The 112,348-nt window shown below is 64.0% G+C and carries 106 protein-coding genes and 3 tRNA genes (2 of these 109 running past the window's edge); 75 read left to right on the forward strand and 34 right to left on the reverse strand.

Going from position 1 to position 112,348, the window contains the following annotated elements; all coding sequences use genetic code 11:
- Positions 1-2,596 carry the 3' portion of an efflux RND transporter permease subunit gene (locus tag VUG52_RS05985; RefSeq protein ID WP_050704394.1) on the forward strand. It extends 470 nt beyond the left edge of the window, so 2,596 of the gene's 3,066 nt are visible here — the last part of the coding sequence; its start codon lies beyond the left edge, outside the window; the stop codon is at positions 2,594-2,596.
- Positions 2,597-2,662: 66 nt separating this feature from the next.
- Here the strand turns inward: VUG52_RS05985 and VUG52_RS05990 are convergent, their stop codons facing one another.
- Both VUG52_RS05990 and plsB read right to left on the reverse strand, forming a co-directional pair.
- On the reverse strand, positions 2,663-3,352 hold the full coding sequence (locus VUG52_RS05990) for a DUF4197 domain-containing protein (RefSeq protein ID WP_050704395.1): 690 nt from the start codon (positions 3,350-3,352) through the stop codon (positions 2,663-2,665).
- A gap of 65 nt (positions 3,353-3,417) precedes the next feature.
- Positions 3,418-5,907 (reverse strand): glycerol-3-phosphate 1-O-acyltransferase PlsB, encoded by a 2,490-nt coding sequence (plsB, locus tag VUG52_RS05995; protein ID WP_050704396.1) that lies wholly within the window; start codon positions 5,905-5,907, stop codon positions 3,418-3,420.
- 227 nt (positions 5,908-6,134) lie between these two features.
- Between plsB and VUG52_RS06000 the strand changes: the two genes are divergently transcribed.
- Entirely contained in the window at positions 6,135-6,344 is a 210-nt protein-coding gene (locus VUG52_RS06000) for a cold-shock protein (RefSeq protein ID WP_011535295.1), read from the forward strand.
- Positions 6,345-6,408: 64 nt separating this feature from the next.
- Here VUG52_RS06000 and VUG52_RS06005 read toward each other — a convergent pair whose 3' ends face one another.
- The 4 genes from VUG52_RS06005 to VUG52_RS06020 all read right to left on the reverse strand — a co-directional run bounded on the left by VUG52_RS06005 (position 6,409) and on the right by VUG52_RS06020 (position 11,540).
- Entirely contained in the window at positions 6,409-6,786 is a 378-nt protein-coding gene (locus VUG52_RS06005; RefSeq protein WP_050704397.1) for a hypothetical protein, read from the reverse strand.
- Between the two features lie 17 nt (positions 6,787-6,803).
- Positions 6,804-7,616, reverse strand: coding sequence for a putative RNA methyltransferase (locus VUG52_RS06010; protein WP_262951483.1), 813 nt, complete (start codon positions 7,614-7,616; stop codon positions 6,804-6,806).
- On the reverse strand, positions 7,616-8,767 hold the full coding sequence (dapE, locus tag VUG52_RS06015) for a succinyl-diaminopimelate desuccinylase (RefSeq protein ID WP_050704399.1): 1,152 nt from the start codon (positions 8,765-8,767) through the stop codon (positions 7,616-7,618). The genes VUG52_RS06010 and dapE overlap by 1 nt, the downstream gene beginning before the upstream one ends.
- A gap of 181 nt (positions 8,768-8,948) precedes the next feature.
- Positions 8,949-11,540 (reverse strand): glycosyltransferase, encoded by a 2,592-nt coding sequence (locus VUG52_RS06020; RefSeq protein WP_050704400.1) that lies wholly within the window; start codon positions 11,538-11,540, stop codon positions 8,949-8,951.
- A 288-nt stretch (positions 11,541-11,828) separates the two neighbouring features.
- Here VUG52_RS06020 and tcdA point away from each other — a divergent pair, with 288 nt between their 5' ends.
- Entirely contained in the window at positions 11,829-12,638 is an 810-nt protein-coding gene (gene tcdA / locus VUG52_RS06025; RefSeq protein ID WP_050704401.1) for a tRNA cyclic N6-threonylcarbamoyladenosine(37) synthase TcdA, read from the forward strand.
- A 91-nt stretch (positions 12,639-12,729) separates the two neighbouring features.
- On the opposite strand, the gene VUG52_RS06030 is transcribed toward tcdA, so the two are convergent.
- From VUG52_RS06030 to VUG52_RS06045, 4 genes are all read right to left on the reverse strand, one after another.
- The gene (locus tag VUG52_RS06030) at positions 12,730-13,140 is read right to left on the reverse strand and encodes a SufE family protein (protein ID WP_050704402.1); all 411 of its coding nucleotides are present in this window, start codon (positions 13,138-13,140) and stop codon (positions 12,730-12,732) included.
- Positions 13,137-14,342 (reverse strand): cysteine desulfurase, encoded by a 1,206-nt coding sequence (locus tag VUG52_RS06035; RefSeq protein WP_050704403.1) that lies wholly within the window; start codon positions 14,340-14,342, stop codon positions 13,137-13,139. Before VUG52_RS06035 ends, VUG52_RS06030 begins: the two co-directional genes overlap by 4 nt.
- Before the next feature lie 90 nt (positions 14,343-14,432).
- Positions 14,433-15,467, reverse strand: a complete 1,035-nt coding sequence (dapD, locus tag VUG52_RS06040; RefSeq protein ID WP_050704404.1) for a 2,3,4,5-tetrahydropyridine-2,6-dicarboxylate N-succinyltransferase — start codon at positions 15,465-15,467, stop codon at positions 14,433-14,435.
- 42 nt (positions 15,468-15,509) lie between these two features.
- Entirely contained in the window at positions 15,510-15,857 is a 348-nt protein-coding gene (locus tag VUG52_RS06045) for an ArsC family reductase (protein WP_050704405.1), read from the reverse strand.
- A gap of 280 nt (positions 15,858-16,137) precedes the next feature.
- On the opposite strand from VUG52_RS06045, the gene VUG52_RS06050 reads away from it, so the two are divergent.
- A complete protein-coding gene (locus VUG52_RS06050; protein WP_220689977.1) occupies positions 16,138-17,784 on the forward strand; it encodes a Na+/H+ antiporter in 1,647 nt (548 codons plus the stop codon).
- On the opposite strand, the gene VUG52_RS06055 is transcribed toward VUG52_RS06050, so the two are convergent.
- The 4 genes from VUG52_RS06055 to map form a co-directional block, all read right to left on the reverse strand.
- Positions 17,785-18,522 (reverse strand): hypothetical protein, encoded by a 738-nt coding sequence (locus tag VUG52_RS06055; RefSeq protein ID WP_331832562.1) that lies wholly within the window; start codon positions 18,520-18,522, stop codon positions 17,785-17,787.
- Between the two features lie 120 nt (positions 18,523-18,642).
- Entirely contained in the window at positions 18,643-19,836 is a 1,194-nt protein-coding gene (gene dapC, locus VUG52_RS06060; RefSeq protein ID WP_331832564.1) for a succinyldiaminopimelate transaminase, read from the reverse strand.
- A gap of 21 nt (positions 19,837-19,857) precedes the next feature.
- A complete protein-coding gene (locus tag VUG52_RS06065; protein ID WP_050704408.1) occupies positions 19,858-22,560 on the reverse strand; it encodes a [protein-PII] uridylyltransferase in 2,703 nt (900 codons plus the stop codon).
- A gap of 25 nt (positions 22,561-22,585) precedes the next feature.
- The gene (map, locus tag VUG52_RS06070; RefSeq protein WP_331832566.1) at positions 22,586-23,368 is read right to left on the reverse strand and encodes a type I methionyl aminopeptidase; all 783 of its coding nucleotides are present in this window, start codon (positions 23,366-23,368) and stop codon (positions 22,586-22,588) included.
- A gap of 348 nt (positions 23,369-23,716) precedes the next feature.
- Between map and rpsB the strand changes: the two genes are divergently transcribed.
- The 23 genes from rpsB (at position 23,717) to ispD (ending at position 49,789) form a co-directional block, all read left to right on the forward strand.
- Positions 23,717-24,454, forward strand: coding sequence for a 30S ribosomal protein S2 (gene rpsB / locus VUG52_RS06075; RefSeq protein ID WP_028690678.1), 738 nt, complete (start codon positions 23,717-23,719; stop codon positions 24,452-24,454).
- 185 nt (positions 24,455-24,639) lie between these two features.
- Entirely contained in the window at positions 24,640-25,503 is an 864-nt protein-coding gene (gene tsf, locus VUG52_RS06080) for a translation elongation factor Ts (RefSeq protein WP_050704410.1), read from the forward strand.
- A 177-nt stretch (positions 25,504-25,680) separates the two neighbouring features.
- A complete protein-coding gene (pyrH, locus tag VUG52_RS06085) occupies positions 25,681-26,424 on the forward strand; it encodes a UMP kinase (protein ID WP_028690676.1) in 744 nt (247 codons plus the stop codon).
- Positions 26,421-26,978, forward strand: a complete 558-nt coding sequence (gene frr / locus VUG52_RS06090; RefSeq protein ID WP_028690675.1) for a ribosome recycling factor — start codon at positions 26,421-26,423, stop codon at positions 26,976-26,978. Before pyrH ends, frr begins: the two co-directional genes overlap by 4 nt.
- Positions 26,979-26,997: 19 nt before the next feature.
- The gene (gene uppS, locus VUG52_RS06095) at positions 26,998-27,753 is read left to right on the forward strand and encodes a polyprenyl diphosphate synthase (RefSeq protein ID WP_028690674.1); all 756 of its coding nucleotides are present in this window, start codon (positions 26,998-27,000) and stop codon (positions 27,751-27,753) included.
- Complete coding sequence (locus VUG52_RS06100) at positions 27,753-28,568, forward strand: phosphatidate cytidylyltransferase (protein WP_050704411.1); 816 nt, start codon at positions 27,753-27,755, stop codon at positions 28,566-28,568. The genes uppS and VUG52_RS06100 overlap by 1 nt, the downstream gene beginning before the upstream one ends.
- Complete coding sequence (gene ispC, locus VUG52_RS06105) at positions 28,565-29,755, forward strand: 1-deoxy-D-xylulose-5-phosphate reductoisomerase (RefSeq protein ID WP_050704412.1); 1,191 nt, start codon at positions 28,565-28,567, stop codon at positions 29,753-29,755. Before VUG52_RS06100 ends, ispC begins: the two co-directional genes overlap by 4 nt.
- A 42-nt stretch (positions 29,756-29,797) precedes the next feature.
- A complete protein-coding gene (gene rseP / locus VUG52_RS06110) occupies positions 29,798-31,150 on the forward strand; it encodes an RIP metalloprotease RseP (RefSeq protein ID WP_262951484.1) in 1,353 nt (450 codons plus the stop codon).
- A gap of 75 nt (positions 31,151-31,225) precedes the next feature.
- Positions 31,226-33,586: an outer membrane protein assembly factor BamA gene (gene bamA / locus VUG52_RS06115; protein WP_262951485.1), complete on the forward strand. Its 2,361-nt coding sequence runs from the start codon at positions 31,226-31,228 to the stop codon at positions 33,584-33,586.
- A 44-nt stretch (positions 33,587-33,630) separates the two neighbouring features.
- Entirely contained in the window at positions 33,631-34,134 is a 504-nt protein-coding gene (locus VUG52_RS06120; protein ID WP_023629834.1) for an OmpH family outer membrane protein, read from the forward strand.
- Between the two features lies 1 nt (position 34,135).
- Positions 34,136-35,191 (forward strand): UDP-3-O-(3-hydroxymyristoyl)glucosamine N-acyltransferase, encoded by a 1,056-nt coding sequence (lpxD, locus tag VUG52_RS06125; protein WP_050704415.1) that lies wholly within the window; start codon positions 34,136-34,138, stop codon positions 35,189-35,191.
- Positions 35,192-35,303: 112 nt separating this feature from the next.
- Positions 35,304-35,744, forward strand: coding sequence for a 3-hydroxyacyl-ACP dehydratase FabZ (gene fabZ, locus VUG52_RS06130; protein ID WP_003252314.1), 441 nt, complete (start codon positions 35,304-35,306; stop codon positions 35,742-35,744).
- Positions 35,741-36,517 carry an acyl-ACP--UDP-N-acetylglucosamine O-acyltransferase gene (gene lpxA, locus VUG52_RS06135; protein ID WP_028690667.1) on the forward strand — a complete coding sequence of 259 codons (777 nt, stop codon included), beginning with the start codon at positions 35,741-35,743 and terminating at the stop codon, positions 36,515-36,517. Before fabZ ends, lpxA begins: the two co-directional genes overlap by 4 nt.
- A 1-nt stretch (position 36,518) precedes the next feature.
- Positions 36,519-37,646, forward strand: coding sequence for a lipid-A-disaccharide synthase (gene lpxB / locus VUG52_RS06140; RefSeq protein WP_050704416.1), 1,128 nt, complete (start codon positions 36,519-36,521; stop codon positions 37,644-37,646).
- 1 nt (position 37,647) lies between these two features.
- Positions 37,648-38,271, forward strand: a complete 624-nt coding sequence (gene rnhB, locus VUG52_RS06145; protein WP_050704417.1) for a ribonuclease HII — start codon at positions 37,648-37,650, stop codon at positions 38,269-38,271.
- Between the two features lie 183 nt (positions 38,272-38,454).
- Complete coding sequence (gene dnaE / locus VUG52_RS06150) at positions 38,455-41,979, forward strand: DNA polymerase III subunit alpha (RefSeq protein ID WP_050704418.1); 3,525 nt, start codon at positions 38,455-38,457, stop codon at positions 41,977-41,979.
- Between the two features lie 105 nt (positions 41,980-42,084).
- Positions 42,085-43,032, forward strand: a complete 948-nt coding sequence (locus tag VUG52_RS06155; RefSeq protein ID WP_262974398.1) for an acetyl-CoA carboxylase carboxyltransferase subunit alpha — start codon at positions 42,085-42,087, stop codon at positions 43,030-43,032.
- Positions 43,033-43,171: 139 nt separating this feature from the next.
- Positions 43,172-44,455: a tRNA lysidine(34) synthetase TilS gene (gene tilS / locus VUG52_RS06160; RefSeq protein WP_262974399.1), complete on the forward strand. Its 1,284-nt coding sequence runs from the start codon at positions 43,172-43,174 to the stop codon at positions 44,453-44,455.
- A gap of 270 nt (positions 44,456-44,725) precedes the next feature.
- Entirely contained in the window at positions 44,726-46,354 is a 1,629-nt protein-coding gene (locus VUG52_RS06165; protein WP_050704421.1) for a CTP synthase, read from the forward strand.
- 3 nt (positions 46,355-46,357) lie between these two features.
- Positions 46,358-47,203: a 3-deoxy-8-phosphooctulonate synthase gene (gene kdsA, locus VUG52_RS06170; protein ID WP_028690660.1), complete on the forward strand. Its 846-nt coding sequence runs from the start codon at positions 46,358-46,360 to the stop codon at positions 47,201-47,203.
- A gap of 153 nt (positions 47,204-47,356) precedes the next feature.
- Positions 47,357-48,646 (forward strand): phosphopyruvate hydratase, encoded by a 1,290-nt coding sequence (gene eno / locus VUG52_RS06175; protein ID WP_050704422.1) that lies wholly within the window; start codon positions 47,357-47,359, stop codon positions 48,644-48,646.
- 157 nt (positions 48,647-48,803) lie between these two features.
- The gene (gene ftsB / locus VUG52_RS06180) at positions 48,804-49,085 is read left to right on the forward strand and encodes a cell division protein FtsB (protein WP_011535259.1); all 282 of its coding nucleotides are present in this window, start codon (positions 48,804-48,806) and stop codon (positions 49,083-49,085) included.
- Positions 49,082-49,789, forward strand: coding sequence for a 2-C-methyl-D-erythritol 4-phosphate cytidylyltransferase (ispD, locus tag VUG52_RS06185; RefSeq protein WP_050704423.1), 708 nt, complete (start codon positions 49,082-49,084; stop codon positions 49,787-49,789). The genes ftsB and ispD overlap by 4 nt, the downstream gene beginning before the upstream one ends.
- A gap of 170 nt (positions 49,790-49,959) precedes the next feature.
- On the opposite strand, the gene VUG52_RS06190 is transcribed toward ispD, so the two are convergent.
- Positions 49,960-50,856 (reverse strand): LysR substrate-binding domain-containing protein, encoded by an 897-nt coding sequence (locus tag VUG52_RS06190; RefSeq protein WP_262951489.1) that lies wholly within the window; start codon positions 50,854-50,856, stop codon positions 49,960-49,962.
- A gap of 108 nt (positions 50,857-50,964) precedes the next feature.
- Between VUG52_RS06190 and VUG52_RS06195 the strand changes: the two genes are divergently transcribed.
- From VUG52_RS06195 to rpoS, 8 genes are all read left to right on the forward strand, one after another.
- Entirely contained in the window at positions 50,965-52,077 is a 1,113-nt protein-coding gene (locus VUG52_RS06195) for an S-(hydroxymethyl)glutathione dehydrogenase/class III alcohol dehydrogenase (protein WP_016712915.1), read from the forward strand.
- A 10-nt stretch (positions 52,078-52,087) separates the two neighbouring features.
- Complete coding sequence (gene fghA / locus VUG52_RS06200) at positions 52,088-52,936, forward strand: S-formylglutathione hydrolase (protein ID WP_186714667.1); 849 nt, start codon at positions 52,088-52,090, stop codon at positions 52,934-52,936.
- 177 nt (positions 52,937-53,113) lie between these two features.
- A complete protein-coding gene (gene ispF / locus VUG52_RS06205) occupies positions 53,114-53,587 on the forward strand; it encodes a 2-C-methyl-D-erythritol 2,4-cyclodiphosphate synthase (protein ID WP_028690655.1) in 474 nt (157 codons plus the stop codon).
- Positions 53,584-54,642: a tRNA pseudouridine(13) synthase TruD gene (gene truD, locus VUG52_RS06210; protein ID WP_050704426.1), complete on the forward strand. Its 1,059-nt coding sequence runs from the start codon at positions 53,584-53,586 to the stop codon at positions 54,640-54,642. The genes ispF and truD overlap by 4 nt, the downstream gene beginning before the upstream one ends.
- Positions 54,630-55,379, forward strand: a complete 750-nt coding sequence (gene surE / locus VUG52_RS06215) for a 5'/3'-nucleotidase SurE (protein ID WP_050704427.1) — start codon at positions 54,630-54,632, stop codon at positions 55,377-55,379. The genes truD and surE overlap by 13 nt, the downstream gene beginning before the upstream one ends.
- 38 nt (positions 55,380-55,417) lie before the next feature.
- Positions 55,418-56,056 (forward strand): protein-L-isoaspartate(D-aspartate) O-methyltransferase, encoded by a 639-nt coding sequence (locus VUG52_RS06220; protein WP_162175259.1) that lies wholly within the window; start codon positions 55,418-55,420, stop codon positions 56,054-56,056.
- A 184-nt stretch (positions 56,057-56,240) separates the two neighbouring features.
- Positions 56,241-57,095, forward strand: a complete 855-nt coding sequence (locus tag VUG52_RS06225; RefSeq protein ID WP_050704428.1) for a peptidoglycan DD-metalloendopeptidase family protein — start codon at positions 56,241-56,243, stop codon at positions 57,093-57,095.
- A gap of 105 nt (positions 57,096-57,200) precedes the next feature.
- On the forward strand, positions 57,201-58,208 hold the full coding sequence (gene rpoS / locus VUG52_RS06230) for an RNA polymerase sigma factor RpoS (protein ID WP_011535249.1): 1,008 nt from the start codon (positions 57,201-57,203) through the stop codon (positions 58,206-58,208).
- 616 nt (positions 58,209-58,824) lie between these two features.
- Here the strand turns inward: rpoS and fdxA are convergent.
- Positions 58,825-59,148, reverse strand: a complete 324-nt coding sequence (gene fdxA, locus VUG52_RS06235; protein WP_050704429.1) for a ferredoxin FdxA — start codon at positions 59,146-59,148, stop codon at positions 58,825-58,827.
- Positions 59,149-59,288: 140 nt separating this feature from the next.
- Entirely contained in the window at positions 59,289-61,862 is a 2,574-nt protein-coding gene (gene mutS / locus VUG52_RS06240; protein ID WP_050704430.1) for a DNA mismatch repair protein MutS, read from the reverse strand.
- Between the two features lie 151 nt (positions 61,863-62,013).
- On the opposite strand from mutS, the gene VUG52_RS06245 reads away from it, so the two are divergent.
- The 27 genes from VUG52_RS06245 to recX all read left to right on the forward strand — a co-directional run bounded on the left by VUG52_RS06245 (position 62,014) and on the right by recX (position 84,373).
- A complete protein-coding gene (locus VUG52_RS06245; RefSeq protein ID WP_082337656.1) occupies positions 62,014-62,760 on the forward strand; it encodes a LexA family transcriptional regulator in 747 nt (248 codons plus the stop codon).
- A 462-nt stretch (positions 62,761-63,222) separates the two neighbouring features.
- Complete coding sequence (locus tag VUG52_RS06250; protein ID WP_050704431.1) at positions 63,223-63,570, forward strand: phage holin family protein; 348 nt, start codon at positions 63,223-63,225, stop codon at positions 63,568-63,570.
- 24 nt (positions 63,571-63,594) lie between these two features.
- A complete protein-coding gene (locus VUG52_RS06255; RefSeq protein ID WP_050704432.1) occupies positions 63,595-63,783 on the forward strand; it encodes a Com family DNA-binding transcriptional regulator in 189 nt (62 codons plus the stop codon).
- 10 nt (positions 63,784-63,793) lie between these two features.
- Entirely contained in the window at positions 63,794-64,624 is an 831-nt protein-coding gene (locus VUG52_RS06260) for a putidacin L1 family lectin-like bacteriocin (protein WP_050704433.1), read from the forward strand.
- Between the two features lie 62 nt (positions 64,625-64,686).
- Positions 64,687-65,184, forward strand: coding sequence for a hypothetical protein (locus VUG52_RS06265; RefSeq protein ID WP_262951495.1), 498 nt, complete (start codon positions 64,687-64,689; stop codon positions 65,182-65,184).
- Complete coding sequence (locus VUG52_RS06270) at positions 65,181-65,741, forward strand: phage baseplate assembly protein V (RefSeq protein WP_262951497.1); 561 nt, start codon at positions 65,181-65,183, stop codon at positions 65,739-65,741. The genes VUG52_RS06265 and VUG52_RS06270 overlap by 4 nt, the downstream gene beginning before the upstream one ends.
- 19 nt (positions 65,742-65,760) lie before the next feature.
- Positions 65,761-66,405 (forward strand): hypothetical protein, encoded by a 645-nt coding sequence (locus VUG52_RS06275; protein WP_262951498.1) that lies wholly within the window; start codon positions 65,761-65,763, stop codon positions 66,403-66,405.
- Positions 66,406-66,542: 137 nt separating this feature from the next.
- Positions 66,543-66,875 carry a hypothetical protein gene (locus VUG52_RS06280; RefSeq protein WP_050704437.1) on the forward strand — a complete coding sequence of 111 codons (333 nt, stop codon included), beginning with the start codon at positions 66,543-66,545 and terminating at the stop codon, positions 66,873-66,875.
- A 104-nt stretch (positions 66,876-66,979) separates the two neighbouring features.
- Entirely contained in the window at positions 66,980-67,306 is a 327-nt protein-coding gene (locus VUG52_RS06285) for a GPW/gp25 family protein (RefSeq protein WP_198744651.1), read from the forward strand.
- Positions 67,303-68,184: a baseplate assembly protein gene (locus tag VUG52_RS06290; protein ID WP_262951500.1), complete on the forward strand. Its 882-nt coding sequence runs from the start codon at positions 67,303-67,305 to the stop codon at positions 68,182-68,184. The genes VUG52_RS06285 and VUG52_RS06290 overlap by 4 nt, the downstream gene beginning before the upstream one ends.
- A 1-nt stretch (position 68,185) precedes the next feature.
- Positions 68,186-68,794 carry a phage tail protein I gene (locus VUG52_RS06295; RefSeq protein ID WP_262951501.1) on the forward strand — a complete coding sequence of 203 codons (609 nt, stop codon included), beginning with the start codon at positions 68,186-68,188 and terminating at the stop codon, positions 68,792-68,794.
- Positions 68,787-70,523, forward strand: coding sequence for a phage tail protein (locus VUG52_RS06300; RefSeq protein WP_262951503.1), 1,737 nt, complete (start codon positions 68,787-68,789; stop codon positions 70,521-70,523). The genes VUG52_RS06295 and VUG52_RS06300 overlap by 8 nt, the downstream gene beginning before the upstream one ends.
- A 10-nt stretch (positions 70,524-70,533) precedes the next feature.
- Positions 70,534-71,085 (forward strand): hypothetical protein, encoded by a 552-nt coding sequence (locus VUG52_RS06305; RefSeq protein ID WP_262951504.1) that lies wholly within the window; start codon positions 70,534-70,536, stop codon positions 71,083-71,085.
- Between the two features lie 379 nt (positions 71,086-71,464).
- Entirely contained in the window at positions 71,465-73,648 is a 2,184-nt protein-coding gene (locus tag VUG52_RS06310) for an S-type pyocin domain-containing protein (protein ID WP_331832586.1), read from the forward strand.
- Between the two features lie 10 nt (positions 73,649-73,658).
- Positions 73,659-73,898, forward strand: coding sequence for a pyocin S6 family toxin immunity protein (locus VUG52_RS06315; protein ID WP_262951507.1), 240 nt, complete (start codon positions 73,659-73,661; stop codon positions 73,896-73,898).
- Between the two features lie 399 nt (positions 73,899-74,297).
- Positions 74,298-75,464, forward strand: coding sequence for a phage tail sheath subtilisin-like domain-containing protein (locus tag VUG52_RS06320; RefSeq protein ID WP_069016700.1), 1,167 nt, complete (start codon positions 74,298-74,300; stop codon positions 75,462-75,464).
- Positions 75,465-75,477: 13 nt separating this feature from the next.
- Entirely contained in the window at positions 75,478-75,987 is a 510-nt protein-coding gene (locus VUG52_RS06325) for a phage major tail tube protein (protein WP_325926421.1), read from the forward strand.
- Positions 75,988-75,999: 12 nt separating this feature from the next.
- Entirely contained in the window at positions 76,000-76,302 is a 303-nt protein-coding gene (locus tag VUG52_RS06330; protein ID WP_028690637.1) for a phage tail assembly protein, read from the forward strand.
- A 125-nt stretch (positions 76,303-76,427) separates the two neighbouring features.
- Positions 76,428-78,722, forward strand: coding sequence for a hypothetical protein (locus VUG52_RS06335; protein ID WP_331832590.1), 2,295 nt, complete (start codon positions 76,428-76,430; stop codon positions 78,720-78,722).
- 9 nt (positions 78,723-78,731) lie between these two features.
- Positions 78,732-79,577, forward strand: coding sequence for a phage tail protein (locus VUG52_RS06340; protein WP_331832591.1), 846 nt, complete (start codon positions 78,732-78,734; stop codon positions 79,575-79,577).
- Positions 79,552-79,758, forward strand: coding sequence for a tail protein X (locus VUG52_RS06345; RefSeq protein ID WP_331832592.1), 207 nt, complete (start codon positions 79,552-79,554; stop codon positions 79,756-79,758). The genes VUG52_RS06340 and VUG52_RS06345 overlap by 26 nt, the downstream gene beginning before the upstream one ends.
- A 115-nt stretch (positions 79,759-79,873) precedes the next feature.
- Positions 79,874-80,908: a phage late control D family protein gene (locus VUG52_RS06350; protein ID WP_331832593.1), complete on the forward strand. Its 1,035-nt coding sequence runs from the start codon at positions 79,874-79,876 to the stop codon at positions 80,906-80,908.
- 217 nt (positions 80,909-81,125) lie between these two features.
- Positions 81,126-81,677, forward strand: coding sequence for a glycoside hydrolase family 19 protein (locus tag VUG52_RS06355; RefSeq protein ID WP_050704450.1), 552 nt, complete (start codon positions 81,126-81,128; stop codon positions 81,675-81,677).
- On the forward strand, positions 81,674-82,171 hold the full coding sequence (locus tag VUG52_RS06360; protein ID WP_371263129.1) for a lysis system i-spanin subunit Rz: 498 nt from the start codon (positions 81,674-81,676) through the stop codon (positions 82,169-82,171). Before VUG52_RS06355 ends, VUG52_RS06360 begins: the two co-directional genes overlap by 4 nt.
- A 59-nt stretch (positions 82,172-82,230) precedes the next feature.
- The gene (locus tag VUG52_RS06365) at positions 82,231-82,713 is read left to right on the forward strand and encodes a CinA family protein (protein WP_050704451.1); all 483 of its coding nucleotides are present in this window, start codon (positions 82,231-82,233) and stop codon (positions 82,711-82,713) included.
- 104 nt (positions 82,714-82,817) lie between these two features.
- A complete protein-coding gene (gene recA / locus VUG52_RS06370) occupies positions 82,818-83,894 on the forward strand; it encodes a recombinase RecA (RefSeq protein WP_028690616.1) in 1,077 nt (358 codons plus the stop codon).
- Between the two features lie 8 nt (positions 83,895-83,902).
- Positions 83,903-84,373 (forward strand): recombination regulator RecX, encoded by a 471-nt coding sequence (gene recX, locus VUG52_RS06375; RefSeq protein ID WP_028690615.1) that lies wholly within the window; start codon positions 83,903-83,905, stop codon positions 84,371-84,373.
- 52 nt (positions 84,374-84,425) lie between these two features.
- Here the strand turns inward: recX and VUG52_RS06380 are convergent, their stop codons facing one another.
- The gene (locus tag VUG52_RS06380) at positions 84,426-85,544 is read right to left on the reverse strand and encodes an LOG family protein (RefSeq protein ID WP_050704452.1); all 1,119 of its coding nucleotides are present in this window, start codon (positions 85,542-85,544) and stop codon (positions 84,426-84,428) included.
- A gap of 304 nt (positions 85,545-85,848) precedes the next feature.
- Here VUG52_RS06380 and VUG52_RS06385 point away from each other — a divergent pair, with 304 nt between their 5' ends.
- Positions 85,849-86,055 carry a hypothetical protein gene (locus tag VUG52_RS06385; protein ID WP_050704453.1) on the forward strand — a complete coding sequence of 69 codons (207 nt, stop codon included), beginning with the start codon at positions 85,849-85,851 and terminating at the stop codon, positions 86,053-86,055.
- 1 nt (position 86,056) lies between these two features.
- Here VUG52_RS06385 and VUG52_RS06390 read toward each other — a convergent pair whose 3' ends face one another.
- The gene (locus VUG52_RS06390) at positions 86,057-86,476 is read right to left on the reverse strand and encodes a quorum-sensing-regulated virulence factor family protein (RefSeq protein WP_028690612.1); all 420 of its coding nucleotides are present in this window, start codon (positions 86,474-86,476) and stop codon (positions 86,057-86,059) included.
- A gap of 214 nt (positions 86,477-86,690) precedes the next feature.
- Between VUG52_RS06390 and VUG52_RS06395 the strand changes: the two genes are divergently transcribed.
- The 3 genes from VUG52_RS06395 (at position 86,691) to VUG52_RS06405 (ending at position 88,752) form a co-directional block, all read left to right on the forward strand.
- Positions 86,691-87,401 carry a tRNA-uridine aminocarboxypropyltransferase gene (locus tag VUG52_RS06395; protein ID WP_262951523.1) on the forward strand — a complete coding sequence of 237 codons (711 nt, stop codon included), beginning with the start codon at positions 86,691-86,693 and terminating at the stop codon, positions 87,399-87,401.
- 257 nt (positions 87,402-87,658) lie between these two features.
- Complete coding sequence (erdR, locus tag VUG52_RS06400; protein ID WP_028690610.1) at positions 87,659-88,309, forward strand: response regulator transcription factor ErdR; 651 nt, start codon at positions 87,659-87,661, stop codon at positions 88,307-88,309.
- Positions 88,310-88,386: 77 nt separating this feature from the next.
- Positions 88,387-88,752, forward strand: a complete 366-nt coding sequence (locus VUG52_RS06405; RefSeq protein WP_028690609.1) for a diacylglycerol kinase — start codon at positions 88,387-88,389, stop codon at positions 88,750-88,752.
- A 4-nt stretch (positions 88,753-88,756) separates the two neighbouring features.
- Here the strand turns inward: VUG52_RS06405 and finR are convergent, their stop codons facing one another.
- The gene (gene finR / locus VUG52_RS06410; protein ID WP_050704456.1) at positions 88,757-89,683 is read right to left on the reverse strand and encodes a LysR family transcriptional regulator FinR; all 927 of its coding nucleotides are present in this window, start codon (positions 89,681-89,683) and stop codon (positions 88,757-88,759) included.
- Between the two features lie 120 nt (positions 89,684-89,803).
- On the opposite strand from finR, the gene fpr reads away from it, so the two are divergent.
- On the forward strand, positions 89,804-90,583 hold the full coding sequence (fpr, locus tag VUG52_RS06415; protein ID WP_198744387.1) for a ferredoxin-NADP reductase: 780 nt from the start codon (positions 89,804-89,806) through the stop codon (positions 90,581-90,583).
- 171 nt (positions 90,584-90,754) lie between these two features.
- Here the strand turns inward: fpr and tsaA are convergent, their stop codons facing one another.
- The 5 genes from tsaA to rimO form a co-directional block, all read right to left on the reverse strand.
- The gene (gene tsaA / locus VUG52_RS06420; protein ID WP_050704458.1) at positions 90,755-91,450 is read right to left on the reverse strand and encodes a tRNA (N6-threonylcarbamoyladenosine(37)-N6)-methyltransferase TrmO; all 696 of its coding nucleotides are present in this window, start codon (positions 91,448-91,450) and stop codon (positions 90,755-90,757) included.
- Between the two features lie 6 nt (positions 91,451-91,456).
- A complete protein-coding gene (locus tag VUG52_RS06425; protein ID WP_050704459.1) occupies positions 91,457-91,918 on the reverse strand; it encodes a DUF1456 family protein in 462 nt (153 codons plus the stop codon).
- 50 nt (positions 91,919-91,968) lie between these two features.
- Positions 91,969-92,679, reverse strand: a complete 711-nt coding sequence (locus tag VUG52_RS06430) for an rRNA pseudouridine synthase (protein ID WP_050704460.1) — start codon at positions 92,677-92,679, stop codon at positions 91,969-91,971.
- Between the two features lie 121 nt (positions 92,680-92,800).
- A complete protein-coding gene (locus VUG52_RS06435) occupies positions 92,801-93,259 on the reverse strand; it encodes a GNAT family N-acetyltransferase (protein ID WP_050704461.1) in 459 nt (152 codons plus the stop codon).
- A gap of 85 nt (positions 93,260-93,344) precedes the next feature.
- The gene (gene rimO / locus VUG52_RS06440; protein WP_050704462.1) at positions 93,345-94,676 is read right to left on the reverse strand and encodes a 30S ribosomal protein S12 methylthiotransferase RimO; all 1,332 of its coding nucleotides are present in this window, start codon (positions 94,674-94,676) and stop codon (positions 93,345-93,347) included.
- Between the two features lie 236 nt (positions 94,677-94,912).
- On the opposite strand from rimO, the gene VUG52_RS06445 reads away from it, so the two are divergent.
- Complete coding sequence (locus VUG52_RS06445) at positions 94,913-96,823, forward strand: potassium transporter Kup (RefSeq protein ID WP_050704463.1); 1,911 nt, start codon at positions 94,913-94,915, stop codon at positions 96,821-96,823.
- A 163-nt stretch (positions 96,824-96,986) separates the two neighbouring features.
- On the opposite strand, the gene VUG52_RS06450 is transcribed toward VUG52_RS06445, so the two are convergent.
- From VUG52_RS06450 to VUG52_RS06470, 5 genes are all read right to left on the reverse strand, one after another.
- Positions 96,987-98,279: a virulence factor family protein gene (locus tag VUG52_RS06450; protein ID WP_050704464.1), complete on the reverse strand. Its 1,293-nt coding sequence runs from the start codon at positions 98,277-98,279 to the stop codon at positions 96,987-96,989.
- Positions 98,279-100,921 carry a bifunctional lysylphosphatidylglycerol flippase/synthetase MprF gene (gene mprF, locus VUG52_RS06455; RefSeq protein WP_050704465.1) on the reverse strand — a complete coding sequence of 881 codons (2,643 nt, stop codon included), beginning with the start codon at positions 100,919-100,921 and terminating at the stop codon, positions 98,279-98,281. Before mprF ends, VUG52_RS06450 begins: the two co-directional genes overlap by 1 nt.
- A gap of 255 nt (positions 100,922-101,176) precedes the next feature.
- Positions 101,177-101,253, reverse strand: a tRNA-Met gene (locus VUG52_RS06460).
- 124 nt (positions 101,254-101,377) lie between these two features.
- Positions 101,378-101,454 (reverse strand) — tRNA-Met (locus VUG52_RS06465).
- A 135-nt stretch (positions 101,455-101,589) separates the two neighbouring features.
- Positions 101,590-101,666: transfer RNA gene (locus tag VUG52_RS06470), tRNA-Met, on the reverse strand.
- 210 nt (positions 101,667-101,876) lie between these two features.
- Here VUG52_RS06470 and dinB point away from each other — a divergent pair.
- Entirely contained in the window at positions 101,877-102,935 is a 1,059-nt protein-coding gene (gene dinB / locus VUG52_RS06475) for a DNA polymerase IV (protein ID WP_162232951.1), read from the forward strand.
- A 114-nt stretch (positions 102,936-103,049) separates the two neighbouring features.
- On the opposite strand, the gene VUG52_RS06480 is transcribed toward dinB, so the two are convergent.
- The 3 genes from VUG52_RS06480 to VUG52_RS06490 all read right to left on the reverse strand — a co-directional run bounded on the left by VUG52_RS06480 (position 103,050) and on the right by VUG52_RS06490 (position 107,193).
- On the reverse strand, positions 103,050-104,003 hold the full coding sequence (locus tag VUG52_RS06480) for a hypothetical protein (protein WP_050704467.1): 954 nt from the start codon (positions 104,001-104,003) through the stop codon (positions 103,050-103,052).
- A gap of 21 nt (positions 104,004-104,024) precedes the next feature.
- Positions 104,025-105,740, reverse strand: a complete 1,716-nt coding sequence (locus VUG52_RS06485; RefSeq protein ID WP_050704468.1) for a proline--tRNA ligase — start codon at positions 105,738-105,740, stop codon at positions 104,025-104,027.
- Positions 105,741-105,897: 157 nt separating this feature from the next.
- Complete coding sequence (locus VUG52_RS06490) at positions 105,898-107,193, reverse strand: OprD family porin (protein ID WP_050704469.1); 1,296 nt, start codon at positions 107,191-107,193, stop codon at positions 105,898-105,900.
- A 761-nt stretch (positions 107,194-107,954) separates the two neighbouring features.
- Between VUG52_RS06490 and VUG52_RS06495 the strand changes: the two genes are divergently transcribed.
- Positions 107,955-108,374 (forward strand): HIT family protein, encoded by a 420-nt coding sequence (locus VUG52_RS06495; RefSeq protein WP_050704470.1) that lies wholly within the window; start codon positions 107,955-107,957, stop codon positions 108,372-108,374.
- A 2-nt stretch (positions 108,375-108,376) separates the two neighbouring features.
- Positions 108,377-108,589 carry a SlyX family protein gene (locus VUG52_RS06500; RefSeq protein ID WP_050704471.1) on the forward strand — a complete coding sequence of 71 codons (213 nt, stop codon included), beginning with the start codon at positions 108,377-108,379 and terminating at the stop codon, positions 108,587-108,589.
- 19 nt (positions 108,590-108,608) lie between these two features.
- Here the strand turns inward: VUG52_RS06500 and VUG52_RS06505 are convergent, their stop codons facing one another.
- Positions 108,609-109,202, reverse strand: coding sequence for a cold-shock protein (locus VUG52_RS06505; RefSeq protein WP_050704472.1), 594 nt, complete (start codon positions 109,200-109,202; stop codon positions 108,609-108,611).
- 267 nt (positions 109,203-109,469) lie between these two features.
- Between VUG52_RS06505 and VUG52_RS06510 the strand changes: the two genes are divergently transcribed.
- The 4 genes from VUG52_RS06510 to aspS form a co-directional block, all read left to right on the forward strand.
- Complete coding sequence (locus VUG52_RS06510; RefSeq protein WP_028690591.1) at positions 109,470-109,943, forward strand: Dps family protein; 474 nt, start codon at positions 109,470-109,472, stop codon at positions 109,941-109,943.
- Positions 109,944-110,125: 182 nt separating this feature from the next.
- Positions 110,126-110,458 carry a ribbon-helix-helix domain-containing protein gene (locus VUG52_RS06515; protein ID WP_052896323.1) on the forward strand — a complete coding sequence of 111 codons (333 nt, stop codon included), beginning with the start codon at positions 110,126-110,128 and terminating at the stop codon, positions 110,456-110,458.
- 89 nt (positions 110,459-110,547) lie between these two features.
- Complete coding sequence (locus tag VUG52_RS06520; RefSeq protein WP_050704473.1) at positions 110,548-110,769, forward strand: FmdB family zinc ribbon protein; 222 nt, start codon at positions 110,548-110,550, stop codon at positions 110,767-110,769.
- Between the two features lie 94 nt (positions 110,770-110,863).
- A protein-coding gene (gene aspS, locus VUG52_RS06525; protein ID WP_050704474.1) for an aspartate--tRNA ligase crosses the window boundary here: on the forward strand, positions 110,864-112,348 show its 5' portion. The gene runs 291 nt beyond the window's last position; 1,485 of the gene's 1,776 nt are visible here — the first part of the coding sequence; its start codon is at positions 110,864-110,866; its stop codon lies off the right edge, out of view.

A 112,348-nucleotide genomic window follows, 5' to 3' on the forward strand; every position in this document is an offset into this window, starting at 1 on the left:
CAAGGACTACGCCGACCGTATCCAGATCCAGCTGCAACGGGTCAAGGATGTGGGCAAGGTCGAGCTGATCGGCCTGCAGGACGAGAAGGTCTGGATCGAGCTGTCCAACGTCAAGCTGGCCACTCTGGGCGTACCGCTGGCCGCCGTGCAGCAGGCGCTGCGCGAGCAGAACGCGGTGAGCACCGCAGGCTTCTTCGAAACCCCCAGCGAGCGCCTGCAACTGCGGGTCAGCGGGCGCTTCGACAGCGTCGAGCAGATTCGCCAGTTCCCCATCCGCGTAGGTGACCGCACCTTCCGTATCGGCGATGTCGCCGACGTGCAGCGCGGTTTCAACGACCCACCCGCGCCGCGCATGCGCTTCATGGGCGAGGACGCCATCGGCCTGGCGGTGTCGATGAAGGACGGCGGCGACATCCTGGTGCTCGGCAAGGCCCTGGAAGGCGAGTTCGCCCGCCTGGCGCAGAGCCTGCCGGCGGGCATGGAACTGCGCAAGGTGTCCGACCAGCCGGCGGCGGTGAAGGCCGGGGTCGGCGAGTTCGTGCAGGTGCTGATCGAGGCCCTGGCGATCGTCCTGCTGGTGAGCTTCTTCTCCCTGGGCCTGCGTACCGGCCTGGTGGTGGCGCTGGCGATTCCGCTGGTGCTGGCCATGACCTTTGCCGCCATGCACTACTTCGGCATCGGCCTGCACAAGATCTCGCTGGGGGCGCTGGTACTGGCCCTGGGGCTGCTGGTGGACGATGCGATCATCGCGGTGGAGATGATGGCGATCAAGATGGAGCAGGGCTACGACCGGCTCAAGGCGGCGAGCTACGCCTGGACCAGTACCGCGTTCCCGATGCTCACCGGTACTCTGATCACCGCCGCCGGTTTCCTGCCGATCGCCACGGCGGCTTCGAGCACGGGGGAGTACACCCGCTCGATCTTCCAGGTGGTGACCATCGCCCTGCTGACCTCCTGGGTCGCCGCAGTAGTGTTCGTGCCCTACCTGGGCGAGCGCCTGCTGCCGGACCTGGCCAAGCTTCACGCGGCCCGCCATGGTGCCGACGGACATGCCCCCGACCCTTATGCCACGCCGTTCTACCAGCGCGTCAGGCGGGTGGTGGAGTGGTGCGTGCGGCGGCGCAAGACGGTGATCGTCCTGACCATCGCCGCGTTCGTCGGCAGCATCCTGCTGTTCCGTTTCGTGCCGCAGCAGTTCTTCCCGGCCTCCGGCCGGCCGGAGCTGATGGTCGACCTGAAGCTGGCCGAAGGCGCTTCGCTGAACAACACCGCCGAACGGGTCAAGCAGCTGGAGGCACTGCTCAAGCAGCAGGACGGCATCGCCAACTACGTCGCCTACGTCGGCACCGGCTCGCCGCGCTTCTACCTGCCGCTGGACCAGCAGCTGCCGGCGGCGAGCTTTGCCCAGTTCGTGGTGCTGGCCAAGTCGCTGGAGGACCGTGAGCGTCTGCGCAGCTGGCTGATCGGCACCCTCGACCAGCAGTTCCCCGACCTGCGTTCGCGGGTCACGCGCCTGGAAAACGGCCCGCCCGTGGGCTATCCGGTGCAGTTCCGCGTCACCGGCGAGCACATCGAGAAGGTCCGCGCCCTGGCCCGCGAGGTAGCGGCCAAGGTGCGTGAGAACCCCCATGTGGTCAACGTGCACCTGGACTGGGAGGAACCGAGCAAGGCGGTCTACCTGGATATCGACCAGGACCGCGCCCGGGCGCTGGGGGTGAGCACCGCGCACCTGTCGAGCTTCCTGCAGAGCTCGCTGACCGGCAGCAACGTCAGCCAGTACCGCGAGGACAACGAGCTGATCGAGATCCTCCTGCGCGGCACCCCGCAGGAGCGGCGCGAACTGGGCAACCTCGGCAGCCTGGCGGTGCCCACCGAAAACGGCCAGAGCGTGGCCCTGTCGCAGGTGGCGACCCTGGAATACGGCTTCGAGGAAGGCATCATCTGGCACCGCAACCGCCTGCCCACCGTCACCGTGCGCGCCGACATCTACGACAAGGAGCAGCCGGCGACCCTGGTCAAGCAGATCCAGCCGACCCTGGCCCAGATCAAGAGCGAGCTGCCCGATGGCTACCTGCTTGAAGTGGGCGGCACGGTGGAAGACTCCGAGCGTGGCCAGCGCTCGGTGAATGCCGGCATGCCCTTGTTCATCGTGGTGGTGCTGAGCCTGCTGATGATCCAGCTGCGCAGTTTCTCGCGGATGTTCATGGTGTTCCTCACCGCGCCCCTCGGGCTGATCGGCGTGACCCTGTTCCTGCTGGTGTTCCGCCAGCCGTTCGGTTTCGTCGCCATGCTCGGGACCATCGCCCTGGCGGGGATGATCATGCGCAACTCGGTGATCCTGGTGGACCAGATCGAACAGGATATCGCTGCGGGGATGGAGCGTTGGCAGGCGATCATCGAGGCCACGGTGCGGCGCTTCCGGCCGATCGTGCTGACCGCATTGGCGGCGGTGCTGGCGATGATTCCGCTGTCGAGGAGCGTGTTCTACGGGCCGATGGCGGTGGCGATCATGGGCGGGTTGATCGTCGCCACGGTGTTGACCCTGCTGTTCCTGCCGGCGCTGTATGCGGCGTGGTTCAGGGTCAGGAAGGACTGACAACATCGCGGGTCAAGCCCGCTCCCACGGTGGGAGCGGGCTTGACCCGCGATCGGAACCGACGCCTCAGAGTGCGCCGAACACCTTCTTGGCCAGGCTGGTCGCGGCACCGGCCGGGTTCTGGCGAATGCTCTCTTCCTGCTTGGCGATCATCTCGAACAGCCCGTCCAGGGCTTTCTCGGTCACGTAGCTCTCGATGTTGGCGCTCTTGGCGTCGACCACGCCCAGGCCTGCGGCCTGCCCGGCGAAGTTGTTGTACTGCTGGGCCAGGCCGACCTTGTCGGTGGCCTGCTTGACGATCGGCAGGAACTTGGCGCGAATCTGCTCGCGGCTGCTCTTGTTCAGGTACTGGGTGGCCGAGTCCTGGCCGCCGCTGAGGATGCCCTTGGCATCGGTCACGGTCATCTTCTTCACCGCGTCCACCAGGATCGCCTGGGCTTGTGGCACCGCGGCCTCGGCGGCCTTGTTCATGCTGGTTTCCAGGGCTTCGACCTGTTCACCCTTGCCGAACATCTTCATGGCCTTGGCGGCCTTGCCGAGGTTGCCCGGCAGTTCGATGCGCACGTCGGGGTTGTTGCTGAAACCGCCGGGGGTGCTCAGTTGCTTGACGGCGATCTGCGCGCCTTGGGTGAGGGCGTCCTTCAGGCCGCCGGAGGCGTCGCTCTGGGACAGGTCGCCCAGCGACAGGGCCAGGGCGCTGGCCGACAGCAGCAGGCCGGCGCACAGGGTGGTGAAGCGCAAGGAGGAGCGAATCATGGGGATTTCCTTATGGACAGAATGGAGCAGGTTCAGCGTATCGGGTAGACCGGGGGCGGGCCAGTTCACTCGACCGCCACAGGTTCCGGTGTTTCATCGCGGTGCAAGGCTACCTGGCGGATCGACAGGCGCAGCTCCGCCGACAGTACCCGCTTGGCAACGCCTTCGGCCAGTTCGGCGAGCTTGTCGTGGTAACCCAGCTTGCCATCGCCGTCCGGCTGCAGCACGCCTTCGCGCACCAGGGTCTGGATGAAGTGGCGGAACAGGGTCTTGTCGAAGAACTCCGGGGCATTCAGGCCGTGCAGGATCGACAGGCGCTGGGCCATCATCACGCACAGCTCCTCCAGCTCCTCGGCGCTCAGCGTGTGCTGGCCGCTGTTGAGCAGCAACGAGGTGGCCATGTAGAAGCGCTGCAGGGTCTGGGTGATGGTACGCGCCAGCAGCGTCAGCAGGACGAACTGCCGCGAGCTGGGTGCTGGACGCATGTAGATGTCCTGCTCCCTGCGCAGCAGCCCCTGCTCGACCAGCGCGGTCAGCCACTGGTCGATCACCTCGTCCAGCTGCTCGGGCGTCCAGCGCAGGAACAGCTCGGCCTGCAGGTACGGATACAGCGCCCGTACGTACTGGCCCAGCAGATCGCGGCTCATGCGCGAGCTGCTGAGGAAGAAGCTCGCCAGCAGCCCCGGCAGGGCGAAGATGTGCAGCACGTTGTTGCGGTAGTAGGTCATCAGCACCGCGTTGGCTTCGTCCAGGTAGAGGATGCGGCCCAGCGCGTCCTTCTGCTCGGCCAGCAGGTCCATGCCCAGCACGTGGTCGATCAGCGCCTTGCCGTTGCCGTCGGGCAACGTGGTGTGCGGCGAGTAGGGGACCTGGCGCAGCAGGGCCAGGTACAGGTCGAGCACGCGGGTCAGGGCGCGCTCGTCCAGGGCCAGGCGGCTGGTCGACAGCAGGGCCAGGGCCACCAGGTTGACCGGGTTGATCGCCGCGGCTTCGTTCAGGTGACGGGCGACCGTCTCGCCCAGGCGGGTGGTGGTGTCGTTGAGCCAGTCCGGGCGGAACTGCGGGCCGAGCGGCTGATCGCGCCAGCCGGGCTGTTGTTCGTCGAGGAAGCTATTGAGGCGGATCGGCTCGCCAAAGTTGACATAGACCTGGCCGAAGCGCTGCTTGAGCGCGCCGATGACCTTGAAGATGTCGAAGATCGATTCTTTCTTCTTGCTGGCGCCGCGCAGCTCGCCCAGGTAGGTGCGGCCTTCGAGTACCCGCTCGTAGCCGATGTACACCGGGACGAAGACGATCGGCGTGCGCGAGGAACGCAGGAAGCTGCGCAGGGTGATCGCCAGCATGCCGGTGCGTGGCTGCAGCATGCGCCCGGTGCGCGAGCGGCCGCCCTCGACGAAGTACTCGACCGGGAAGCCCTTGGTGAACAGGGTGTGCAGGTACTCGTTGAACACCGCGGTGTACAGCGGGTTGCCCTTGAATGTGCGGCGCATGAAGAAGGCGCCGCCGCGGCGCAGCAGGCCGCCGATCACCGGCATGTTGAGGTTGATGCCGGCGGCGATGTGCGGCGGCGTCAGGCCGTTGCGGAACAGCAGGTAGGACAGCAGCAGGTAGTCGATGTGGCTGCGGTGGCAGGGCACGTAGATCACCTCGTGGCCGGGGGCGATGCCCTGTACCTGCTCGATGTGGTTGACCTTGATGCCGTCGTAGATCTTGTTCCAGAACCAGCTGAGCACCACTTCGAGGAAGCGGATGGCGGTGTAGGTGTAGTCCGAGGCGATCTCGTTGCCGTAGTGCAGCGCCTTGGCTTCGGCCTTGGCGTAGGGGATCTTCTCGCGGTCGGCCTCGTCGCTGATGGCCTGGCGCACCAGCGGGTCGTGCACCAGGCCCTTGACCAGGTTGCGTCGGTGCGAGATGTCGGGTCCGATCACCGCGGTCTTCAGGTTGCGGAAATGCACGCGCATCATGCGCTGGGCCATGCGCACGGTGCGCTCATGGCCCTTGTTGTGCTGCACCAGTTCGCGCAGGTGGATCGGTGCGGAGAACTGCACCCGGGTCTTGCGCCCCAGGATCAGCACGCTGAGCAGGCGGCGCAGGCGGCCGGTGACGGCCCAGCTGTCGGCGAACAGCAGCTTCCACGGGCTCGACTCGCTGGCAGGGGTCTGGCCCCAGAACACGCTGACCGGAATGATCTGCGCGTCTTCCTCGGCGTGCTGGCTGATCGCCGCGACCAGGCGCTCCAGCGTCGGTGGCGCGCCACGTTTGTCCTGGCGGCCGAGCCAGTCAGGCTCGGGGGTCAGGTAGAAGAACGCCGCAGGCTCCTGCAGCGGGCCGACGGCCACCGGCAATACCGGGCGTGGCAGCCCCGCCTTGGTGCACTCGTGGTCGATCACGGCCAGGTCGGTGAGCGACGGCGAGGAGAGGGCGTAGAACACCGGTCGGCTGCGGTCGAGCTTGAGCGTCAGCGAGGACTGGTTGATGGTTTCGGAGCGCACCCACAGGTAGAGAACGCGACGCAGGGCGCCGAAGATGAGGCGGCGCAGGGGAGAACGGGTCATGGGGTGGGGCCCTGGTGAAAGTTTTCGTGTTTTACAGCCCGTTAGTCTGCCGTATCTGCGTAAGTTCAGCAAAATTCGGCCAAAAATGGCCCTGTCATGAATTTTTTTTGTTCCCTGTCATATACTCGGCCTGCCGCTTGCAGGATATTCGTGCAAGCTGCGTCGGCGCGGACGGTGAACCCGCGCCAGCAAGGCGATCTTCAAAATAAAAATCCGGAGTAGTTCAGATGTCGTCTCGTGAGACTGGGAATGTGAAGTGGTTCAACGATGCCAAGGGTTATGGCTTCATTCAGCGCGAAGGTGGTGCGGACGTGTTCGTCCACTATCGGGCTATCCGCGGTGAGGGGCATCGCACCCTGGTCGAAGGGCAGCAGGTCGAGTACGCCCTCGTGCAAGGCCAGAAAGGCCTGCAGGCCGAGGACGTGGTAGGGCTCTGAGCCTCGCGGCTGTACGCTCAAGCTGCAAGTTGACCGTGGAACTTGCAGCCTGATGCGAACGCCTTCAGTTCGTGCGCCAGGTGATTTCCTGTTCACCGTCGGCGCTGATGCGGATCCAGCGATCGGCATCTTCTTCCCCGTCTTCCTCTGTCCAACTGCCTGGCGCGCAACGCACTTCGACGTTGAGCGCGGCGAATGCCGCGCGGGCGCAGGCGATGTCGTCGGCCCACGGGGTCTGGTCGCTTTCCAGGTACAGGCTGTTCCATTTCCCCACAGCCTTCGGTAACCAGGTGACCGGAATGTTACCGGCCGTGCACTTGAAGGTCTGGCCTTTCTGCTTCCATTCGCTGCACGGGCCCAGGGCCTGGGCGAGCCAGTCGGCGATCTGCTTGTGATCGACGTCGTCGTCCTTGAGGTAGATCTCGATATCGGGTTGACGCATGGGGGGCTCCAGTGTGCTCAGTCTTGGCGCACGAAATAGTCATAACGCATGGAAACGGTGACCTCGAAGGGTTCTGGCTGGTCGATCACCCGCGCGCGCTTCTCGGCGCTGGCGCGCCAGCCGTGCGGGGTCATGGCCAGCAGGTCGGCGCGGGCCTTGGCGTCGGCCAGGCTCAGGCGAAACTCGAGGATCTCGCCGTGGGCGTGGGCCATGCCTTCGGGAACCAGGGCCAGGTGCTTGTCGTCGGCGTAAGGGCGCACTTCATCGTAGAGCACCTCGCGCAGCTCCATCAGGTGGCCGCTGGTCGGGCCGACCCGCATCAGGCCGCCGCCGGGGGCCAGCAGGCGCTTGGCCTCCTGCCAGTCGAGCGGGCTGAACACGCTGGCGATGAAACCGCAGCTGGCATCGGCCATGGGCACGCGGGCCATGCTGGCGACCATCCAGGTCACCTCGGGGGCGCGGCGGCAGGCGCGCTTGACCGCCTCGCGGGAGATATCCAGGGCGTAGCCGTCGGCCACCGGCAGGGCCTGGGCGATCTGAGCGGTGTAGTAGCCTTCGCCGCAGCCGATGTCCAGCCAGGCCTGTGGCTGGCGCTCGGCGGCCAGTTGCGCCAGGCGCCGGGCCACCGGGGCGTAGTGGCCGGCGTCGAGGAAATCGCGACGGGCTTCGACCATGGCCTGGTTGTCGCCCGGATCGCGGCTGTTCTTGTGCTGCACCGGCAGCAGGTTCAGGTAGCCCTGGCGGGCGCGGTCGAAACGGTGGCCGGCGGGGCAGGCCACGCCGTTGTCGAGTCGCGCCAGGGGCGCCTGGCAGAGAGGGCAGGCGAGCATCAGGCGAGCAACCGCACCAGGGTCTGGTAGTAGATCTCGGTCAGCAGGTCGAGATCGTTGGCCAGGATGCGTTCGTCCACCTGGTGGATGGTGGCGTTGACCGGACCGAGCTCGACCACCTGGGTGCCCATGGTGGCGATGAAGCGGCCGTCGGAGGTGCCGCCGCTGGTCGATGGGCGGGTTTCGCGACCGGTGACCGCCTTGATGCTCGACGACACCGCATCGAGCAGCTCGCCCGGCTCGGTGAGGAACGGCAGGCCCGACAGCGCCCAGTCGATGCTCCATTCCAGCTGATGCTTGTCGAGGATCGCCGCGACGCGCTGCTGCAGGCCCTCGACCGTCGATTCGGTGGAGAAGCGGAAGTTGAACAGCGCGGTCAGCTCGCCCGGGACCACGTTGGTGGCGCCGGTGCCGGAGTTGAGGTTGGAGATCTGGAAGCTGGTCGGCGGGAAGAACGCGTTGCCTTCGTCCCAGTGCTCGGCGGCAAGTTCCGCCAGGGCCGGCGCGGCCAGGTGGATCGGGTTGCGCGCCAGATGCGGGTAAGCCACGTGGCCTTGCTTGCCGCGCACGGTCAGCTTGGCGCCAAGCGAGCCGCGACGGCCGTTCTTGACCACGTCACCGAGCAGGGTGGTGCTGGACGGTTCGCCGACGATGCACCAGTCCAGGCGTTCGTTGCGTGCCTTGAGGCGCTCGACCACGGCCTTGGTGCCATGGTGGGCCGGGCCTTCCTCGTCGCTGGTGATCAGGAAGGCGACCTTGCCTCGGTGGTTCGGGTAGTCGTGCACGAAGCGCTCGCTGGCCACCACCATGGATGCCAGGCTGCCCTTCATGTCGGCGGCGCCACGCCCGCAGAGCATGCCGTCGGCATCGATCAGCGCCTCGAACGGCTCATGCTGCCATTGCTGCACCGGGCCGGTGGGGACCACATCGGTGTGGCCGGCGAAGCACAGCACCGGGCCATCCTGGGTGCCATGGCTGGCCCAGAAGTTGTCGACGTCCTCGATGCGCATCGGCTCGAGCTGGAAGCCGACGGCGCCCAGGCGGTTCATCATCTGGGTCTGGCAGTCGGCATCGACCGGGGTGACCGAGGGGCGACGGATCAGGTCGCAGGCCAGTTGCAGGGTAGGCGAGAGCTCGGCTGGGGCCGTCATTGAGGGACTCCGGGGCAAGGCAAGGCGGGGAAACTGAGGGGCGTTATCTTATATCAAACCATGGTGGAATGGGGCCGCGTTGCGGCCCTTTCGCGGCACAAGGCCGCTCCTACAGAGACTGCGCTGCCTGTGTAGGAGCGGCCTTGTGCCGCGAAAGGGGCGCAACGCGCCCCCGGCGATCTCAAGCCTGTTGTGGCTCTGCAACCTTCTCGGAGGGCTTGGGCAACGACGACAGCAACGCCATCACCAGCGCCGCCAGGTACGGCAGCGACTGCACCAGCAACATCGCCACCCAGAAACGCATGTCCGAACTCGGCAGCCCCTGCACCAGATAGATCCCCAGCGCCGCGCCCCACAGCAACAACATGATGAACAGCTCTTCGCGGGCCTCGGAAATCGCCACCAGCAGCCCATGGCTGTCGGCGTTCTTCGGCGTGCGGAAGAACGGCATGCTGCTGGTAAAGAAACCGTACAGCACCGCCTTGGCGATGGTGTGCGACAGCGCCAGCCCCGCCAGCGCGGCGGCGAAGGCGTCCTTGAGGTTGACCCCCACCGCGCGGCGGTAGAGGAAGACGATCTTGCCGACCTTGAAGAAGAACAGCGCCAGCGGCGGGATGGCGAACATCATCAACGGCGGGTCGACCCGGTGCGGCACGATGATCATCGCCGCCGACCACAGCAGCGCGCCGACGGTGAAGAAGATGTTCATGCCGTCGGCGATCCACGGCAGCCAGCCGGCCAGGAAGTGGTAGCGCTGGCCACGGGTCAGCTCGCTGCCCTTGCCGCGCAGCAGGGCGCCGGCGTGGTGCTTGATGATCTGGATGGCGCCGTAGGCCCAGCGAAAGCGCTGCTTCTTGAAGTCGATGAAGGTGTCGGGCATCAGGCCCTTGCCGTAGCTGTTATGGGCGTAGGCCGCCGACAGGCCCTTCTCGAACACCCGCAGGCCCAGCTCGGCGTCCTCGCAGATGCACCACTCGGCCCAGCCCAGCTCCTCGAGCACGCTGCGCCTGGTCATGGTCATGGTGCCGTGCTGGATGATCGCGTCACGGTCGTTGCGGGTGACCATGCCAATATGGAAGAAGCCCTTGTATTCGCTGTAGCACAGTTTCTTGAAGGCGCTCTCGTGCTGGTCGCGGTAGTCCTGGGGCGATTGCACCACGGCGATCTTCGGGTCGGCGAAGTGCGGCACCATGTGCTTGAGCCAGTTGCGATCGACACAGTAGTCCGAGTCGATCACCGCGATCACCTCGGCGTCCTTGGCCGTGTGCGGGATCAGGTAGTTCAGCGCGCCGCCCTTGAAGCCGGCCAAGGGGGCTACGTGGAAGAACCTGAAGCGCTCGCCGAGCTTCTCGCAGTGGGCCTTGAGCGGCTCCCATACGGCAGGGTCCTTGGTGTTGTTGTCGATCACCAGCACTTCGTAGTCCGGGTAATCCAGCGCGGCGAGGGCATCGAGGGTCTGCTTCACCATCTCCGGCGGTTCGTTGTAGCACGGCACATGTACCGAGACCTTTGGCCGGTAGGCGCTGTCGCCCTGCACGGGCAGGAATTCCCGCCGTCGCTTGTGAATCCACACCGCCTCGGCCAGTTCATGGGCCTCGGTCAGCAGCACGATGAACACCCCGAGGGCGCCCAGTGCCAGCAGCACGCCCACGGTGAGGCTGAACCAGGTGCTGTACTGCTGGCTGTAGTCGTAGGCGATCCACACCAGCACCGACCCGCACAGGAAGGTGATGAAGGTGAGGAAGGTACGCCCGCGCTGGCGCAGGGCCGAACCGTCGATCAGCAGGATGGCCAGGGCGATCATCGCCAGTACCACCGAGGCCACGGCCAGGGCGCGCCACTGCGGGATCGCCACGATCGGGCCTTCGAAGTTGAATTTCTGCTGGCGCTCGGCGTTGTACACGCCCCAGTAGGCGCCCACCGAGCCTTCGTCGCTGGCCTTCCACGGCTGGTCGTAGGCCTCGATGACGAAGTAGTTGTAGCCGCGGCGGTTGAGGGTGTTGACCAGGGTACGCAGGTAGATGGCCTGGTCGGCCTGGGTGGCGTCGGCACCGCCGCGCATGCGCCCGTTGCTCGGCCAGCCGACCTCCGAGAGCAGCAGCGGTTTACGCGGGAACTGCTTGCGCAGCTCGCGGGCGCGGTCGAGGACGAACTGCACCGAGTCCTTCATGGGCACGAATTCCCAGTAGGGCAGGATGTGCGCGGCGACCAGGTCGACGTGTTTCGCCAGCTCCGGGTGTTCCTTCCAGATGTGCCACTGCTCACTGGTGGTCACTGGCACCTTGACCGCGGCGCGCACCCGGTCGAGATAACCGATCAGCTGCTCGGCGGTGACTTCCTCGCGGAACAGCGCCTCGTTGCCGACCACTACCCGCACCACGCTGCGCGAGGTGTTGGCCAGGCCGATGGCCTTTTCGATCTCCCGCTCGTTGCGTTCCTGGTCGTTGCTGATCCAGATCCCCAGGGTGACGCGCAGGCCAAGCTCCTCGGCCAGGCGCGGCACCTCGGCTTGGGTACCCTCGACGGTGTAGATACGGATGTTGTCGGTCAGCTTGTTCAGTTGCTCGAGGTCCTGGCGGATCTCGTCCTCGCTGGGGTACTGGCCTTTCTGCGGGCTCTGGCCGAGACGGAAGGGCGAGTAGGAAAAACCGGAAATCTGTTCCGGCCAGGCGGGGGCGGATACCGGGCGGTTGATCAAGGCCCAGAACCCGGTGAACAGCGCGGCGATGGCCAGGACCACCACCAGGTTGAGACCGAATTTGCGTGATGACATAGGTGTTAGAGGTTCCGAAGAGGGGAGCGAGGCGTCGCCGCTGGGGCGTGGGTCCTACGGATTCCGGGGAAGGTAATCCGTTGGATTGTCGACAGAGGATGTAGTTCTCGGTCCGCCTGGCTGTCGTCCAGATATAGTTGCTTGATAGGACATTAAAGCAGGCCTGGTAGGAATTTTTCCAACCCGTGGCCGCTCTGGCACGCCCAGGTGGCGTGATCGGGCCGTGCGCTATGCCCGCGAACCCATGGCTTGGCCTATAATGCGCGCCGGTTTTTTCGGGGTATCAGCATGAGCACAGAAGATCCACGCTTCGCCGGCGTCGCCCGGCTCTACGGCGACGACGGCCTGCAGCGCCTGAATCAGGCCCACGTGGCCATCGTCGGTATCGGCGGGGTTGGTTCGTGGGCTGCCGAGGCCCTGGCCCGCAGCGGCGTGGGCGAAATCAGCCTGTTCGACCTGGACGATGTCTGCGTAAGCAACACCAACCGTCAGGCCCATGCCCTCGAAGGCCAGGTTGGCCGGGCCAAGGTCGAGGTGATGGCCGAGCGCCTGCGGGCAATCAACCCGGCCTGCACGGTGCACGCGGTGGCCGATTTCGTCACCCGCGAGACCATGGCCGAGTACATCACCGAGCAGATGGACTGCGTGATCGACTGCATCGACAGCGTGATGGCCAAGGCGGCGCTGATCGCCTGGTGCCGCCGCCGCAAGATCGCCATTGTCACCACCGGTGGCGCCGGCGGGCAGATCGACCCGACCCAGATCCAGATCGGCGACCTCAACAAGACCTTCAACGACCCGTTGGCTTCACGGGTGCGCTCGACCCTGCGCCGCGACTACAACTTCTCGCGCAACACCAGCCGCAACTATGGCGTGCCGTGTGTGTTCTCCAGCGAACAGCTGCGCTACCCCAAGGGGGATGGCAGCGTGTGCCTGCAGAAGAGCTTTGTCGGTGAGGGCGTGCGCCTGGACTGCGCCGGTGGATTCGGCGCGGTGATGATGGTGACCGCGACCTTCGGCATGGTCGCGGCGAGCAAGGCCGTGGAGAAATTGGTGGCCGGCGCGCGGCGGCCTTCTGAGCGGGGCAAGGCCGAATAGGTTATCGCGGGGCAAGCCCGCTCCCACGAGTACGCAACAGTCGGATGTACGCGTGGGAGCGGGCTTGCCCCGCGATGAATCCAACAGCGATTCAGGCCTGGGTAGCGAGTTCGGCCATCTTCAGCAACACCGCATGCAGCCCGTTGCTACGCGACGGCGACAACTGCCGCTCCAGCCCCAACTGGGTAAACCAGGCGCTCAGGTCGAGCGCTGCCAATCGATCGCTGGCCAAACCCTGCACCCGCACCAGCAGCAGTGCCAGCAAGCCGCGCAGCAGCCGTGCATCACTGGCGGCTTTGAAATGCCACTGACCATTTTCCTGTTGGGCCACCAGCCACACCAGGCTCTCGCAGCCATGCACCCGGTTGGCTTCGGTCTTGTCACTGTCGTCCAGTGGTTCCAGCCGATCACCCCACTGCATCAGCAACCGCGCCCGCTGCTCCCACCCGCGCGCCTGCTCGAAGCTCTCCAGCGCCTGGCTGGCCTCGGCCGACAGGCTCATCGCAGCAGCTCCAGGCCCTGGTCGAGCGCGTCGAAGAAGCGTTGCAGGTCGTCGCTGTCGGAGTAGAGCCCCAGCGACACGCGGATCGCGCCGTCCAGGCCCAGGTGCCTGAGCAGCGGCATGGCGCAATGATGCCCGGCGCGCACGGCGATGCCCTGTTCGGTCAGCAGGTGGGCGATATCGGCGTTGTGCACACCATCGATGACGAAACTGGCCAGCGCCGCCTGAGGCGAGCCGAGCAGGCGAACCCCCTCGCGATCAGCCAGGCCGCGCATCAAGTGCTGGTGCAAGGTAGCCTCATGGGCGGCCACCGCATTGGCGTCGAGGCTGGCCAGGTAATCCAGGGTAGCGCCCAGACCGATGACGCCGGCGATCGGCGGCGTGCCGGCCTCGAAGCCCAGCGGTGCCGGGCGGAAGCTGGCGTCCTGGTAGTCCGCCAACTGCACCATCTCGCCGCCGTACTGCCAGTGGCGCAACAGTGCCAGCGCCTGCTGGCGGCCGTACAGCACGCCCACGCCATCCGGGCCGTAGAGCTTGTGGCTGGAAAACACATAGAAGTCGCAGTCCAGTTGCTGCACATCGTGGCGACCGTGGACCACGCCCTGGGCGCCATCGACCACGCTCAGCGCGCCTTGGGCTCGGGCATGGGCCAGCAACGGCGCCAGCGGCTGCCAGGTCCCCAGCACATTGGACAGCTGGCTGATCGCCAGCAGGCGGGTGCGCGGGCCGATCAATTGCAGGGCCTGCTCCAGGTCGACATGCCCCAGGTCGTTCACCGGCAGGATCACCAGGCGCAGTTGGCGCCGGTGCGCCAGTTGTTGCCAGGGCAGCAGGTTGGCGTGGTGCTCCAGGGCGCTGACAGCGATTTCGTCACCGGCCTCGAAGCGGTGCTCCAGGCCATAGGCCAGCAGGTTCAGGGCCGAGGTGGCGCCGTGGGTGAAGACGATCTGCCGCGAGTCGGCGGCATTGAGCCAGGCGGCGACCTTGTCGCGGGAGCCCTCGAAGGCCTGGGTGGCCAGGGCGCCGGGCAGGTGCTGGGCCCGGTGCACATTGGCGGCGCCATGGCCATAGTAATGGCTCAGGGCATCCAGCAGGGCCTGGGGCTTCTGGGTGGTGGCGGCGCTGTCCAGGTAGGTCTGGTGCTGCCGTTGCAGGGCGGCGATGGCGGGGAAATCGGCGCGCCAGGGAGAGGGCTGGAACATATTAGCGGGGCCTGGAATGAAAATCGGGTCTGCCCACAAGCAAAGCCTGGGAGCAGACCCGATCTTATCACTTCAAACCCGGGCAGGTTCTCAGTTGTGCGCGTGCAGCGCCTCGTTCAGCTCGATGGCCGACTTGTGGGTCTTGCACTCCACCGCGCCATTGAGCGAATTGCGGCGGAACAGCAGGTCGGTCTGGCCGGCCAGGTCGCGGGCCTTGACCACCTTGACCAGCTGGTTGTTCTCGTCCAGCAGGTTCACCTTGGTGCCAGCGGTGATGTACAGGCCGGCCTCGACGGTGTTGCGGTCGCCCAGCGGAATGCCGATGCCGGCGTTGGCGCCGATCAGGCAGCCTTCGCCGACCTTGATGACGATATTGCCGCCACCGGACAGGGTGCCCATGGTCGAGCAGCCGCCGCCCAGGTCCGAACCCTTGCCGACGAACACGCCGGCGGAGACGCGGCCTTCGATCATGCCCGGGCCTTCGGTGCCGGCGTTAAAGTTGACGAAACCTTCGTGCATGATGGTGGTGCCTTCGCCGATGTAGGCGCCCAGGCGCACACGGGCGGTGTCGGCGATGCGCACGCCGGCCGGCACGACGTAGTCGGTCATCTTCGGGAACTTGTCCACCGAGAACACTTCCAGCAGTTCGCCTTTCAGGCGCGCTTCCAGTTGCAGCTCGGCCAGCTCGGCCAGGTCGACCGCGCCCTGGTTGGTCCAGGCGACGTTCGGCAGCAGCGGGAAGATGCCGGCCAGCGATACGCCGTGCGGCTTGACCAGGCGGTGCGACAGCAGGTGCAGCTTGAGGTAGGCCTCGGGGGTGGAGGTCAGCGCGCCGTCTTCGGCCAGCAGGGTGGCGACCAGCGGCTTGTGGCTCTCGGCCAGGCGGGTCAGCAGCGCGGCCTGGGCGGCATCGACGCCCTTGAGCGCATCGGCCAGCTGGGCGGCCTGGGCGGTGGTGAAAGCGATGGCCTGGTTGCCCCCTTCATAGCCCAGCACCGGCGCGATGGCCGCGACCAGTTCGGCGGACGGCTTGAGCACGGGTTGTGCGTAGAAGACTTCCAGCCAGGCGCCCTGGCGGTTCTGGGTGCCGACACCGAAGGCCAGGCTGAACAGCGATTGAGACATGCGATTACCTCGTACGAAAAGGGGATGGAGCGTAATGCGGGATCAGGCCAGCGCCGCGGCGTACAGGTCGGGCTTGAAGCCGACCAGCGTGCGCTCGCCGAGGTCGAGCACCGGACGCTTGATCATCGACGGTTGGGCGAGCATCAGTTCGACGGCCTTGGCCTGGTCGAGGTCGGCCTTGCTGGCGTCGTCGAGCTTGCGGAAGGTGGTCCCGGCGCGGTTCAGCACGACTTCCCAGCCGTGCTCGTCGCACCAGCGGTTCAGGCTGTCGCGGTCGATGCCCTGGGTCTTGTAGTCGTGGAAGTCGAAGCCGATGGCCTTGTCTTCAAGCCAGGTGCGGGCCTTTTTCATGGTGTCGCAGGCTTTGATGCCGTAGAGAGTGTAAGCCATTGAATGCCTGGGGCAGCCTGGTCGGGCCGGGCGTCCCCGATGCTCCTTGAAGATTGGGTGGGCCGATTATGCGGCATCGATGGGGCTGGCGCCACGGCTGCGGGCTGGAAGGCCGCGCCGATGTGTTTCACCGCTTCTCGCGTAGCATTGTGTTACATATTCCCGGCCAGGCTGCGACTATCGTGCAGCGGTCCACGATAGCGCATCCCCGCTAACATATTGTTTCAATGGCGATGTTTCGCCTCGCTGTGGTTTCTCCGATCAAACAGGAAGCTTGCCGATGCAGTCAGCCTATACCGTTCTAATCCTGCTGATGCTGGTGAGTGTGTCGAAACTGGTCGGGCGGGTGCTGCCGCTGCCCCTGCCGCTGGTGCAGATTGGCGCCGGCGCCTTGCTGGCCTGGCCGACCCTGGGCCTGCACGTGGCGCTGGACCCGGAGCTGTTCCTGTTCCTGTTCCTGCCGCCGCTGCTGTTCGCCGACGGCTGGCGCATGCCCAAGCGCGAACTGTGGCGCATCCGTGGGCCGGTGGTGGCGCTGGCGGTGGGGCTGGTGCTGTTCACCGTGGTCGGCGCCGGCTATTTCATCCACTGGCTGCTGCCGAGCATCCCGCTGCCGGTGGCCTTCGCCCTGGCGGCGGTGCTGTCGCCCACCGATGCCGTGGCCGTCTCGGCCATCTCCCAGGATCGCCTGCCGACGCCGCTGATGCATATGCTCCAGGGCGAGGCGCTGATGAACGACGCCTCGGGCCTGGTGACCTTCAAGTTCGCCCTGGTGGCGGCGATCACCGGGGTGTTCTCGTTGACCGAGGCCAGCCTGACCTTCGTCCTGGTCGCCCTTGGTGGCCTGGCGGTGGGGGTGGCGCTGAGCTGGCTGGTCGGACGCCTGCGCATGTGGATGATCACCCGCGGCTGGGACGACCCGGCCACTCACGTGGTGTTCATGCTGCTGCTGCCCTTTGCCGCCTACGTGCTCGCCGAACGGCTTGGCGTGTCCGGCATTCTCTCGGCGGTGGCCGCCGGGATGATGCAGAGCTGGCTGGACCTGCTGCCCCGGCAGACCAGCACCCGCCTGCTCAACCGCAGTGTCTGGTCGCTGCTGGAGTTCGCCTTCAACGGCCTGATCTTCCTGCTGCTGGGCCTGCAACTGCCGGACATCATCAAGGCGGTGGTGAGCGACGAGGCTGCCGCGTGGCCAACGCTTGCCTGGCGCTGCCTGGACGTGGTGGCGATCTTCGCCGCGCTGGTGCTGTTGCGGTTCATCTGGGTGCAGAGCATCTGGCGGGCTATCGGCGTGGTTAGACGCTGGCGCGGCAAGCCCGCGCTGGTGCTGATGCCGACCGCGCGCTCCTGCTGGTTGCTGACCCTGGGCGGCGTACGCGGCGCGGTGACCCTGGCGGGTGTGATGTCGGTGCCGCTGCTGATCGGCGCGGGCAAGGCGTTTCCCGAGCGCGACCTGCTCATCTTCATTGCCGCCGGGGTGATCCTGCTGTCGCTGGTCAGCGCCTGCATCGCTTTGCCGATCCTGCTGCGCGGCGTGACCAAGAGCCCGGACGAGCGCTTGCACCAGGAAGTGCAGGAGGCCTGGCGGCGCACCGCCGAGGCCGCGATCCATGCGCTCGAGGCCGAGGAGGTGATCGATGCCAACGCGCCGCAGGATGCCGCCCAGGCGACCCTGGCCACCGAGCTCAAGGCGCGGCTGATGGCCGAGTACCGCGATGAACTGGACAGTTACAATGACAGCGCCGAGGCCAGGGCGCTGGCCGAGCAGATGGATCAGCTGGAGCGTCGTCTGCGCCTGCGTGCCCTGCGTGCCCAGCGGCTGGAGTTGTACGAGCTGCATCGCCAGCACCTGGTGGGGGACGAAGTGGTGCGCCAGGTGCTGGGCGAGTTGGACCTGAGCGAGGCCAACCTCGGGCAGGTCCGCTAGTTACTTGCACGAAGCCGGATAGACCAGGCGCATGAAGCGCTTGTCCTTCTTGCTGATCTTCAGGTTTTGGCTGCGTTTGAAAGCGTGGCGCGTGAGTTTCTGCCTGATGCGGTAATGCATGATCGACTGCTTGTCATAGGGCAGGATGAGCAGGTCGCCGTTATCGGGCAGAGGCAGGAATTGAACGGCAAGGTCCTCTTCGATCAGGTCGGCCAGCTCATCCGGGCTGTTGGCCTCGTCGGCCAGGACCGCTGCCAGCAACTGGCGCACCGCGTCCAGGTCCCAGGGAATGTTGGCCTGTGGGTGCTGGTGCTCGTGCTCCATGCCCAGTGCGTGCCCGAACTCATGCAATACGAACGATTCGAACAGTGGGTCGGACAGCCTGACTCCCAATGCCATGGTGGCACCGTCCACGTCCAAGGCCTGGTTGCCCAGGAAACTGAAATTCACGCCTTCCTGCACATCGGTCTGGATGCGGATCTCGGCTTCTTCGACATCGTTGTCGAGGAGTTCGAATTTCAGGTTGGCGTATTTCAGCCATTGGCAGGCGGTGTCGAAAATCGATTTCTTGAGCCACGGGCAGGGCGTGCCGATGAACGAGATCCTGAGCGTCTGGCCTGGGCGCCAGAACACGGAATGATCCGCCACCGAGCGTTTCTTGCGCGGCTTCATCGCCTGGGGCAGTTGCAGCTTCTGGCGTAGACGGTAGATCGCGTTTGCCACGAGAACATCGGACATCGTTGTGCACCTTCAGGGGTTGAGAGGTGCCAACTATCGGTCGCCAGAGTTCTGTGCTGACGGTACTTAATGCTTGCCTCGATTTGAATTGCGCCCCCCTGTGAGAAGGGGCGCCTGCCATCAGCGGCCCAGGAACGCGCGAATCCGCTCCGCTGCCTCGATGCACTCGGCCAGCGGCGCTACCAGGGCCATGCGCACGCGCCCGGCGCCCGGGTTGACCCCGTCTACTTCGCGGGAGAGGTACGAACCTGGCACTACGGTCACATGCTCGGCCTCGAACAGGTCGCGGGTGAAGTCGGCGTCGCTGCCCGGCACCTTGGCCCACAGGTAGAAGCTGCCGTCCGGGCGTTGCACGTCGAGCACCGGTTGCAGGATGTCGAGCACGGCGTCGTACTTGGCGCGGTACTGGTCGCGGTTGTCGCGCACATGGGCCTCATCCTGCCAGGCGGCGATGCTGGCCAGCTGGGTCTGCACCGGCATGGCGCAACCATGGTAGGTGCGGTACAGCAGGAACGGCTTGATGATTTCGGCATCGCCGGCGACGAAGCCCGAGCGCAGCCCCGGCAGGTTGGAACGCTTGGACAGGCTGTGGAACACCACGCAGCGCTTGAAGTCATTTCGGCCCAGTTCCGCGCAGGCGCTGAGCAGGCCCGGTGGCGGCGCGTCCTCGTCGAAGTACAGCTCGCTGTAGCACTCGTCGGCGGCGATCACGAAGTCGTGCTCGTCGGCCAGGGCGATCAGCTTCTTCAGGGTGTCCATTGGCACCAGGGCGCCGGTGGGGTTGCCCGGGGAGCACAGGAACAGGATCTGGCAACGCTTCCAGACGTCGGCCGGCACGGCGTCGAAGTCCGGGTTGAAACCGTTGTTTTCCAGGCAGGGCAGGTAGTGCGGGGTGGCGCCGGCCAGCAGGGCCGCGCCTTCGTAGATCTGGTAGAACGGGTTGGGGCTGACCACCAGGCCATCTGCCGAGCGATCGACCACGGCCTGGGTGAAGGCGAACAGCGCCTCGCGGGTGCCGTTGACAGGCAGGATATGGCGGTCGGCGTCCAGCCAGCCGACTGGCACGCCGAAGCGCCGCTCGCACCACTGGCCGATGGCCTGGCGCAAGGCCGGCAGGCCCAGGGTGCTGGGGTAGACCGCCAGCTTGTCGAGGTTGTCGGCCATGGCCTTGGCGACGAAGGCCGGCGATTCGTGCTTCGGCTCGCCGATCGACAGGGCGATCGGGCGTTTGTCCGCCGCCGGCTTCACGCTCCCCAGCAGGGCACGCAGTTTCTCGAACGGGTAGGGCTGGAGCTGGGTCAGTGCTGGGTTCATTGGCGCAAGGTCTCGTTATCGTCAAAAGGTCATGCGGGTGGGGCTGGCATCGCTGGCCTGGCCGGCCTGCAACTGCTGGACGATGGCCTCCTGCAGGCGGCTGCACAGCTGCGGGTCGGACAGCGGCTGGTTGTCGGCGTCGGTGATGAAGAACACGTCCTCCACGCGCTCGCCGAGGGTGGCGATCTTGGCGTTCTGCAGCGAGATGTCGAATTCCAGGAAGATCCGCCCGATCCGCGCCAGCAGGCCGGGCCGGTCCGGGGCAGTGATTTCGAGAATGGTCACCGGACGCTGGGCGTCGTTGAGGATGGTCACCTGCGGCGGGAAGTCGAAGTGCTTGAGCTGGCGTGGCACCCGGCGCTGGATGATCGCCGGGTAGTCCTCGGGGGTGCGCAGCGCTTCGGTCAGGCCGTCGCGGATCTGCCTGACCCGCTGCGGATTGTCGCCGATCGAGCCGCCGTCGTTGTCGAGCACGATGTAGGTGTCGAGGGTGAACTGGCTGCTCGAGGTGATGATCCGGGCGTCGTGGATGTTCAGGTTGAGCTGGGCCATGGCGGCCACGGTCACGGCAAAGAAATCGTGCTGGTCGGGGGCGTAGATGAAGATCTGCGTGCCGCCCTCGAACTCGCGCTGGGTGGTTTCCTTGATCAGTACCAGCGGCCCGCCGTCGGCCGGCTGCTGGAGGATCGCGTCGCTGTGCCAGGCCACGTCGGCGGCGGTGTGCTTGAGGAAGTAATCGTCACCCAGCTGCGACCAGAGCTGCTCGACGTCGTCCGGGTCGGTGCCCTCGCGCACCAGGATGTCGAGCGCGGCGCTCTGGGTCTGGCGGATCTGCTCCTCGCGGTCCAGCGGGTTCTCCAGGCCCCGGCGCAGGGCGCGCTTGGTCTCGGTGTAGAGCTGGCGCAGCAGGCTCGCCCGCCAGGAGTTCCACAAGCTGGGGTTGGTGGCGTTGATGTCGGCCACGGTCAGCACGTAGAGGTAGTCCAGACGTGTTTCGTCGCCCACGTGCAGGGCGAAGTCGTTGATCACCTGCGGGTCGGAGAGGTCCTTGCGCTGGGCAGTGGTGGACATCACCAGGTGGTTCTGCACCAGCCAGACGATCAGCCGACTGTCCCACGCAGGCAGCTGGTGGCGCGCACAGAAGGCCTGTGCGTCCACTGCGCCCAGCTCGGAATGGTCACCCTGGCGACCCTTGCCGATGTCGTGGTAGAGACCGGCCAGGTAGATCAGCTCGGGCTTGGGCAGGCGGCCCATGAGCTTGCTGGCCAGCGGGAATTTCTCGGAAACCGGGGTGTACTGCAGCTTGCGCAGGTGCTTGATCAGGTTGAGGGTGTGCGCATCGACCGTGTAGATGTGGAACAGGTCGTGCTGCATCTGTCCGACGATCAGGCCGAACTCCGGCAGGTAGCGGCCGAGGATGCCGTAGCGGTTCATCCGCCGCAGGTTGCGGTGGATGCCGATCTCGCACTTGAACAGCTCGATGAACAGGCTGGTGTTGCGGATATCGTTGCGGAACTTGTCGTCGATCAGGTGGCGATGCTCGCGCAGCAGGCGCACGGTGTCGGCGCGCACGCCCTTGATCTCGGGGTGCTGGGCCATCAGCACGAAGATTTCCAGCATGGCGAACGGGGTGCGTCGGAACACGTTTGGGTTGACCGCTTCTATATAGCCGTCGTGCAGGCGGAAGCGCGCGTTCAGCGGCTGGGTGGCGCCGCTGTCGTCATCGGCGAGGATCACCTCCTCGAAGTGCTGGATGATCAGGTCGCACAGCTGGCTGATGCTCATCACCACCCGGTAGTACTGCTGCATGAACTGTTCGATGGCGCGCTTGGGGTTGTCGTCGGTGTAGCCCAGCAGCGCGGCGATGCTGCGCTGGTGGTCGAACAGCAGGCGGTCCTCGGCGCGTCCGGCGAGCATGTGCAGGGCATAGCGCACGCGCCAGAGGAAGGCCTGGGACGAGGCCAGCAGTTCGTTCTCGCTTTCCAGCAGGAAGTCCTCGCCGGCCAGTGCGTGCAGGTTCAGGGTGCCGTACTGGCGCCGGGCCACCCAAAGCACCGTCTGGATGTCGCGCAGGCCACCCGGCCCGCCCTTGACGTTGGGCTCGAGGTTGTACTCGGTGTCGTTGTACTTGTGATGGCGGGCCTTGAGCTCGGCGCGCTTGGCCAGGAAGAACTCCTTACTCGGCCACATATGCGCGGTGCTGGTGGCGTCGAGCATGCGTCGGCGCAGCGACTCGGGGCCGGCGATGGTGCGGCTTTCCATCAGGTTGGTGATGACCGTGAGGTCGGCCCGGGCCTGCTCGGCGCATTCGTCGACGGTGCGCACGCTCTGGCCGACTTCCAGGCCGATGTCCCACAGCAGCGTGAGGAAGCGCTCGATGGCGTCGCGGTACTGCTCGTGCTCGGCGGCGTCGAGCAGGATCAGCAGGTCGATGTCCGAGAACGGGTGCAGCTCGCCGCGGCCATAGCCGCCCACCGCCACCAGGGCGATGCCGTCCGGCGCGCCCCAGCTGAACTGGTGCCAGGCCTGTTGCAGGATGTTGTCGACGAACCAGGCGCGATCCTCGATCAGCCGGCGGATCTCGCGGCCTTCACGGAAACGCTTGTCGAGCACCTCGCCGGCCATGCGGATGGCCTTCTTGAAAGCGGCGATGGGGCTTGCCTTGAGGGCCAGTTCCGCCTGGAACTGGCCGCGGTCGAACAGCTCGGGATCCACCTGGGGCATCGAGTCGCGTTCCTGTTAGTCAGTATCAGGCCGAGGTGCGCGGGATTGTGTCGTCCTTGCGCAGGGTGAAGATCTCGTAGCCGCTGGCGGTCACCACCAGGGTGTGTTCCCACTGGGCCGAGAGCTTGCGGTCCTTGGTGATGGCGGTCCAGCCGTCGCCCAGTACCTTGGTGTCGGCCTTGCCCTGGTTGATCATCGGCTCGATGGTGAAGGTCATGCCTTCCTTGAGCTCCATGCCGGTGCCGGCGCGGCCGTAGTGGAGGATTTGCGGCTCTTCGTGGAACACCTTGCCGATGCCGTGGCCGCAGAACTCGCGGACCACCGAGAAACCGTTCTTCTCGGCGTGTTTCTGGATCACTTCGCCGATGTCGCCCAGGCGGCAGCCGGGCTTGACCAGCTCGATGGCCTTGTACAGGCACTCCTGGGTGACCTTGGACAGGCGCTCGGCCCATGGCGCGACGGTGCCGACATGGAACATGCGGCTGGTGTCGCCGTGGTAGCCGTCCTTGATCACGGTCACGTCGATGTTGATGGTGTCGCCGTCCTTGAGCGCCTTGTCATTGGGGATGCCGTGGCAGACCACATGGTTGATCGAGGTGCAGATCGACTTGGGGAAGCCCTTGTAGTTGAGAGGGGCGGGGATCGCCTGCTGGACGTTGACGATGTAGTCGTGGCACAGGCGGTCGAGCTCTTCGGTGGTGACGCCGGGCTTGATGTGCTCCTCGATCATTTCCAGCACTTCGGCGGCCAGGCGGCCAGCGATGCGCATCTTCTCGATGTCTTCTGCGGTCTTGATGGTGACGGTCATGAACAGGCTCTCTACGGCGCCTTGTGTGGCGCGAACAAACGGGAAAGACCGGATTCTACCAGAGCGCGGCGGCGATCTGTCGGGAGAGTCCCCTGGATCCGGTGGTCTATTGAAGGCATTCTGGCCGCAAAGCACGGGTGCTGCAAAAGCCACTGACGGACGAAGCATGATCCGGGTTCCGTTCGCGCTCGGCCTGTGGTATAAAATGCGCCGCTTTCGGGGGATGTCCTCCGTCAGCTCAAACCCACACACGTGTCGACACGATGGCCTGGGTGCCCGGTTTCCCTGGAAGCACGGGTTGGTCATTGGGATACGTGGAGGCCCAACCCGACTTATCAAGGAACTATCATGTCCCAAGTCAACATGCGCGATATGCTGAAGGCCGGTGTGCACTTCGGCCACCAGACCCGTTACTGGAACCCGAAAATGGGCAAGTACATTTTCGGCGCGCGTAACAAGATCCACATCATCAACCTGGAAAAAACCCTGCCAATGTTCAACGAAGCTCTGTCCTTCGTAGAGCGCCTGGCCCAGGGCAAGAACAAGATCATGTTCGTCGGCACCAAGCGTTCCGCCGGCAAGATCGTCGCCGAGCAAGCTGCTCGTTGCGGTTCGCCATACGTTGATCACCGTTGGTTGGGCGGCATGCTGACCAACTACAAGACCATCCGCGCCTCGATCAAGCGTCTGCGCGACCTGGAAACCCAGGCCGAAGACGGCACCTTTGCCAAGCTGACCAAGAAAGAAGCCCTGATGCGTTCGCGCGATCTGGAAAAGCTGGACCGCAGCCTGGGTGGTATCAAGGACATGGGCGGCCTGCCTGATGCCCTGTTCGTGATCGACGTCGACCACGAGCGCATTGCTATCACCGAAGCCAACAAGTTGGGCATCCCGGTCATCGGCGTTGTCGATACCAACAGCAGCCCGGAAGGTGTTGACTACATCATCCCAGGTAACGATGACGCCATCCGCGCCATCGAGCTGTACATGACTTCGATGGCTGACGCCGTCATCCGCGGCCGCAACAACGTTGCCGGCGGTACTGAAGTCTACGCTGAAGAAGCGGCTGCACCTGCTGCTGAGTAATTGACGCCTGGCGTCTACTTGGCACGCAAAAAGGGGGCTTGGCCCCCTTTTTGCCACCTTGAAATCCTGCTGTCAGCAACGGCCCCGCATCATGGGCGAGCTGATATAAAGGCAGCGATTTGCAGAATTTAACGCCCGTGACGAGCGGGTGGAATGGTTGAAAAACTTTCCAAGAGGATTTTGAAATGGCAGCAATTACTGCGGCGCTGGTCAAAGAACTGCGCGAGCGTACCGGCGAAGGCATGATGGATTGCAAAAAGGCCCTGGAAAAGGCCGGCGGCGACATCGAGAAAGCCATTGACGACATGCGTGCCTCGGGCGCCATCAAGGCCGCCAAGAAGGCTGGCAACGTCGCTGCTGAAGGCGCTATCGCCGTCAAGACCGACGGTAAATCCGCCGTTCTGCTGGAAGTGAACTCGCAGACCGACTTCCTGGCCCTGCAAGACGACTTCAAGAACTTCGTTGCCGAAAGCATCGAAGAAGCCTTCGCCCAGAAGCTGACCGACGCCGCTCCGCTGATCGCCTCGCGTGAAGCCGCCCGTGAAGCCCTGGTTGCCAAGTGCGGCGAGAACGTCAACATCCGTCGCCTGGTGCGCGTTGAGGGTGACGTTGTCGGTGCCTACCTGCACGGCAACAAGATCGGTGCCGTTGTTGTCCTGAAAGGCGGCGACGTCGATCTGGCCAAGAACATCGCCATGCACGTTGCAGCCTCGAACCCAGAGTTCCTGGACGCGTCGGAAATCTCCGCCGAGGCCATCGAGCGCGAGAAGAACGTCTTCCTGCAGCTGAACGCCGACAAGATCGCCGGCAAGCCGGAAAACATCGTTGAGAACATGATCAACGGTCGTATCTCCAAGTTCAAAGCCGAAGCCTCGCTGAAAGAGCAAGCCTTCGTCATGGATCCGGAAGTCAAGGTCGGCGCGCTGGCCAAGAAAGCCGGTGCTGAAATCGTTTCCTTCACCTACTTCAAGGTCGGCGAAGGCATCGAGAAGCCGGTTGACGACTTCGCTGCCGAAGTTGCCGCCCAGGTAGCTGCCGCCAAGCAGTAAGACGGATTCGTCTGTCGCCCCGAAGAGGCTGCCCGCTTACGCGCGCAGCCTCTTTGTCAAAGCGGGAGCGGTTCACGAGACCGTTGCTCGCTGACGCATGAAGTGCGTCACGCTAGAGTTACGCGCAGGCTGAAACAGCCCGCCAGATTTTTACAAACGCCGCAGGAGAGATTCGCAATGGCTCAGCAGGGCAGTGGTCATCAGGCTCGCTATAAACGCATTCTACTCAAACTTAGCGGCGAGGCCCTGATGGGCTCGGAAGAGTTCGGGATCGACCCCAAGGTCCTGGATCGCATGGCGCTGGAAGTCGGCCAGCTGGTCGGCATCGGCGTTCAGGTCGGCCTGGTGATCGGTGGCGGCAACCTGTTCCGTGGCGCGGCGCTCAGTGCAGCCGGCATGGACCGCGTTACCGGCGACCACATGGGCATGCTGGCCACCGTGATGAACGGCCTGGCCATGCGCGACGCGCTGGAGCGGGCGAACATCACCGCCATCGTCATGTCGGCCATCTCCATGGTGGGTGTGACCGATCACTACGATCGCCGCAAGGCCATGCGCCACCTGAATTCCAAGGAAGTCGTGATCTTCGCTGCCGGTACCGGCAACCCGTTCTTCACCACCGACTCCGCCGCTTGCCTGCGCGCCATCGAAATCGATGCCGACGTGGTATTGAAGGCAACCAAGGTCGATGGTGTATACACTGCAGATCCATTCAAGGACCCGCATGCCGAGAAGTTCGATCATCTGTCCTACGATGAAGTGCTGGATCGCAAGCTGGGTGTAATGGACCTCACGGCAATCTGCCTTTGCCGCGATCACAAGATGCCGCTGCGCGTCTTCAACATGAACAAGCCCGGCGCCCTGCTCAACATTGTGCATGGTGGTGCGGAAGGAACTCTGATCGAGGAAGTTCAAAAATGATCAACGACATCAAGAAAGACGCCCAGGAGCGCATGGGCAAGTCCCTCGAGGCCCTGGCCCGCAACCTGGCGGCGATCCGTACCGGTCGCGCCCACCCAAGCATCCTGGACAGCGTCAAGGTGCCGGCCTGGGGCAGCGACATGCCGCTGAACCAGGTGGCTGCGATCACCGTCGAGGACGCCCGTACCCTGAAGATCGTCGCCCACGACAAGAACCTCAGCGCCGCCATCGAGAAGGCCATCCTGACCTCCGACCTGGGCCTGAACCCGTCCAGCGCCGGCACCACCATCCGCGTGCCGATGCCGGCCCTGACCGAGGAAACCCGCAAGGGCTACACCAAGCAGGCCAGCGGCGTTGCCGAGGACGCCAAGGTCGCTGTGCGCAACGTGCGTCGCGATGCCCTGGCCGACCTGAAGAAGCTGACCAAGGACAAGGAAATCAGCGAAGACGAAGAGCGTCGCGCGGCTGACGAGATCCAGAAGCTGACCGACAAGTTCGTCGCCGAAGTCGATGCCGCCTTCAAGGCCAAGGAAAAGGACCTGATGGCCGTTTGAGGCCAGGGTTGCTCTCTTAATGGAAAAGACCAAGTCGGCGGCACCGGGCTCGGTGCCGCGTCATGTCGCGATCATCATGGATGGCAACAACCGCTGGGCGAAGAAACGTCTTCTGCCCGGCGTCGCCGGCCACAAGGCCGGCGTGGATGCCGTTCGCGCGGTGATCGAAGTCTGCGCCGAGGCCAAGGTCGAGGTGCTCACGCTCTTCGCCTTCTCCAGCGAGAACTGGCAGCGTCCGGCCGAGGAGGTCGGCGCGCTGATGGAACTGTTCTTCTCGGCATTGCGTCGCGAGGCCAAGCGCCTGAACGACAACAACATCAGCCTGCGCATCATCGGTGATCGCTCGCGCTTCCACCCTGAGCTTCAGGCGGCGATGCGCGAAGCCGAAGCGGCGACGGTGGGCAGCAACCGCTTCATCCTGCAGATCGCCGCCAATTACGGCGGTCAGTGGGATATCGCCCAGGCCGCACAGCGCCTGGCACGGGAAGTCCAGGCCGGTCACCTGCGCCCCGAGGACATCACCCCGGACCTGCTGCAGACCTGCCTGGCCACCGGCGACCTGCCGTTGCCCGACCTGTGCATCCGCACCGGCGGCGAGCACCGCATCAGCAACTTCCTGCTGTGGCAGCTGGCCTACGCCGAGTTGTACTTCTCCGACCTCTACTGGCCGGACTTCAAACACGAGGCCATGCGCAACGCGCTGGCCGATTTCGCTTCGCGCCAGCGCCGCTTCGGTAAGACCAGCGAGCAGGTCGAAGCCGGAGCCCGTGCTTAATGCTTAAACAACGCATCATTACCGCGCTGATCCTGCTACCGATCGCGTTGGGTGGTTTCTTCCTGCTCAACGGTGGGGATTTCGCCCTGTTCATCGGTTTCGTGGTGACGCTCGGCGCCTGGGAGTGGGCGCGCCTGGCCGGCCTGGTGGCGCAGCCGCTGCGCATCGCCTACGCCGCCGTGGTGGCGGGCGGCCTGATGCTGCTCTACCTGATGCCCGACCTTGCGCCCTGGGTACTGGGCGCCTCGGTGATCTGGTGGGCCCTGGCCACCTGGCTGGTGCTGACCTACCCGCGTAGCGGCGAGCTGTGGAGCAGCGCCGCCTGTCGCCTGCTGATCGGCCTGCTGGTGCTGCTGCCTGCCTGGCAGGGCTTGGTGCTGCTCAAGCACTGGCCGCTGGGCAACTGGCTGATCCTGTCGGTGATGGTCCTGGTCTGGGCTGCCGATATCGGCGCGTACTTCTCCGGCCGGGCTTTCGGCAAGCGCAAGCTGGCGCCGCAGGTCAGCCCGGGCAAGAGCTGGGAGGGTGTCTATGGCGGTCTCGCGGTCAGCCTGCTGATCACCCTGGCCGTGGGTTTCGCCCGCGACTGGAGTATTGGTCAGGTGCTGCTGGGCCTGCTGGGGGCTGTCGTTGTAGTGATGTCCTCCGTGGTCGGCGACCTGACCGAAAGCATGTTCAAGCGCCGTGAAGGCATCAAGGACAGCAGCAACCTGCTGCCGGGTCATGGCGGCGTGCTCGATCGCATTGACAGCCTGACCGCGGCGATTCCGATGTTTGCCGTGCTGCTGTGGGCGGCTGAGTGGGGTGTGATGTGAGTGCCGTGCAACGCATAACCGTGCTGGGGGCCACCGGCTCCATCGGCCTGAGCACGCTGGATGTCATTGCCCGACACCCTGACCGTTACCAGGTGTTCGCCCTCAGTGGCTACTCGCGCATCGACGAACTGCTGGCCCTGTGCGAGCGTCATCGTCCGGCCTTCGCCGTGGTGCCGAGCGCCGAGGCGGCCCTGCGCCTGCGCCAGGGGCTGGCCGCGGCGGGCTGCGCCACCGAGGTGCTCGAGGGTGAGGCCGGGTTGTGTCAGGTGGCCGCTGCGTCCGAGGTGGATACCGTGATGGCGGCCATCGTCGGCGCGGCCGGCCTGCGCCCGACCTTGGCCGCTGTCGAGGCGGGCAAGAAGGTGCTGCTGGCCAACAAAGAGGCCCTGGTGATGTCCGGGGCCCTGTTCATGGAGGCGGTGCACCGCAGTGGTTCGGTATTGCTGCCGATCGACAGCGAACACAACGCGATCTTCCAGTGCATGCCCGGCGATTACGCCCGTGGCCTGGGCGCTGTCGGCGTGCGCCGGATCCTGCTGACCGCCTCCGGCGGGCCGTTCCGCGAAACCCCTGCTGAAGTATTGCTGGATGTAACGCCGGAGCAGGCCTGCGCGCATCCGAACTGGTCCATGGGGCGCAAGATCTCGGTCGATTCGGCCAGCATGCTGAACAAAGGCCTGGAGCTGATCGAGGCCTGCTGGCTGTTCGATGCCAAGCCGTCGCAGATTGAAGTGGTGGTGCACCCGCAGAGTGTCATTCACTCGCTGGTGGACTACGTCGATGGCTCGGTGCTTGCTCAGCTGGGCAACCCGGACATGCGCACGCCGATCTCCAACGCCCTGGCCTGGCCGGAGCGGATCGATTCGGGCGTCGCGCCGCTGGATCTGTTCGCCATCGCCCGTCTGGATTTCCAGGCGCCCGACGAACAGCGCTTCCCATGCCTGCGCCTGGCGCGTCAGGCTGCCGAGGCGGGCAACAGCGCGCCGGCGGTGCTCAACGCCGCCAACGAAGTGGCCGTCGAGGCGTTTCTCCAGCGGCGTATCCGCTTCCCGGAGATCGCGGGTATGATCGAACAGGTGCTCGACCAGGAGCCCGTGGTGGCCTTGCCCACCCTCGAGGCGGTGTTCGCCGCCGACCAGCGTGCCCGGGAGCTGTCCCGGGAGTGGCTGCGACGCCACGGCCGCTGAAGCCTGCGGCCGACTCCGCCGAATGTCACCCGGAGATTGGACATGACTGCGCTCTACATGATTGTCGGCACCCTGATTGCACTGGGTGTGCTGGTTACCTTCCACGAGTTCGGCCACTTCTGGGTGGCGCGGCGCTGCGGGGTCAAGGTCCTGCGCTTCTCGGTGGGCTTCGGCACGCCGCTGGTGCGTTGGCATGACCGGCACGGCACCGAGTTCGTCGTCGCCGCGATCCCCCTGGGCGGCTACGTCAAGATGCTCGACGAGCGCGAGGGCGAGGTCCCGCCGGCGCTGGTCGAGCAGTCGTTCAACCGCAAGTCGGTCCGTCAGCGCATCGCCATCGTGGCCGCCGGTCCCATCGCCAACTTCCTGCTCGCCATCCTGTTCTTCTGGGTGGTGGCCATGCTGGGTTCGCAGCAGGTGCGTCCGGTCATCGGTGGCGTCGAGGCCGGCAGCCTGGCGGCCAGCGCCGGCCTGAGCGTCGGCCAGGAAATCGTCTCCATCGATGGCGAACCGACCAATGGTTGGTCGGCGGTCAACCTGCAGCTGGTGCGCCGTCTCGGCGAGAGCGGCACGCTGCGGGTCGGGGTGCTCGATGAGGGGGCGACCGCTGAGCGTCAATTGAATGTTTCCCTGAATCAATGGCTCAAGGGCGTCGACGAGCCCGAGCCGATCCAGTCCCTTGGCCTGCGCCCCTGGCGCCCGGCGATGGTGCCGGTGCTGGCTGAGATCGATCCGAAGGGGCCGGCCGCCGCAGCCGGCCTCAAGACCGGTGACAAACTGTTGGCGCTCGACGGTGTTGAGCTGGCCGACTGGCAACAAGTGGTCGACGCAGTCCGTGCCCGTCCCGAGAAAAAGGTCAGCCTGCGCATCGAGCGCGACGGCGCGCCACTCGAGGTTGCCGTCACCCTGGCGCGCAAAGGCGAGGGCCAGGCTTCTGGCGGCTACCTCGGCGCCGGGGTCAAGGCCGCCGAGTGGCCGGCGAAGATGCTCCGCGAGGTCAGCTATGGGCCGCTGGAAGCAGTCGGCGAGGGACTTTCCCGTACCTGGAACATGAGCATCCTGACCCTCGAATCGCTGAAGAAAATGCTGTTCGGGGAGCTCTCGGTAAAAAACTTGAGCGGACCGATAACCATTGCTAAAGTGGCGGGCGCTTCAGCCCAGTCGGGCGTTGGGGATTTCCTGAATTTCCTGGCCTACCTGAGCATAAGCCTGGGGGTTCTGAACCTGCTGCCCATCCCGGTACTGGATGGGGGGCATTTGCTGTTCTACCTGATCGAGTGGGCGCGCGGTCGTCCGCTCTCGGATCGGGTGCAGGGTTGGGGGGTCCAGATCGGTATCAGTTTGGTCGTCGGGGTGATGTTGCTCGCCCTGATCAACGATCTGGGTCGACTATAAAAGCTTCGCTCAATCGCGAAACCTGCTGCCTTGTCGCGGCAGGTTGTTTATTGCCAGTTGGAATAAAAGGACTTCATGAAACGTCTGCTGCTAACTGCGGTGCTCTCCGCACTGATGATCGCTGAAGTTCACGCCGAGTCCTTCACCATCTCCGATATTCGTGTCAACGGCCTGCAGCGGGTGTCCGCCGGCAGCGTGTTCGGCGCGTTGCCGCTGAACGTCGGTGACCAGGTCGACGACCGCCGTCTGGTCGAGTCGACCCGCTCGCTGTTCAAGACCGGCTTCTTCCAGGACATCCAGCTGAACCGCGACGGCAATGTCCTGATCATCAACGTGGTCGAGCGCCCCTCGGTGTCGAGCATCGAGATCGAAGGCAACAAGGCGATCAGCACCGAAGACCTGATGAAGGGCCTGAAACAGTCGGGCCTGGCCGAAGGCGAGATCTTCCAGCGCGCGACGCTGGAAGGCGTGCGTAACGAACTGCAGCGCCAGTACGTGGCCCAGGGCCGCTACTCCGCCGAGGTCGACGCCGAGGTCGTGCCGCAGCCGCGCAACCGCGTCGGCCTGAAGATCAAGATCAACGAAGGCACCGTGGCCGCGATCCAGCACATCAACGTGGTGGGCAACACTGTCTTCGACGACGAGACCCTCGGCCAGCTGTTCGAGCTCAAGACCACCAACTGGCTGTCGTTCTTCAAGAACGACGACAAGTACGCCCGGGAAAAACTCTCCGGTGACCTGGAGCGCCTGCGTTCCTACTACCTGGACCGCGGCTACATCAACATGGACATCGCGTCCACCCAGGTGTCGATCACTCCGGACAAGAAGCACGTCTACATCACCGTCAACATCAACGAGGGCGAGAAGTACACCGTCCGCGACGTGAAGCTGTCCGGTGACCTGAAAGTGCCGGAAGACCAGGTCAAGTCGCTGCTGCTGGTGCAGCCGGGCCAGGTGTTCTCGCGCAAGGTGATGACCACCACTTCCGACCTGATCACCCGTCGTCTGGGCAACGAAGGCTACACCTTCGCCAACGTCAACGGCGTGCCACAGCCGAACGACCAGGATCACACCGTCGACATCATGTTCGTCGTCGATCCGGGCAAGCGTGCGTACGTCAACCGCATCAACTACCGCGGCAACACCAAGACCGAAGACGAAGTGCTGCGTCGCGAAATGCGCCAGATGGAAGGTGGCTGGGCCTCGACCTACCTGATCGACCAGTCCAAGACCCGCCTCGAGCGCCTGGGCTTCTTCAAGGAAGTCAACGTCGAGACGCCACCGGTTCCGGGCACCGACGACCAGGTCGACGTCAACTACAGCGTCGAAGAGCAGGCCTCCGGCTCGATCACCGCCAGCGTCGGCTTCGCCCAGAGCGCCGGCCTGATCCTGGGCGGCTCGATCAGCCAGAGCAACTTCCTCGGTACCGGTAACAAGGTCTCCATCGGCCTGACCCGTTCCGAATACCAGACCCGCTACAACTTCGGCTATGTCGATCCCTACTTCACCGCCGATGGCGTGAGCCTGGGCTACAACGCCTTCTACCGCAGCACCGACTACGACGACCTCGACGTCGACGTGGCCAGCTATGCGGTGGACAGCCTCGGTGCCGGTGTCAGCCTCGGCTACCCGATCAGCGAGACCTCGCGCCTGACCTACGGCCTGACCGTGCAGCAGGACAAGATCAAGACCGGCCGCTACACCGTCGACGAGATCTTCAAGTTCCTCCAGGACGAGGGCGACAACTTCCTGAACTTCAAGGCCTCGATCGGCTGGTCCGAGTCGACCCTGAACAAAGGCGTGCTGGCCACTCGTGGTCACTCCCAGAGCCTGACCCTGGAAACCACCGTGCCGGGCAGCGACCTGTCGTTCTACAAGCTCGACTACCGTGGCCAGCTGTTCAAGCCGATCAACAACGAGTACACCCTGCGCCTGCACACCGAACTGGGCTATGGTGATGGTTTCGGCTCGACCTCCGGCCTGCCGTTCTATGAAAACTACTACGCGGGCGGCTTCAACTCCGTGCGCGGCTTCAAGGACAGCACCCTGGGTCCACGCAGCACCCCGAGCCGTGGCGCTGCGGTAACCGGCAACCAGGGCACCATCGCCGACCCGGACCAGGATCCGCTGCCGTTCGGTGGCAACGTCCTCGTCCAGGGTGGCGTGGAGCTGCTGTTCCCGCTGCCGTTCGTCAAGGATCAGCGTTCGCTGCGCACGTCCGTATTCTGGGACGTGGGTAACGTGTTCGACACCAACTGCGGCTCCAAGCCCGATTGCACCAAGGTCGGATTCTCGGACATGGCCAGCTCGGTCGGTCTGGGCGTGACCTGGATCACCGCGCTGGGCCCGTTGAGCTTCAGCCTGGCGATGCCGATCAAGAAGCCGGACGACGCCGACACGCAAGTGTTCCAATTCTCTCTGGGCCAGACCTTCTGAGGTCGGCCCTTGCATAACGACAACGGATTATCCAGGAGTGCATCGTGCGTAAGTTGACCCAACTGGCCCTCGTGGCCGCGGCGCTGGTCGCCACCCCGGCTTTCGCCGAAATGAAAGTTGCCGTGCTGAACTATCAGATGGCCCTGCTGGAATCCGACGCGGCCAAGAAGTACGCCGTTGACGCCGAGAAGAAGTTCGGCCCGCAACTGACCAAGCTCAAGGGCCTGGAAAGCAGCGCCAAGGGTATCCAGGATCGCCTGATCAAGGGCGGCGACAAGATGCCTCAGCCTGAGCGTGAACGCCTGGAGCTCGAGTTCAAGCAAAAAGCCCGCGACTTCCAGTTCCAGTCCAAGGAACTCAACGAAGCCAAGGCCGTGGCCGACCGCGACATGCTCAAGCAGCTCAAGCCGAAACTTGACGGCGCTGTCGAGGAAGTGATCAAGAAGGGCGGTTTCGACCTGGTTCTGGAGCGTGGCGCGGTCATCGATGTCAAGCCGCAGTACGACATCACCCGCCAGGTCATCGAGCGCATGAACCAAGCCCGTTGATATGACCGTGACCATGACGCTCGGCCAGCTGGCCGAGGCCCTCGGGGCCGAACTCAAAGGCCCCGAGGCGCTGCAGATCACCGGGCTGGCCACCTTGCAGGAGGCCGGTTCCGGGCAGTTGAGCTTCCTGGCCAACAAGCAGTACCGCAAATTCCTGGACGACTCCACGGCCAGCGCGGTATTGCTCAAGGCCGAGGACGCCGAAGGTTTTGCCGGCAACGCCCTGATCGTTCCCGATCCTTACCTGGCCTATGCACGCATTTCGCACCTGTTCGATCCGAAGCCCAAGGCTGTGGCGGGAGTCCATCCCAGCGCCGTGGTTGCCGAGGATGCCCAGGTGGATGCCAGCGCCAGCATCGGCCCGTTCGCGGTGATCGAGAGCGGCGCGCGCATTGGCGCCAACGTGACGGTCGGCGCGCACTGTTTCGTCGGCGCCCGCTGCGTCATCGGCGAGGGCGGCTGGCTGGCCCCACGGGTCACGCTGTATCACGACGTGACCATCGGCAAGCGCGTGGTCATCCAGTCCGGCGCGGTGATCGGTGGCGAGGGCTTCGGCTTTGCCAACGAGAAGGGTATCTGGCGCAAGATCGCGCAGATCGGCGGCGTCACCCTGGGTGATGACGTGGAGATCGGCGTGAACACCGCGGTAGACCGCGGCGCGCTGTCGGACACCCGCATCGGTGATGGCGTCAAGCTCGACAACCAGATCCAGATCGCCCACAACGTGCAGGTCGGCGACCACACGGCGATGGCGGCCTGCGTCGGGATTTCCGGCAGCACCCGCATCGGCAAGCATTGCATGATCGCCGGTGGCGTCGGGATGGTCGGCCACATCGACGTCTGCGACAATGTCTTCGTTTCCGGCATGACCATGGTGACCCGTTCGATTACCGAGCCGGGTGGCTATTCTTCCGGTACGGCCATGCAACCCTTGGCCGAGTGGCGCAAGAGCGCCGCTCGCATTCGCCAGCTGGACGAGATGTCCAAGCGTCTCCAGCAGCTGGAAAAGCGTGTCGACACCGTGACCTCAGGTGGCCAGCCGACATCAGAAGGCTGATACCATTTACTGAGCAAGCGTTACAGTCGCTAGCTGGCTCCTCTTTGGATCTGCAAAAGGAGCGTGTGGTCAGCACCTGCGCTCCCTATTCTTATACAGGCTTCCCCCCGAAATGATGGACATCAACGAGATTCGCGAATACCTGCCTCACCGTTACCCGTTCCTGCTGGTGGACCGTGTGACGGACCTGGACTTCGAGGCCCAAAGCATTCGTGCCTACAAGAATGTCAGCATCAATGAGCCGTTCTTCAATGGCCACTTCCCGGCGCATCCGATCATGCCGGGCGTGCTGATCATCGAGGCGATGGCCCAGGCGGCCGGGATTCTCGGATTCAAGATGCTCGACGCCAAGCCGGCGGACGGCACCCTCTACTACTTCGTCGGCTCCGACAAGCTGCGCTTCCGCCAGCCGGTGCTGCCGGGCGACCAGCTGGTGCTGGAAGCCAAGTTCCTCAGCCGCAAGAGCATGATCTGGAAGTTCGAGTGCCGCGCCCTGGTGGACGGCAAGCCGGTCTGCTCGGCCGAGATCACCTGCGCGGAACGCTCCCTATGAGTTCGATTGACCCAAGGGCGATCATCGACCCCTCGGCCAAGTTGGCCGAGGGCGTCGAGGTCGGCCCCTGGTCGATCGTAGGCCCCGATGTGGAAATCGGGGAGGGCACCGTCATCGGTCCGCACGTGGTGCTCAAGGGGCCGACCCGCATCGGCAAGCACAACCGCATCTACCAGTTTTCCTCGATCGGCGAAGACACCCCTGACCTGAAGTACAAGGGTGAGCCGACGCGCCTGGTGATCGGTGACCACAACGTGATCCGCGAGGGTGTCACCATCCACCGCGGCACCGTGCAGGACCGTTCGGAAACGACCCTGGGCGATCACAACCTGATCATGGCCTATGCCCACATCGGCCACGACAGCGTCATCGGCAACCACTGCATCCTGGTCAACAACACCGCGCTGGCGGGCCATGTGCATGTCGGCGACTGGGCGATCCTGTCCGGCTACACCCTGGTGCACCAGTACTGCCATATCGGCGCCCACGCGTTTTCCGGCATGGGCACCGCGATCGGCAAGGACGTACCGGCTTACGTCACGGTGTTCGGCAGCCCGGCCGAGGCGCGCAGCATGAACTTCGAAGGCCTGCGCCGTCGCGGTTTCAGCGACGAAGTGCTGCACGCCCTGCGTCGCGCCTACAAGATCGTCTACCGCCAGGGCCTGACCGTCGAAGAGGCGCTCAAGGAGCTGGATGAGCTGGTCACGCAGTTCCCCGAAGTCGACCTGTTCCGCCAATCGATCGCCAATTCCGCACGCGGCATCACCCGCTGACATGGCCCAGCTCTGCGTGGCGCTGGTCGCGGGCGAGGCCAGCGGCGACATTCTCGGTTCCGGCCTGATGCGCGCCATCAAGGCACGTCATCCCGATGTACGGTTCATCGGTGTTGGCGGTCCCTTGATGGAAGCCGAGGGCATGACCTCCTACTTTCCGATGGAACGCCTGGCCGTCATGGGCCTGGTCGAGGTGCTCGGGCGCCTGCGCGAGCTGCTCAAGCGGCGCAAGGAACTGATCCAGACACTGATCGGCGAAAAGCCCGACGTGTTCATCGGCATCGATGCCCCCGATTTCACCCTCAATATCGAACTCAAGCTGCGTCAGGCCGGGATCAAGACGGTGCATTACGTCAGCCCGTCGGTCTGGGCCTGGCGGCAGAAGCGCGTGCTGAAGATTCGCGAGGGCTGCGACCTGATGCTCACCCTGCTGCCGTTCGAGGCGCGCTTCTATGAAGAGCAGGGCGTGCCGGTGCGTTTCGTCGGCCATCCGCTGGCGGACACCATTCCCCTGGAGGCCGACCGAGGCGCGGCGCGTGCCGAACTGGGCCTGGGCGAAGGGCCGGTGATCGCGTTGATGCCTGGCAGTCGGGGCGGTGAGGTGGGACGCCTGGGGGCCTTGTTCCTCGATGCCGCCCAGCGCCTGCGCGAGCTGGTGCCCGGCGCTCGCTTCGTGCTGCCGTGCGCGAATGCTGCCCGGCGCGCCCAGGTCGAGCAGATGCTCGAAGGGCGCGAGCTGCCGCTGACCCTGCTGGATGGCCGCTCGCACCAGGCGCTGGCCGCCTGTGACGCGGTGCTGATCGCCTCCGGCACCGCCACCCTGGAAGCGATGCTGTACAAGCGACCGATGGTGGTGGCCTACCGCCTGGCACCGCTGACGTACTGGATCCTCAAGCGCATGGTCAAGAGCCCGTACGTGTCGCTGCCCAACCTGCTGGCCCAGCGCCTGCTGGTACCGGAGCTGCTGCAGGACGCCGCCACCAGCGAAGCCCTGGCGCAGACCCTGGCACCGCTGGTCAAGGACGGCTCGCAGCAGACCGACAGCTTCGACCAGATCCACCGCACCTTGCGCCGCGACGCCTCCAACCAGGCGGCCGACGCGGTGCTCGCCCTGTTGAAGGACCGCTGACATGCAGATGGGACTGGATTTCAACCTGGTTGAAGAACTGGTGGCCGGCGTCGATGAAGTGGGCCGCGGCCCGCTGTGCGGCGCGGTGGTCACCGCGGCGGTGATTCTCGACCCGCGCCGACCGATCCTCGGCCTGAACGACTCGAAGAAGCTCACCGAGGCCAAGCGCGATGCGCTGTTCGACGAGATCCGCGAAAAGGCCCTGAGCTTCTGCATCGCCCGGGCCGAGGTCGAGGAAATCGACCGACTGAACATCCTCCATGCGACCATGCTGGCCATGCAGCGTGCGGTCGAAGGGTTGCACGTCACGCCGAAGCTGGCACTGATCGATGGCAACCGCTGCCCGAAGCTTTCGGTACCGGCTGCGCCTGTGGTCAAGGGTGACTCGCAGGTGCCGGCGATTGCCGCTGCATCGATCCTGGCCAAGGTCACCCGTGATCGGGAGATGAGCGCGTTCGAGCTGATCTACCCGGGTTATGGGATCGGCGGGCACAAGGGGTATCCGACTCCAGTGCACCTTGAGGCCCTGGCCCGGCTTGGGCCAACGCCCATTCATCGGCGCTCGTTCGCGCCGGTTCGGGCCGCATGGGAAGCCCGTGAAGGCATTTCCACCTCGCTGATCTGATCGGCGCCGTTCATCGCGGGGCAAGCCCGCTCCCACGCCAAGCCTGCACTGGAATCGGCTGCGTGGGAGCGGGCTTGCCCCGCGATGCATTCTGCAACCAACCGCTGACCTCCAGGCGAGGCAAGCGAAGAGCAATACGCTACAATCCCGCCCTTGTCGTTCAGCACTGCTACAGGATCCTCCATGTCGGTCTCCTTCGTTCACCTTCGCGTGCACTCCGAATTCTCCCTGGTCGACGGCCTGGTGCGGATCAAGCCGCTGGCCAAGGCCCTGGCCGGGATGAACATGCCGGCGGTGGCAATCACCGACCAGAGCAACATGTGTTCGCTGGTGAAGTTCTACAAGACCGCCATGGGCGCCGGCATCAAGCCGATCTGCGGCGCCGACCTGTGGCTGGCCGGGGCCGATCCCGATGCGCCGCTGTCGCGCATCTGCTTCCTGGCCATGAACCCCAAGGGCTATCGCAACCTCACCGAGCTGATTTCCCGTGGTTGGACCGACGGCCAGCGCAACGGCCTGGTAATCATCCAGCGCGACTGGATCGCCCCGGCCAGCGAAGGGCTGATCGCCCTGTCCGCAGGCAAGGAAGGCGATATCGGCGCGGCCCTGATGGCCGGACGCCAGGACGAGGCCGAGGCCCTGCTCGGCGACTGGATGGGCATGTTCCCGGATCGTTTCTACGTCGAGCTGCAGCGCACCAATCGCGCCGGTGACGAAGAGTACGTGCACGCCGCCGTGGCCCTGGCCGACAAGCTCGGCGCGCCGCTGGTGGCGACCAACGACGTGCGCTTCATCAAGCAGTCGGACTTCGACGCCCACGAGACCCGCGTCTGTATCGGCGAGGGCTGGACCCTCGACGACCCGCGCCGCCCGCGCGGCTACAGCGATCAGCAGTACCTCAAGTCGCCCGAAGAGATGGCCGAGCTGTTCAGCGACCTGCCGGACGCCATCGCCAACACCGTGGAGATCGCCAAGCGCTGCAACATCACCGTGCAGCTGGGCAAGTACTTCCTCCCCGATTTCCCGACGCCCAACGGCATGGGCATCGACGACTACCTGCGCCATGTCTCCCACGAAGGCCTGGAGGAGCGCCTGGCGGTGCTCTGGCCGAAGGAGACCACGCCCAACTACGAAGAGAAGCGCCAGGTCTACCTGGACCGCCTGAAGTTCGAGCTGGACATCATCATCCAGATGGGCTTCCCCGGTTACTTCCTGATCGTTATGGACTTCATCAAGTGGGCGAAGAACAACGACGTGCCGGTCGGCCCGGGCCGGGGTTCGGGTGCCGGTTCCCTGGTGGCCTATGTACTGAAGATCACCGACCTCGACCCGCTGGCCTATGACCTGCTGTTCGAGCGCTTCCTCAACCCAGAACGTATTTCCATGCCCGACTTCGACGTCGACTTCTGCATGGATGGCCGCGACCGGGTGATCGACTACGTGGCAGAAGCCTATGGCCGCAACGCGGTGAGCCAGATCATCACCTTCGGCACCATGGCCGCCAAGGCGGTGGTGCGCGACGTGGCGCGTGTGCAGGGCAAGTCCTACGGCCTGGCCGACCGCCTGTCGAAGATGATCCCGTTCGAAGTGGGCATGACCCTGGAGAAGGCCTACGAGCAGGAAGAGATCCTGCGCGACTTCCTCAAGGGCGACGAGGATGCCCGCGAGATCTGGGACATGGCCCTCAAGCTCGAGGGTGTTACCCGCGGTACCGGCAAGCACGCCGGTGGCGTGGTGATCGCGCCGACCAAGCTTACCGACTTCTCGCCGATCGCCTGTGACGAAGAGGGCGGCGGCCTGGTGACCCAGTTCGACAAGGACGACGTCGAGGCCGCAGGCCTGGTGAAGTTCGACTTCCTCGGCCTGCGGACCCTGACCATCATCAAGTGGGCGATGGAGATTATCAACCGCGAGCAGGCCAAGAAGAACCTGCCCGACGTCAACATCGACTTCATCCCCCTGGACGACCGCAAGACCTACGAGCTGCTGCAGAAAGCCGAGACCACGGCAGTGTTCCAGCTCGAATCCCGTGGCATGAAGGAGCTGATCAAGAAGCTCAAGCCCGACTGCCTGGAAGACCTCATCGCACTGGTGGCGCTGTTCCGTCCGGGCCCGCTGCAATCGGGCATGGTTGACGACTTCATCAACCGCAAGCACGGTCGGGCAGAGCTGGCCTACCCGCATTCCGACTACCAGTACGAAGGCCTCAAGCCAGTACTCGCGCCTACCTACGGCATCATCCTGTACCAGGAACAGGTGATGCAGATCGCCCAGGTGATGGCCGGCTACACCCTCGGTGGCGCCGACATGCTGCGTCGGGCCATGGGTAAGAAAAAGCCCGAGGAGATGGCCAAGCAGCGCGGTGGTTTCATCGAAGGCTGCGTGGCCAACAACATCGATGCGGACCTGGCCGGTAACATTTTCGACCTGGTAGAAAAATTCGCCGGCTACGGCTTCAACAAATCCCACTCCGCCGCCTACGGCCTGGTGTCATACCAGACCGCCTGGCTGAAGACCCACTACCCGGCGCCGTTCATGGCCGCGGTGCTGTCGGCGGATATGCACAACACCGACAAGGTGGTGGTGCTGGTCGAGGAAGTGCGCAGCATGAAGCTGCGCCTGGACGCGCCGGACGTGAACTTCTCCGACTTCAAGTTCACCGTCAACAATGACGGGCGCATCGTTTATGGCCTGGGCGCGATCAAGGGCGTGGGCGAAGGGCCGGTCGAGGCGATCGTCGAGGCCCGTGCCCAGGGCGGCCCGTTCAAGGACCTGTTCGACTTCTGCGAGCGGATCGATCTCAAACGGGTCAACAAGCGGACCCTCGACGCGCTGATCCGCAGTGGTGCGCTGGACCGCCTGGGGCCGCACTTCCATGATGAGATCAAGGCTTATCAGGCCAACATCGACATCAACCGTGCAACCTTGCTGTCGGCGCTGGGCGAGGCGGTCAAGGCTGCCGAGCAGGCCGCCCACACCGCGGACAGTGGGCATGTCGATCTGTTTGGCGGCATGTTCGACGAGGCGGATGTCGACGTCTACGCCAACCATCGCAAGGTGCGCGAGCTGACCCTCAAGGAGCGCCTCAAGGGTGAGAAAGACACCCTCGGCCTGTACCTGACCGGCCATCCGATCGACGAATACGAGACCGAGATCCGCCGCTTCGCCCGCCAGCGCATCGTCGACCTCAAGCCGGCGCGGGACACCCAGACCATCGCCGGCATGATCATTGCCCTGCGGGTGATGAAGAACAAGAAGGGTGACAAGATGGGCTTCGTCACCCTGGATGACCGTTCCGGGCGCATCGAGGCCTCGCTGTTCGCCGATGCCTTCATGGGCGCCCAAGCCCTGCTGCAGACCGACGCCATGGTGGTGGTGGAGGGGGAGGTGAGCAACGACGACTTCTCCGGCGGTTTGCGCCTGCGGGTCAAGACCGTGATGACCATGGAGGACGCCCGGACCAAGCTGGCCGAGAGCCTGCGCCTGAAGGTCGGCCACGACGCCCTCAAGGGCGATCGGCTGAAGTGGCTGGGCGAGCTGATCACCCGCCACCGCGGTGGTTGCCCGATCACCCTGGAGTACACCGGCAGCGACGCCAAGGCCATGCTGCAGTTCGGCGACCAGTGGTCGATCGACCCGGCCGATGGGCTGATTCAGGCACTGCGTGACCAGTTCGGGCGTGAGAACGTCTTCCTGCAATACCGTTGAAACGACGCATTTTAATCTCGACCTTTATGCGCCTGATCCCTTAAGGTAGGGCGCCAAACGGATCAACCGGCCGGCCGCCTGGCCGTAGACCCAAGACGGAAGCCTATGAACCCGAATTTCCTCGATTTCGAACAGCCGATTGCCGACCTGCAAGCCAAGATCGAAGAGCTGCGCCTGGTGGGCAACGACAACTCGCTGAACATCAGCGATGAAATTGCCCGTCTGCAGGACAAGAGCAGCACCCTGACCGAGAGCATCTTCGGCAACCTGACCAGCTGGCAGATCGCCCGCCTGGCCCGTCACCCGCGCCGTCCGTACACCCTCGACTACATCGACCACATCTTCACCGAGTTCGAGGAGCTGCACGGCGACCGTCACTTCGCCGACGACGCTGCGATTGTCGGTGGCACCGCGCGCCTGAACGACAAGCCGGTCATGGTCATCGGTCACCAGAAGGGCCGTGAAGTACGCGAGAAGGTACGCCGCAACTTCGGCATGCCGCGTCCTGAAGGCTACCGCAAGGCCTGCCGCCTGATGGAAATGGCCGAGCGCTTCAAGATGCCGATCCTGACCTTCATCGACACCCCGGGCGCCTATCCGGGCATCGACGCCGAAGAGCGCAACCAGAGCGAGGCTATCGCCTGGAACCTGCGCGTGATGGCGCGCCTGAAGACGCCGATCATCGCCACCGTGATCGGTGAGGGTGGTTCCGGCGGCGCACTGGCCATCGGCGTGTGCGACCAGCTGAACATGCTGCAGTACTCCACCTACTCGGTGATCTCGCCGGAAGGTTGCGCCTCGATCCTGTGGAAGACCGCCGACAAGGCCGCCGACGCGGCTGAAGCGATGGGCATCACCGCCGAGCGCCTGAAGAGCCTGAACATCGTCGACAAGGTCATCCCGGAGCCGCTGGGCGGCGCCCACCGTGATCCGGCGAAGATGGCGGCAAGCGTTCGCGCCGACCTGATCGAACAGCTGGACATGCTCGGCAAGCTCGATAACGACACGCTGCTCAAGCGCCGTTACGATCGCCTGATGAGCTACGGTCTCTGATGAAACCCGGGGCCGCTTTGCGGCCCTTTCGCGGCACAAGGCCGCTCCTACAGGCGACCGCGATCCCTTGTAGGAGCGGCCTTGTGCCGCGAAAGGGGGGCGAAGCGCCCCCGGCGACCTCAAGTCATGTGAGGCCCTGATGCTCAACCTCACCCCCTGGCTTCCAGCCCCCGCCTGGTACGTCGCCTTCTCCGGCGGTCTTGATTCCACTGTCCTCCTGCACCTGCTCGCCGACTACGTCCGGCACCATCCCGCGCCCCCCTTGCGCGCCATCCATGTTCATCACGGCCTGCAAGCCGCCGCCGATGCCTGGCCCGATCACTGCCGAGCGGTGTGTACTGCCCTGGGTGTCGAACTCGACGTGATCTCTGTCCAGGTCACCCCCGGCGCCAGTCTGGAGCAGGCCGCGCGCAATGCTCGCTACGGCGCGTTCGAGCAATTGCTCAATCCCGGTGATGTGCTGTTCACCGGCCAACACCGCGACGATCAGGCCGAGACCTTGCTCTTTCGCCTGCTGCGCGGCGCAGGCCTGCGCGGATTGTCTGCCATGCCGGTACACCGGGCGCTGGGGCAGGGCAGGCTGGTGCGGCCGATGCTGGGGCTGTCACGCCAGCGCTTGCAGGCCTATGCCGAGGCTCACGGCCTGATGTGGGTCGATGACCCTTCCAATCACGACACGGCCTTCGCCCGCAACTTCCTCCGTGGCGAGGTTTTCCCGCTGTTGCGCAGTCGCTGGCCCCAGGCCGAGGCCAACCTGGCGCGTAGCACCGAGCACCTGGGCGAGGCGTTGGGGCTGCTGGACGAATTGGCCGCCAGCGACCTGGCGAGTGCCTGCGACAATGCGCCGCTGCCCTGGCTGGGGTTGGATTCACTCAGCCTCGAGGCGCTCACCGCACTATCCCCGGCGCGTCAACGCAACGCCTTGCAGTTCTGGCTCAGCCAGCGCACCCGCCTGCCTGACAGCCGCCACTGGGCCGGCTGGAACGATCTGCGCGACGCGGCGGCCGATGCCTGTCCGGTCTGGTGTCTGACCGACGGCGAACTGCATCGCAGCCATGGACATATCTGGTGGCTGAGTGGCGATTGGCTGGCTGTGGTGTCGGGTGATTACCCCTGGCTGGACGGCGCGCAACCGTTGCGCCTGCCGGGCAATGGCAGTGTCCGCCTGATGTCGGACTCGCCGGGTAAAGGCCTACACATCCGCTACCGCCAGGGCGGCGAGATCATGCAATTGCCCGGCCGCGGTCGGCGCGATCTCAAGCGCCTGCTCAATGAACTGCAGGTCCCGCACTTCGTGCGCCCGCGCCTGCCGTTGCTGTATCGCGGCGAGCAGTTGCTGGCGGTGGCCAACCTGCCCGAGCTGGCGCAGGCGGATTGCCAGTTGCACTGGCAGCCGCCGACGAACGTGCAAGGTTTGAGCTGAAGGGTACATTCAGGTAGACTACCCTCCCTTCTTGATACAGCTTCTGTGGGTTGCGCAAAAACACAGGAGTTGCCGATTACCAAGCAGTTTTTTGCTGGGCTGATTTCTTAAAATGACGAGCGAGCTCCATGCCGGGGATACCCCTGGTCTGTACAGACGCGGCAGTTTTTCGAGATGCACTGTGATTGACGCAGGTGATCGGGGGCTTCGGCCTTCCTTCGCTTTCTCCGGCGGCGCTGGCCGCCTTAACGCAGACTTCTAGGGTTTTTCATGACGCGCTACATATTCGTCACGGGCGGTGTTGTTTCTTCATTGGGGAAAGGCATTGCCTCGGCTTCCCTGGCGGCCATCCTGGAAGCGCGGGGGCTCAAAGTCACCATGCTCAAGCTGGACCCGTACATCAACGTCGACCCGGGCACCATGAGCCCGTTCCAGCACGGTGAAGTATTCGTCACCCATGACGGCGCCGAGACCGACCTCGACCTGGGCCACTACGAGCGGTTCATCCGCACCACGATGACCCAGAACAACAACTTCACCACCGGCCGTATCTACGAGCACGTGCTGCGCAAGGAGCGCCGTGGTGATTACCTGGGCGCGACCATCCAGGTCATTCCGCACATCACCGACGAGATCAAGCGCCGCATCATCAAGGGCGCCGGCGATGCCGACGTCGCGCTGGTCGAGATCGGCGGCACCGTGGGTGACATCGAGTCGCAACCGTTCCTCGAGGCGATCCGCCAGCTGCGCGTCGAAGTGGGCTCCAAGCGCGCCATGCTGATGCACCTGACCCTGGTCCCGTACATCGCCACCGCCGGCGAGACCAAGACCAAGCCGACCCAGCACTCGGTCAAGGAACTGCGCTCCATCGGCCTGCAGCCTGACGTGCTGATCTGCCGCTCCGACCACCCGGTCGATGCCTCGTCGCGTCGCAAGATCGCGCTGTTCACCAACGTCGAAGAACGTGCGGTGATCTCGCTGGAAGACGTCGACACCATCTACAAGATCCCAGGCGTACTGCACGCCCAGGGCCTGGACGACTTCGTCGTCGAGCGCTTCGGCCTGCAGTGCAACAGCGCCGACCTGTCCGAGTGGGACAAGGTCGTCGACGCCAAGCTCAACCCTGAGCAGGAAGTGACCATCGCCATGGTCGGCAAGTACATGGAGCTGCTGGACGCGTACAAGTCGCTGATCGAAGCGATGAGCCACGCCGGCATTACCAACCGTACCAAGGTCAACCTGCGCTACATCGACTCCGAAGACATCGAGAACCAGGGCACCAGCCTGCTCGAAGGCGCCGATGCCATCCTGGTCCCGGGCGGTTTCGGCCTGCGCGGCGTGGAAGGCAAGATCACCGCGGTGCAGTATGCCCGTGAGAACAAGGTCCCGTACCTGGGCATCTGCCTCGGCATGCAGGTGGCCGTGATCGAGTTCGCCCGCAACGTGATGGGCTGGAAAGACGCCAACTCCACCGAGTTCGACCGCAACAGCGGTCACCCGGTCGTCGGCCTGATCACCGAGTGGGCCGATGCCACCGGCGCGGTCGAGACCCGTACCGAAGCCTCCGACCTGGGCGGCACAATGCGCCTGGGCGCCCAGGACTGCCAGCTGGCGGCCGGCTCCAAGGTTCACGACTGCTACGGCAAGGACGTGATCACCGAGCGTCATCGTCACCGCTACGAGGTCAACAACAACCTGCTGCCGCAGCTGGTCGACGCTGGCCTGGTGGTTTCCGGCCGTTCCGAGGACGGCGCGCTGGTCGAAGTGGTCGAGTCCAAGGATCACCCATGGTTCGTCGCTTGCCAGTTCCACCCGGAATTCACCTCGACCCCGCGTGACGGCCACCCGCTGTTCAGCGGCTTCGTCAAGGCTGCCCTGGCACAGAAGAACAAGGCCTGATCCATGACTCAGAAGATCATTCGCGTCGGTAACATCGAGATCGCCAACGACAAGCCGTTCGTCCTGTTCGGCGGCATGAACGTCCTGGAGTCCCGTGACCTGGCCCTGAAGGTCTGCGAGGAGTACGTACGGGTGACCGAGAAGCTCGGCATCCCGTACGTGTTCAAGGCCAGCTTCGACAAGGCCAACCGTTCGTCGGTCAACTCGTACCGCGGCCCCGGCATGGAAGAAGGCCTGAAGATCTTCGAGGAGATCAAGCAGACCTTCAACGTGCCGGTGATCACCGATGTGCACGAGCCCTACCAGTGCGAGCCGGTGGCCAAGGTGTGCGACATCATCCAGCTGCCGGCCTTCCTGTCGCGCCAGACCGACCTGGTCGTGGCGATGGCCAAGACCGGTGCCGTGATCAACATCAAGAAGGCGCAGTTCCTGGCGCCCCACGAGATGAAGCACATCCTCGCCAAGTGCGTCGAGGCCGGCAACGACCAGCTCATCCTCTGTGAGCGCGGTTCGAGCTTCGGCTACAACAACCTGGTCGTGGACATGCTCGGCTTCGGCATCATGAAGCAGTTCGAGTACCCGGTGTTCTTCGACGTGACCCACTCGCTGCAGACCCCGGGTGGTCGCGCAGACTCCGCCGGCGGCCGTCGCGCCCAGGTCACCGACCTGGCCAAGGCCGGCATGAGCCAGGGCCTGGCAGGCCTGTTCCTCGAGGCCCATCCGGATCCGGACAACGCCAAGTGCGACGGTCCGTGCGCCCTGCGCCTGGACAAGCTGGAGCCGTTCCTGGCCCAGCTCAAGCAACTGGACGACCTGGTGAAAAGTTTTCCGACGGTAGAAACCGCGTAAAGCTCGTTTCTCGGGTAAAGTACCGCCCGTTCCACCCCTGACCTTTCGGTCAGGGGCTCCCTTCGCCAGGCCTGCCCGTGCCATGTCGCCTGGTGAACGGCAAGAATTCCCAAAAGCTGCGTTGTTTTCGTCAATTCTGGAGTGCTTACAACAATGGCAAAGATCGTCGACATCAAAGGTCGTGAAGTTCTCGATTCGCGTGGCAACCCCACCGTGGAAGCCGATGTACTGCTCGACAACGGCATCATCGGCAGCGCCTGCGCGCCGTCGGGTGCTTCCACTGGCTCGCGCGAAGCGCTGGAGCTGCGTGATGGCGACAAGAGCCGTTACCTGGGCAAGGGCGTGCTGAAGGCCGTCGGCAACATCAACGGCCCGATCCGCGACCTGCTGCTGGGCAAGGACCCGGCCGACCAGAAAGCCCTGGACCGTGCCATGATCGAGCTGGACGGTACCGAGAACAAGGCCAAGCTGGGCGCCAACGCCATTCTCGCCGTGTCCCTGGCCGCCGCCAAGGCCGCCGCCCAGGACCTGGACCTGCCGCTGTACGCCCACATCGCCAACCTCAATGGCACCCCGGGCCAGTACTCCATGCCGGTGCCGATGATGAACATCATCAACGGCGGCGAGCACGCCGACAACAACGTCGACATCCAGGAGTTCATGGTGCAGCCGGTCGGCGCCAAGACCTTCTCCGACGGCCTGCGCATGGGCACCGAGATCTTCCACCACCTCAAGGCCGTGCTGAAGGCCCGTGGCCTGAACACCGCCGTCGGTGACGAAGGCGGCTTCGCGCCGAACCTGGCTTCCAACGAAGATGCCCTGGCAGCCATTGCCGAAGCCGTCGAGAAGGCCGGCTACAAGCTGGGCACCGACGTGACCCTGGCCCTGGACTGCGCGGCTTCCGAGTTCTATGAAGACGGCAAGTACAACCTGTCCGGCGAAGGCAAGTCGTTCGACGCCGAAGGTTTCGCCGACTACCTCAAGGGCCTGACCGAGCGCTTCCCGATCATCTCGATCGAAGATGGCCTGGACGAGTCCGACTGGGCTGGCTGGAAGATCCTGACCGACAAGATCGGTGCCAAGGTGCAACTGGTCGGCGACGACCTGTTCGTGACCAACACCAAGATCCTCAAGGAAGGCATCGAGAAGGGCATCGGCAACTCGATCCTGATCAAGTTCAACCAGATCGGCTCGCTGACCGAGACCCTGGAAGCCATTCAGATGGCCAAGGCCGCCGGCTACACCGCGGTGATCTCGCACCGTTCCGGTGAAACCGAAGACTCGACCATCGCCGACCTGGCCGTGGGTACCGCTGCTGGCCAGATCAAGACCGGTTCGCTGTGCCGTTCCGACCGCGTCAGCAAGTACAACCAACTGCTGCGCATCGAAGAGCAACTGGGCGCCAAGGCTGTATATCGCGGCCGTGCCGAGTTTCGCGGCTGAGCAAGAGATGGTAAAAAGGCAGCAGCCGGGGCCGGCTGAACGTTCGCACTGATCGTTCGGTCGTTTCCACGGGTTTCTGTCGACGAAGCCTGGCCTCGGCCAGGCTTCGTGCTATCGGAAGCTCGCTGCGGCGGCCTTTTTTACCCTGGATATCTTCATGCGCAGTCCCTATTGGTTGTTCCTCGTCCTGCTCCTGCTGCTCGGCGGCCTGCAATATCGCCTTTGGGTAGGCAATGGCAGCCTGGCGCAAGTGACCGAACTCAAGCAGCAGATCGCCGACCAGCATGCGGAAAACGAGCGCCTGCTGGAGCGTAATCGCGTGCTCGACGCTGAAGTCCTGGAGTTGAAGAAAGGTATGGAGACCGTGGAAGAACGGGCTCGTCATGAACTGGGGATGGTCAAGGAGGGCGAAACCCTCTACCAGCTGCCGCAGAAATGACAAACCAACTGCCGGCCTTCTGGGCCGTGATTCCCGCCGCGGGCGTTGGTGCCCGCATGGCTGCCGACCGTCCCAAGCAGTACCTGCAACTGGGCGGGCAGACGATTCTCGAGCACAGCCTCGACTGTTTCCTCGACCATCCCATGCTCAAGGGCGTGGTGGTCAGCATTGCCGAACAAGACCCTTACTGGCCCGGGCTGCGTTGCGCCAGCGATCCGCGCATCCAGCGCGCCCCGGGCGGCCGTGAGCGCGCCGATTCGGTGCTCAACGCGCTGTTGCTGCTGCACGCCCAGGGCGCATCGGATGACGATTGGGTGCTGGTGCACGACGCCGCGCGGCCGAACCTGGCGCGCAGCGATCTGGACAAGTTGCTGTCAGCTCTGGCTGAAGATCCCGTCGGCGGATTGCTCGCCGTTCCCGCCCGGGACACGCTCAAGCGTGCCGACGGCGAGGGCAGGGTGGCGGCCACGGTCGATCGCAGTACCGTCTGGCAGGCCTATACCCCGCAGATGTTCCGCCTGGGCATGCTGCACCGGGCGCTGGCCGAGTGCCTGGTGTCCGATGTGGCGGTCACCGACGAGTCATCGGCCATCGAGTGGGCCGGGTATGCGCCGCGCCTGGTCGAAGGGCGCAGCGACAACATCAAGGTGACCCGCCCGGAAGACCTGGAGTGGCTGCGCCAGCGGTGGGCCGGGCGACGCTGATCTCATGCCCTTGTGGTGTTCTCTGCCTCTTCGCGGGTAAACCCGCTCCCACAGGTGTAGCGCCGAGCTTGAGGGCTGTGTTGTACCTGTGTTGGAGACCTTGAGGCTGGTGCCATCCCTGTGGGAGCGGGTTTACCCGCGAAGAGGCCGGAAAGTGGGGCACATAGGGTTCATGTACCCCGATATTCCGGCAACTGCGCCAACCCTTCCTTCAGGTAATCCACCAACCTGCGCACCTTCGGCGACAGATGCCGCTGCTGCGGATACAGCGCCCACACCGCCGTATTAGGTGGCTGATGCCCCTCCAGCAACGACACCAGCGTCCCGCTGTGCAAATGCTCGAGCACGTAGTAGTCCGGTAACTGGCACAAGCCCATGCCTTGCAGCGCCGCATCCAGCACCGCCTGGCCGCTGTTGCAGCGCCAGTTGCCCTGCACCCGCTGGCTGATCTCGCGCCCCTCCTGCTGCAGCGCCCACAGGTCCGAACTACCCACCAGGCAGTTGTGCCGCGCCAGCTCCGACAGGCTGTGCGGCCGCCCATAGCGCTCCAGGTAGGCTGGCGACGCGCACAGGTACATGCGCCGCGGCGCCAGGCGCGTGGCCACCAGCCGCGAATCCTGCAGGCGCCCCAGGCGAATCGCCAGGTCCATGCCTTCATGCAATAGGTCGAGGGTACGGTTGCTCAGCTCCACGTCGACCCGCAACTGTGGGTACTGCGCCATGAAGCGCGTCACCAGCGGCACGATGAAGCGTTCGCCATAGGCCACCGCGCAGGTCATGCGCAGCAGGCCCTTGGGTTCGCTGGCCAGGTCGCCCATGGCCCGCAGCGCCTCCTCGCGGCCATCCTGCAGGCGCTGGCAGTGCTGGAGAAAGGTCTGCCCGGCTTCGCTCAGGGTCACCCGCCGGGTGCTGCGGTACAGCAGCCGCGTCTGCAGGCGTTCTTCGAGTCGGGCGATCTGCCGGCTGATGTGCGAGGACGACACCCCCAGGCGCTCGGCGGCGGCGGTGAACTGACCTGATTCGGCCACCGCGACGAACTCGTCGATGCCCTCCCAGCGACTGCTCATGGATTATCCCTGTGTGGCAATAATGTTTTGTGAATGGTTGGATTATTCATCAAAAGAGGGTGAATTACACTTCAAGCCGCTAACCGACACCTTTTCTGGAGACCTTTGATGATCAAGTCCCGCGCCGCCGTCGCCTTCGAGGCCAAGAAACCCCTGGAAATCGTCGAAGTGGACGTGGCCATGCCCAAGGCTGGCGAAGTGCTGCTGCGTGTCGTCGCCTCGGGTGTCTGCCACACCGACGCCTACACCCTGTCCGGCGCCGACCCGGAAGGCATTTTCCCGTCGATCCTCGGCCACGAAGGCGGGGCGATTGTCGAAGCAGTAGGCGAGGGCGTCACCTCGGTAGCGGTCGGCGACCATGTGATCCCGCTGTACACCCCGGAATGCGGCAAGTGCAAATTCTGCCTGTCGGGCAAGACCAACCTGTGCCAGGCCATTCGCGCCACCCAGGGCAAAGGCCTGATGCCCGACGGCACCACCCGCTTCAGCTACAAGGGGCAGCAGCTGTTCCACTACATGGGCACCTCGACCTTCTCCGAGTACACCGTGCTGCCGGAAATCTCGGTGGCCAAGATCCAGAAGGAAGCCCCGCTGGAGAAGGTCTGCCTGCTCGGTTGCGGCGTGACCACCGGTATTGGCGCGGTACTCAACACCGCCAAGGTCAAGCCGGGTGACACCGTGGCCATCTTCGGCCTCGGCGGCATCGGTCTGTCGGCAGTGATCGGCGCGGTCAAGGCCAAGGCTTCGCGCATCATCGCCATCGACATCAACCCGGCCAAGTTCGAGATCGCCCGCCAGTTGGGCGCCACCGACTGCATCAACCCGAAAGACTACGACCGCCCGATCCAGGAAGTGATTGTCGACCTCACCGACGGTGGCGTCGATTTCTCCTTCGAGTGCATCGGCAACGTGCAACTGATGCGTGCAGCGTTGGAGTGCTGCCACAAGGGCTGGGGCGAGTCGGTGATCATCGGCGTGGCCGGTGCCGGCCAGGAAATCGCCACCCGTCCGTTCCAGCTGGTCACCGGTCGCGTCTGGCGGGGTTCGGCCTTCGGCGGCGTGCGGGGTCGCAGCGAGCTGCCAAGCTACGTCGAGATGTCCGAGAAGGGCGAGATCCCGCTGGACACCTTCATCACCCACACCATGGGCCTGGAGGACATCAACAAGGCCTTCGACCTGATGCATGAAGGCAAGAGCATCCGCAGCGTGATCCACTTCTGAGGGCCTCGCCATGACCCTGGAAAACCTCTCCTGCCAGAAGAGCTTCGGCGGCTGGCACAAGCGGTACCGGCACAGCTCCAAGGTGCTCGGCTGCGACATGGTGTTCGCCGTCTACCTGCCGCCCCAGGCCGAGCAGGGCGAGAAGCTGCCGGTGCTGTACTGGCTCAGCGGGCTGACCTGCACCGACGAGAACTTCATGCAGAAGGCCGGCGCCCAGCGCCTGGCCGCGGAGCTCGGGCTGATCATCGTCGCCCCGGACACCAGCCCGCGTGGCGAGCAGGTGCCGGGCGATCCGGATGGCGCCTGGGACTTCGGCCTGGGTGCGGGGTTCTACCTCAACGCCACCCAGCAGCCCTGGGCTCAGCATTACCGGATGCACGACTATGTGGTGGAGGAGTTGCCGGCCCTGATCGAGGCGCACTTCCCGGCGTCCGACCAGCGCAGCATCAGTGGTCATTCCATGGGCGGCCATGGCGCGCTGGTCTGCGCCCTGCGCAACCCCGGGCGCTACCGTTCGGTGTCGGCGTTCTCGCCGATCAGCAACCCGATGGATTGCCCCTGGGGCGAGAAGGCGTTTTCCCGCTACCTGGGCGAGGACCGTGCGCGCTGGCGCGAGTGGGACGCCAGCGTGCTGCTGGCCGAGGCCGGGCAGTGCCCGCCGCTGCTGGTGGACCAGGGCGATCGCGATGACTTCCTCGACAAGCAGCTCAAGCCGCAAGCCTTGGAGCAGGCAGCGCGCAAGGGTGGCCACGCGCTGACCCTGCGCCTGCAGCCGGGCTATGACCACAGCTACTACTTCATCGCCAGCTTCATCGAGGAACACCTGCGTCATCATGCGGTGGCGTTGGGCCGGGTCTGACCTAACAGCAGGGTGTTGGCTTTTTCGCGGGTAAACCCGCTCCCACAGGGTATCTGCAGCCCTCGGCTTGCAGCGTTCCTTGTGGGAGCGGGTTCATCCGCGAAGGGCTGCACAGCAGCCCCAATACCGCATGAAAGCAGGTAGAATCACGCCCTGACTCAATCAGGGCGTTTTTCTATGCGTATTGGCCACGGCTACGATGTCCACCGTTTCTGCGACGGTGATTTCATTACCTTGGGCGGGGTGCGTATCCCCCACAAGTTCGGCCTGCTGGCCCACTCCGACGGTGACGTGCTGCTGCACGCCCTGAGCGATGCCTTGCTCGGCGCTGCGGCGCTGGGCGACATCGGCAAGCATTTCCCCGATACCGATCCCCAGTTCAAGGGCGCCGACAGTCGCGTGCTGCTGCGCCACGTGGTCGCCGTCGTGCGCGACAAGGGCTGGAAGGTCGGCAACGTCGACGCCACCATCGTCGCCCAGGCGCCGAAGATGGCCCCGCATATCGAGACCATGCGCCAGCAGATCGCCGCAGACCTGCAGGTCGAACTCGACCAGGTCAACGTCAAGGCCACCACCGAAGAAAAGCTGGGCTTCACCGGCCGCGAGGAGGGCATCGCCGTGCACGCGGTCGCCCTGCTGCTGCCAGCATGACCGAACTCGAACTGCTGGGCCCACGGGCCTCGGGCGAAGCCTTGGGCACCGCAGTGCTCAAGGCGGTAGCCGAAGACTTTCAGGTCGATGAAGTCCTCGATATCCCGCTGTCCGGCCAGGGCGAGCATCTGTGGCTGTGGGTCGAGAAGCGTGACCTCAACACCGAGGAGGCGGCCCGCCGCCTGGCCCGCGCCGCCGGCGTGCCGGTGCGCGCCATCAGCTATGCCGGCCTCAAGGACCGCCAGGCCCTGACACGTCAGTGGTTCAGCCTGCACCTGCCGGGCAAGGCCGACCCCGACCTGTCCCGCGCCGAGGACGACACCCTGCGGGTGCTCAAGCAGGTGCGCCACCAGCGCAAGCTGCAGCGTGGCGCGCATTCGGCCAATGGCTTCACCCTGCGCCTGACCGCCCTGCAGGCTGACCGCCCGGCCCTCGATGCCCGCCTGGAACAACTCAAGCTGCAGGGCGTGCCCAATTACTTCGGCAGCCAGCGCTTCGGCCATGGCGGTGGCAACGTGCACGACGCCCAGGACTGGGCCGCCCGCCAGGCGCTACCCGAGCAGCGCAATGTGCGCTCGCGGCTGCTGTCGGCCGGGCGCAGCTACCTGTTCAACCAGGTGCTGGCCGCCCGGGTGGCCGATGGCAGCTGGCAGCGCGCCCAGGTCGGCGACCTGCTGGCGTTCACCGACAGCCGCAGTTTCTTCCCGGCGGGGGAGGCCGAGTGCAGCGACCCGCGCCTGGCCATTCTCGACCTGCACCCCACCGGCCCGCTGTGGGGCGAGGGGCCATCGCCGTGCGCCGGCGCGACCCAGGCGCTCGAGAGCGAAGTCGCCGCCCGCCATCCGGCGTTGTGCCAATGGCTGGCGCGAGCGGGCATGGATCACGAACGGCGCATCCTGCGGCTCCCTATTGGGCGTCTGTCGTGGCATTATCCCGAGCCTGATATCCTGCAACTGGAATTCGTCCTTCCGGCCGGATGCTTCGCCACCGTAGTGGTGCGCGAACTCGTCGATCTGGTGCCGGCAGGGCAGACGGACAGCCCATGCGTATTCTGATTTCGAATGACGACGGTGTTACCGCACCCGGCATCGCCGCGCTGCATGAAGCGTTGGTTGATTACGCCGAGTGCGTGGTGATTGCCCCGGATCAAGACAAGAGCGGCGCCGGCAGTTCGCTGACGCTCGACCGGCCGCTGCACCCGCAGACCCTGGCCAACGGCTTCATCAGCCTCAACGGCACGCCCACCGACTGCGTGCACCTGGGGCTCAACGGCCTGCTGCCGGAAACCCCCGACATGGTGGTGTCCGGCATCAACCTGGGCGCCAACCTGGGGGATGACGTGCTGTATTCCGGCACGGTCGCCGCCGCGCTGGAAGGGCGTTTCCTCGGCGGCACCTCGCTGGCGTTTTCGCTCTTGTCGCGCCTGCCCGACAATCTGCCGACCGCCGCCTACATCGCCCGGCGCCTGGTCGAGGCGCAGTCGCGCCTGGAGCTGCCGCCGCGCACCGTGCTCAATGTCAACATCCCTAATCTGCCGCTGGAGCATATCCGCGGCATCCAGCTCACCCGCCTGGGGCACCGGGCGCGTGCCGCGGCGCCGACCAAGGTGGTCAACCCGCGCGGCAAGGAAGGCTACTGGATCGCCGTGGCCGGCGATGCCGAGGACGGCGGGCCGGGCACCGATTTCCATGCGGTGATGCAAGGCTACGTGTCGATCACGCCGTTGCAGCTGGACCGCACCTTCAACGATGCCTTCGAGCGCCTCGACGGCTGGCTGGAGGGCGTGCTCTGATGCGCGAACAGGACGATCTGCAGCGTCGTGGCATCGGCATGACCTCCCAGCGCACCCGGGAGCGGCTGATCCAGCGGCTCTACGAAGAAGGCGTGTCGAACGCCAAGGTGCTCGAGGCCATTCGCCGTACCCCGCGTCACCTGTTCGTCGATGAAGCCCTGGCCCATCGTGCCTACGAGGACACGGCGCTGCCGATCGGCCACAACCAGACGATCTCCCAGCCGTTCATGGTCGCGCACATGAGCGAGCTGTTGCTGGAGGCCGGGCCCCTGGACAAGGTGCTGGAGATCGGCACCGGCTCGGGCTACCAGACGGCGATCCTGGCCCAACTGGTAGAACGGGTGTTTTCGGTTGAGCGGATCAAGGTCCTGCAGGACCGGGCCAAGGAGCGCCTGGTGGAGCTCAACCTGCGTAACGTGGTGTTCCGCTGGGGCGACGGCTGCGAAGGTTGGCCGGCGCTGGCGCCGTACAACGGCATCATCGTCACCGCGGTCGCCCCGGAGGTGCCCCAGGCACTGCTCGACCAGCTGGCGCCGGGTGGACGCATGGTTATCCCGGTCGGGCCAGCGGGGGAGACCCAGCAACTGATGCTGATCGTGCGCGAAGAACATGGCTTCTCGCGCCGGGTGCTCGGGGCCGTTCGCTTCGTGCCCCTGCTCAACGGCCCGCTGGCCTGAGCGGCGCAACGGAATATTTGCGCCGGCGACGAATTCTTGCGCCTGGCCCCTGTCTATCTGGCGTGGCGTTTTTCGTACACCGATCAGGCCAATTGCGAGTCACCCCTGGCGGGGTGGCTCGGTTATAATTGAAATAATATTGCATTTTGTATCGTCATTATTTGACAGCATGAGGGGAGCGCGGGTGGGTCACACAGGCATGCGGCAGCGCAAGGAACGGTCGGTATTGAAGCTTCTGGTGATTGCGCTGGCCATGGGGACCCTGCTGGCTGGCTGTTCCAGCACCAGCTCCAACGGCGCCCGCGTGGTCGACCGCAACAACGCCGCGCCCAAGCGCCCGACCGTCACCTCGGGGCAGTACATCGTCAAACCCGGCGACACGCTGTTCTCCATCGCCTTCCGCTATGGCTGGGACTACAAGGAGCTGGCGGCGCGCAACAACATTCCCGCCCCCTACACCATCCGCCCGGGCCAGCCTATTCGTTTCAGCAGCGGCGCAGGGGGTAGCACCACGGTTGTCAGCAGCCCTTCTTCGTCGAGCAAGACTACCGTCATCCGCCGACCGGTCGCGACCACCGCGCCGGCGACCAGCAATGGCAAAAGTGCCACTACTGCCTCTTCCACCACCTCGCAAACGGTTGCCCAGGTGCCCGCCGCAGAGCGCGCCGTCGGCGGTTGGACGTGGCCGGCGAACGGCGTGTTGATTGGTAAATTCGCTTCAAACGGTAGTTTGAATAAAGGCATTGATATCGCCGGTGATTTGGGACAGCCTGTTTTTGCTGCGTCTGATGGAGCGGTGGTCTACGCCGGCAGTGGCTTGAGGGGCTATGGCGAGCTCATCATCATCAAACACAGCGATACCTACGTCAGTGCCTACGGTCACAACCGCAGGCTTTTGGTTCGGGAGGGGCAGCAGGTCAAGGCAGGGCAGACGATCGCAGAAATGGGGTCCACGGGCACTGATCGGGTGAAGCTGCATTTCGAGATTCGCCGCCAGGGCAAACCCGTCGATCCTCTCCAGTTCCTGCCACGCCGTTGATCATTGTCCCGGCCTGTTCCTTGGATGTAGAGGGGACAGGCTCCAGCGCTGCCATGGAAGGGTGACGCTCGAGTCTGAGTTCGAACTCAGCAAAGGACTATAACAATGGCTCTCAGTAAAGAAGTGCCGGAGTTTGACATCGACGATGACCTCCTTCTCATGGAGACTGGCATCGTTTTGGAAACGGATGTGGTGTCAGACGAACCTGCTGTACCTTCGGTTCGGACCAAGTCGAAACAGGGCGCGTCGCTCAAGCAGCACAAGTACATCGACTACAGTCGCGCACTTGATGCCACTCAACTGTATCTCAATGAAATCGGCTTCTCGCCCCTGCTTTCGCCAGAGGAAGAAGTGCATTTCGCGCGCCTGTCGCAAAAAGGCGACCCGGCCGGTCGCAAGCGCATGATCGAAAGCAACCTGCGCCTGGTGGTCAAGATCGCCCGCCGTTACGTCAATCGTGGCCTGTCGTTGCTCGACCTGATCGAGGAAGGCAACCTGGGCCTGATCCGTGCGGTGGAGAAATTCGACCCCGAGCGGGGCTTCCGCTTCTCTACCTACGCGACCTGGTGGATCCGCCAGACCATCGAGCGGGCGATCATGAACCAGACCCGCACCATTCGCCTGCCGATCCACGTGGTCAAGGAGCTCAACGTCTACCTGCGCGCTGCCCGCGAGTTGACGCAGAAGCTCGACCACGAGCCGTCGCCGGAAGAGATCGCCAGCCTGCTGGAGAAACCGGTGGCCGAGGTCAAGCGCATGCTCGGCCTGAACGAGCGGGTGTCCTCGGTGGATGTCTCGCTCGGCCCTGACTCCGACAAGACGCTGCTCGACACGCTCACCGACGATCGCCCCACCGATCCGTGCGAACTGCTGCAGGATGATGACCTGTCGCAGAGCATCGACCAGTGGCTGGGCGAGCTGACCGACAAGCAGCGCGAGGTGGTGGTGCGGCGTTTCGGCCTGCGTGGGCATGAAAGCAGCACCCTCGAGGATGTCGGCCTGGAGATCGGCCTGACCCGCGAGCGTGTGCGGCAGATCCAGGTCGAAGGCCTCAAGCGCCTGCGCGAGATTCTCGAGAAGAACGGCCTGTCCAGCGAGTCGCTGTTCCAGTAGTCACTGACGTGCACAAGGCAAACGCCCCGACTTGTTCGGGGCGTTTGCGTTTTTAGCGCAGAAGCCAATTTCATTGGCCGATCTGACGCCATCGCGGGGCAAGCCCGCTCCCACGCTGCTTTTCGGGGCTGGACACGAAACCTGTAGGAGCGGGCTTGCCCCGCGAAGGCGTCCTCACTCCCAACCCCATAGCCTGCCACCTGCGAAGTATTTATTTCTCCACCCTCGTAGCATCGCGTGTAAGCATTCGCTTACTCGTCATGTAAGCGATCGCTGTAGGGATCAGTAAATCAATGTCGTTTCCAGTGGCGTACTTTTTCTAACTATATGAAATATATGAACTTTCTAAATATCAAAAGATGTGTCGCCTGAATCATCCTGAGATATTCGCCGCTTGTTCCGTACCGAGGAATCGCTAGTATTCGAACTGTGTCAAGGGACAGACACAGGCCTTCAAGGATGACGGCCAGGGACATCGCGGGACGCGATTCATCAGGATGATGATTGGGACATACAGGGACTACGGAAAAAATGTGGGCGGGTCAAACCGCCCCTTTTTTTTGCCCGTCGGAAATGAAAAAAGGCCCTTTCGGGCCTTTTTCGCAACTGGGCGCGATTAGCGCTCCAGGTCGGCAATCTTGCCCGTCTTGCCGTCCCACTCTTCGGCGTCCGGCAGGGCGTCTTTCTTCTCGGTGATGTTCGGCCAGATCTCCGCCAGCTCGGCGTTCAGCTCGATGAAGTTCTCCATGCCGGACGGCACTTCGTCTTCCGAGAAAATCGCCTGGGCCGGGCACTCCGGCTCGCACAGCGCACAGTCGATGCACTCGTCCGGGTGAATCACCAGGAAGTTCGGGCCTTCGTAGAAGCAGTCCACCGGACAGACTTCCACGCAGTCGGTGTACTTGCATTTGATGCAGTTGTCGGTGACGACGAAGGTCATTTCTAATTCTCTCCTCAGGCGACGGCAGCTTGCCCTTCCTTACCAGGGCAGCGCGGTTCACGGTGCTGGCTGCAGGCCAGGCTAATAACCTGCAGTGCTCGCAAACCGCGCCGGATTCTACCAGCTTGCGCGGTGGGCCGTTATAACAGGTTTTTCAGTTGATATAGCATTTCGATAGCTTGGCGCGGCGTCATGTCGTCCAGGTCCAGCTTGCCCAGCTTCTCGATGGCCGGGTGTGGCAGGCTGGCGAACAGGTCGCTCTGGTGCGGCACGTGAGGCATGTTGTCGCGCGATGGCGTGACCGGCGCCTCGTGGGGCAGGCTGGCGGTTTCCAGTCGGCCGAGGTGCTCGCGGGCGCGCTGGATCACCGCCGCCGGCACGCCCGCCAGCTGCGCCACGGCCAGGCCGTAGCTCTGGCTCGCCGGGCCCGGCAGGACGTGGTGCAGGAATACGATGCGTTCGTTGTGCTCGGTGGCGTTCAGGTGCACGTTGGCCACCAGCGGTTCGCTGTCCGGCAGCACGGTCAGTTCGAAGTAGTGGGTGGCGAACAGCGTGTAGGCGCGCAGCTGGGCCAGGCGCTCGGCGGCGGCCCAGGCCAGCGACAGGCCATCGAAGGTACTGGTGCCGCGGCCGACCTCGTCCATCAGCACCAGGCTGCGGTCGGTGGCGTTGTGCAGGATGTTGGCGGTCTCGCTCATCTCGACCATGAAGGTCGAACGCCCGCCGGCCAGGTCGTCGCTGGAGCCGATACGGGTGAAGATGCGGTCGACCGGCGACAGTTCGCAGGCGGCGGCCGGGACGAAGCTGCCGATATGGGCCATCAGCACGATCAGGGCGGTCTGGCGCATGTAGGTAGACTTACCGCCCATGTTCGGGCCGGTGATGATCAGCATGCGCGTGCTGTTGTCCAGGCCCAGGTCGTTGGCCACGAACGGCGTGGTCAGCACCTGCTCGACCACCGGGTGACGGCCCTGCTCGATGCGCAGGCACGGCTCTTCGACGAAGCTTGGGCAGTTCAGGTCCAGGTTCAGGGCGCGCTCGGCCAGGTTGCTCAGCACATCCAGCTCGGCCAGGGCGGCGGCGCTGTCCTGCAGTGGCGCCAGGTGCTCGATCAGGGTTTCGAGCAGGGCGTCGTAGAGCATCTTCTCGCGGGCCAGGGCGCGGCTCTTGGCCGACAGCGCCTTGTCCTCGAACGCCTTGAGCTCGGGGGTGATGAAGCGTTCGGCCCCTTTGAGCGTCTGCCGGCGGATGTAGTCGACCGGCGCCTGCTCGGCCTGCTTGGTCGGCAGCTCGATGAAGTAGCCGTGCACGCGGTTGTAGCCGACCTTGAGGTTGGCCAGGCCCGTGCGGGCCTTCTCGCGGGCTTCCAGGTCGATGAGGAACTGGCCGGCGTTCTCGCTGATCGCCAGCAGCTCGTCCAGCTCGCTGTCGTAACCGGTCTTGAGCACGCCACCGTCGCGGATCACTGCCGGCGGGTTGTCGATGATCGCCCGCTCCAGCAGGCCGGCCAGTTCCGGGTAGGTGCCGGTGATCGCGGCCAGGCGTGCCAGGTGCGGCGCCTCCAACTCGGCCATGGCGTTCTGCAGCTCGGGCAGGGCGCCAAGGGCGTCGCGCAGGCGCGCCAGGTCACGCGGACGGGCGTTGCGCAGGCCGATCCGCGCGAGGATCCGCTCGATGTCACCGATTTCCTTGAGCTGCGGCTGCAGCTTCTCGAAACGGTAGCCGTCGAGCAGGCAGCGGATCGAGTCCTGGCGGGCCTTGAGCACCTTCAGGTCGCGCAGCGGACGGTTCAGCCAGCGGGTCAGCAGGCGGCTGGCCATGGCGGTCTGGCAACGGTCGATGACCGATTGCAGGGTGTTGTCGCGGCCACCGGCCAGGTTGATGTCCAGCTCCAGATTGCGGCGGCTGGCGGCATCGAGGATGACCGTGTCGTCCATGCGCTCGTGGCGCAGGCTGCGCAGGTGCGGCAGGGCGGTGCGCTGGGTTTCCTTGGCGTAGGTCAGCAGGCAGCCGGCGGCGCCGATGGCCAGGGTCAGCTTGTCGCAGCCAAAGCCCTTGAGGTCCTGGGTGGCGAACTGCTGGCAGAGGCTCTTGCGCGCCGTGTCGCGGTCGAAGTCCCATGGTGCGCGACGGCGGGCGCCGGGGCGCTTTTCGGCCGGCAGGCCCTGCGGCCAGTCGTCGGGGATCAGCAGTTCCACCGGGTTGATGCGCTCGAGCTCGGCCAGCAGGTTCTCCCAGCCCTTGATCTCCTGCACGCTGAAGTTGCCGCTGGTGATGTCCAGCACCGCCAGGCCGAACAGGCGCTCGTCACCGAGCAGGGCGGCGATCAGGTTGTCGCGGCGCTCGTCGAGCAAGGCCTCGTCGCTGATCGTGCCCGGGGTGATGATGCGCACCACCTGGCGTTCCACCGGGCCCTTGCTGGTGGCCGGGTCGCCGATCTGCTCGCAGATCACCACCGATTCGCCGAGCTTGACCAGCTTGGCCAGGTAGCCTTCCAGCGAGTGGAACGGAATCCCGCACATGGGAATCGACTGGCCCGCCGACTGCCCGCGGGCGGTCAGGGTGATATCCAGCAGTTTCGCGGCTTTCTTCGCATCTTCGTAGAAGATCTCGTAGAAATCGCCCATGCGGTAGAACATCAGCTGGTCCGGGTGCTGGTTCTTCAGCTTCCAGTACTGCTGCATCATCGGGGTGTGTGCGGAGAGGTCAGACATTCAGGGCCTTACAGCGGGTGGTCTGGTGGCAAATTTCGAAACCGCTAATGGTACAGGCTTTTTCCGGTCGACGCAGGCCGGATGGGTGGGGCAAATCTGCGCAGGTTGACTGTTGCAGGGGCCATTGCATTTTCGCTTCCACGGTTGCATTATGCGCATTATGCAAAAACGCAACGTAGCCTCCGTACTCAGAGAACTGCTCGCCCGCCACGGCCTGTCCCCCACAGAGCTGCATCGGCGCACGGGCGTGCCTCAATCCACCCTGTCGCGGATTCTCAGCGAGAAGATCGTCGATCCTTCGGACAAGCACGTCTCGAAGATCGCCGAGTACTTCGGCGTGAGCACCGACCAGTTGCGCGGCCGTGTCGAACTGGGCGAGTCCCGTGACGCGGCCCCGCTCGCCCAGGGCCATGCGGCCCTGAGCGATATCAGCCTGTGGGACGATGAAACTCCCGTCGAGGACGACGAGGTGTCCGTTCCTTTTCTTCGTGAGGTCGAGTTGGCAGCAGGATCAGGAAGATTCGTCATCGAGGAAAGCGAGAATGCTCGCTTGCGCTTCGGCAAACGCAGCCTGCGCCACAATGGCGTGCAGTTCGACAACGCCAAGTGCGTGACGGTACGCGGCAACAGCATGCTGCCGGTGCTGCGCGATGGCGCCACGGTCGGGGTCAATACCGGTAAAAGCACCATCGGCGACATCATCGACGGTGACCTTTACGCCATCAACCACAATGGCCAGCTGCGGGTGAAACAGGTGTACCGCCTGCCTACCGGCATTCGCCTGCGCAGCTTCAACCGCGACGAGCACCCCGACGAGGACTACAGCTTCCAGCAGATGCAGGAAGAACAGATCAGCCTTCTTGGCCACGTCTTCTGGTGGGGCATGTACGCCCGTTGATCCCCAGCCCTCGATAAAAACCCGCCTCGGCGGGTTTTTTTTCGTCCTCAGAAAAGCCCTACACCCACGTCCGATCAGGCCTCCATGCATAGAAGCAAAAGCTGATGCATAAAATTTTGAATTTGTGCATTGACTGCATATGCATGAATGCATAAAATGTATCCCAAGCCGGACGCAAACCGGTTGAGATACAGGCAGCGATGAACAGGCCTCGACTGTTCAGAGGGTTGGCAACTGGCCCGGGTGTGCAGCGTAAAGCACCACGATCAGTTATCCGGCGGGCAGGCGGCCGCGGTCGGAGTCATCAATTTGAAGCGCAACCGCACGGCGTCACCAGTCGTGGCCGGCGGTTACACCGCGCATTACTGAAAAGCCTGCAGAGCGGGCTTTTTGGAATGCCGAGTCAAGCCAATCACGATCCGCCGGCCTCTCGCTGGCGGGCAACACACAGGAGACAGGAACGTGACGAACGAGCAACAGACGTTGCTGGAGATGCCGCTCTGGCTGGTGATCCTCCTGGCATTGCTGGGCGGACTTTCCGGCGAGATGTGGCGCGCCGACAAGGCCGGCGCCCGCGGCTGGGGGCTGCTCAGGCGGCTGGCGCTGCGCTCCGGGGCCTGCATGGTCTGCGGGGTGTCGACGGTCATGCTGCTGTATGCCAGCGGCATGTCGATCTGGAGTGCCAGTGCCTTTGGCTGCCTCACTGCCATGGCTGGCGCCGACGTGGCCATCGGCCTCTATGAGCGCTGGGCCGCGCGCCGGCTGGGGCTGGACGACCAGCCCGCAGTGGCGCGCCAGGACGAAGAATGAACGCGGTAACAAGGAAGAAAGCGGATGTTCAACGAGTTTCGCTGCGGTAAATGCAACCGCTTGCTGGCCCGCATCGGCGGGTCGGCGCTGGTCCAGATCAAGTGCTCGCGTTGCGCGACCTTGAACCACATGAAGGCCACGGGCCTCGACAACGTGCCACCGAGCGATCAGGACGGGCCGCAGGGCCCGGCTCCCCTTCAATCGATCCAGTAGGAGAAACACCATGGCAGGTCGTACCCGCATTCCTTTCAACGGCGTCGGCACTTCGGTGCTGCCCGCTTATCAGACCCTGTCGGCGGGCCAGTACCTGCTGTCGCCCAACCAGCGCTTCAAGCTGCTGCTGCAGGGCGATGGCAACCTGGTGATCCAGGACAACGGCGCCACCGTCTGGGTCGCCAATGAACAACAACCCTTCAGTTCGAGCATACCCCTGCGCAACAAGAAAGCCCCGCTGGCCTTCTACGTGCAGTACGGCGCGTTCCTCGACGACTACTCGCGGCGCCGCGTGTGGCTGACCAACAACAGCACCTTCACCAGCAACGACCAGTGGAACCGCACGCACCTGGTGCTGCAGGACGACGGCAACATCGTGCTGGTCGACTCCCTGGCGCTGTGGAACGGCACGCCGGCCATCGCGCTGGTACCTGGCGCTGTGGACTCGCTGCTGCTGGCACCCGGCACCGAGCTGGTACAGGGCGTGCTGTACGGCGCGGGCGCCAGCAAGCTGGTGTTCCAGGGCGACGGCAATCTCGTGGCCTATGGCCCGAACGGCGCGGCCACCTGGAACGCCGGTACCCACGGCAAGGGCGCCGTGCGCGCAGTGTTCCAGGGTGACGGCAACCTGGTGGTCTACGGTGCCGGCAACGCGGTGCTGTGGCATTCGCACACCGGCGGCCATGCCAGCGCGGTGCTGCGTCTGCAGGCCAACGGCAGCATCGCCATCCTCGACGAGAAACCGGTGTGGGCGCGCTTCGGCTTCCAGCCGACCTATCGCCATATCCGCAAGATCAACCCTGACCAGAAGCCGATCGACATCTGGACCTGGCACTTCTGAGCCAGGCGCCGGGCCTTCGCGGGCCCGGCCTTCGCCGAACCGAGCGTTCAAGGAGCACAAGCATGAGCGAATTGGCCCAGTTGTACGCGGCTGTCACCTCCACCCTGCGGGCGGCGTTGCCGGCCTTCGCCACGGTCGCCACGGAGGGCGACGACATTCCCGAGCCGGCTCTGCCGGCCCTGGTGCATGGCGTGTTGCGCATGCGTGGCGACGAGGCGCTGCGTGACGGTCGCTCATTACTGATGGCGACCTTCGAGGCCCGCGTCACCGCCCAGGGCACCCCCGCGCAGGCACGGACGCAGGCCGGCGTGCTGGCGGCGCAGCTGATCGATGTGCTGCGCCAGCAGTCCTGGGGGCTTGATTACGTCGAGGGCGCACGGGACATCCTTGCCGAAGCGGAGGGCACCACCTGGCGGGTGCAATGGGAGCAACCGGTCCTGCTGGGGACTGTCCACTGGCCCTGGCCCGACCAGCCGGCGGGCAGCCTGATGCTGGGCTTCGCCCCGGACACCGGGCCCGGCAACGAGGGCAAGTACCTGTCACCGGAGGACCTGGCATGAGCTACGCCAGTGCCATGCACGATCGCATGCTGGCCAGCCTGGTGATCCCTTGCCGGGTGGTGGCGGTGGACCTGGCCGCGGCCCGGGTGCGGGTGTCCGACGGCGGCGGCTGGACCAGCGCCTGGGTGCGCTGGCACGCCCAGGCGGCCGGCAAGGCCCGCCACTGGCGGGTGCCGAGCCTGGACGAGCAGGGCGTGTTGATCAGCCCCAGCGGCGAACCGGCCTTGGGCACCTTCGTCCCGGGGTTGTACGGCAATGCCGGGGCGGCGCCGGACAACCGCGACCATGTCGAGGTCTGGCGCTTCGACGATGGCGGCTCGCTGGCCTACGACTGGCAGGCCAAACGCTATGACATCCAGCTGCCCAGCGGCCAGGCCACGGTCAAGGTCGGCGCAAGCACCCTGGTGGTCAGCGACAACGCCATCACCCTTGACGCCGCGTCGATCACCCTGACCGGCACGGTCGCCATCAACGGCCCGCTGACGGTCAGCGGCGACATCAACGGCGGTGGCCGGATCATCGACACGGCCGGCAACACCGCCAATCACAATCACTGAACAAGGATCAGATCAGACCATGAAAAAGCTCAAACCCACTCTAGTCGCGCTCACCCTGCTGTGCAGCGTCATGGCTCCAGGTGCCTGGGCGGCAACTGCCCAGTCGTGGAATCTCGCTCGGGACATGTACATCGCTACCCAGAGTGCCGCTGCCGATTCCCCCTGGACGTTCATGCAGAACAGGACTGGGCTCAACGTACCGGCCAACTACACGCCGCTACCGACGTTCGTTGCCGATAACTGCAGTGGCGCCAATGTCACTTGCTGGCGCGATGACGCCAATAGCGCGTATGTGAGTGTCATCAAGAAGAGCTTCACCTTCAGTGGCTCGGGTGGCAGCTTCGTCTTCAAGCAGGGCGATGTGGCCACCCATCCGGGCGGCGATAGCCAGAGCATCGTGCGCTGGGCCAGCCCGATCAGTGGCCGGATCAACGTGCTGGGCCGGGTCAACGATCTGCACAGCGCGTGCGGCGATGGCGTCGCCTGGTCGCTCAACCTGGGTGACCGCGTGGTGCAGTCGGGCGACTTGGCCAATGGCGGCAGCGCGGTCATCAAGGCCAACGATATTGAAGTGAGCGCCACCTCGATGCTCTATCTGGTCATCGACAAGAAGACCAGCAACGCCTGTGACGCCACCAGTCTGGATCTGCTGATCACCAACTGATTTCTGCCACCGAGCAGTGTCTGGACGTGCGCCTGTGCCATTACGCAGGGCGTCTCCAGCGAAACGCGATCGCCTGTGAGCGACATGTCTTGCGCAATGGTGCGCATTTGATCATTCGACTCAAAAGGTAAAGCAACATGGAAGCAGTAAAAGTAGGCAAGCATTTCTTCAACGCCCACCCAACCGCCGTCAGCCAGGTCTTCAGCGCCGCGGACAACAAGGATGGCGTGTACCTGCGCACCGCCACCCTGTGCACCGGCGGTGGCATCCTCAACCTGTACACCGGCCCGAAGGCGCCGGCCTACCTCGGTGACATGAGCGTCCACGCCATCATGGGCGGGATCAACGGCGGCATCGATTCGCAGTACACCCTGCCTTATCAGCTGTTCATCCCGGCGGGCTATGGCCTGTGGACCGTCGCCAACAACGCCACGGCGGCCGTCGCCCTGACCTACGACTTCGTGTCCTGAGGCCGGTTGCCCGGCAGTGCCGGGCAACTCATTCCTGCCTGCGAGGTGATAACCATGCGCTATCCGAACAGGCTACCTGGAGCCTCAATTCCAGGAGGTGCCCCATGATCGGCATGGACCGCCGCACCGGCCAGTCCCTGTCGGGCGTGGCCCACCTGCGTCAATCCATCGAAGACATCCTCACCACGCCGCTGGGCAGCCGGCGCATGCGCCCGGAGTACGGCAGCCAGCTGCGCCGCTACGTCGACCTGCCGGTCAACGAAGGCTGGAAGAGTGCGGTGCAGGCCGAGGTGGCCAGGGCCCTAGGGCGTTGGGAGCCGCGTCTGAAGCTGGAGCGAGTCAAGGTCGTCGCCGTGCTCGATGGTCAGGTCAGCCTGGCCTTGAGCGGTCGTTACCTGGGGGATGACGCCCTGGTGGAGGTGACGGTATGAGCCAGGTCGACCTGTCGAAACTGCCCGCTCCGCAGCTGCTCGAGGACCTCGATTTCGAGGCGCTGTACCAGGAGGACCTGGCCAGCTTCCGTGCCCAGCTGGGCGACGGCTGGACCGCCAATCTGGAAAGCGACCCTGTGACCAAGCTGCTCGAGGTCGGCGCGTACCGCAAACTGCTCAACCGGGCACGGATCAATGACGCGGCCAAGGCGCTGCTACTGGCCTATGCCCAGGGCAGCGATCTGGATCAGCTGGCGGCCAACGTCAGCCTGCAACGCCTAGTGATCCAGGCGGCGGACCCGGGCACGATTCCACCGACCGAAGCCATGCTCGAATCCGACGACGCCCTGCGCGAGCGGGTGCAACTGGTCTACGAAGGCCTGACCACCGCCGGCCCGCGCAACAGCTACATCCTCCATGCCCGCAACGCTTCGGGGCGGGTCGCCGACGCGACCGCCGAGAGCCCGTCGCCGGCGGTGGTGGACGTCACTGTGCTGAGCCTGGACAGCGACGGTGTGGCCAGCCCCGAGCTGCTGGCGCAGGTAAACGCCTACCTCAACGACGACGATATTCGCCCGGTCGCCGACCGGGTCAATGTGCGCAGCGCCGAGGTGTTGCCGTACCGCGTCGAGGCGGTGCTGCACATGGCCGACAACGGCCCGGAGTTCGAGGCGATCCTCAGCGAGTGCCGGCGTCGTCTCCAGGCCTGGGTCAATCCGCGTCGACGCCTTGGCGTCGAGGTCGCCCGCTCCGGGATCGACGCGCAGTTGCACATCGATGGCGTGAGCCGTGTCGAGCTGGTCGGCTGGAGCGACATTCGCCCGAGCAAGGCCCAGGCCGCCTGGTGCACCGGCATCGAACTGCGGCGGGGTGGCTGACATGCAGAGCCTTCTGCCGCTCAACCGCACGCCGCTGGAGCGGGCCATCGAGGTGGCGGCCGACGAGGACCTCAAGGTCACGTTGCGCACCCTCTACAACCCCGACACCTGCCCGGCGCACCTGCTCTACCAGCTGGCCTGGGCCTGGTCGGTGGACCGCTGGGACGACAGTTGGAGCGAGGCGATCAAGCGCTTGGTGATCCGCTCGGCGTTCTTCGTCCATGCCCACAAGGGCACCCTCGGCGCCCTCAGGCGGGTGGTCGAGCCGTTCGGCTACCTGATCGAGGTGCAGGAATGGTGGCAGACCCAGCCTGCCGGCGTGCCGGGGACCTTTGCCCTGAAGGTCGGGGTGACCGACACCGGCATCAGCGAGGAAACCTACAACGAACTGTCGTCGCTGATCGACGACGCGCGGCCGGTCAGCCGCCACATGACCGGTCTGGCGATCAGTCTCGAAAGCCGTGGCGGTCTCTATTTCGGCTGCGCGCAGCAGGACGGCGATGAACTCGACGTCTACCCGCCGGCACCTCCTGACCTGATCGTCAGTGGCGCCATTGGTCGCGGCGGTCGGGAACACACAATCGATACCTTGGACATTGCACATGGTTGACCAGAATTCCCAGTTCTACGCCATTCTCACCAACGTGGGCGCGGCGAAACAGGCCAACGCGGATGCCTTGGGCATCCCGTGGAAAATCACCCAGATGGGCGTGGGCGACGCCAACGGCGTCGACCCCACCCCCAACGCCACCCAGACCAGCCTGATCAACGAATGGCGCCGGGCGCCGCTGAACCAGCTGAAGGTGGACGACAAGAACAGCGCGATCATTGTCGCCGAGCAGGTCATCCCGGCGGATGTCGGCGGCAAGTGGATCCGCGAGATCGCGCTGTACGACGCCGATGGCGACATGGTCGCCGTGGCCAACTGCGCGCCGACCTACAAACCGTTGCTCAGCCAGGGCTCGGGGCGCACCCAGGTGGTGCGTATGAACCTGATCGTCAGCAGCGCGAGCAACGTGCAGTTGAAGATCGATCCGGCGGTGGTACTGGCCACCCGTGAATGGGTGACCGAGGAGCTGGCTCGGCAGGATTTCAAGCATTCGGTTCAGGTCGCGACCACAGCGGCGATTACCTTGAGTGGGCTACAGACCGTCGATGGAGTTGCATTGCAGGCGGGGACCCGGGTGCTGGTCAAGGACCAGACGGCGGCCAAGGACAATGGTCTCTACCTGGTGGCCGCAGGCACATGGACGCGGTGCAGCGATGCCGACAGCGATGCCAAGGTCACGCCTGGCCTGCTGGTGCTGGTCGAGAAGGGCACGGTCAACGGTGACAGTGCTTGGCAGTTGGTCAGCGATGGGGCGACGACTTTGGGTGTCAGTGCCCAGAACTATGAAATGGCCTTCGGTCGTAGCGGTGTGTCGGTAGGGACTTATCGTAGTGTCACGGTAGACAAGTACGGGCGAGTGGTTACAGCGACCAATCCAACCACGGTAGCCGGATATGGGCTGACTGATGTCTATACAAGGAGCCAGGTAGATGCTGCGCTGGCGCTCAAGGCACCGCTTGCCAGCCCTGCATTCACCGGTGCCCCTGCCGCCATGACACCTGCGAGGGGGGATATTTCGACTCGTTTGGCCACCACCCAGTTCGTCAAGGAAATGGGATTATCATTTCCCTCATACGTGACAGGGTTTCCATCAGGTTCAACCTTGACCCTGTCCGAAGTAGGGCGAATGGTTTATATGAACGGTGGTGGTGCTCCGATATGGAGTAGTACTGTGGTACTACCTTCCTCGGGTATTCCGATTGGTTCAGTATTTTGTCTTTCCGTTGGGTCCGGGGATGGCACCATTACAGTTCATAAACCTGCTGTGGCAGGGGGATACATCGCAATTGGGTCTCGTGCATACGACACCATTACGATCCGTTCTAATGAACCACCTTTGATGTTGGTATGTAATGCTGATCACACGTATGCAGTGATTGCCGGTGGCCTTTCAAATACCGCCGATTACGCCTCGCAAATTGCCGCGAATGGATGGGCTAAGAGTCCTAATGGTTTGATCGAACAGTGGGGTAGCATTTATCTGCCGGCAAATGTTTCTTCGGCAAATATTGATACGGTATTCCCGCTTAGATTTCCAAATGGTTGTTTGTCTGTGGTTGCCAGTATTGGTGTGACGATCGATGATTATGATCGAGTTTCATATTATCGTCAGGATAGACAGTCGGTAAGTATCGGGAAGCCAAGTGTCGCAGGGTTTGATGGGCAAGCTTTCTGTGATACCAATGTTTATGATGGTCGCACTGTGCAGTGGCGTGCAATCGGTTACTGAGGAGAGTTTAATGTCAATCTTCGTCGTAAAGGGTGAACGCACGTTCTACAATGATGACGTTCATAAGCGTATTCCCTCGGGCGCAATCAAGATATCTCAGGAATTTTATGAGAAGCTTCTTCAGGCGCAGTCAGAATATAAAACTCTTGATTTTAGTGTCTGTCCGCCTGAGATCCTAGAAAGAGACGCTGAGTGGCCGAGCGTGGCGGATCTACAGGCGTTCATCGATGACCAGGTAGCCTCGATTTATGCCAATTGGAGCCGCTTTGAAAAAGAGCATCTTTCCCGTGAAAATGCTGCCCGGCAATACAAGGATGCCGGCTATCAAGGCGATGCCGGCATCTGGATCAAGAGTTACGCGGATTCTGCAGGTTTGACCTGCACCGAGGCGGCTGACCTCATCATTCAGCAGGCCGAACAGCAACGGTTGGACCAGGAGGCTTTGGCGGTACTGCGCATGCGCAAGCATGAACTGGATATTGTCGATGGCGCAGCCCGATTCGAACGTTATCAGTTGTTGGCGGAAGAGATAGCGCAGATTGGCAGTGTTGACTCCTACTAGGAGTCGCGATGGGTGACACCACGTGTAGTCTAGAAACTTCCTTTCTGGCCAGATAATTCTGGGAGTATAGTCACCTGACTTTGCATTCGTTAGTCTGGAATGGTTAATAGGCTTAATTGTTATGTGGGCGCTTTGTGACTAAATTCGGCGCCTGCGAGTAGTGTCACGATACTGATCGGCCTGCGGGGGCGAATCGCTCATGCTGATTTAAATGCAGGGCTTATGTCAAACCAGCAACACCACCTCTACTAAGGTTGGGAAGGATTTCCATTTTGAAGGGGCGGGTGGTTTGTAAGAGATTTAGGGTGTTCGGAGGCGCCAGTCTGTTTAACGCCATGTTGGATTTTTGGTTTTGGAAGGATTTTTAAGGATAAATAGTATGGCGATTGAGCTTCCGGAAATTCATGTGTACGCCTACCCTCCTGCCTATAGCGGCCGTGGCGGTGGTAAACCAATGTCGGATCCTGTAGAAGATGACATGATCTATAAATCGGCTAACGGGTTTGAAAATAGCCACAGGGCACGAGTGGCGGCGGATTACGCTCCCAGACTGCAGGGGATTATCAATAGTGTAACTGTTGAGGTCGCGAAAGTCAGGGCTGACGCTGTCGCGAACTCTATTATTGAGCGACTCCAAGTCATCAAGTCCTCGCTAGAGCGAATGATGGCGGAAATTGTTCAGAAACGTGATCAGAAAACTGTTTTGGCGTTGGCTTATAATGGACAAGATCCTACGCTTTATAACCCCATTCGTACCCAGCCAGGTTTTTGGACGCGGGACGCGTATAGCTATAAACAGAACACGCTGAAGTGGGCATCTTCCTATGATGCGTTTCATGATGCCAAGATTTACGATCAGGCAATTAGTCTGATCAAACAGCACCTAAGTGCAATCGACACTGAAATCCAGGCTGCACTGGCTCAGGTCGCACAACAAGCAGCTCAAGCCATCCGTGAGGGGATTGGAGGTCAGCTCTCAGCCATCACTGCTGCTCCTCGACAGCAACTGGCAGATCATGCAGCAGCCGCCACCTTGAGTCTTTCGCAGTTGTCCATTCAAGTCAGTGCCGAGGCCGGTACGGCGAACCAGCAAACGCAGCAGCTGGCGGGCCAGGCACGACAACACATTACCGCGCTTGCTCAATTGGCACGGGAGCAACTGGGTCCAGACGAGCTGAACCGGATCGTCGCCAATGCACTGGCAGAGGTTGAGGCTGGTGTTTCCCACTTTTCCGGGGTGGTGAATTCGCTGATCAATGAATTTACAGGGTTCGGCCAAGGTAGACAGCAGGCTATCGATCAGGTGGTCACTGAGGCTGCAAGTCAGATTCTGGCACGTCAAGGCGAGTTGAATGCCCAGGTACAGGCTACCCCCACGAACGATACTGTAGTTGCTGCCCAGCAGAGTCTTCAGGTTTTCACGAACGGTACCCTCACCAGTGCAAAACCGCGCATTGATCAGGAGCAAGCCGCCTACCGCGTTAAGGTCGATCAAACGCAGGCCTCCCTACAAGCGGCTCAAACCACGCTGCAAACAGAGCTGCAGGCACTGCCTGGTAAGGTGCAAAGTGCAATCACGCGTGTCGCCAATACCTACCGATTTCCGGCTAGTGTCAGCAGCCTGATCAGTATCCCCGGTCAAGGGGCAGTCCCCGTTGGCGAAGCGGTATTGTCGTTAGGCAATTCAGTCGCTCGGGCAATTGCGGAGATTGGCCGGGTCGCGGTTGCAGGTCCGGGCGCCTACGTCGCGACATTCCTGGCCCTGGCCACCTACTCCTCGTCGACAGCTGATGATGCTCATGACCGCACACCGGACCGGATTCGCTATGGATTGGGTGTGAACGCCGAGACGCTAGGACTCTCTGGTGCTCATGATCTGAACGCCATTGCGGCAGCCCAAGGAACCGTCGAGATGCCGTGGCGGCTAACCAGCGAGGCGCGTGGTGATGGTCGCTCATATGTTTCGGTGGTCAATGCCGATGGGGTAAGAATGTCCAAAAGCGTGCCAGTACGAGCTGCTAAGCTCGACCTGCAGACAGGTCTGTATACTGCGGTGGTGCCAAGTTTGATCGCTGATCAACCTGCGATCACCCTGACTTGGACCCCGGCTTCGCCGCCAGGTCAGCAATCATCGACGAGCATGACCCCTGTTGTGCCTCCGCAGGTTCCAGTGTACACAGGAGTAGAACTGGAGCCACAGACCGTCACGGCTGAAGTCTACCCAGGTGAGGTAATCGATGTCAGTGACCTGATCATTACCTTCCCCGCAGATTCGGGGATGGAACCGATCTATGTAATGTTCAGCAATTATCACTATCACCAGGCACCTAAAGATTTAATCGCTTTTCCTGATGCAAAACGTGTTAAGTCCAAAAGCAGTGTTCGTGGTGGTGGTAAAACTAGAAGGCGCTGGCAGGATAGTAAAGGGCAGATTTATGAATGGGACAGTATGCATGGTACAGTTGAGCTATATAACAAGCAGGGCAAGCATTTAGGGGGGTTTGACCCTGTGTCTGGAAATCAAACGCAGCCTGCCATTCCTGGCAGAGTCACTCAGAAGTGAGAGGAATTGAATGTTTATTAATTTGACTGGTTTTTTGAAAGAAGACCATCTTGATAACTCGCTTAAGTACGATTTTGATATCCCCAGTGTTCATGAAAAAGAAGTAATGAAATTATTGGGCTGGCAGTCCCTGGAGGCCGAATCAGATGGCGAGCTCCCTTTGACAGATGAGCAAGCAGAAAAGATCTTTTCCTTGCTTGGTAATCAGAAGCCGGAGGGGCTGGATTTTTTTGTTGGAGTAAGTCAGTAGCAGAGGATTCTTTTCATGCAGGGTTTTGCATAAACGTCCTGCAGTTAGCTAATCTTGAACAGTGGTCATGATAGTTCCCTTGCGTACGCTATGTGCGCAAGGGCGGTTTTTAAACTGCCGTAGCTTTACCCTGGCCATCGCAATGATCGCTGCAGGTGATACAAGTGACCGTTAGTCAATATTAAGCTTGGTCGTAATTCCCGCATCCATGACCGTGAATACGTCCCCCTTTTCATGGCCAGAATAACGTAAGCGCTCCATGAATCTCACATCTAAAACGCTTACCTGATCCTTAGTCGTGAGTGCAGCTTGTATTCTGCTTAAAGGCCGCTCTCCCCATTCACTATTCCCATCTGCATCCCCAATCCTCAGGGTATTATTTATATTAGGAGTTTCATAATGAGTGGATTCTTCCACGGCGTCACCGTGACCAACGTCGACACCGGCGCCCGCAGCATCGCACTGCCATCGTCCTCGATCATCGGCCTGGTCGACACCTTCACCGAAGGCCCGGGCGTCACCGCCAAGGCCAATGACCTGATCCTGATCACCAGCGAGCGCGAAGCGGTCGCGGCGTTCGGCCAGGATGCGGCGATCACCAAGGCCTGCCGCGCCATCTACAGCCGCGCCAAGGCGGTCATCGTCGCCTGCGGCGTGGCCAAGCTCGAAGACGCCGCCGAGCAGACCTCAGCGATCATCGGCAACGTGCTGGCCGACGGCAAGCGCACCGGCCTGCAGGCGCTGCTCGACGGCAAGAGCCGTTTCAACGCCCAGCCACGCCTGCTGGTCACCCCCAAGCACAGCGCCACCCAGGCCGTAGGCACCGCCCTGGTGGCCCTGGCCGACAAGCTGCGCGCCATCGCCATCATCGACGGCCCCAACACCACCGATGAAGCGGCCATCGCCTACGCCAAGAACTTCGGTGCCAAGCGCGCCTTCCTGGTCGATCCGGGCGTGCGCTACTGGGACAACGCCGAAGAGGCCACCGTCGACGCGCCGGGTTCGGCCTGGGTCGCCGGCCTGTTCGCCTTCACCGACCGCGAGTACGGCTTCTGGGCCTCGCCGTCGAACAAGGAGTTCGTCGGCATCACCGGCACCACCCGTGCCGTGGAGTTCCTCGATGGCGACGACACCTGCCGCGCCAACCTGCTGAACAACGCCAACATCGCTACCATCATTCGCGATGACGGCTTCCGCCTGTGGGGCAACCGCACCCTGTCGAGCGACCCGAAATGGGCTTTCGTCACCCGCGTGCGGACCATGGACATCGTCATGGACGCGATCCTCTACGGCCACAAGTGGGCCGTCGACCGCTCCATCACCGCCACCTACGTCAAGGACGTCACCGAGGGCCTGCAGGCGTTCATGCGCGACCTGAAGAACCAGGGCGCGATCATCAACTTCGAGGTCTTCGCCGATCCGGAGCTGAACACCGCCAGCCAGCTGGAGCAGGGCAAGGTGTACTGGAACATCCGCTTCACCGATGTGCCGCCTGCCGAAAACCCCAATTTCCGCGTCGAAGTCACCAACCAGTGGCTGACCGAAGTCCTCGATTCCGCCGCTTAAGGAGCGCATCCACATGGCAATGATTCCCGAAACACTGGCCAACCTGAACCTGTTCGTCGATGGCGTCAGCTTCCAGGGCGACGTGCCCAGCCTGACCCTGCCCAAGCTCACCCTGAAGATGGAAGAGCACCGCCCCGGCGGCATGGACATGCCGGTCGAGATGGACCAGGGCATGGAGAAGCAGGAAGCCGCCTTCACCACCACCGGCGTGCGCCGCGAGTCGCTGAAGTTCTTCGGCCTGGCCGACGGCACCGCCTTCAACGGCACCTTCCGCGGCGCCTTCAAGGGCCTGAAGGGCAAGATCAACCCGGTCATCGTCACCCTGCGCGGCTCGCTGAAAGAGATCGACATGGGCGACTGGAAGTCCGGTGACAAGGCCGAGATCAAGCACAGCGTCGCCGTCACCTACTACAAGCTCGAAGTCGATGGCCGCCAGGTCTACGAAATCGACGCCCTGGGCATGAAGCGGGTGATCGACGGCGTTGACCAACTGGCCGCCCAGCGCGCCGCCCTGGGTCTTTAAGGAGAACACTCGATGGCTCAAGCAAAGAAACTGCCGCAATGGCTAACCGTCGACGCCGAGCGTGTGACCGTGCGCCTGTCGCGCCCCAGCGAGGCCAACGGTGTGCAGGTCGACAGCCTGTCGCTGCGCGCACCGACCGTGCGTGACATCCGCAATGCCCAGGCCGGTGGCGTGGGCGATGACGAGCAGCGCGAACTGAACCTGTTCGCCTCGCTCGCCGAAGTTGGCGTCAAGGACCTCGAGGGCCTGGCTCTGAAGGACTACAGCCGCCTGCAGACTGGCTATTTTCGCCTGGTGCAGGACGACGAGGTTTGACCCTGCCCGGCAGAAGGCCGCCGCCAGGCGGCTGGCCAAGGAGCTGAACTTTTCCGCCAGCGAAATCATGACCATGTCGTACTGCGACATGGTCTGGTGGCTGGCGGAGTGACAAGGAGCAAGCCATGGCGAACACACAGGTGTTCACCCTCGGCGTCACCAGCGACCAGGCATTGGGCAGGACCGTCGACAGCTTGCGTGGCCAGGTCGAGCGCCTGCGCAGGCAAGCGGACGGTACCCGGCTCGGGCGGTTGATCGGCGAGGTCATCCGCCTGGGGCTCGAGCTGGACAAGGTGGGCCAGGCCGAAAGGCAGCTGGATAACGACCAGGCATGGACACATGAGGCGCAGATCGACCGATTGCGCCGTGAGGGGAACGAGGTCGAGCGCTTGCGCAGGCTTTACCTGTCACTTGGGCGCAAGCCGCTGGAACTGCGTGCGATGGTGGTGGCCTCGAGCGCGGCCGCCGTCAAGGAGTCACCAGCCCCTACGTTGGAGCAGCGCAAGGCGGCCTTGCTGGAGGGGACGAGCCCCGCGCCACGGCCGGCCCGGGGTGATCCGCCCGAGGCGCGCAGCGCGGAGCAGGGGCGTGTGCCTCTGGAATCGGCGAATGCGGGTTTGGCGGTGCTCAAGGCTGGAGCGGTCGGTGCCGGTACTGTCGCTGTAGCCGCTGGCACTGCCTGGGGAGCACGTTCGTATTATCAAAGCCGAACGCCCGAAAGACAAAGCGAGATCACCAAGGGACTGAAGGAGAATGGTGGCAAGGCTGCCGCTAAAGGCCTCACCAAGCTTGGCTTGGTCATGCTCAAGGACAAGGGCGAGGACAAGGCCGAGGCTGCAGGCGCAGCGCTTGGAGGCGTACTCGGCAACCTGGGAGCGGAGCTCTTGGGCGGCCTGACCAAGAACAAGCAGATCCAGAAGTACGGCGGTGAGATCGGCGAGATGATCGGCGAAGGTGTCGGCGGATTTTTCGGCAAGAAAGTCTTCGGCTGGTTCTCCGATACGCCCGCCGCCAACGATGCCCCAGGCAAGGACAAGGCTGCAGCTGACGCTTCAGCTCAACGGTCTGTCGATGCACCCGAGGGGACCGCCACGCCGCCAGGCGCGGCCCAAAACGCCGCACCCGAGAGCGCTGCAGCAACGCAAGAACGCCCCCCCGAAGGCCCCGCCAATGGCGCTCGGGAGATCATGAAGGGCGGATTGATCGCGGCAGGCGCACTGGGCGGTACCGCGTTTGCCGCCTGGGGCGCGCGGACCTACCAAGGGCAATCTCCCGAGCGACGCAGCGAGATCACCAGCGGTCTCAGGGAGAACGGTGGCAAGGCCGCCGCCAAGGGCGCTACCAAGCTTGGACTGGCCGTGCTCAAGGACAAGAGCGAGGACCAGGCCGAGGCGGTAGGCGCCGCTTTCGGCAGTGTGCTGGGGAGCCTTGGGGCGGAGCTGCTCGGAGGCGTGACCAAGAGCAAGCGGATCCAGAAGTACGGCGGTGAGATCGGCGAAATGATCGGTGAAGGTCTTGGCGGCTTGGCTGGCAAGACGCTCCATGGATTGTTCTCCGACAAGCCCGCCGCCAACGACGCTCCTGCCGACAAGGCCAAGACTTCCGCGACTGCCGCTCGCATGCCGAAAGCGGGTGACGATGCCGAGGAGCCGGAGGAAGAGGAGGAGGAAGAAGAGGTCGACGAAGCCGAGGACGAGGCGGCCTTCTTCGAGGGGCAGGAGGCTGTTCCGGACAGCCCGTCAGCCGCCGCATCGGCAGCCAGCGCTATCGGGCTCGCCGGTACTGCGGTCACGGGCCAGGTGGGTAGGGCGGTGGCCGGCAATGCCGGCGCCTCGGTGGCAAGGCGAGTGTTCAGGCGCATTCCTGGTGCCAACTTGCTCGACACCGGCCTGCAACTTGCCGAGACCTACAGCAGCGATGCCACCCCCGAGCAGAAACTCGAGGGTTATGGCACCGCCGTCGGAGGCCTGGGAGGCGGCCTGGCCGGTGCTGCGGCAGGTGCCGCCATCGGGTCGGTGGTACCGGTGATCGGCACCGCGATCGGTGGCCTGATCGGTGGCGTGCTGGGCAGCATGGGAGGTGAAAGCATCGGAGGCTGGCTGGGCAAGGCGCTGGGTTCGGGCAAGGAAGAGCCCGCCGCCAAGCCGGGCCTGGGTGAGGCGGCGCGGGCAATGGATAGCCCTGCACCACAGCCGCCGGCACCTGCACCACCGGTAGCGGCGGCCACGCCAGCGGTCCCCCCCGCGCCGATCAACCAGCAGTTCACCTTCACCGCCAACATGCCGGTCACGTTCAGCAACAGTCTCGATGACCCTTCGGTGTTGCAACAGCTGGAGGCCATCGCCCGTCGTCAGCTCGAGGAACTCATGCGCCAGGCCCGTTCCGCGCAGTTGGCCGATGCCCCACATATCGCACTTTAAGGAGGATCCATGACCTATCTGGAGCAGCTGCAAGCCACGCTGCACGCCCTGGTCAAGGCGGGAGAGGCAGGGCGTCGGCGTGCCGATGCCATGCTCGATCCGATGAACGACGCGATCGTCCATATACAGGGCGCGGTGGGTGAGCTGGAAGGTTTGCCGGTGGTCGGCCCGATCATCGGGGCCAAGCTGCAGCGCACCATGCGCGCGATCACCAATGCCCAGGCCCGGGTTGCCAAGGTGGTGGCCAAGTACGACCAGGCGGTGGCGGTGGTGCGTCAGGTGCGCGATCGCATCGACGGCTTCGCCGCTCATGCCGCCAAGGCCGGTGCGGCGATTCGCCGTGTGGTGGGGGAGGTGCGCTCGACCGTCAATGGCGTGCTGTCGACACTGGGTTTCGCGCCCGAGGCGACGCCGGTCGCCGAAGCGGTCAAGCCGTTCCCGCACTTGCTGGTGCTGCAACCGCTCAAGGCGGGCGCGGCGCCGTACTACTTCAACCTCGATACCGCCGCCTTCGACCAATTGCGCCGGCAGACACGTTTTCGCTGGGCCGGGCAGGAGCGCCTGAGCCGCGAGAGCGCCCAGCAGGCGGTCAGCCTGGGCGAGGAGAGCATCAACATCCGTGGCGCGATCTTCCCCGGCTTCAAGGGCGGCCTCGGTCAGTTGCAGACGCTGCGCAGCATCGGCCGCCAGCTGCTGCCGCTGTCGTTGACCACCGGCTACGGCGAGGTGCTCGGCACCTGGTGCCTGACCAGCATTGAGGAAGAGCAGAGCGTCCTGCTGGCTGGCGGCATTCCGCGCAAACAAGGGTTTTCACTGGAGTTCGTGAGCTATGGCCAAGACTTGCACAACGTCTGAGGGTGACCTGCTCGATACCCTCTGCCAGCACTATTACGGCCATCTGGCCGGCACGGTCGAGGCCGTGCTGGATGCCAACCAGGGCCTGGCGGACGAGGCGCAGCCGTTTCGCGCCGGGGTGAGGATCCTGTTGCCGGAACTGTCGATGGCGACCAGCACCAGCCTGCAGTTGTGGGATTGACCACTCACCTTTCCTGAACTGCACGTGGGAGCGGGCTTGCCCCGCGATGGCGCCGTCGCGGGGCAAGCCCGTTCCCACGCCGTCCTCGCTACATCAACACAGCGGAGCCCCAACCATGCAACCTCAATTTCGCATCATCGCGGACGGCCATGACATCACCACGCTGCTTAACGACCGCCTGTTGCTGTTACGCACCACTGATAAACCTGGCCTGGAATCCGACGAGTTTGAGCTGCGCCTCGATGCCCGCGACGGCGCCCTGGCCTTGCCAGCCAGGGGCGCAGTGCTCGAGGTGCACCTGGGTTACGCCGGGCAGCCGTTGAGCCGCCTTGGCCGTTACACGGTGGACGAGGTCGAGCTATCCGGCCCGCCGGACACCCTGGTGATCCGCGGCAAGGCCAGCGACCTGCGCGGCAGCGGCAAGACCATCCGCAGCGGCAGCTGGGAGAACGCGACGCTGCAGCGCATCGTCGCCGAGATCGGTGCCCGCAATGGCTGGCAGGCGGTGTGCCCGGTGGCCGTGCAGGTGCCGCGGGTCGACCAGTACAGCGAGTCGGACTTCAACTTCATCACCCGCCTGGCACGCCTGCACGACTGCACCGCCAAGCTCGCCAACGGCCAGTTGCTGGTGTTGCCGCGCCAGGGTGGCCAGAGCGCCAGCGGCAAGCCCCTGGGGGTGATCGGCATTGCCCGCAGCGACGTCAGCCAGTGGCAGTTTCGCCTGGCTGACAAGAGTACCCACAAGGCCGTCAAAACTCGCCACCAGGACAGCGCCAGCGGGCGCCTGCAGGCGGTGGAGCTGGTCAATGGCGATGCTCCGGACGGCTTGCAGCCGGTCTACACCGACCGCCACCTGTATCCCAACCGTGCGGCGGCGGAACAGGCCGCCCGCGCCCGCCTGGCCAGCTTCAACCGTGATACCGCCAGCGTACGCCTGGACATGCCCGGGCGCACCGACCTGTTTGCCGAGCGCGCCATCGATGTCCAGGGCTTTCTGACCGGGCTGGATGGGCACTACCTGATCGAGTCGGTCGAGCAGGTGTTCACCAGCAGCGGCTGGCGCACCACCGTGCAGTGCAACGGCGGCCGCCAGGGCAAGGCCAAGGCCAAGGGTTCCGCGCCTCGGCGGGCGGGTTCGCTCAAGGCCTGAGACAGGACGGTGAGGGTTTCCCGATGCCTGCCGGCGGTGGCGCTCCCTATAGTCGCTGTCAGCCGGCCGCATCACCCTGTTTCCGAGCTCCAGATCAGGTGCGGCGCTCGCCACACCTTGAATCCTGTGAAAGCCAAGCGCTTCGAGCCATCGCCCATGAGCGAGCCACAGGCGGCACCGGCCGCCTTTCGATCAGACCGCAATGGAGAATGCACCGATGCCGCTCACTGAACAGCAACTCAAGCAGATCTACCCGCTCGCCGGCCAACGCGTCGCCGCCTTCCTGCCGGCGCTGAACACGGCCATGGCCAACTGGGAGATCGACCACCCCAAGCGTATTGCCGCGTTCCTGGCCCAGGTCGGCCATGAGTCCGGCCAACTGCGTTACGTCAAGGAGCTGGGCAACGACCGCTACCTGGCTCGTTATGACACCGGCAGCCTGGCCCTGCGCCTGGGCAACACCCCCGAAGCCGACGGTGACGGCCAGCGCTATTGCGGCCGTGGCCTGATCCAGGTGACCGGACGCAACAACTACCAGGCCTGCAGCCGTGCGCTGTTCGGCGACGAACGCCTGCTGGCGCAACCGCAGATGCTCGAACAGCCGCGCTGGGCCTGCGAATCGGCGGCCTGGTTCTGGCACTCGCGCGGACTCAACGCCTTGGCCGACCAGGGCGAGTTCAACCGCATCACCCGGCATATCAATGGCGGCCTGAACGGCTTGTCGGAGCGCCTCGAACTTTGGGCGCGGGCGCGGGAGGTGCTGTGCTGAACCGCCTGCAACTGGCGCTGTGCCTTGGGCTGATGGCGTTGTCCGCGGCGCTGGCCTGGCAGCTGCAGGGGTGGCGCCTCGGGCGTCAGCTGGCCGAGCAGGAACAGGCGCTGGTGCAGCAGCGCCTGGAGCAGGCCGAGGCGCTGCACGGCCTGCTGCTCGCCGAACGCGAGCAGCGCCAGGGCCTCGAACAACGCCTGCACGACAGTGAAACGAAGCATTTCCAGGAGCTGACCGATGCCCAACAGACTCAGGCTCGCCTGCGTGACCGCCTTGCTACTGCCGATCTGCGCCTGTCGGTCCTGGTCGAGCGCGACACCGCCTGTGCCCCAGTGCCTGCCGCCGCCGGCGCCGGCGGCGTGGATCATGGTCCCGTACGCGCCCGACTTGACCCGGCGCATGCTCGACGAATTGTCGCCATCACCGACGACGGCGACCGTGGACTGATCGCCTTGCGGGCGTGCCAGGCCTATATCCGCGCGCTGTCGCCCTGAGCGCTTGCCAGCAGGGGCGGGAGTGGTAGGGTAGGGCGCAGTCTTGCCAGGAGCTAGCCATGGACCCGATCACCGTACTCTCCACCCGCCTGGGTGAACACCTGCGGCGCTTCAACGCCCAGGTGACCACCGCCGAGTCCTGCACCGGCGGTGGCATCGCCGAGGCGATCACCCGCATCCCCGGCAGCTCGGCCTGGTTCGAGGCAGGCTACGTCACCTATTCCAATGCCCAGAAAACCCGCCAGTTGGGCGTTCCCGAGGCGTTGTTCGCCCAGGTGGGGGCGGTCAGCCAGGAAGTGGTCGAGGCCATGGTGCGGGGCGCCCAGGCCGCCAGCGGAGCACGCTTCGCGGTGGCGGTCAGTGGCGTGGCCGGGCCAGACGGCGGTTCGCCGGCCAAGCCGGTGGGCACGGTGTGGCTGGCCTGGGCCGACGGAACCCACGTGAGCAGCGAGCGCCGGCACTTCGACGGCGACCGCGAAGCGGTGCGCCGACAGACGGTGATCGCCGCGTTAGACGGCTTGTTACAGCTTGGCGCGGAGTAAATCGCCCGACGGGGGTTTGCGGAAACGAATCGCTGTGGAATAATACTGGCTACTTATACAGTTATTCCGGCCGTCAGGGCCACGTCGAACACGTGAGGATTTCAATGGACGACAACAAGAAGCGCGCCTTGGCTGCGGCCCTGGGTCAAATCGAACGCCAATTCGGCAAGGGCGCGGTCATGCGCATGGGCGACCACGAGCGCCAGGCCATCCCTGCCATTTCCACCGGTTCCCTGGGCCTGGACATCGCCCTGGGCATCGGCGGCCTGCCGAAAGGCCGTATCGTCGAGATCTACGGCCCGGAATCCTCGGGTAAAACCACGCTGACCCTGTCGGTCATCGCCGAAGCCCAGAAGAACGGCGCCACCTGCGCCTTCGTCGACGCCGAGCACGCCCTCGACCCTGAATACGCCGGCAAGCTGGGCGTCAACGTCGACGACCTGCTGGTCTCGCAGCCGGACACCGGCGAGCAGGCCCTGGAAATCACCGACATGCTGGTGCGCTCCAACGCCGTCGACGTGATCATCGTCGACTCCGTGGCCGCCCTGGTACCGAAGGCCGAGATCGAAGGCGAGATGGGCGACATGCACGTCGGCCTGCAGGCCCGCCTGATGTCCCAGGCCCTGCGCAAGATCACCGGTAACATCAAGAACGCCAACTGCCTGGTCATCTTCATCAACCAGATCCGCATGAAGATCGGCGTGATGTTCGGCAGCCCGGAAACCACCACCGGTGGTAACGCCCTGAAGTTCTACGCCTCGGTGCGCCTGGACATCCGCCGTACCGGCGCGGTCAAGGAAGGCGACGAAGTGGTTGGTAGCGAAACCCGCGTCAAGATCGTCAAGAACAAGGTTTCGCCACCGTTCCGTCAGGCCGAGTTCCAGATCCTCTACGGCAAGGGCATCTACCGTAACGGCGAGATCATCGACCTGGGTGTGTCCCAAGGCCTGGTGGAAAAATCCGGTGCCTGGTACAGCTACCAGGGCAACAAGATCGGTCAGGGCAAGGCCAACGCCGCCAAGTACCTGCAAGAGAACCCGGCCATTGGCAGCGAGATCGAGAAGCAGATTCGCGACAAGCTGCTGACCGCTGGTGCCGCCGCCGCTGCAGCAGCTGCCGCCAAGGCCGGTGCAGCCGAAGCCGATGCCGACGACCTGGCTGACGCCGACGCCGGTTATTGATTGGCCCAATGTCCGTCGTACTCGACACCCCCGTCGCCGTTCGGCGGACAGCCATGGACCTGCTCGCACGCCGCGAGCATGGTCGCGTCGAGCTGACGCGCAAGCTGCGTCAGCGTGGCGCACCGGACGAGCTGATCGAGCCTGCGCTCGATCGGCTGGCCGAAGAAGGGCTGCTTAGTGAAGCCCGCTATCTGGAAAGCTTCATCCGCTACCGGTCCAGTGCCGGCTACGGCCCCGCGCGAATTCGCGAGGAGCTCGGCCAGCGCGGCTTGAACCGTGGCGATATCGACCAGGCCCTGCGCGACAGCGAAGTGGACTGGGCGACGCAATTGCGCGATGTCTGGCAGCGCAAGTTCGCCGGGCAACGCCCGCAAGACCCACGCAGCCGGGCGCAACAGACGCGCTTTCTCGCCTACCGTGGTTTCCCCATGGACATGATCGGCCGGCTGCTCAGCGGTCGCGACCTCGACGATTATTGATGCCCTGTACGGCTGACGCCCATGCGTGTCAGCCGTACAGGGCATTTTGCGTTCAGCTGACCCGCAAGGCTTCCCGGGCGCGCTGGGTGGTGTGCATCGGCTGGGGTTTGGCCCAGTTCTCCGGCAGGTTGATGAAGTCCACCAGTTCGCGCAAGCGGCCCTGGTCGCGGCCGTTGAAGGCGAAGGTCAGGCGCGTCAGGTGACTGAAATTGCCTTCCTCGTGCTCGGCGCCGCTGTCTGGCTGCTGGTGGTACCTGCCGCTCAGGCGCAGGTCGGCGAAGCCTTCCTCCACATCATGCAGGGCCGCCTCGCTCAAGGGGTGGTGCATGCGGATCACGAACTGGCTCTTCAGCCAGCGGCTGGAGTGGTAGTTGCTGTAGAACTGGTTGATCTCCTCGACCGCCTCGTCGGCGCTGTGCACCAGGCGTACCAGCTTGAGGTCGCTGGGCAGGATGTAGCGGTTCTCTTCGAGCTGGCGGCTGATGAAGGTCAGGGCGTCCTGCCAGAAACTGCCGCCGGGCGAGTCGAGCAGCACCACCGGCACCAACGGGCTCTTGCCGGTCTGGATCAGCGTCAGTACCTCCAGCGCCTCGTCGAGGGTGCCGAAACCGCCGGGGCAGAGCACCAGCGCGTCGGCTTCTTTGACGAAGAACAGCTTGCGGATGAAGAAGAAATGGAACGGCAGCAGCTTGTCGGTGCCATTGACCGTGGCATTGGCGTGCTGTTCGAACGGCAAGGTGATGTTGAAGCCCAGGCTGTGGTCGGTGCCGGCTCCTTCATGGGCGGCGGCCATGATGCCGCCACCGGCGCCGGTGATGACCATCAAGTCCGAACGCGCCAGCGTTGCGCCCAACTCCCGGGCAAGCGCGTACATGGGGTGTTCCATTGGTGTGCGTGCCGAGCCAAACACGGTGACCTTGCGTCTCCCCTTGTAGCGCTCGAGGGTGCGGAAGGAGTGGTCGAGCTCGCGCAGGGCCTGCAGGGTGATCTTGGCGTTCCAGCGGTTGCGGTCGTCGTGGGCCATGCGCAGCACGGTCAGCAGCATGTCGCGGTACAGCGGCAGGTTGGGACTGTTCGGCGCGACCAGTTGCAGTTGCTCGTCGATCTTGCTCAGGTCGATGCCGTTGTCCCTGAAATGGTTGAACAGCAGCTCGTTCGATTGGTAAGGCATTCAACGTCTCCTTCTGCAGCAAAACCTCTGACCGGGTCGATGGCGTGTCCCGGCCGCGACACTGCGTGTGTCGCTGGCTGCTGTGGCTCGAGTGTGCCCCCCGAGCGTTGCAGTAGGCCTTCAAGGCCATGTTGCAGTGGCAATTCCATCGCGTTGTCGTTGTTATGGGTACTCGTTATCAATCTAGACGCTGGCGCGGCTTCGTGCCGCCACAGGCGCGCACTACCGCCGGTCAGGCGAAAACCAGTGCTGGCGGGACTTTGGTTAACTGGGGGGCAGTAGGGCGATACAGCGAGGTGGCGGTATGCACCGGCTGGTGATCGAGGTGGATGGGCAACTGTTGCAGTTGCTCGAGTACGAGGCCAAGGCTCATCACCTGAGCCTTGAGGGGGAGTGCCTGCGCCGGCTGCAGGGAGCCGAGGCGCATTCGCGTTATCTGCAGGCCCTGCTGGCCGAATTGCGCGCCGATGATGAGCAGCGGCGCGCCAGAAACAGCGATCAGTTGGCCTGAATCACTTCTTCTTGTTGCCGGCCGCACAGCTGGCGGCGTCGAAGGCTTGGTCCATGACCGGCTGGTTGGTCTTGTAGACAGTGAAGCGATAGACCATCACGGCGCCCTTGGACATCAGCTGGCGGTAGCCGTTGTTGCGGCACACGCTGTCACCCAGCTGGCTGCGAACCTGCGCGGGATTGGCCTGCATGCGCTGGGCGTGCTCCTGGCGTACGCTCAGGTGGTTGACCAGTGCCTTGCCTTCGACGGTGTAGCCCTGGTCGAGGATGTCCTCGTTGATGGCCCGCGGGGTGCCGACGCTGCTTTCCTTGGCGACCTTCTGCAGCATCTGGTTCAGCTCGTACTCCTGCTTGGACGCAGCTTGGGCGGCCAGGGGCAGGGCGAGCAGCAGGCTCAGGGTCGGGACGATAAGACGCAGCATGGATCTCTCCTGGTTCGATGACTGGCGCTTTGACCAGCGCCTACGGGCGGCGTTCCATGAAAGCGCAGGGATTCCAGGCCGCCAGAACCTGCGATTATAAAGGAGCGGCGCCGCTGGCTGCACGGCAAATGACATGAGCTCTGGTAGACTGGGCGCCTTGTTTTCATCGAGTCGTCGCCGTGCCCCTCCCACTTCCCTGCCAAGGCCTGCTGCCATGAGCCACGCGGTAGCGCGCCTGCGCGCCGAGCGCCTGGCGCGCAGCATCAAACCCTTTGTCGCCCGAGGCTCGCGCGCCGAGCGCTGCCCGGATTGCCGGGTGATTGCCACGCACTGCCTGTGCGCCTGGAAACCCCGGGTGCCGGCCGAGGCCGGCATGTGCCTGCTGATGCATGACACCGAGCCATTGAAGCCGACCAACACCGGCTGGCTGATCGCCGACGTGATCGAGGACACCTCGGCCTTCGGCTGGTTGCGCACGTCGGTGGACGAGGGGCTGCTGGCGCTGCTGGACGATCCCCGTTGGCAGCCCTACATCGTATTTCCGGGCGAGTTCGTCAAGGAAGAGCGGGTGGTCAGTGAGGTCGTGCGCGAGCCGGGCAAGCGCCCGTTGTTCATCCTGCTCGACGCCACCTGGACCGAGGCGCGCAAGATGTTCCGCAAGAGTCCTTACCTCGACCGTTTCCCGGTGCTGAGCCTGCAACCCGAGCAGATGTCACGCTATCGCCTGCGCCGTTCCAAGCGTGATGACCACTTCTGCACCGCCGAAGTGGCCGCCATGTGCCTGGAACTGGCCGGCGACGGCCAGGCTTCGCAGGCCCTGGACGCCTACCTGGACGTCTTCAGCCTGCACTACCTGAGTGGCAAGCGGCGCCTGCCGCTGGACGAGCAGGACGAGGTCCACCAGCGTTTGCATACCTTCCTATAGTCCAAGGGGCAGGTGCCACGGATTGGTTCATACTGTCGGGGCTGGCAGCCAGGGTAGGCGGGTTCGACCGGGCAATTGGCTTGACCACCCGGGGCGTGCTCGGCATCCTTGGCGCCGCTTCGGGCACGACGAAGCTGCTGTTACCCCGGACTTCGCCGTGCCATCCCGGCCGGCGGCCCTGCCGTTCGCGCCATGAGTTGCCCGCCAGGCGTCTCCCGTATCCCCTGCGCCTGGCACAGAACAGGATCCATAGATCGATGGCCACATACGAAATCCTGATTGCCGATGACCACCCGCTGTTTCGCAGCGCACTGCGCCAGGCCGTTACCCTCGGCTTGGGCCCGGACGTGCGCCTGGTCGAGGTGGCGAGCATCGCCGAACTGGAAACCAGCCTCACCGAGAAAGCCGACTGGGACCTGGTCCTGCTGGACCTGAACATGCCCGGCGCCTATGGCTTCTCCGGCCTGGTCCTGCTGCGCGGCCAGTACCCGCAGATCCCGGTGGTGATGGTCTCGGCCCAGGAAGAGGCAGCCGTCGTGGTCAAGTCCCGCGAATTCGGCGCCAGCGGCTTCATTCCCAAGTCCAGCGAGCTCAGCAAGATCCAGGAAGCTGTGCGCAACGTGCTCGATGGCGATGTCTGGTGGCCGCCGCAGGCATTCGACAAGGTTGATGTGTCGGCCGAGGCCAAGGCCGCCAGCGAAGGCCTGGCCAGCCTCACCCCGCAGCAGTTCCGCGTGCTGACCATGGTCTGCGAAGGGCTGCTGAACAAGCAGATCGCCTATGAGCTGAACGTTTCCGAGGCGACCATCAAGGCCCACGTGACGGCGATCTTCCGCAAGCTGGGGGTGCGCACGCGGACCCAGGCGGCGTTGCTGCTGCAACAACTTGAATCGGTTTCGGCCAGCTAAGTACCCGTGCATTCACGCTTTTTTGACTCAGGCTGGACTAGCCTTCGGGCCTTTCTCCGGTGAAGTGACGGACACACATGTCGCCATTCAAAGGCCAGACCGGCCTCAAACGTATCGTCAACGCCGCCAGCTATTCGCTGGACGGCCTGCGCACCGCCTTCAAGGGCGAGGCCGCCTTCCGGCAGCTGGTGCTGCTCAACGTGGTGCTGGTGCCGCTGGCCTTCTGGCTGCCTGTCAGCCGCGGTGAGCGGGCAATCCTCATTGCCGTGTGCCTGCTGGGGCTGATCGTCGAATTGCTCAATTCGGCGGTAGAGGCGGCCATCGACCGCATCTCCCTCGATCGCCACCCGCTGTCGAAGAACGCCAAGGACATGGGCAGCGCCGCGCAATTGGTGGCCATGAGCATGGTCGCGGTGGTCTGGGGCGTGATCCTGCTCGGTTGAGCCTTCAGGCGATCGGTGGCAGCACGATCTCGTCACTGCGCCGAACGCCGGCGGTGAAGCTGCGGCACAGCTCGAGGAACTCGCGCATGGCCGAGGTCTGGTACTTCTGCTTGTGCCAGATGAAGTAGAACTGCCGCGCCAGGTCCAGGGTCGGGGTTTCCACCGGCACCAGGCTGCCGCGGCGGAAGGCGTCGCGCAGGGCCAGGCGCGAGATGCAGCCGATGCCAAGGCCCGACTCCACGGCGCGCTTGATCGCCTCGGTATGTTCCAGTTCCAGGCGGATGTTGAGGTTGGCGCGGTGATGGCGCATGGCCTGGTCGAAGGTCAGGCGCGTGCCCGAGCCCTGCTCGCGAAGGATCCAGGCTTCATGGGACAACTGCTCGATACTGGCATGGCCGGCCTTCGCCAGGGGATGCTGGGGCGCGCAGAACACCACCAGTTCATCCTCCACCCAGGGCTGAACCTCGAGATCGGGGTGGTTGCAGTCACCTTCGATTAGACCCAGGTCAATTTCATAGTGGGCGACCTGTTGCACGATATGCGCGGTGTTCTGCACGTGCAGCTTGACCTGGCTCTCCGGGTGCACCTGCATGAAGCTGCCGATCAGCAGGGTGGCCAGGTAGTTACCGATGGTCAGCGTGGCGCCGACGGCCAGCGAGCCGAACCCCGACTTGCCGTTGAGCAGGTCCTCGATCTCCTTGGCCTGGTCGAGCAGGGCCACGGCCTGGGGCAGCAGTTGATGGCCCAGGGCATTGAGGCTCAGGCGCTTGCCGGCGCGGTCGAACAACTGGCAGCTCGATTGGCGCTCCAGTTCGGTGATCGAGGTGCTGGCGGCCGATTGCGACAAGGCCAGCACGCCGGCGGCCCGGGACACGCTCTGGTGCTGGGCGACGGCGACGAAAACCTGGAGCTGACGGAGTGTGAATCGCATATCTATATAACCGATAACACATATCTTGATAATTCAGTTAACAGATATTGTCGCTGCCCCTAAACTATCGCGCAACTGCGCGTCTTGCGCGCGCCGCGTTTTCCTTCAGGAGCCCCATCGATGAGCAACATGAACCACGAACGTGTCCTCAGTGTGCACCACTGGAACGACACCCTGTTCAGCTTCAAGTGCACCCGCGACCCGGGCCTGCGCTTCGAGAACGGTCAGTTCGTGATGATCGGCCTGCAGCAGGACAGCGGCCGTCCGCTCATGCGCGCCTACTCCATCGCCTCGCCGAACTGGGAGGAGCACCTGGAGTTCTTCAGCATCAAGGTGCCGGACGGCCCGCTGACCTCGCAGCTGCAGCACCTGAAGGAAGGCGACGAGATCATCATCAGCAAGAAGCCTACCGGTACCCTGGTGCTCGACGACCTGAACCCGGGCAAGCACCTGTACCTGCTGAGCACCGGCACTGGCTTGGCGCCGTTCATGAGCGTCATCCAGGACCCGGAGACCTACGAGCGCTTCGAGAAGGTGATCCTGGTCCACGGCGTGCGCTACGTCAACGAAGTGGCCTACCGTGAGTTCATCACCGAGCACCTGCCGCAGAACGAGTTCTTCGGTGACGCGGTGCGCGACAAGCTGATCTACTACCCGACCGTGACCCGTGAGCCGTTCGAGAACCAGGGTCGCCTGACCGACCTGATGCGCAGCGGCAAGCTGTTCAGCGACATCGGCCTGCCACCGATCAACCCGCAGGACGACCGCGCTATGATCTGCGGCAGCCCGAGCATGCTCGACGAAACCAGCGAAGTGCTGGACAGCTTCGGCCTGAAGATCTCCGCGCGCATGCGTGAGCCGGGTGATTACCTGATCGAGCGTGCGTTCGTCGAGAAGTAAGGCGAGCCGCGCTAATGAAAAACGCAGACCTGGGTCTGCGTTTTTTTATGCCTGCAAGATCGCGGTTGCCAGTGCCGGCCTCTTCGCGGGTAAACCCGCTCCCACAGAGTTTGCGCAACCTGTGGGAGCGGGTTTACCCGCGAAAGGGCCGGGCTTGAAAACGAAAGAGCTTCAGCTTTCCCGCACCACTTCCAGCACCCGGATCCGATCCGGGTGCGGGTAGTGCCACCTGACCTGCACATCCCAAAATTTAACCCCGTAGACCCGCTCCGCAGGCGGTATCTGGTAGGCAGGCCGCGGGTCCTGCGCAAGACACTGTTCGATCAGCTCCACCAGTGGCTGATCCAGGCGCAGTGCATGATCGCGGGCCTGGTGCAGGGCGCTTTCGCTCCAGTCGACGGCAATCGGCTCTGGTGCATCATTGGCCATCAGGTTGCTCGCGCCGACAATGCTGTCGGCATAGGGCACGTAAGGCTTGATATCCAGCACCGGGGTGCCGTCCAGCAAGTCGATCCCCGACAGCAGCAGACGCCCCGGTTCGACGCCTTCCAGGCGCACCACCGACTGGCCGATGCCATTGGGCCGGTGGGTGGCCCGGGTGGCGAACACCCCCATGCTCTTGTTGCCGCCCAGGCGCGGTGGCCGCACCTTCAGGCGTGGCTTGTCTTCCAGTGCCTGATGGAACAGGAACAGCAGCCACACATGGCTGACCTGCTCCAGCCCTTCAACGGCATCGCCCTGGTCAAAGGGCGGCAGCAGCTCCAGCACGCCACGGGCGGCCGGCGCCAGCTGGGGCTGGCGCGGGATGGCGAACTTCTCCTTGAAGCAGGAGCGGACGATGCCGACCGGCGAGACGGTATGCTGCATCACGGCTCAGCCGCGCACGCGCAGGGTCAGGCCCTTGAGGAAGTTGCGCAGCAACTGGTCGCCGCAGGGGCGGTAGTTGTCGTGGCCGACCTTGCGGAAGAGCGCGCTCAGTTCGGGCTTGGACACCGGGAAGTTGACCGAATTGAGCACCGCGTGCAGGTCGTCTTCCTTCAGTTCGAAGGCCACCCGCAGCTTCTTGAGCACGGTGTTGTTGGTCACCGGCACTTCGATCGGCTGCGCTGGGCGGCTGTCGTCGCGACCGCGACGGTGGATCACCAGGCCGTCGAGGAAGTGCGCCATGACCTTCTCCGGGCAGCGCACGAAGCCGGGTTCCTCTTCCTTCTTGACGTAGCCGGCGATGGCCTCGGCGGAAACTTCCAGGCCCGAGAGCTTGATGATCTCGGCCAGCTTCTGGTCGTTGGCCTTGAGCATGTAGCGCAGGCTGCGCAGTACATCGTTGTGGTTCATTGCAGCGAATCCTGTTCTGTTGCCGCGTCAGTCATTGCGCGGCGGTAATGCTAGAAGCGTTCTGTAGCGGCCACATAGCGCCACTGGCCCAGCGGCAGCTTGCCCATCGACACGCCACCCAGGCGAATGCGGCGCATCGCCAGGACCTTGAGGCCAGCGGTCTCGCACAGTTGTTCGATCAACCCGGGCTGCGGGTTCTTCAGGACCATGCGCAGGTTCTGTTCGTTCTGCCAGCTGGCCTTTGCTTTCGGCAGTTCGACGCCCTTGCGCTCGACACCGCGGGCCAGGCGCTCGATGGCGCCGGGCTTGGCCTCGCCGCTGACCTGGACGATATATTCCTGCTCCATGCGGCGCAGGTCGGCCTCGAGCTTGCGGGTCACCCGCCAGTCCTGGGTGAACAGTTGCAGGCCACTGGCACCTGGCAGCAGCGGGGCGATACAGGCCTGGCGGGCGAAATGCCCGTGCAGTGGGCGCACGCCTTCGCGGTGCGCTTCGCTGAGGCTGGCCATGTTCATGCCCGCCTGGGCGCTGGCGGTGTCCTGCCCGGCCTGCTGGTTGAGTAGCAGGGTCACCGGCTCCAGCGTTTCGGCGCGGGCACCCGGGAGCAGTTCGACGCGTTGCCCGGCGACCTTGAACTGCGGCTGCTCGACCACCTCGCCGTCGACCGTGACCCAGCCTCCCTCGATGTACAGTTCGGCCTCTCGGCGGGAGCAGCCAAGCTGTTCGATGAGGCGTTTGGAGAGACGAATGGGTTCGGACATGGACACGGGCATCACGCGGCAGGGAAAGCTTTCATTGTACCTGCCTGCGCGGGGCAGCGGCTGCAAATCGATGTCATTTCCGCCATTTCGGAGCGGAGTGTCGGTTTCCTTGGCTTATGTCCTAGGACGTTGTACGAACTAGCCTCATGTGCAGCAGGGGATAGGGCTGCCCCAGGCCGTCGGTTTCAGAGCGCCCGTACACCTCGAAACCCTCGTGCAGATAGAAGCCCAGGGCCTGGGGGTTCTGCTCGTTGACATCCAGGCGTTCGGCGTTGAGCTCGCTTACCGCGTGCCGCAGCAGGCGCTGGCCGATACCCTGGCCACGGTGCTCCGGCGCGACGAAAAGCATGTCGACACGGCCGTTGGCCACGCCGGCGAAACCGAGGATGCGCCGCCTGGCGTCCTTGCAGCAGACCAGCATCACCGTATCGAGGTACTTGCGCAGCACATGCTCGCGCAGCAGCACGATGTAGCCGTCGGGCAGGAAGTCGTGGGTAGCGCGCACCGACGCCTCCCACACCCGGACCAGTTCGGGGTAGTCGCTCAGGTGGGGCGTTTGCAGCGTGACGGTGGGCGACATCCTGTGATCCTCGGGGCCATTGAGGAAAACATAGATGCAAAAAAATACCCCGCCAGTGGGCGGGGTATCTTCAGGCGAACATCGCTCAGACGGGCTCGGCCCACATGTCGTACTCGTCGGCATCGACGATACGGCAACGGACCTTGTCGCCTGGCTTGAAGCCGTGGTCGCCGTCGATGAACACGTTGCCGTCGATTTCCGGCGCGTCGAAGAAGCTGCGGCCGACCGAGCCTTGTTCCTCGACCTCGTCGATCAGCACTTCGATCTCCTTGCCGATACGCTGTTGCAGGCGCGCGGCGCTGATCGCCTGCTGGTGGGCCATGAAGCGGTCCCAGCGTTCCTGCTTGACGTCGTCCGGCACTTCATCCAGGCCCAGGTCATTGGCCGGGGCGCCTTCGACCGGCGAGTACTGGAAGCAGCCGACGCGGTCGAGCTGGGCTTCGGTCAGCCAGTCGAGCAGGTACTGGAAGTCCTCTTCGGTCTCGCCGGGGAAGCCGACGATGAAGGTCGAACGGATCACCAGCTCAGGGCACTGCTCGCGCCAGCTCTTGATGCGCGCCAGGGTGCGGTCTTCGAAGGCCGGGCGCTTCATCGACTTGAGCACCTTGGGGCTGGCGTGCTGGAACGGGATGTCCAGGTACGGCAGGATCTTGCCGGCGGCCATCAGCGGGATCACGTCGTCGACGTTCGGGTACGGGTAGACATAGTGCAGGCGCACCCAGGCACCCAGGCTGCTCAGGGCCTCGCACAGCTCGAGCATGCGGGTCTTGACCGGGCGACCGTTCCAGAAGTCGGTCTTGTACTTGACGTCGACGCCGTAGGCGCTGGTGTCCTGGGAGATCACCAGGATCTCCTTGACGCCGGCCTTGACCAGGCGCTCGGCCTCGCTCAGCACTTCACCGACCGGACGGCTGACCAGCTTGCCGCGCATCGACGGGATGATGCAGAAGCTGCAGCTGTGGTTGCAGCCTTCGGAAATCTTCAGGTAGGCATAGTGGCGCGGGGTCAGCTTGATGCCTTGTGGCGGCACCAGGTCGATCAGCGGGTTGTGATCCTGGCGCGGCGGTACCACCTCGTGCACGGCGTTGACCACCTGCTCGTACTGCTGGGGGCCGCTGACCGACAGCACACTCGGGTGCACATCGCGGATATTGCCTTCCTCGACACCCATGCAGCCGGTGACGATGACCTTGCCGTTCTCCTTGATCGCCTCGCCGATCACTTCCAACGACTCGGCCTTGGCGCTGTCGATGAAGCCGCAGGTGTTGACCACCACTACGTCGGCGCCATCGTAGGTAGGCACGACTTCATAGCCTTCCATGCGCAGTTGGGTGAGGATGCGCTCGGAATCGACCAGGGCTTTTGGGCAACCCAGGCTTACGAAACCTACCTTGGGGGTGGCGGGCGTGGTGGACATGACTAACCTCGGTATTGAATGCAGTTCGCCCGGCTGGAATCGCGGGCGATCTTGACGGGCGCTTTTTGGCGCCTCTGATCAAAAAGTGCGCAATTCTAGCGAGCACAAGGTCGCTTTACCAGCAGAAATACGACGAACGCTGCGCTATGCTTCGCGCCGTTGCGCCGGGGCATCCGGGATGGTCCGGCGCGGGTAGGAATTCAACCGGTCTAGTTGGCCTTCTGCGGGAGTGGTCGATGGTTCAGGCAAGCAGTCACGCCGAAGGCGGGCACGAGGGCAAGCAGGGGGCGGCGAAATCGCTGGGGCTGCTCGTGGCAGCTGTTGGGGTGGTCTATGGCGATATCGGCACCAGTCCGCTGTACACCCTCAAAGAGGTCTTCACCGGTGGTTACGGCGTGCAGGTCAATCACGATGGAGTGCTGGGCATCCTGTCGCTGATCCTGTGGTCGCTGCTCTGGGTGGTGTCGTTCAAGTACGTGATGTTCATCCTGCGCGCCGACAACCAGGGCGAGGGCGGGACCATGGCGCTCACCGCGCTGGCACGGCGCGCCACGGCTGAATACCCGAAACTACGGGCACTGATGGTCGGCTGTGGTCTGGTCGGTGCCTCGCTGTTCTATGGCGACAGCATGATCACCCCGGCAGTGTCGGTGTTGTCGGCGGTGGAGGGCATGGGCCTGGCCTTCGAAGGCATCGACCACTGGGTGGTGCCGATCTCGCTGGTGGTGCTGGTGGCGCTGTTCCTGGTGCAGAAGCACGGCACCGAGAAGATTGGCAAGCTGTTCGGCCCGATCATGGTCACCTGGTTCGTGGTGCTGGGGGCGCTGGGGGTACACGGCATCTCGCAGAGCCCGGAAGTGCTCAAGGCCTTCAACCCGGCCTGGGCGCTGAATTTCTTCATCGTTCATCCGGGCATGGGCGTGGCCATTCTCGGCGCCGTGGTGCTGGCGCTGACCGGCGCCGAGGCCCTGTACGCCGACATGGGCCACTTCGGCCGCAAGCCCATCGCCCGCGCCTGGTTCGCCCTGGTGCTGCCGGCGCTGGTGCTCAACTATTTCGGCCAGGGCGCGATCCTGCTGCAGAACCCGGAGGCGGCGCGCAACCCCTTCTACCTGCTGGCGCCGAGCTGGGCGCTGCTGCCGCTGGTCGGCCTGGCAACCATGGCCACGGTGATCGCTTCCCAAGCGGTGATTTCGGGGGCCTTCTCCCTGACCCGCCAGGCCATCCAGCTGGGCTACGTGCCGCGTATGCAGATCCAGCACACCTCCAGCGACGAGCAGGGGCAGATCTACATCGGTGCGGTGAACTGGACCCTGATGGTCGGCGTGGTGCTGCTGGTGATCGGCTTCGAGTCGTCCGGCGCCCTCGCTGCGGCCTATGGCGTGGCGGTGACCGGCACCATGCTGATGACCACCATCCTGGTCTCGGCGGTCATGCTGCTGCTGTGGAAGTGGCCACCGGTGCTGGCGGTTCCGCTGCTGGTGGGCTTCCTGTTGGTCGACGGGCTGTTCTTCGCCGCCAACGTGCCGAAGATCGTCCAGGGCGGCGCCTTCCCGGTGCTGGCGGGGATCGTGCTGTTCGTGCTGATGAGCACCTGGAAGCGTGGCAAGCAGATCCTGGTCGACCGTATCGACGAGGGCGCGTTGCCGTTGCCGGTGTTCATCGGCAGTATCCGCGTGCAGCCGCCGCACCGGGTCGAGGGCACCGCGGTGTTCCTCACCGCCCGGCCCGATGCCGTGCCCCATGCGCTGCTGCACAACATGCTGCACAACCAGGTTCTGCACAGCCAGGTGGTGCTGCTGACGGTGGTCAGCGAAGACCGGCCGCGGGTGCCGGAGCAGGAGCGGTTCGAGGTGGAGGCCTATGGCGACGGGTTCTTCCGGGTGCTGCTGCACTTCGGCTTCATGGACGAGCCGGACGTGCCGGCGGCGCTGAAGCTGTGCCACCTGGATGAGCTGGACTTCAGCCCGATGCGCACCACCTATTTCCTCAGCCGGGAAACGGTGATTGCCTCACGCCTCGAGGGCATGTCGCGCTGGCGCGGGAACCTGTTCGCGTTCCTGTTGAAGAACGCCAACGGCAACCTGCGGTTCTTCAACCTGCCGCTCAATCGGGTGATCGAGCTGGGGACGCAGGTCGAGATCTGAGGGGCAGCCCTTTCAAGGTATTGCATTTTTTGGGGTATGACTGCTCCATTGCCGGGGCTGCTTTGCAGCCCATTCGCGGCACAAGGCCGCTCCTACAGGGGGTGGGGTCGCCTGTAGGAGCGGGCTTGCCCCGCGATGGGCCGCAAAGCGGCCCCTTTCCCCATCATTTCTCAGCGACGTTGGCCTTTCCCTGGCGGGTCTCGATCTCACCGATCAGGCGCTTGGCCAGCGCCGGGTAGTTCTCGTCGAAGTGATGGCCGCCCGGCAGCTTCATGCGTTCGCCCACGGCCGTCTTGTCGGTGCAGCCGCTTTCGTCGGTCTCTTCCACACCGTAGATGCATACCACCTTCGCTGCCGGCAGCCTGGCCATCTCAGGCCCGGTCGGGGCCTCCTGGCCTTCCTTGCCCAGCCAGCCCTCCACCTCGATCTCGAAGCTGCCGCTGCGGGCGAAGGCCAGCAGGATCACCGCGTCGATGCGCTTCTGGTCTTCCTCGGAGAGGCGGTTGTAGATGGCCGGCAACACATCGGCGCCAAACGAGTAACCGGTCAGTACGAAGCGCTTGGTGCCCCATTTCTGGCGGTAGTGCTGCATCAGTTCGGACAGGTCGGCGGCACTCTGTTCCGGGGTCTTGTGCTGCCAGTAGTAGCGCAGAGTGTCGATGCCCACCACCGGGTAGCCGAGCTTGGCCATCTCGCCGGCCACGTCGCGGTCCAGGTCGCGCCAGCCGCCGTCGCCGGAAAGGAACAGGGTCACGGTGTCGGTGGTCTGCCCGGCCGGAACTTCCACCACCGGGATCGCCAGGGCGTTGCCGTCATGGCCGACCAAGGCCTGGGTCAGTTGGGCCTTGAGCACCTGGGGCAGGTGGATGTCGTAGTCGGCGATGCTGGTCTCGGCGTTGGCCTGGTCGCGCACGAAGGCGGCGCTGGCGTCATCCGGGTTGTCGTTCCAGGCCACGTTCCAGTGGCCGTGGGCGGCGGACTTGGGCAGGGCGACCTGGCAGCCGGGCTGCTCGACGGTAAAGTCCACCGAGATGGCCCGGGCCTTGTCGTCGCCTTGTGCGGCCAGCCAGCGCCAAGCCTGGGCCGCGCCCGGGCCGATGCCGGCGACCAGGGTCGGTTTGCCGGCCAGGCGGGTGATGGCCTGGTCCATCGCCGCCTGCTGCTTGGCGCAGTCGGCGGGTGGCAGGATCACCTGCACCAGCTGAGCCTCGCCGGCCTGGCTCAGGTCGAGCAGCTGCTTGTCGGTCAGGGCTTGGTCCTGGGGCACGCCGATGGCCACCCGGGCCTTGGCATGCACGCCGGGGGTGGCGCGGGTCAGGGCGCTGCCGTCGTCGAGGGTGAGGTGCTCCAGGCGCGCCTCGGGCGCCGGCCGGGTCCACAGCCAGAAGGCCGCGCCGCCGGCCAGCACGGCCAGCAGCAGGGGAATCAGTATGTACAGCCAATAGCGTCGGATCATCAACGTTTCACCAATCCAGTCAGGCCGCCAGCGATCAGGGCGGCAGTATCAGCCAGTGCCACGAGCGGGTCGAGCCCGGCCGGCACGGCCATGTAGCGGGGTTCCCAGTCCGGCTGGAACTTGTCCTTGAAGCGCCGCAGGCCCTGGAAGTTGTAGAGCTGCTCGCCGCGCTGGAACACCATCGAGCCCAGACGCTGGGTCAAGGGGGCGCCACGGCGTGGCTGCAAGCCGGAGAGGGGGACCATCCCCAGGCTGAAACGGCCATAGTCATGGCTCTTGTAGTGCAGGATCAGGCCGACCATCATGAATTCCATGGTCAACTTCGGCGCTTCCGGGTGCGCGCGCATCAGGTCGAGACTGGCCAACTCGTTGCTGTGGGTTTCCAGCAGGTTGGCGAAGGCCACAGGGCGGCCCTGGAAGCGGATCAGCGCGATGCGGAAATGCTGCAGGTACTCGGGGCTGAAGCGACCGAGGGAGAAGCCTTTCTCGCGCACGTTCTTGCCGTCGAGCCAGGCGTCGGAGATTTCCTTGAGCTCGGCCAGCGGCGCTTGACCTGGCTCGTGGATCTCCAGGCTCAGCCCGTCCCGCCCGCCTCGGTTCCAGGTGTAGCGCAGGTCCTTCATCTCCTTGCCCTTGGCTTCGATGTCGAAGCGCCGCAGGTCGACCCGGGCCTCTTCGCCGAGCTTGATCGCGGTCAGGCCGATGTCCATGTAGAACGGCAGGTTCTCCGCGCGTACCTGGTAGAACACCGGGCGTGCATGATGCAGGTCGCACAGGTCGCGGAACTGCCAGATCATCTCGGCGCGCTCCTGGGCCGGGCCGATCGGATCGTACAGGGCCACCAGGCTGCGGCCACGGCGGGCATACATGAGGAAGGCGTTGTCGTTGGGGTGGAACAGCAGCGCCTTGTCGCCGGTCAGGGCCAGGCCGCCGTCGGGCTGGTCGGAAGCCAGCAGGATGCGGTTGGCGCGTTGCAACTCGTCGTCGGTTGGCAGGTGGATGACCGGGCGGGCGGTGCGCAGCAGCCAGGTCAGGGCGACGATCACCAGCAGCACGGCGCTGCCGAGGGCGGCGCGCAGGCCGCGCGGCGCGTCGGCGTCGAGGGTGAACTGCCACCACAGCTTGTGGGTGTAGGGCACGTCCTGATAGGCAAACAGCAGCAACCACACCGAGGCACCGACCACGCAGGCGCTGGCTACAAGGTACACCGGCGAGAACGGGAGCTCCAGCAGACGGCTGGGGCGGTAGAACGAGCGGCGGAACAGGGCGAGCAGGGCGGCGGTGAAGCACATCAGGCTGGCTTCTTCCCAGTCGAAGCCCTTGAGCAGCGACAGCACCGCCCCCACCAGCAGCAGCACCGTGGTCAGCAGCCAGGCAGCCGACAGGCGCCGGCGCAGGCCCTGGGCGAGCAGCAGGCAGAGCACGCCGATCAGGCTGGCGCCGAAGTGCGAGGCATCGATCAGGCGGTGCGGAATCAGGAAGCCCATGTGTTCCAGGCGGCTGTCGATTTCCGGGGTGGCGCCGGAGAACAGCAGCACCACGCCGGAGAGGAACACCAGGATCGCCAGCACCGGCGCGGCCAGCCCCGAGGCGGCGCGGATCGCCTGTTGGGTGACCATCAGGCGGCGGGCTTCGTTGGCCAGCAGCAGCACACAAGCCACCAGCAGCGGCATGACCACGTAGATCAGCCGGTACAGCAGCAGCGCGGCGGCCAGCGGCGCGGCCCCCAGCTGGTTGGCGAAGGCCGCCAGCAGGATCGCCTCGAACACGCCGACGCCGCCCGGCACATGGCTGAGCACGCCGGCGGCGAGGGCGAGCAGGTAGACCAGCACGAAGGCGCCGAACGGCGGTGCTTCCGGCAGCAGCAGGTAGAGCACGGTGGCGGCGGCGGCGACATCCAGCGCGGTGATCAGCAGTTGCAGCGCGGTCAGGCGCGCGCCCGGCAGGCGCAGGGTGCGGCGGCCGAACTGCACCAGCAGGTTGTCGGCCAGTGGTTGTTCGGGCAGGCGCCGGCGATACAGGCCCATCACCAGGGCGGCGGCGGCCACCAGCACGGCGACTGCGATACCGCCCAGCAGCGGTGCTGGCAGGCGCAGTGCGGTTGCCGCCGCTGGCAGATCGCTCAGGGTGGCCAGTGCCGCCAGAGGTGGGAGGGCGCAGCCCAGCGAGAGGCTGGCAAAGACCGTCATGCGCGCGACTTCCGCGGCGCCCAGTCCTTGGCGCGCGTAGAGGCGATAGCGTACTGAACCGCCAGACAGCATCGACAGGCCAATGGCGTTGCCGATGGCGAAGGCACTGAAGCCGCCCAGCACCAGGGTGCGGGGTGGCAGTTGCACGGCCGCGTAGCGGCTGGCCGACCATTCATAGCCCAGCAGGATGACGAAACCGACCACGGTGGCCAGGACCGCGCCGAGCAGTGCATTGGCCGGCACGCTGAGCATGGCATCGTGCAGGGCATAGATGTCCAGTTCGCTCAGCAGGTGGCGACAGGCGATCAGGCCCATGGCGAACAACACCAGGGTCACTGCCAGCCCCAGCGGTTGGCGGTACTTGCTCAGGCGCTCCAGCCAGGGCAGGCGCTGGGCAGCCGTAGGCAAGGCCGCCGTCAGCGGTGCCTGGGTTTCGGGAGTGGGGGCGGTCATGGGGTGCCTCGTGCGGTCTGCGCGAGGTGAAGGCAAGGTACGGCCAAGTGAAAGTCCCTTTGGAAAAACGTATCCGAATATTACTCCGGGCCGACGGCTTAATCTGTTTCAGGATAGTTAAAGATAGTTCATTCAGCCGCAGGGGGGGCGGCAAGGGAGGCAGGTAGCGGGGAAGGGGGCAATTGGCTTTTACGGAGCCTGAATGCAACAAGCCCCGCACTATCTTGCGACAGGCGGGGCTTGTTCTGGCGAATATGGTTGCGGGAGCCGGATTTGAACCGACGACCTTCGGGTTATGAGCCCGACGAGCTACCAGGCTGCTCCATCCCGCGTCAGAGGGGCGCATTCTACAGATTGGCCATGCACTGTCAAGTGCTAACAGTGAGTACAACGTCATTTGGTTGATCAGCAGACAATAAAAAAGGCCACTGTCGAAACAGTGGCCTTTTTTGAATCTGGTTGCGGGAGCCGGATTTGAACCGACGACCTTCGGGTTATGAGCCCGACGAGCTACCAGGCTGCTCCATCCCGCGCCTGTGGGACCGAATTCTACCGATTTCTAGTTTGCTGTCAAGCGTTACTGCTTGATTTTCCATGGGTTTTAAATAATCGGAAATCGAAATGCAATAAAAAAGGCCACTGTCGAAACAGTGGCCTTTTCTTGAATCTGGTTGCGGGAGCCGGATTTGAACCGACGACCTTCGGGTTATGAGCCCGACGAGCTACCAGGCTGCTCCATCCCGCGCCTGTGAGATCGAATTCTACGGATTTCCTTTTCGGTGTCAAGCATTAATTCAAAAAAATCCTTTTTTGTTCAAACCCTTAGCGTCTCAGGTCGGCACGCGGCTCAGTCGTGACGGGGCTTGCAGGCCGATCATCCCGCACAGGCTGTTTCGTGGCGGGGGCATGGGATACTATCTGTATGAATTTACAGTAGTGGCTGTCTCCCATGTCCCTGCGCAAGATCATCCACATTGATTGTGACTGTTTCTACGCCGCCATCGAGATGCGTGACGACCCGCGCCTGGTCGGTCGCCCCATGGCGGTGGGCGGGCAGCCGGGGCAGCGCGGGGTGATCGCCACCTGCAACTATGAGGCGCGTGCCTATGGGGTTCGTTCGGCGATGGCGTCCGGGCATGCCCTGAAGCTGTGTCCGGACCTTGAGATCGTCAAGCCGCGCTTCGAGGCCTACCGCGAGGCGTCGCGGGAGATACATACGATCTTTCGTGACTACACCGAGTTGATCGAGCCCTTGTCGCTGGACGAGGCCTACCTGGATGTCAGCGACAGCCAGTGGTTTGCCGGCAGTGCCACGCGCATTGCCGAGGACATTCGTCGGCGGGTGGCCCAGCAACTGCACATCACGGTGTCCGCCGGGGTGGCGCCGAACAAGTTCCTGGCCAAGATCGCCAGTGACTGGCGCAAGCCCAACGGTTTGTTCGTCATCACTCCGGATCAGGTGGAGGAATTCGTTGCGAACCTGCCGGTGGCGCGCTTGCACGGAGTCGGCAAGGTGACGGCGGACAAGCTCTCGCGGCTGGGGATCGATACCTGCCTGTCGCTGCGCGACTGGTCGCGGCTGGCGCTGGTTCGCGAGTTCGGCAGTTTTGGCGAGCGTCTGTGGGGGCTGGCGCGGGGGATCGACGAGCGGGCGGTACAGAACGACAGCCGGCGACAGTCGGTCAGCGTCGAGAACACCTACGACCATGACCTGCCCGATCTGAACAGCTGCCTGGAAAAACTGCCGGAGCTGTTGGCCAGCCTGAACGAGCGGATAGCGCGGATGGACAGCAGCTATCGGCCCGACAAGCCCTTCGTCAAGGTCAAGTTCCATGACTTCAGCCAGACCACGATGGAGCAGGCGGGGGCGGGTAGGGATCTGGAGAGTTACCGGCAGTTGCTCAGCCAGGCGTTTGCCCGGGGTGGCAAGCCGGTGCGGTTGTTGGGCGTGGGGGTGAGGCTGCGCGATCTGCGCGGGGCGCATGAGCAGTTGGAGTTGTTCGAAGATAAATAGAAGAAGGGCCGCTTTGCGGCCCATCGCGGGGCAAGCCCGCTCCTACAAAGCCAACACAGGACCTGTAGGAGCGGGCTTGCCCCGCGATGGGCTGCAAAGCAGCCCCTTTTCGTGTTACTGCACGCCCGGATCAGCTACCAGGCGCCCGGTGGCCTTGGTCAGTGTCTGCAGGAATTCCTGCTGCAGCTCCGGATCATTGCGGGTCAGCTCGATCAGGCTCTGCTCCAGTTCACTGGCTTCTTCTTCCAGCCCCAGCTCCGACAGGCGCTTGACCCGATGCACCCACTGGCCGACATCATCATCCTCGAGATCGTCGAAGATCAGCTCGTGGGCCTCGAGCAGCTTGCCGCGCAGGTTGCCGCTGACCAGCAGGCTGGCATCGCCGCGCACCTGGTTGTCCTCGTCGACCACCTGCAGGTGCAGGGTGCCGATATGGTTGAGGTTCTGCTCGGAGAACGGGCTGTCGAGCAGGTTCAGGCGCAGCACACCGTTCTTGTCGGTGGTCAGCTCGTGGGTCATCTTGCCGGCCTTGACCTCGACCAGGCGCTCGTTCCACGGCAGGCTGATGGACTCCTCGCGCTTGCCCTTCTCAACCTCGTCGATACCGGCCAGGTTCTGCTGGGCGCGACCGTTGGACGGCACGTTCATGAACGGGTTGACGCCCGCCACGCCATAGCTGAGCCAGTCGTGGGTGACGCTGTCCGGCAGGTTGCCCAGGGCGAACACGTTGACCACGTTGGCACCGATACCGGCCACCACCGCTACCGCGCCCAGCGGGATCTCGTAGATCTCCCGCCAGGGTTGGTAGGGGGTGTAGCGGTCGTAGCGGCGGGTCACCTCGAACTCGGTGACCTCGAAGCGCTTGAGCTCATGGATGCGCACACGTCGTTGCGGAAGCTCCATCACCTTCGGCTCGCCGACATCGATCTGCAGACTGTGCTCGAGCAGCTTGCGCTCGACGCGCTCCTCGTGGTCGCTGCGCTGGGACATCTGGTTGGCGCAGCCGCCGAGGAGCAGGGCGCCGCACAGTGCGGCGCCCCCCAGGGTGTAGGTACTTCGCTTGGACATGATCACTCGCGTAACGGGTTATCAGCGGCGGATGCGGGCCTGCAGGAAGGTCAGCACGTCCGCGAGCGGCAGTGCCTGGGCCTCCGATTCGGTGCGGTGCTTGTATTCCAGGTTGCCTTCGGCCAGGCCACGGTCGCTGACGACGATGCGGTGCGGAATGCCGATCAGCTCCATGTCGGCGAACTTGATGCCGGGGCTGGTCTTCTTGTCGCGGTCGTCCAGCAGCACTTCGAAGCCGGCGGCGGTCAGTTCGGCATACAGCTTGTCGGTGGCTTCGCGGACCACATCGGTCTCGTAGCGCAGCGGTACCAGGGCGATCTGGAACGGTGCCAGGGCGTCGTTCCAGATGATGCCTTTTTCGTCATAGCTCTGCTCGATGGCGGCAGCGACCACGCGGGACACGCCGATGCCGTAGCAGCCCATGGACAGCACGACAGGCTTGCCGTTCTCACCCAGCACCTGGCACTTGAGCGCCTCGCTGTACTTGGTGCCGAGCTGGAAGATATGGCCGACTTCGATACCGCGCTTGATCACCAGGGTACCCTGGCCGTCCGGGCTCGGGTCGCCCTCGACCACGTTGCGCAGGTCGGCGACCTGTGGAACCGGCAGGTCGCGCTCCCAGTTGACGCCGAAGTAGTGCTTGTCGTCGATGTTGGCGCCGATGCCGAAGTCGCTCATCAGGGCGACCGAGCGGTCGATGATGCACTCCAGCGGCAGGTTCAGCGGGCCGAGGGAGCCCGCGCCGGCACCGATGGCGGCGCGCAGCTCGGCGTCGGAAGCCATGACCAGCGGGTCGGCGACCTGCTCCAGCTTGGCAGCCTTGATCTCGTTGAGCTCATGGTCGCCACGGACGATCAGGGCGACCAGCTTGCCTTCCTCGGCGCCATGCACGATCAGGGTCTTGACGGTCTTCTCGATCGCCAGGCCGAAGTTTTCCACCAGTTCGGCGATGGTCTTGGCGTTCGGGGTGTCGACCAGGCGCAGCTCTTCGGTCGGGGCCGGACGCACGGTTTCACGCGGGATGGCCTCGGCCTTCTCGATGTTGGCGGCGTAGTCGGAGGTATCGCTGAAGATCACGTCGTCCTCGCCGGAGGAGGCGAGCACGTGGAACTCGTGGGAGTAGCTGCCACCGATGGAGCCGGTGTCGGCCTGCACCGGACGGAAGTCCAGGCCCAGGCGGGTGAAGATGTTGGAGTACGCCAGGTGCATGCGGTCGTAGGTTTCCTGCAGGGAAGCCTGGTCGGCATGGAAGGAGTAGGCGTCCTTCATGATGAACTCGCGGCCGCGCATCAGGCCGAAGCGCGGACGGATCTCGTCACGGAACTTGGTCTGGATCTGGTACATGTTCAGCGGCAGCTGCTTGTAGCTGGACAGCTCGTTGCGCGCCAGGTCGGTGATGACCTCTTCATGGGTCGGGCCGACGCAGAAGTCGCGCTGGTGGCGGTCCTTCAGGCGCAGCAGCTCGGGACCGTATTGCTCCCAGCGGCCGGATTCCTGCCAAAGTTCAGCCGGCTGGATGCTCGGCATCAGCACTTCGAGGGCACCGGCGGCGTTCATTTCCTCGCGGACCACGGCTTCGACCTTGCGCATCACCCGCAGGCCCATCGGCAGCCAGGTGTACAGGCCGGAGGCCAGTTTGCGGATCATGCCGGCACGCAGCATGAGCTGGTGGCTGATGACCACTGCATCGGCCGGGGTTTCTTTCTGGGTGGCGAGCAAATATTGACTGGTGCGCATGGTGGGCCGTGTCGATTGCCTGAATGTGAAATGACCCCGCATTGTACGGGGGCGAAACGAAAGCGTACAGAATGCAGCAGTCAGGCCTTTCTGTCAGCCAGGAAAAAGCCCGGCGATTGCCGGGCTTCTTCATTTGCGGAGCGATGCAAGCGCGGGCTTACAGGATGCTCAGCGGGTACTCGACGATCAGGCGCAGTTCGTCGATCGAGCTGGAGCCGTAGTAGACACCATCCGCGGAACGGTAGGTGGCTTGACGTACGCGGAAGCTCAAGTCTTTGGCCGGGCCTTCCTGCAGGACGTATTTGACGTCGATATCGCGTTCCCACTCCGAGCCGTTATCGGTGGTGCGGGTCTTGGCGTCGGTACCGCGTGCGTAACGGGTCATGAAGGTCAGGCCTGGGATGCCGTACTCGGCAAAGTTCAGGTCGTAGCGTGCCTGCCAGGACTTCTCGTCTTCGGCGTTGAAGTCCGAACGTGCGATGGAGTTGGCCAGGAACACGGTACCGCCGCCATCTACGCCATAGGCGTAGTCGCCGTCGCCGCTGACTTTCTGGAAAGCCAGGGTGAAAGTGTGGGCGCCGATGTTGTACGCGGCCGAGAGGCTGGCGGCGATGTTGTCAAGTTTGTTGGAGCCGTCGGCCTTCTTGACCCAGGCGCCAGTCAGGTTCTGGCCAATGGACTTGGTGTCATAGATGTTGAAGTCGAACACCAGTCCTTGCTTGTCGCTGATCGGCAGTGCCCAGTTGACGTTGCCGTACCATTTGCGGAAGTGATCCTCGACGTGCGAGTAGTAGACGCTGGTGCTCAGGCTGTCGGTGATGGCGTAGGTGCCACCCAGGACATCGGCTTCCTTGAGGCGGAAGCTGTCACGGTTGGTTTCTGCTTGAGCGGTCAGGCTGGTGAAGCGACCGGCGTGCAGGGTAAGGCCTTTGATCTCGTTGCTGGTGATCAGGCCGCCTTGAGCAATTTCGGGCAGCAGGCGGCTGTCATCGGTAGCAAAGACCGGCAAGGCGGTGAACTGATCGCCGACCTTCAGTACGGTGTCGGAAATACGGAATTTGGCTGCTGCGCCAGCCTTCGAGTAGTCGTCCTGGGAGCGGCCATCGAGAGCAGTGGGGAACAGGCCGGTGCCAGCGCGGCCTTTGCCGCTGTCCAGTTTCAGGCCAAGCATGCCGACGGCGTCGAAGCCTACGCCCACGGTGCCTTGGGTGAAGCCGGACTCGTAGGTGCCGACAAAGCCCAGGCCGGTCTCTTCGGCGCGGCTTTGACGGTTGCCCTCGTCATCCCGGTCGTTGTTGCGGAAGTCACGGCTGAAGTACAGCATCCGGGTCTTGACGTTGAGTTTGCTGTCTTCGAGGAAGCCCTTGGACTCATCCTGCGAAGAGGCGATAGCCAGCTGCGAAGTCCCTGCCGCTACGGCCAGGGCGATCATGCTCCACTTCATCACGCGCATCGTGATTTGCTCCTTTGGTTTTTAGGAAGAGTACCGCCGCGCCCGGGTATTTTAGTTATGGGGTCGGCTCTTTCTTGTTATGTCGGCGAAAATGTATATCACGCGGACTATTCTTGGCGATATGGGCAGAAACAACCTTTCGGTAACTTTATGGCCATGTCGCTGTTGGTTGTCTCCATGTCGCAAATCACGCCTGTCATATAAGGGCGTACAACTCCAGCGCTGTCTCGAAACCGTCATATTTGTATAAATACAAAGTACGGCTTGTGAAACTCCCTGGTTTATCCGATGCCGCTGTTGTTATTTGTCGCGTTCACCCTGCAATGCAGGGGTCGTGCCGACTTGGCGTGAAACGAATGCAACAAGCGTGCTCAAAATCACGAACGCTTGATGAAATTTTCACATTTGCCTCGAGCGGGGCTGGGAAACCTCCGCAAACACGGGGCGCGACCAGTTCGTCGGCGGGTCGCGATCCTTCCTTGTGTTTGCTTGGGAAGCTGCCTTCCAAGTCAAGGTGTTACCGTCGATTGTTTATCCTGGCTGTTTTATGTGAAGGATGTGTGGCGAAGGTCTGACGAGCGGCATCATTTTGGTGCGAAAAGTAGCGCAGTGTTACCGAAGCGGGGCGTTGATGTTGTCATTCGCGTGCCACAAATGCCCAGGATCGACGTCGGCGGGTGTGGCAGCGGTCGAAGCGGAGTATCCTTGCGCCCCTGTGCCCGACCGCTCGGAAGGGCTGAATAGTTTTAAGGAGGTTTGCCGTGTTCACCCTCGATTCTCGCCTGCAGGAGGATTCCCTGGTACTGGGCGACCTGCCGCTGTGCCGCCTGCTGCTGAGCAAGGATGCCAACTACCCGTGGTTCATCCTGGTGCCGCGTCGCGCCGATATCACCGAAGTGTTCGAGCTCGAGGAGGCCGACCAGCAGCAACTGTGGGTCGAGACCACCGCCCTGGCCGAGGCGCTGAAGGATGCTTTCGCCGCCGACAAAATGAATGTCGCGGCCCTGGGCAACGTGGTCAGCCAGTTGCACATGCACGTGATCGTGCGTCGCCAGGGCGATGCTGCCTGGCCTGCCCCGGTCTGGGGCAAGGTATCGGCCATCGGCTACACCCAGGAGCAGGTCGATGGTATTCGCCAGCAAGTGCGTGCGCTGCTGGGTGAAAGCTTCAAGGAGGCATGAGGATGTCGCAGGAGCTGGAAATGCGCATGGTCGAGCTGGAGACCCGTCAGGCGTTCCAGGACGACAGCTTGCAGGCGCTCAATGATGTGATTGTCGAGCAGAGTCGAGTGATCGAACGCTTGCAATTGCAGATGGCGGAGCTGATCAAGCGCTACGAGGAGATGGCCGGCCAGCAGGGCGGCGGGGGAGAGGAGGCGCCGCCGCCTCATTATTGAGTACGGCGGCGGCAAAGGGTCAGCGGCGCGCGACGGCGACCACGTCTTCGGCCTGCAGGCCCTTGTCGCGGTGCATCACCGAGAACTCCACGCGCTGGCCTTCGACCAGCACCCGGTGGCCCTCGCCGCGGATGGCGCGAAAGTGCACGAAGATATCGTCACCGGAATCGCGGGAGATGAAGCCGAAGCCCTTGGAGGTGTTGAACCACTTCACGGTGCCGGTATCGCGATTGCCGACGTCATGCGAGGTGCCTTGGCTGGAGCGGGCCTTTCGCGTGCCGCGAACGAAGCCGGCAATCAGGTGCATGGCGCAGGCCAGGACAGCACAGGCCAGGGCTGCCAGGTTGCCCAGCTCCGGGCGGGCCAGCAGGGTCACGGTCTGTAGCACCACTGCCAGCACCAGCAGCAGGCTGGCGGCGTGTTGCAATTGCTGGCGCAGGCCTTTGTAGTACTGCGGCAGTACCGGGGCAATGACCAGGTTGAGCAGCCCGAGCAGCGCCAGGTAGACGGCCTCGGGTTGTTGCAGGAAGGGTGTTGCGTCAGCTTTCAGGCTGGGTATGAGCGATAGCAGCAACGCCGCCAGGCCCGTCACCAGATGGACGATCTTGAACATTGGTTTGGCTCACATTGATAAGGCCGATCACAGGATGAGCTGGTCGCACGGTGCGCGTGAACGGTAGGCGCGAAAACGTGGCGGGCCAGCCTATGCACCCGGCATTGACAATCCGCACGGGTGGCACACTGCCTATTTAACAGCAAAGACGCAGGCTTCTCAAACCGGCTGGTGCGGGCGGCCCTGTGCCGCATGCGCCGGGCGGCAACTCTTGTTAGAGTGTTTGTTGCCCGCTTGATGATCAAGCCTTATGGAAAGGGGAGCTTCATGGCAATCGATATCGGTATCAGTGAAGAAGATCGCAAGTCCATCGTCGATGGGTTGTCCCGCCTGTTGTCGGATACCTATGTACTGTATCTGAAAACCCATAACTTCCATTGGAACGTCACCGGTCCGTCGTTCCGCACCCTGCACCTGATGTTCGAGGAGCAATACAACGAGCTGGCCCTGGCGGTCGATTCGATTGCCGAGCGCATTCGTGCCCTGGGCTTCCCGGCACCGGGTTCCTACGCCTTCTATGCCCGCCACTCCTCCATCAAGGAAGAGGAGGGGGTGCCGCCCGCCGAGGAAATGATCCGCCAACTGGTGCAGGGGCAGGAGGCGGTGGTGCGCACCGCGCGCAGTATCTTCCCGGTGGTGGACAAGGTCAGTGACGAGCCGACCGCCGACCTGCTGACCCAGCGCATGCAGGTCCACGAGAAAACGGCGTGGATGCTGCGAGTCCTGCTCGACGGGAACTGATTGCCGGTTGCTTGTCGTTCGACCCAGTGAAACCGGGCCCGATACCGTCAGCGGTATCGGGCCCGCGCGTTTGTGGGGAAGACTTTGCCGCTGCTATCGACCTGATCGATGGCGCTTCATGACGGTCATGGACCCATTCGGCTGACGAACGGGGTGTGGTTTCGTGACGATGGAGCGGTGCGATGGGCGATCCGATGCGTGGTATCGACGGTAATGCAAGGCAGGGAGGAGGCAATCCGCGTCTCGACCCGTTCAGGCGAGATTTCGACATGGCCCAGGCCGGGCCCGTGTCGCGCTCGGTGCGGCTCAACGGCTTTGCCACCTGCCTGCGCCTGGAGGTGGTGTATTGGCGCATCCTGGAGCGCATTGCCCAGGCCAACCGTTGTTCGGTGAGCGCCGTGTTGTCCTATGTGGATCGCGAGGTGCACCTGCGCCATGGCGGGGTGAGGAATTTCAGCGGCCTGGTCAGGGTGATCTGCGTCGCCTGGCTGCAGGAAGCGCGAGACGCGCACTGATCGCCGGGCTGCACTGCTCTCCTTTACCATATATAATCCCGCTCTTTGCTGCCTTGGGCAGCGTGCGATGTGGTTGACGAGAGACACCCATGCCCCTGTACGACTATCAATGTGCATCCTGCGAACACCAAATGGAGGTGTTGCAGAAGATCAGTGCCGCGCCGCTGACCGATTGCCCGGCGTGCCAGGCGCCGGCATTGAAGAAGCTGCTGTCGGTCCCCGGCTTTCGCCTGAGTGGCAACGGCTGGTACGAGACCGACTTCAAGACCGGGGCGAAAAAGAATCTGGCAGGCGGCGACAAGGCCGACTGAGTTGAATTGCATCCGCCAGGTCTTGCAGTATTAGCCCCTTGGGCGGCCAAGACCTCCACCGAACACACGAATCACGAGAAGCGAAACCACGATCATGATGCGCAGCCATTATTGCGGCCAACTGAACGAGTCCCTGGACGGCCAGGAAGTCACCCTTTGCGGCTGGGTCCATCGTCGTCGCGACCACGGCGGGGTGATTTTCCTCGACATCCGTGACCGCGAAGGCATGGCCCAGGTCGTATTCGACCCGGATCGCGCCGAAACCTTCGCCGCCGCCGACCGCGTGCGCAGCGAATATGTCGTGCAGATCACCGGCAAGGTGCGCAAGCGCCCAGAAGGCGCGGTGAACGCCAACATGGCCTCCGGTGCCATCGAGATCCTCGGCTACCAGCTGAACGTGCTCAACGAAGCGGAAACCCCGCCGTTCCCGCTGAACGAATATTCCGACGTCGGCGAGGAAACCCGCCTGCGCTATCGCTTCATCGACCTGCGCCGTCCGGAAATGGCCGACAAGCTGCGCCTGCGTTCGCGCATCACCAGCAGCATCCGTCGCTTCCTCGACGAGAACGGCTTCCTCGATGTCGAAACGCCGATCCTGACCCGTGCCACCCCTGAGGGTGCCCGTGACTACCTGGTGCCGAGCCGCACCCACGCCGGCAGCTTCTTCGCCCTGCCGCAGTCGCCGCAGTTGTTCAAGCAGCTGCTGATGGTCGCCGGCTTCGACCGCTACTACCAGATCGCCAAGTGCTTCCGCGACGAAGACCTGCGCGCCGACCGCCAGCCGGAATTCACCCAGATCGACATCGAGACCAGCTTCCTCGACGAGTCCGAGATCATGGGCCTGACCGAAAGCATGATCCGCAAGCTGTTCAAGGAAGTGCTGGACCTGGAGTTCGGTGAATTCCCGCACATGACCTTCGAAGAAGCCATGCGCCGCTACGGTTCCGACAAGCCGGACCTGCGTATTCCGCTGGAACTGGTCGACGTTGCCGATCAGCTGAAGGATGTCGACTTCAAGGTCTTCGCCGGTCCAGCCAACGATCCGAAGTGCCGCGTCACCGCCCTGCGCCTGCCGGGCGGCGCCAGCATGCCGCGCAGCAAGATCGACGAGTACACCAAGTTCGTCGGCATCTACGGTGCCAAGGGCCTGGCCTACATCAAGGTCAACGAGCGCGCCAAGGGTGTCGAGGGTCTGCAGTCGCCGATCGTCAAGAACATCCCCGAGGCCAACCTCAACAACATCCTCGACCGCGTAGGCGCCGTGGATGGCGACATCGTGTTCTTCGGTGCCGACAAGTTCAAGATCGTCAGCGAGGCCCTGGGCGCGCTGCGTATCCGCCTGGGCCACGACTTCGAGCTGCTGACCTGCGAGTGGGCGCCGATGTGGGTCGTCGACTTCCCGATGTTCGAAGAGAACGAAGACGGCAGCTTCACCGCGCTGCACCACCCGTTCACCGCGCCGAAGTGCACCCCCGAAGAGCTGGAGGCCAACCCGGCCACCGCGCTGTCGCGTGCCTACGACATGGTCCTGAACGGCACCGAGCTGGGTGGTGGTTCGATCCGTATTCACCGTAAAGAA

Source organism: Pseudomonas sp. LH21 (assembly GCF_036549575.1).
GTDB lineage: Bacteria > Pseudomonadota > Gammaproteobacteria > Pseudomonadales > Pseudomonadaceae > Aquipseudomonas > Aquipseudomonas peradeniyensis.

Coding starts and splice junctions, on each gene's coding strand:
- map (WP_331832566.1), bottom strand. CDS start 23,368: ATGACCGTCACCATCAAGACCGCAGAAGACATCGAGAAGATGCGCATC.
- VUG52_RS06335 (WP_331832590.1), top strand. CDS start 76,428: ATGGCGAACACACAGGTGTTCACCCTCGGCGTCACCAGCGACCAGGCA.
- VUG52_RS06500 (WP_050704471.1), top strand. CDS start 108,377: ATGTCGCAGGAGCTGGAAATGCGCATGGTCGAGCTGGAGACCCGTCAG.
- VUG52_RS06350 (WP_331832593.1), top strand. CDS start 79,874: ATGCAACCTCAATTTCGCATCATCGCGGACGGCCATGACATCACCACG.
- rseP (WP_262951484.1), top strand. CDS start 29,798: ATGACTGCGCTCTACATGATTGTCGGCACCCTGATTGCACTGGGTGTG.
- fabZ (WP_003252314.1), top strand. CDS start 35,304: ATGATGGACATCAACGAGATTCGCGAATACCTGCCTCACCGTTACCCG.
- VUG52_RS06445 (WP_050704463.1), top strand. CDS start 94,913: ATGGTTCAGGCAAGCAGTCACGCCGAAGGCGGGCACGAGGGCAAGCAG.
- VUG52_RS06430 (WP_050704460.1), bottom strand. CDS start 92,679: ATGTCCGAACCCATTCGTCTCTCCAAACGCCTCATCGAACAGCTTGGC.
- VUG52_RS06195 (WP_016712915.1), top strand. CDS start 50,965: ATGATCAAGTCCCGCGCCGCCGTCGCCTTCGAGGCCAAGAAACCCCTG.
- lpxD (WP_050704415.1), top strand. CDS start 34,136: ATGACCGTGACCATGACGCTCGGCCAGCTGGCCGAGGCCCTCGGGGCC.
- rpoS (WP_011535249.1), top strand. CDS start 57,201: ATGGCTCTCAGTAAAGAAGTGCCGGAGTTTGACATCGACGATGACCTC.
- dnaE (WP_050704418.1), top strand. CDS start 38,455: ATGTCGGTCTCCTTCGTTCACCTTCGCGTGCACTCCGAATTCTCCCTG.
- VUG52_RS06000 (WP_011535295.1), top strand. CDS start 6,135: ATGTCGTCTCGTGAGACTGGGAATGTGAAGTGGTTCAACGATGCCAAG.
- dapD (WP_050704404.1), bottom strand. CDS start 15,467: ATGTCTCAATCGCTGTTCAGCCTGGCCTTCGGTGTCGGCACCCAGAAC.
- erdR (WP_028690610.1), top strand. CDS start 87,659: ATGGCCACATACGAAATCCTGATTGCCGATGACCACCCGCTGTTTCGC.
- VUG52_RS06295 (WP_262951501.1), top strand. CDS start 68,186: ATGCAGAGCCTTCTGCCGCTCAACCGCACGCCGCTGGAGCGGGCCATC.
- VUG52_RS06245 (WP_082337656.1), top strand. CDS start 62,014: ATGCGCATTATGCAAAAACGCAACGTAGCCTCCGTACTCAGAGAACTG.
- mutS (WP_050704430.1), bottom strand. CDS start 61,862: ATGTCTGACCTCTCCGCACACACCCCGATGATGCAGCAGTACTGGAAG.
- VUG52_RS06055 (WP_331832562.1), bottom strand. CDS start 18,522: ATGTCCGATGTTCTCGTGGCAAACGCGATCTACCGTCTACGCCAGAAG.
- uppS (WP_028690674.1), top strand. CDS start 26,998: ATGGAAAAGACCAAGTCGGCGGCACCGGGCTCGGTGCCGCGTCATGTC.
- pyrH (WP_028690676.1), top strand. CDS start 25,681: ATGGCTCAGCAGGGCAGTGGTCATCAGGCTCGCTATAAACGCATTCTA.
- tsaA (WP_050704458.1), bottom strand. CDS start 91,450: ATGCAGCATACCGTCTCGCCGGTCGGCATCGTCCGCTCCTGCTTCAAG.
- VUG52_RS06365 (WP_050704451.1), top strand. CDS start 82,231: ATGGACCCGATCACCGTACTCTCCACCCGCCTGGGTGAACACCTGCGG.
- lpxB (WP_050704416.1), top strand. CDS start 36,519: ATGGCCCAGCTCTGCGTGGCGCTGGTCGCGGGCGAGGCCAGCGGCGAC.
- ispF (WP_028690655.1), top strand. CDS start 53,114: ATGCGTATTGGCCACGGCTACGATGTCCACCGTTTCTGCGACGGTGAT.
- VUG52_RS06285 (WP_198744651.1), top strand. CDS start 66,980: ATGATCGGCATGGACCGCCGCACCGGCCAGTCCCTGTCGGGCGTGGCC.
- tcdA (WP_050704401.1), top strand. CDS start 11,829: ATGAGCACAGAAGATCCACGCTTCGCCGGCGTCGCCCGGCTCTACGGC.
- tilS (WP_262974399.1), top strand. CDS start 43,172: ATGCTCAACCTCACCCCCTGGCTTCCAGCCCCCGCCTGGTACGTCGCC.
- VUG52_RS06010 (WP_262951483.1), bottom strand. CDS start 7,616: ATGCTCGCCTGCCCTCTCTGCCAGGCGCCCCTGGCGCGACTCGACAAC.
- VUG52_RS06390 (WP_028690612.1), bottom strand. CDS start 86,476: ATGCTGCGTCTTATCGTCCCGACCCTGAGCCTGCTGCTCGCCCTGCCC.
- truD (WP_050704426.1), top strand. CDS start 53,584: ATGACCGAACTCGAACTGCTGGGCCCACGGGCCTCGGGCGAAGCCTTG.
- fghA (WP_186714667.1), top strand. CDS start 52,088: ATGACCCTGGAAAACCTCTCCTGCCAGAAGAGCTTCGGCGGCTGGCAC.
- VUG52_RS06435 (WP_050704461.1), bottom strand. CDS start 93,259: ATGTCGCCCACCGTCACGCTGCAAACGCCCCACCTGAGCGACTACCCC.
- VUG52_RS06355 (WP_050704450.1), top strand. CDS start 81,126: ATGCCGCTCACTGAACAGCAACTCAAGCAGATCTACCCGCTCGCCGGC.
- VUG52_RS06265 (WP_262951495.1), top strand. CDS start 64,687: ATGAGCGAATTGGCCCAGTTGTACGCGGCTGTCACCTCCACCCTGCGG.
- dapC (WP_331832564.1), bottom strand. CDS start 19,836: ATGAACCCAGCACTGACCCAGCTCCAGCCCTACCCGTTCGAGAAACTG.
- VUG52_RS06050 (WP_220689977.1), top strand. CDS start 16,138: ATGCAGTCAGCCTATACCGTTCTAATCCTGCTGATGCTGGTGAGTGTG.
- VUG52_RS06270 (WP_262951497.1), top strand. CDS start 65,181: ATGAGCTACGCCAGTGCCATGCACGATCGCATGCTGGCCAGCCTGGTG.
- VUG52_RS06330 (WP_028690637.1), top strand. CDS start 76,000: ATGGCTCAAGCAAAGAAACTGCCGCAATGGCTAACCGTCGACGCCGAG.
- VUG52_RS06520 (WP_050704473.1), top strand. CDS start 110,548: ATGCCCCTGTACGACTATCAATGTGCATCCTGCGAACACCAAATGGAG.
- VUG52_RS06515 (WP_052896323.1), top strand. CDS start 110,126: ATGGGCGATCCGATGCGTGGTATCGACGGTAATGCAAGGCAGGGAGGA.
- VUG52_RS06505 (WP_050704472.1), bottom strand. CDS start 109,202: ATGTTCAAGATCGTCCATCTGGTGACGGGCCTGGCGGCGTTGCTGCTA.
- rimO (WP_050704462.1), bottom strand. CDS start 94,676: ATGTCCACCACGCCCGCCACCCCCAAGGTAGGTTTCGTAAGCCTGGGT.
- fpr (WP_198744387.1), top strand. CDS start 89,804: ATGAGCAACATGAACCACGAACGTGTCCTCAGTGTGCACCACTGGAAC.
- VUG52_RS06450 (WP_050704464.1), bottom strand. CDS start 98,279: ATGATCCGACGCTATTGGCTGTACATACTGATTCCCCTGCTGCTGGCC.
- VUG52_RS06020 (WP_050704400.1), bottom strand. CDS start 11,540: ATGTCATCACGCAAATTCGGTCTCAACCTGGTGGTGGTCCTGGCCATC.
- VUG52_RS05990 (WP_050704395.1), bottom strand. CDS start 3,352: ATGATTCGCTCCTCCTTGCGCTTCACCACCCTGTGCGCCGGCCTGCTG.
- frr (WP_028690675.1), top strand. CDS start 26,421: ATGATCAACGACATCAAGAAAGACGCCCAGGAGCGCATGGGCAAGTCC.
- bamA (WP_262951485.1), top strand. CDS start 31,226: ATGAAACGTCTGCTGCTAACTGCGGTGCTCTCCGCACTGATGATCGCT.
- VUG52_RS06190 (WP_262951489.1), bottom strand. CDS start 50,856: ATGAGCAGTCGCTGGGAGGGCATCGACGAGTTCGTCGCGGTGGCCGAA.
- eno (WP_050704422.1), top strand. CDS start 47,357: ATGGCAAAGATCGTCGACATCAAAGGTCGTGAAGTTCTCGATTCGCGT.
- ispD (WP_050704423.1), top strand. CDS start 49,082: ATGACAAACCAACTGCCGGCCTTCTGGGCCGTGATTCCCGCCGCGGGC.
- VUG52_RS06045 (WP_050704405.1), bottom strand. CDS start 15,857: ATGGCTTACACTCTCTACGGCATCAAAGCCTGCGACACCATGAAAAAG.
- VUG52_RS06155 (WP_262974398.1), top strand. CDS start 42,085: ATGAACCCGAATTTCCTCGATTTCGAACAGCCGATTGCCGACCTGCAA.
- VUG52_RS06300 (WP_262951503.1), top strand. CDS start 68,787: ATGGTTGACCAGAATTCCCAGTTCTACGCCATTCTCACCAACGTGGGC.
- VUG52_RS06035 (WP_050704403.1), bottom strand. CDS start 14,342: ATGTTCCAGCCCTCTCCCTGGCGCGCCGATTTCCCCGCCATCGCCGCC.
- rpsB (WP_028690678.1), top strand. CDS start 23,717: ATGTCCCAAGTCAACATGCGCGATATGCTGAAGGCCGGTGTGCACTTC.
- VUG52_RS06490 (WP_050704469.1), bottom strand. CDS start 107,193: ATGCGCGTGATGAAGTGGAGCATGATCGCCCTGGCCGTAGCGGCAGGG.
- tsf (WP_050704410.1), top strand. CDS start 24,640: ATGGCAGCAATTACTGCGGCGCTGGTCAAAGAACTGCGCGAGCGTACC.
- kdsA (WP_028690660.1), top strand. CDS start 46,358: ATGACTCAGAAGATCATTCGCGTCGGTAACATCGAGATCGCCAACGAC.
- VUG52_RS06165 (WP_050704421.1), top strand. CDS start 44,726: ATGACGCGCTACATATTCGTCACGGGCGGTGTTGTTTCTTCATTGGGG.
- fdxA (WP_050704429.1), bottom strand. CDS start 59,148: ATGACCTTCGTCGTCACCGACAACTGCATCAAATGCAAGTACACCGAC.
- VUG52_RS06305 (WP_262951504.1), top strand. CDS start 70,534: ATGTCAATCTTCGTCGTAAAGGGTGAACGCACGTTCTACAATGATGAC.
- VUG52_RS06260 (WP_050704433.1), top strand. CDS start 63,794: ATGGCAGGTCGTACCCGCATTCCTTTCAACGGCGTCGGCACTTCGGTG.
- VUG52_RS06395 (WP_262951523.1), top strand. CDS start 86,691: ATGAGCCACGCGGTAGCGCGCCTGCGCGCCGAGCGCCTGGCGCGCAGC.
- VUG52_RS06320 (WP_069016700.1), top strand. CDS start 74,298: ATGAGTGGATTCTTCCACGGCGTCACCGTGACCAACGTCGACACCGGC.
- recX (WP_028690615.1), top strand. CDS start 83,903: ATGTCCGTCGTACTCGACACCCCCGTCGCCGTTCGGCGGACAGCCATG.
- recA (WP_028690616.1), top strand. CDS start 82,818: ATGGACGACAACAAGAAGCGCGCCTTGGCTGCGGCCCTGGGTCAAATC.
- mprF (WP_050704465.1), bottom strand. CDS start 100,921: ATGACCGCCCCCACTCCCGAAACCCAGGCACCGCTGACGGCGGCCTTG.
- VUG52_RS06425 (WP_050704459.1), bottom strand. CDS start 91,918: ATGAACCACAACGATGTACTGCGCAGCCTGCGCTACATGCTCAAGGCC.
- VUG52_RS06485 (WP_050704468.1), bottom strand. CDS start 105,740: ATGCGCACCAGTCAATATTTGCTCGCCACCCAGAAAGAAACCCCGGCC.
- plsB (WP_050704396.1), bottom strand. CDS start 5,907: ATGACCCGTTCTCCCCTGCGCCGCCTCATCTTCGGCGCCCTGCGTCGC.
- VUG52_RS06325 (WP_325926421.1), top strand. CDS start 75,478: ATGGCAATGATTCCCGAAACACTGGCCAACCTGAACCTGTTCGTCGAT.
- finR (WP_050704456.1), bottom strand. CDS start 89,683: ATGCGATTCACACTCCGTCAGCTCCAGGTTTTCGTCGCCGTCGCCCAG.
- VUG52_RS06255 (WP_050704432.1), top strand. CDS start 63,595: ATGTTCAACGAGTTTCGCTGCGGTAAATGCAACCGCTTGCTGGCCCGC.
- VUG52_RS06510 (WP_028690591.1), top strand. CDS start 109,470: ATGGCAATCGATATCGGTATCAGTGAAGAAGATCGCAAGTCCATCGTC.
- VUG52_RS06065 (WP_050704408.1), bottom strand. CDS start 22,560: ATGCCCCAGGTGGATCCCGAGCTGTTCGACCGCGGCCAGTTCCAGGCG.
- surE (WP_050704427.1), top strand. CDS start 54,630: ATGCGTATTCTGATTTCGAATGACGACGGTGTTACCGCACCCGGCATC.
- VUG52_RS06315 (WP_262951507.1), top strand. CDS start 73,659: ATGTTTATTAATTTGACTGGTTTTTTGAAAGAAGACCATCTTGATAAC.
- rnhB (WP_050704417.1), top strand. CDS start 37,648: ATGCAGATGGGACTGGATTTCAACCTGGTTGAAGAACTGGTGGCCGGC.
- VUG52_RS06380 (WP_050704452.1), bottom strand. CDS start 85,544: ATGCCTTACCAATCGAACGAGCTGCTGTTCAACCATTTCAGGGACAAC.
- VUG52_RS06340 (WP_331832591.1), top strand. CDS start 78,732: ATGACCTATCTGGAGCAGCTGCAAGCCACGCTGCACGCCCTGGTCAAG.
- VUG52_RS06290 (WP_262951500.1), top strand. CDS start 67,303: ATGAGCCAGGTCGACCTGTCGAAACTGCCCGCTCCGCAGCTGCTCGAG.
- VUG52_RS06385 (WP_050704453.1), top strand. CDS start 85,849: ATGCACCGGCTGGTGATCGAGGTGGATGGGCAACTGTTGCAGTTGCTC.
- VUG52_RS06220 (WP_162175259.1), top strand. CDS start 55,418: ATGACCTCCCAGCGCACCCGGGAGCGGCTGATCCAGCGGCTCTACGAA.
- VUG52_RS06345 (WP_331832592.1), top strand. CDS start 79,552: ATGGCCAAGACTTGCACAACGTCTGAGGGTGACCTGCTCGATACCCTC.
- lpxA (WP_028690667.1), top strand. CDS start 35,741: ATGAGTTCGATTGACCCAAGGGCGATCATCGACCCCTCGGCCAAGTTG.
- ftsB (WP_011535259.1), top strand. CDS start 48,804: ATGCGCAGTCCCTATTGGTTGTTCCTCGTCCTGCTCCTGCTGCTCGGC.
- VUG52_RS06030 (WP_050704402.1), bottom strand. CDS start 13,140: ATGAGCCTGTCGGCCGAGGCCAGCCAGGCGCTGGAGAGCTTCGAGCAG.
- VUG52_RS06005 (WP_050704397.1), bottom strand. CDS start 6,786: ATGCGTCAACCCGATATCGAGATCTACCTCAAGGACGACGACGTCGAT.
- VUG52_RS06310 (WP_331832586.1), top strand. CDS start 71,465: ATGGCGATTGAGCTTCCGGAAATTCATGTGTACGCCTACCCTCCTGCC.
- VUG52_RS06275 (WP_262951498.1), top strand. CDS start 65,761: ATGAAAAAGCTCAAACCCACTCTAGTCGCGCTCACCCTGCTGTGCAGC.
- dapE (WP_050704399.1), bottom strand. CDS start 8,767: ATGACGGCCCCAGCCGAGCTCTCGCCTACCCTGCAACTGGCCTGCGAC.
- VUG52_RS06280 (WP_050704437.1), top strand. CDS start 66,543: ATGGAAGCAGTAAAAGTAGGCAAGCATTTCTTCAACGCCCACCCAACC.
- VUG52_RS06405 (WP_028690609.1), top strand. CDS start 88,387: ATGTCGCCATTCAAAGGCCAGACCGGCCTCAAACGTATCGTCAACGCC.
- VUG52_RS06480 (WP_050704467.1), bottom strand. CDS start 104,003: ATGTCCAAGCGAAGTACCTACACCCTGGGGGGCGCCGCACTGTGCGGC.
- VUG52_RS06100 (WP_050704411.1), top strand. CDS start 27,753: ATGCTTAAACAACGCATCATTACCGCGCTGATCCTGCTACCGATCGCG.